The 111,942-nt window shown below is 61.9% G+C and carries 112 protein-coding genes, 5 tRNA genes, 2 pseudogenes and 1 riboswitch (2 of these 120 cut by a window edge); of the genes and pseudogenes, 33 read left to right on the top strand and 86 right to left on the bottom strand.

Annotation, left to right across the window (positions count from 1 at the left end):
* The 12 genes from DB032_RS01445 to DB032_RS01390 all read right to left on the bottom strand — a co-directional run.
* On the bottom strand, positions 1-363 hold the 5' portion of the coding sequence (locus tag DB032_RS01445; protein ID WP_146176549.1) for a hypothetical protein. Its footprint begins 18 nt before the window's first position; only the first 363 of its 381 coding nucleotides appear in the window; its start codon is at positions 361-363; its stop codon lies beyond the left edge, outside the window.
* 323 nt (positions 364-686) lie between these two features.
* Positions 687-1,415, bottom strand: coding sequence for an ABC transporter substrate-binding protein (locus DB032_RS01440; RefSeq protein WP_158274206.1), 729 nt, complete (start codon positions 1,413-1,415; stop codon positions 687-689).
* A 268-nt stretch (positions 1,416-1,683) separates the two neighbouring features.
* The gene (tpx, locus tag DB032_RS01435; protein ID WP_043594076.1) at positions 1,684-2,181 is read right to left on the bottom strand and encodes a thiol peroxidase; all 498 of its coding nucleotides are present in this window, start codon (positions 2,179-2,181) and stop codon (positions 1,684-1,686) included.
* A gap of 98 nt (positions 2,182-2,279) precedes the next feature.
* Positions 2,280-3,107, bottom strand: coding sequence for an ABC transporter permease (locus DB032_RS01430; RefSeq protein WP_107797954.1), 828 nt, complete (start codon positions 3,105-3,107; stop codon positions 2,280-2,282).
* Between the two features lie 40 nt (positions 3,108-3,147).
* Complete coding sequence (locus DB032_RS01425; RefSeq protein ID WP_107797953.1) at positions 3,148-4,407, bottom strand: ABC transporter permease; 1,260 nt, start codon at positions 4,405-4,407, stop codon at positions 3,148-3,150.
* Between the two features lie 58 nt (positions 4,408-4,465).
* On the bottom strand, positions 4,466-5,500 hold the full coding sequence (locus tag DB032_RS01420; RefSeq protein ID WP_107797952.1) for an ABC transporter substrate-binding protein: 1,035 nt from the start codon (positions 5,498-5,500) through the stop codon (positions 4,466-4,468).
* Between the two features lie 65 nt (positions 5,501-5,565).
* On the bottom strand, positions 5,566-6,594 hold the full coding sequence (locus tag DB032_RS01415) for an ABC transporter substrate-binding protein (protein ID WP_107797951.1): 1,029 nt from the start codon (positions 6,592-6,594) through the stop codon (positions 5,566-5,568).
* 68 nt (positions 6,595-6,662) lie between these two features.
* Positions 6,663-7,472: a class II aldolase/adducin family protein gene (locus DB032_RS01410; RefSeq protein ID WP_199225789.1), complete on the bottom strand. Its 810-nt coding sequence runs from the start codon at positions 7,470-7,472 to the stop codon at positions 6,663-6,665.
* Positions 7,473-7,550: 78 nt separating this feature from the next.
* Positions 7,551-8,591: an ABC transporter substrate-binding protein gene (locus DB032_RS01405; RefSeq protein ID WP_107797949.1), complete on the bottom strand. Its 1,041-nt coding sequence runs from the start codon at positions 8,589-8,591 to the stop codon at positions 7,551-7,553.
* Between the two features lie 40 nt (positions 8,592-8,631).
* Positions 8,632-9,735, bottom strand: a complete 1,104-nt coding sequence (locus tag DB032_RS01400) for an ABC transporter ATP-binding protein (protein ID WP_107797948.1) — start codon at positions 9,733-9,735, stop codon at positions 8,632-8,634.
* A gap of 147 nt (positions 9,736-9,882) precedes the next feature.
* Positions 9,883-10,512, bottom strand: a complete 630-nt coding sequence (locus DB032_RS01395) for a response regulator transcription factor (protein WP_107797947.1) — start codon at positions 10,510-10,512, stop codon at positions 9,883-9,885.
* The gene (locus DB032_RS01390) at positions 10,509-12,896 is read right to left on the bottom strand and encodes a transporter substrate-binding domain-containing protein (protein WP_199225788.1); all 2,388 of its coding nucleotides are present in this window, start codon (positions 12,894-12,896) and stop codon (positions 10,509-10,511) included. Before DB032_RS01390 ends, DB032_RS01395 begins: the two co-directional genes overlap by 4 nt.
* A 334-nt stretch (positions 12,897-13,230) precedes the next feature.
* Between DB032_RS01390 and DB032_RS01385 the strand changes: the two genes are divergently transcribed.
* Entirely contained in the window at positions 13,231-13,779 is a 549-nt protein-coding gene (locus DB032_RS01385) for a cupin domain-containing protein (protein WP_107797945.1), read from the top strand.
* A 154-nt stretch (positions 13,780-13,933) separates the two neighbouring features.
* On the opposite strand, the gene DB032_RS01380 is transcribed toward DB032_RS01385, so the two are convergent.
* From DB032_RS01380 to DB032_RS01370, 3 genes are all read right to left on the bottom strand, one after another.
* Complete coding sequence (locus DB032_RS01380) at positions 13,934-15,370, bottom strand: sodium:solute symporter family protein (RefSeq protein ID WP_107797944.1); 1,437 nt, start codon at positions 15,368-15,370, stop codon at positions 13,934-13,936.
* 331 nt (positions 15,371-15,701) lie between these two features.
* The gene (locus tag DB032_RS01375) at positions 15,702-16,922 is read right to left on the bottom strand and encodes a DUF2399 domain-containing protein (protein WP_107801597.1); all 1,221 of its coding nucleotides are present in this window, start codon (positions 16,920-16,922) and stop codon (positions 15,702-15,704) included.
* Positions 16,923-17,010: 88 nt separating this feature from the next.
* Positions 17,011-18,054 (bottom strand): GGDEF domain-containing protein, encoded by a 1,044-nt coding sequence (locus tag DB032_RS01370; RefSeq protein WP_158274205.1) that lies wholly within the window; start codon positions 18,052-18,054, stop codon positions 17,011-17,013.
* A gap of 194 nt (positions 18,055-18,248) precedes the next feature.
* Between DB032_RS01370 and DB032_RS01365 the strand changes: the two genes are divergently transcribed.
* The 9 genes from DB032_RS01365 to kynA all read left to right on the top strand — a co-directional run bounded on the left by DB032_RS01365 (position 18,249) and on the right by kynA (position 26,221).
* Positions 18,249-18,764: a GNAT family N-acetyltransferase gene (locus DB032_RS01365; protein WP_107797942.1), complete on the top strand. Its 516-nt coding sequence runs from the start codon at positions 18,249-18,251 to the stop codon at positions 18,762-18,764.
* Between the two features lie 115 nt (positions 18,765-18,879).
* Complete coding sequence (locus tag DB032_RS01360; RefSeq protein ID WP_107797941.1) at positions 18,880-19,272, top strand: hypothetical protein; 393 nt, start codon at positions 18,880-18,882, stop codon at positions 19,270-19,272.
* Positions 19,273-19,344: 72 nt separating this feature from the next.
* Positions 19,345-20,679: a tRNA (N6-isopentenyl adenosine(37)-C2)-methylthiotransferase MiaB gene (miaB, locus tag DB032_RS01355; protein WP_107797940.1), complete on the top strand. Its 1,335-nt coding sequence runs from the start codon at positions 19,345-19,347 to the stop codon at positions 20,677-20,679.
* 84 nt (positions 20,680-20,763) lie between these two features.
* Positions 20,764-21,051 (top strand): YciI family protein, encoded by a 288-nt coding sequence (locus DB032_RS01350; protein ID WP_107797939.1) that lies wholly within the window; start codon positions 20,764-20,766, stop codon positions 21,049-21,051.
* Between the two features lie 82 nt (positions 21,052-21,133).
* Complete coding sequence (locus tag DB032_RS01345) at positions 21,134-22,120, top strand: PhoH family protein (RefSeq protein ID WP_107797938.1); 987 nt, start codon at positions 21,134-21,136, stop codon at positions 22,118-22,120.
* Positions 22,101-22,607: an rRNA maturation RNase YbeY gene (gene ybeY, locus DB032_RS01340; RefSeq protein ID WP_107797937.1), complete on the top strand. Its 507-nt coding sequence runs from the start codon at positions 22,101-22,103 to the stop codon at positions 22,605-22,607. Before DB032_RS01345 ends, ybeY begins: the two co-directional genes overlap by 20 nt.
* 3 nt (positions 22,608-22,610) lie before the next feature.
* Complete coding sequence (locus DB032_RS01335; protein WP_019102982.1) at positions 22,611-23,462, top strand: HlyC/CorC family transporter; 852 nt, start codon at positions 22,611-22,613, stop codon at positions 23,460-23,462.
* Positions 23,463-23,731: 269 nt separating this feature from the next.
* On the top strand, positions 23,732-25,216 hold the full coding sequence (gene lnt / locus DB032_RS01330) for an apolipoprotein N-acyltransferase (RefSeq protein ID WP_107801595.1): 1,485 nt from the start codon (positions 23,732-23,734) through the stop codon (positions 25,214-25,216).
* A gap of 162 nt (positions 25,217-25,378) precedes the next feature.
* Positions 25,379-26,221: a tryptophan 2,3-dioxygenase gene (gene kynA, locus DB032_RS01325; protein ID WP_107797936.1), complete on the top strand. Its 843-nt coding sequence runs from the start codon at positions 25,379-25,381 to the stop codon at positions 26,219-26,221.
* A gap of 168 nt (positions 26,222-26,389) precedes the next feature.
* Here kynA and DB032_RS01320 read toward each other — a convergent pair whose 3' ends face one another.
* The 4 genes from DB032_RS01320 to DB032_RS01305 form a co-directional block, all read right to left on the bottom strand.
* A complete protein-coding gene (locus DB032_RS01320; protein WP_107797935.1) occupies positions 26,390-28,027 on the bottom strand; it encodes a methyl-accepting chemotaxis protein in 1,638 nt (545 codons plus the stop codon).
* Between the two features lie 173 nt (positions 28,028-28,200).
* The gene (locus tag DB032_RS01315; protein ID WP_107797934.1) at positions 28,201-29,688 is read right to left on the bottom strand and encodes a CoA-acylating methylmalonate-semialdehyde dehydrogenase; all 1,488 of its coding nucleotides are present in this window, start codon (positions 29,686-29,688) and stop codon (positions 28,201-28,203) included.
* 42 nt (positions 29,689-29,730) lie between these two features.
* The gene (locus DB032_RS01310; RefSeq protein ID WP_227106588.1) at positions 29,731-31,047 is read right to left on the bottom strand and encodes an aspartate aminotransferase family protein; all 1,317 of its coding nucleotides are present in this window, start codon (positions 31,045-31,047) and stop codon (positions 29,731-29,733) included.
* A 178-nt stretch (positions 31,048-31,225) separates the two neighbouring features.
* The gene (locus tag DB032_RS01305) at positions 31,226-33,082 is read right to left on the bottom strand and encodes a methyl-accepting chemotaxis protein (protein ID WP_227106585.1); all 1,857 of its coding nucleotides are present in this window, start codon (positions 33,080-33,082) and stop codon (positions 31,226-31,228) included.
* 267 nt (positions 33,083-33,349) lie between these two features.
* Between DB032_RS01305 and DB032_RS01300 the strand changes: the two genes are divergently transcribed.
* The 3 genes from DB032_RS01300 to DB032_RS01290 are packed head-to-tail and all read left to right on the top strand — an operon-like array spanning position 33,350 to position 36,544.
* Positions 33,350-34,747 (top strand): PLP-dependent aminotransferase family protein, encoded by a 1,398-nt coding sequence (locus DB032_RS01300; protein WP_107797932.1) that lies wholly within the window; start codon positions 33,350-33,352, stop codon positions 34,745-34,747.
* A 35-nt stretch (positions 34,748-34,782) separates the two neighbouring features.
* Positions 34,783-35,580 (top strand): MOSC domain-containing protein, encoded by a 798-nt coding sequence (locus DB032_RS01295; protein WP_107797931.1) that lies wholly within the window; start codon positions 34,783-34,785, stop codon positions 35,578-35,580.
* 52 nt (positions 35,581-35,632) lie between these two features.
* Positions 35,633-36,544, top strand: coding sequence for a glutaminase (locus DB032_RS01290; protein WP_107797930.1), 912 nt, complete (start codon positions 35,633-35,635; stop codon positions 36,542-36,544).
* 112 nt (positions 36,545-36,656) lie between these two features.
* Here the strand turns inward: DB032_RS01290 and rplQ are convergent, their stop codons facing one another.
* The 34 genes from rplQ to rsmD form a co-directional block, all read right to left on the bottom strand.
* Positions 36,657-37,052 (bottom strand): 50S ribosomal protein L17, encoded by a 396-nt coding sequence (gene rplQ / locus DB032_RS01285; protein WP_048411916.1) that lies wholly within the window; start codon positions 37,050-37,052, stop codon positions 36,657-36,659.
* A gap of 25 nt (positions 37,053-37,077) precedes the next feature.
* The gene (rpoA, locus tag DB032_RS01280; RefSeq protein ID WP_039755788.1) at positions 37,078-38,061 is read right to left on the bottom strand and encodes a DNA-directed RNA polymerase subunit alpha; all 984 of its coding nucleotides are present in this window, start codon (positions 38,059-38,061) and stop codon (positions 37,078-37,080) included.
* A gap of 23 nt (positions 38,062-38,084) precedes the next feature.
* Positions 38,085-38,705 (bottom strand): 30S ribosomal protein S4, encoded by a 621-nt coding sequence (gene rpsD / locus DB032_RS01275; protein WP_043594097.1) that lies wholly within the window; start codon positions 38,703-38,705, stop codon positions 38,085-38,087.
* A gap of 18 nt (positions 38,706-38,723) precedes the next feature.
* Positions 38,724-39,119, bottom strand: coding sequence for a 30S ribosomal protein S11 (gene rpsK, locus DB032_RS01270; RefSeq protein ID WP_008955659.1), 396 nt, complete (start codon positions 39,117-39,119; stop codon positions 38,724-38,726).
* Positions 39,120-39,138: 19 nt separating this feature from the next.
* Complete coding sequence (gene rpsM, locus DB032_RS01265; protein ID WP_048411917.1) at positions 39,139-39,501, bottom strand: 30S ribosomal protein S13; 363 nt, start codon at positions 39,499-39,501, stop codon at positions 39,139-39,141.
* A 70-nt stretch (positions 39,502-39,571) separates the two neighbouring features.
* A complete protein-coding gene (rpmJ, locus tag DB032_RS01260) occupies positions 39,572-39,685 on the bottom strand; it encodes a 50S ribosomal protein L36 (protein WP_011137711.1) in 114 nt (37 codons plus the stop codon).
* A gap of 263 nt (positions 39,686-39,948) precedes the next feature.
* A complete protein-coding gene (gene secY, locus DB032_RS01255) occupies positions 39,949-41,268 on the bottom strand; it encodes a preprotein translocase subunit SecY (RefSeq protein WP_039755684.1) in 1,320 nt (439 codons plus the stop codon).
* Between the two features lie 11 nt (positions 41,269-41,279).
* Positions 41,280-41,711 (bottom strand): 50S ribosomal protein L15, encoded by a 432-nt coding sequence (rplO, locus tag DB032_RS01250; protein WP_048413704.1) that lies wholly within the window; start codon positions 41,709-41,711, stop codon positions 41,280-41,282.
* A 3-nt stretch (positions 41,712-41,714) separates the two neighbouring features.
* Positions 41,715-41,900, bottom strand: a complete 186-nt coding sequence (gene rpmD / locus DB032_RS01245; RefSeq protein ID WP_011137715.1) for a 50S ribosomal protein L30 — start codon at positions 41,898-41,900, stop codon at positions 41,715-41,717.
* Positions 41,893-42,411, bottom strand: coding sequence for a 30S ribosomal protein S5 (gene rpsE / locus DB032_RS01240; RefSeq protein ID WP_043594101.1), 519 nt, complete (start codon positions 42,409-42,411; stop codon positions 41,893-41,895). The genes rpmD and rpsE overlap by 8 nt, the downstream gene beginning before the upstream one ends.
* Positions 42,412-42,424: 13 nt before the next feature.
* On the bottom strand, positions 42,425-42,778 hold the full coding sequence (rplR, locus tag DB032_RS01235) for a 50S ribosomal protein L18 (RefSeq protein ID WP_048411919.1): 354 nt from the start codon (positions 42,776-42,778) through the stop codon (positions 42,425-42,427).
* Positions 42,779-42,791: 13 nt separating this feature from the next.
* A complete protein-coding gene (gene rplF, locus DB032_RS01230; RefSeq protein ID WP_019104496.1) occupies positions 42,792-43,325 on the bottom strand; it encodes a 50S ribosomal protein L6 in 534 nt (177 codons plus the stop codon).
* Between the two features lie 9 nt (positions 43,326-43,334).
* Complete coding sequence (gene rpsH, locus DB032_RS01225; protein WP_019104495.1) at positions 43,335-43,730, bottom strand: 30S ribosomal protein S8; 396 nt, start codon at positions 43,728-43,730, stop codon at positions 43,335-43,337.
* A gap of 14 nt (positions 43,731-43,744) precedes the next feature.
* On the bottom strand, positions 43,745-44,050 hold the full coding sequence (rpsN, locus tag DB032_RS01220; protein WP_081546296.1) for a 30S ribosomal protein S14: 306 nt from the start codon (positions 44,048-44,050) through the stop codon (positions 43,745-43,747).
* A 4-nt stretch (positions 44,051-44,054) separates the two neighbouring features.
* Entirely contained in the window at positions 44,055-44,594 is a 540-nt protein-coding gene (rplE, locus tag DB032_RS01215) for a 50S ribosomal protein L5 (RefSeq protein WP_019104493.1), read from the bottom strand.
* Positions 44,595-44,604: 10 nt separating this feature from the next.
* Positions 44,605-44,919, bottom strand: coding sequence for a 50S ribosomal protein L24 (gene rplX / locus DB032_RS01210; RefSeq protein WP_048413703.1), 315 nt, complete (start codon positions 44,917-44,919; stop codon positions 44,605-44,607).
* A gap of 9 nt (positions 44,920-44,928) precedes the next feature.
* Positions 44,929-45,297: a 50S ribosomal protein L14 gene (rplN, locus tag DB032_RS01205; protein WP_019104491.1), complete on the bottom strand. Its 369-nt coding sequence runs from the start codon at positions 45,295-45,297 to the stop codon at positions 44,929-44,931.
* A gap of 203 nt (positions 45,298-45,500) precedes the next feature.
* Positions 45,501-45,764, bottom strand: a complete 264-nt coding sequence (gene rpsQ / locus DB032_RS01200; RefSeq protein ID WP_043594104.1) for a 30S ribosomal protein S17 — start codon at positions 45,762-45,764, stop codon at positions 45,501-45,503.
* 1 nt (position 45,765) lies between these two features.
* A complete protein-coding gene (rpmC, locus tag DB032_RS01195) occupies positions 45,766-45,954 on the bottom strand; it encodes a 50S ribosomal protein L29 (protein WP_011137725.1) in 189 nt (62 codons plus the stop codon).
* Positions 45,954-46,370 carry a 50S ribosomal protein L16 gene (rplP, locus tag DB032_RS01190; protein ID WP_019101458.1) on the bottom strand — a complete coding sequence of 139 codons (417 nt, stop codon included), beginning with the start codon at positions 46,368-46,370 and terminating at the stop codon, positions 45,954-45,956. Before rplP ends, rpmC begins: the two co-directional genes overlap by 1 nt.
* Entirely contained in the window at positions 46,354-47,055 is a 702-nt protein-coding gene (gene rpsC, locus DB032_RS01185) for a 30S ribosomal protein S3 (protein ID WP_043594108.1), read from the bottom strand. Before rpsC ends, rplP begins: the two co-directional genes overlap by 17 nt.
* Positions 47,056-47,065: 10 nt before the next feature.
* Positions 47,066-47,395: a 50S ribosomal protein L22 gene (gene rplV, locus DB032_RS01180; protein ID WP_019099946.1), complete on the bottom strand. Its 330-nt coding sequence runs from the start codon at positions 47,393-47,395 to the stop codon at positions 47,066-47,068.
* Between the two features lie 9 nt (positions 47,396-47,404).
* Positions 47,405-47,683, bottom strand: coding sequence for a 30S ribosomal protein S19 (gene rpsS, locus DB032_RS01175; RefSeq protein WP_019099947.1), 279 nt, complete (start codon positions 47,681-47,683; stop codon positions 47,405-47,407).
* Between the two features lie 6 nt (positions 47,684-47,689).
* Positions 47,690-48,523 (bottom strand): 50S ribosomal protein L2, encoded by an 834-nt coding sequence (rplB, locus tag DB032_RS01170; protein ID WP_082158849.1) that lies wholly within the window; start codon positions 48,521-48,523, stop codon positions 47,690-47,692.
* 11 nt (positions 48,524-48,534) lie between these two features.
* On the bottom strand, positions 48,535-48,843 hold the full coding sequence (gene rplW, locus DB032_RS01165; RefSeq protein WP_107797929.1) for a 50S ribosomal protein L23: 309 nt from the start codon (positions 48,841-48,843) through the stop codon (positions 48,535-48,537).
* Positions 48,840-49,460, bottom strand: coding sequence for a 50S ribosomal protein L4 (gene rplD / locus DB032_RS01160; RefSeq protein ID WP_048413700.1), 621 nt, complete (start codon positions 49,458-49,460; stop codon positions 48,840-48,842). The genes rplW and rplD overlap by 4 nt, the downstream gene beginning before the upstream one ends.
* On the bottom strand, positions 49,460-50,104 hold the full coding sequence (gene rplC, locus DB032_RS01155) for a 50S ribosomal protein L3 (protein WP_107797928.1): 645 nt from the start codon (positions 50,102-50,104) through the stop codon (positions 49,460-49,462). Before rplC ends, rplD begins: the two co-directional genes overlap by 1 nt.
* Before the next feature lie 158 nt (positions 50,105-50,262).
* On the bottom strand, positions 50,263-50,574 hold the full coding sequence (gene rpsJ / locus DB032_RS01150; RefSeq protein WP_011137734.1) for a 30S ribosomal protein S10: 312 nt from the start codon (positions 50,572-50,574) through the stop codon (positions 50,263-50,265).
* 15 nt (positions 50,575-50,589) lie between these two features.
* A complete protein-coding gene (tuf, locus tag DB032_RS01145; protein WP_081574305.1) occupies positions 50,590-51,780 on the bottom strand; it encodes an elongation factor Tu in 1,191 nt (396 codons plus the stop codon).
* A gap of 40 nt (positions 51,781-51,820) precedes the next feature.
* Positions 51,821-51,895: transfer RNA gene (locus tag DB032_RS01140), tRNA-Thr, on the bottom strand.
* A gap of 22 nt (positions 51,896-51,917) precedes the next feature.
* Positions 51,918-51,991 (bottom strand) — tRNA-Gly (locus tag DB032_RS01135).
* A 53-nt stretch (positions 51,992-52,044) separates the two neighbouring features.
* Positions 52,045-52,129, bottom strand: a tRNA-Tyr gene (locus DB032_RS01130).
* Positions 52,130-52,267: 138 nt separating this feature from the next.
* Complete coding sequence (locus DB032_RS01125; RefSeq protein WP_107797927.1) at positions 52,268-52,519, bottom strand: YfhL family 4Fe-4S dicluster ferredoxin; 252 nt, start codon at positions 52,517-52,519, stop codon at positions 52,268-52,270.
* 104 nt (positions 52,520-52,623) lie between these two features.
* Complete coding sequence (gene rsmD, locus DB032_RS01120; RefSeq protein WP_107797926.1) at positions 52,624-53,181, bottom strand: 16S rRNA (guanine(966)-N(2))-methyltransferase RsmD; 558 nt, start codon at positions 53,179-53,181, stop codon at positions 52,624-52,626.
* A gap of 237 nt (positions 53,182-53,418) precedes the next feature.
* Here rsmD and ftsY point away from each other — a divergent pair, with 237 nt between their 5' ends.
* The 4 genes from ftsY (at position 53,419) to rpoH (ending at position 57,244) form a co-directional block, all read left to right on the top strand.
* A complete protein-coding gene (ftsY, locus tag DB032_RS01115; RefSeq protein ID WP_107797925.1) occupies positions 53,419-54,576 on the top strand; it encodes a signal recognition particle-docking protein FtsY in 1,158 nt (385 codons plus the stop codon).
* A 60-nt stretch (positions 54,577-54,636) separates the two neighbouring features.
* A complete protein-coding gene (gene ftsE, locus DB032_RS01110; protein WP_043592279.1) occupies positions 54,637-55,290 on the top strand; it encodes a cell division ATP-binding protein FtsE in 654 nt (217 codons plus the stop codon).
* Positions 55,287-56,195 (top strand): permease-like cell division protein FtsX, encoded by a 909-nt coding sequence (gene ftsX, locus DB032_RS01105; RefSeq protein ID WP_107797924.1) that lies wholly within the window; start codon positions 55,287-55,289, stop codon positions 56,193-56,195. Before ftsE ends, ftsX begins: the two co-directional genes overlap by 4 nt.
* A 185-nt stretch (positions 56,196-56,380) precedes the next feature.
* The gene (gene rpoH, locus DB032_RS01100; RefSeq protein WP_107797923.1) at positions 56,381-57,244 is read left to right on the top strand and encodes an RNA polymerase sigma factor RpoH; all 864 of its coding nucleotides are present in this window, start codon (positions 56,381-56,383) and stop codon (positions 57,242-57,244) included.
* Positions 57,245-57,316: 72 nt separating this feature from the next.
* Here the strand turns inward: rpoH and DB032_RS01095 are convergent, their stop codons facing one another.
* The 4 genes from DB032_RS01095 to DB032_RS01080 all read right to left on the bottom strand — a co-directional run bounded on the left by DB032_RS01095 (position 57,317) and on the right by DB032_RS01080 (position 61,914).
* Positions 57,317-59,101, bottom strand: coding sequence for a PglL family O-oligosaccharyltransferase (locus DB032_RS01095; RefSeq protein ID WP_107797922.1), 1,785 nt, complete (start codon positions 59,099-59,101; stop codon positions 57,317-57,319).
* 75 nt (positions 59,102-59,176) lie between these two features.
* On the bottom strand, positions 59,177-60,979 hold the full coding sequence (locus DB032_RS01090; protein WP_107797921.1) for a PglL family O-oligosaccharyltransferase: 1,803 nt from the start codon (positions 60,977-60,979) through the stop codon (positions 59,177-59,179).
* Positions 60,980-61,037: 58 nt separating this feature from the next.
* The gene (locus DB032_RS24715) at positions 61,038-61,478 is read right to left on the bottom strand and encodes a pilin (RefSeq protein ID WP_107797920.1); all 441 of its coding nucleotides are present in this window, start codon (positions 61,476-61,478) and stop codon (positions 61,038-61,040) included.
* 13 nt (positions 61,479-61,491) lie between these two features.
* Positions 61,492-61,914 carry a pilin gene (locus tag DB032_RS01080; protein ID WP_107797919.1) on the bottom strand — a complete coding sequence of 141 codons (423 nt, stop codon included), beginning with the start codon at positions 61,912-61,914 and terminating at the stop codon, positions 61,492-61,494.
* A gap of 197 nt (positions 61,915-62,111) precedes the next feature.
* Between DB032_RS01080 and DB032_RS01075 the strand changes: the two genes are divergently transcribed.
* From DB032_RS01075 to DB032_RS01060, 4 genes are all read left to right on the top strand, one after another.
* A complete protein-coding gene (locus tag DB032_RS01075; RefSeq protein ID WP_107797918.1) occupies positions 62,112-63,464 on the top strand; it encodes an adenosylmethionine--8-amino-7-oxononanoate transaminase in 1,353 nt (450 codons plus the stop codon).
* 102 nt (positions 63,465-63,566) lie between these two features.
* Positions 63,567-65,069, top strand: a complete 1,503-nt coding sequence (locus DB032_RS01070) for a hypothetical protein (RefSeq protein WP_146176548.1) — start codon at positions 63,567-63,569, stop codon at positions 65,067-65,069.
* A 189-nt stretch (positions 65,070-65,258) separates the two neighbouring features.
* Positions 65,259-66,377: a glutamate 5-kinase gene (proB, locus tag DB032_RS01065; RefSeq protein WP_107797916.1), complete on the top strand. Its 1,119-nt coding sequence runs from the start codon at positions 65,259-65,261 to the stop codon at positions 66,375-66,377.
* A 79-nt stretch (positions 66,378-66,456) separates the two neighbouring features.
* On the top strand, positions 66,457-67,530 hold the full coding sequence (locus DB032_RS01060; RefSeq protein ID WP_107797915.1) for a PotD/PotF family extracellular solute-binding protein: 1,074 nt from the start codon (positions 66,457-66,459) through the stop codon (positions 67,528-67,530).
* A gap of 49 nt (positions 67,531-67,579) precedes the next feature.
* Here the strand turns inward: DB032_RS01060 and DB032_RS01055 are convergent, their stop codons facing one another.
* Both DB032_RS01055 and ruvB read right to left on the bottom strand, forming a co-directional pair.
* A complete protein-coding gene (locus tag DB032_RS01055) occupies positions 67,580-67,987 on the bottom strand; it encodes a hypothetical protein (protein WP_107797914.1) in 408 nt (135 codons plus the stop codon).
* Positions 67,988-68,104: 117 nt separating this feature from the next.
* Positions 68,105-69,139 carry a Holliday junction branch migration DNA helicase RuvB gene (ruvB, locus tag DB032_RS01050; RefSeq protein ID WP_107797913.1) on the bottom strand — a complete coding sequence of 345 codons (1,035 nt, stop codon included), beginning with the start codon at positions 69,137-69,139 and terminating at the stop codon, positions 68,105-68,107.
* A gap of 88 nt (positions 69,140-69,227) precedes the next feature.
* Positions 69,228-69,374, top strand: a riboswitch (FMN riboswitch).
* Here ruvB and ribB point away from each other — a divergent pair.
* The 4 genes from ribB (at position 69,359) to DB032_RS01030 (ending at position 73,494) form a co-directional block, all read left to right on the top strand.
* Positions 69,359-70,159, top strand: a complete 801-nt coding sequence (gene ribB, locus DB032_RS01045) for a 3,4-dihydroxy-2-butanone-4-phosphate synthase (RefSeq protein ID WP_370445181.1) — start codon at positions 69,359-69,361, stop codon at positions 70,157-70,159. It overlaps the preceding riboswitch by 16 nt.
* Positions 70,160-70,211: 52 nt before the next feature.
* On the top strand, positions 70,212-71,621 hold the full coding sequence (locus DB032_RS01040; RefSeq protein ID WP_107797912.1) for a HAMP domain-containing sensor histidine kinase: 1,410 nt from the start codon (positions 70,212-70,214) through the stop codon (positions 71,619-71,621).
* On the top strand, positions 71,618-72,148 hold the full coding sequence (locus DB032_RS01035) for a hypothetical protein (RefSeq protein ID WP_107797911.1): 531 nt from the start codon (positions 71,618-71,620) through the stop codon (positions 72,146-72,148). Before DB032_RS01040 ends, DB032_RS01035 begins: the two co-directional genes overlap by 4 nt.
* On the top strand, positions 72,145-73,494 hold the full coding sequence (locus tag DB032_RS01030; RefSeq protein ID WP_107797910.1) for a sigma 54-interacting transcriptional regulator: 1,350 nt from the start codon (positions 72,145-72,147) through the stop codon (positions 73,492-73,494). Before DB032_RS01035 ends, DB032_RS01030 begins: the two co-directional genes overlap by 4 nt.
* Before the next feature lie 501 nt (positions 73,495-73,995).
* Here the strand turns inward: DB032_RS01030 and DB032_RS01025 are convergent.
* From DB032_RS01025 to DB032_RS00955, 15 genes and pseudogenes are all read right to left on the bottom strand, one after another.
* A pseudogene (locus DB032_RS01025) lies at positions 73,996-74,154 on the bottom strand (GTP-binding protein); the annotation flags it as partial.
* A gap of 76 nt (positions 74,155-74,230) precedes the next feature.
* The gene (gene fusA / locus DB032_RS01020; protein WP_107797909.1) at positions 74,231-76,327 is read right to left on the bottom strand and encodes an elongation factor G; all 2,097 of its coding nucleotides are present in this window, start codon (positions 76,325-76,327) and stop codon (positions 74,231-74,233) included.
* Positions 76,328-76,354: 27 nt separating this feature from the next.
* Positions 76,355-76,825 (bottom strand): 30S ribosomal protein S7, encoded by a 471-nt coding sequence (gene rpsG / locus DB032_RS01015; protein ID WP_019103492.1) that lies wholly within the window; start codon positions 76,823-76,825, stop codon positions 76,355-76,357.
* A 109-nt stretch (positions 76,826-76,934) separates the two neighbouring features.
* Complete coding sequence (gene rpsL, locus DB032_RS01010) at positions 76,935-77,306, bottom strand: 30S ribosomal protein S12 (RefSeq protein ID WP_019103491.1); 372 nt, start codon at positions 77,304-77,306, stop codon at positions 76,935-76,937.
* Positions 77,307-77,513: 207 nt separating this feature from the next.
* Positions 77,514-81,710: a DNA-directed RNA polymerase subunit beta' gene (gene rpoC / locus DB032_RS01005; protein WP_107797908.1), complete on the bottom strand. Its 4,197-nt coding sequence runs from the start codon at positions 81,708-81,710 to the stop codon at positions 77,514-77,516.
* Between the two features lie 54 nt (positions 81,711-81,764).
* Complete coding sequence (rpoB, locus tag DB032_RS01000; RefSeq protein WP_107797907.1) at positions 81,765-85,940, bottom strand: DNA-directed RNA polymerase subunit beta; 4,176 nt, start codon at positions 85,938-85,940, stop codon at positions 81,765-81,767.
* A gap of 158 nt (positions 85,941-86,098) precedes the next feature.
* Entirely contained in the window at positions 86,099-86,470 is a 372-nt protein-coding gene (gene rplL, locus DB032_RS00995; RefSeq protein ID WP_019102910.1) for a 50S ribosomal protein L7/L12, read from the bottom strand.
* A gap of 36 nt (positions 86,471-86,506) precedes the next feature.
* Positions 86,507-87,004: a 50S ribosomal protein L10 gene (gene rplJ / locus DB032_RS00990; protein WP_107797906.1), complete on the bottom strand. Its 498-nt coding sequence runs from the start codon at positions 87,002-87,004 to the stop codon at positions 86,507-86,509.
* 86 nt (positions 87,005-87,090) lie between these two features.
* Positions 87,091-87,165: transfer RNA gene (locus DB032_RS00985), tRNA-Thr, on the bottom strand.
* A gap of 179 nt (positions 87,166-87,344) precedes the next feature.
* The gene (gene rplA / locus DB032_RS00980; RefSeq protein ID WP_048416069.1) at positions 87,345-88,040 is read right to left on the bottom strand and encodes a 50S ribosomal protein L1; all 696 of its coding nucleotides are present in this window, start codon (positions 88,038-88,040) and stop codon (positions 87,345-87,347) included.
* Positions 88,040-88,471 (bottom strand): 50S ribosomal protein L11, encoded by a 432-nt coding sequence (gene rplK, locus DB032_RS00975; protein WP_048416070.1) that lies wholly within the window; start codon positions 88,469-88,471, stop codon positions 88,040-88,042. Before rplK ends, rplA begins: the two co-directional genes overlap by 1 nt.
* 99 nt (positions 88,472-88,570) lie before the next feature.
* The gene (gene nusG, locus DB032_RS00970; RefSeq protein ID WP_048411720.1) at positions 88,571-89,104 is read right to left on the bottom strand and encodes a transcription termination/antitermination protein NusG; all 534 of its coding nucleotides are present in this window, start codon (positions 89,102-89,104) and stop codon (positions 88,571-88,573) included.
* The gene (gene secE, locus DB032_RS00965) at positions 89,104-89,460 is read right to left on the bottom strand and encodes a preprotein translocase subunit SecE (protein ID WP_107797905.1); all 357 of its coding nucleotides are present in this window, start codon (positions 89,458-89,460) and stop codon (positions 89,104-89,106) included. The genes nusG and secE overlap by 1 nt, the downstream gene beginning before the upstream one ends.
* A gap of 68 nt (positions 89,461-89,528) precedes the next feature.
* A tRNA-Trp gene (locus DB032_RS00960) sits at positions 89,529-89,604 on the bottom strand.
* Positions 89,605-89,614: 10 nt separating this feature from the next.
* Positions 89,615-90,289: pseudogene (locus DB032_RS00955) on the bottom strand (EF-Tu/IF-2/RF-3 family GTPase); the annotation flags it as partial.
* Between DB032_RS00955 and DB032_RS00950 the strand changes: the two are divergent.
* A complete protein-coding gene (locus DB032_RS00950; RefSeq protein ID WP_107797904.1) occupies positions 90,262-90,501 on the top strand; it encodes a BON domain-containing protein in 240 nt (79 codons plus the stop codon). The pseudogene DB032_RS00955 and the gene DB032_RS00950 sit on opposite strands and share 28 nt — an antisense overlap.
* 157 nt (positions 90,502-90,658) lie before the next feature.
* Here DB032_RS00950 and DB032_RS00945 read toward each other — a convergent pair whose 3' ends face one another.
* The 5 genes from DB032_RS00945 to amgK form a co-directional block, all read right to left on the bottom strand.
* A complete protein-coding gene (locus DB032_RS00945) occupies positions 90,659-91,468 on the bottom strand; it encodes an ABC transporter substrate-binding protein (RefSeq protein ID WP_158274202.1) in 810 nt (269 codons plus the stop codon).
* Between the two features lie 104 nt (positions 91,469-91,572).
* Entirely contained in the window at positions 91,573-92,166 is a 594-nt protein-coding gene (gene ruvA, locus DB032_RS00940) for a Holliday junction branch migration protein RuvA (protein ID WP_107797902.1), read from the bottom strand.
* Positions 92,167-92,204: 38 nt separating this feature from the next.
* Positions 92,205-92,756 carry a crossover junction endodeoxyribonuclease RuvC gene (ruvC, locus tag DB032_RS00935; RefSeq protein ID WP_107797901.1) on the bottom strand — a complete coding sequence of 184 codons (552 nt, stop codon included), beginning with the start codon at positions 92,754-92,756 and terminating at the stop codon, positions 92,205-92,207.
* 4 nt (positions 92,757-92,760) lie between these two features.
* Positions 92,761-93,468, bottom strand: a complete 708-nt coding sequence (gene murU, locus DB032_RS00930; RefSeq protein ID WP_199225786.1) for an N-acetylmuramate alpha-1-phosphate uridylyltransferase MurU — start codon at positions 93,466-93,468, stop codon at positions 92,761-92,763.
* 2 nt (positions 93,469-93,470) lie between these two features.
* Positions 93,471-94,502 (bottom strand): N-acetylmuramate/N-acetylglucosamine kinase AmgK, encoded by a 1,032-nt coding sequence (amgK, locus tag DB032_RS00925; RefSeq protein ID WP_107797900.1) that lies wholly within the window; start codon positions 94,500-94,502, stop codon positions 93,471-93,473.
* A 74-nt stretch (positions 94,503-94,576) separates the two neighbouring features.
* Between amgK and DB032_RS00920 the strand changes: the two genes are divergently transcribed.
* The 3 genes from DB032_RS00920 to pdxA are packed head-to-tail and all read left to right on the top strand — an operon-like array spanning position 94,577 to position 99,131.
* On the top strand, positions 94,577-96,850 hold the full coding sequence (locus tag DB032_RS00920; protein ID WP_107797899.1) for an LPS-assembly protein LptD: 2,274 nt from the start codon (positions 94,577-94,579) through the stop codon (positions 96,848-96,850).
* Positions 96,851-96,859: 9 nt separating this feature from the next.
* Positions 96,860-98,149 (top strand): peptidylprolyl isomerase, encoded by a 1,290-nt coding sequence (locus DB032_RS00915; RefSeq protein ID WP_199225785.1) that lies wholly within the window; start codon positions 96,860-96,862, stop codon positions 98,147-98,149.
* A gap of 1 nt (position 98,150) precedes the next feature.
* Entirely contained in the window at positions 98,151-99,131 is a 981-nt protein-coding gene (pdxA, locus tag DB032_RS00910) for a 4-hydroxythreonine-4-phosphate dehydrogenase PdxA (protein ID WP_107797897.1), read from the top strand.
* Position 99,132: 1 nt separating this feature from the next.
* Here pdxA and DB032_RS00905 read toward each other — a convergent pair whose 3' ends face one another.
* The 3 genes from DB032_RS00905 to DB032_RS00895 are packed head-to-tail and all read right to left on the bottom strand — an operon-like array spanning position 99,133 to position 101,082.
* Positions 99,133-99,639 carry a TPM domain-containing protein gene (locus tag DB032_RS00905; RefSeq protein WP_107797896.1) on the bottom strand — a complete coding sequence of 169 codons (507 nt, stop codon included), beginning with the start codon at positions 99,637-99,639 and terminating at the stop codon, positions 99,133-99,135.
* Positions 99,639-100,478 (bottom strand): YgcG family protein, encoded by an 840-nt coding sequence (locus DB032_RS24785; protein ID WP_107797895.1) that lies wholly within the window; start codon positions 100,476-100,478, stop codon positions 99,639-99,641. The genes DB032_RS00905 and DB032_RS24785 overlap by 1 nt, the downstream gene beginning before the upstream one ends.
* A 1-nt stretch (position 100,479) precedes the next feature.
* Positions 100,480-101,082 (bottom strand): LemA family protein, encoded by a 603-nt coding sequence (locus tag DB032_RS00895; RefSeq protein ID WP_199225985.1) that lies wholly within the window; start codon positions 101,080-101,082, stop codon positions 100,480-100,482.
* Positions 101,083-101,399: 317 nt separating this feature from the next.
* Between DB032_RS00895 and DB032_RS00890 the strand changes: the two genes are divergently transcribed.
* Entirely contained in the window at positions 101,400-105,251 is a 3,852-nt protein-coding gene (locus tag DB032_RS00890) for a DUF3683 domain-containing protein (RefSeq protein WP_107797893.1), read from the top strand.
* A 158-nt stretch (positions 105,252-105,409) separates the two neighbouring features.
* Positions 105,410-105,958: a cysteine hydrolase family protein gene (locus DB032_RS00885; protein ID WP_107797892.1), complete on the top strand. Its 549-nt coding sequence runs from the start codon at positions 105,410-105,412 to the stop codon at positions 105,956-105,958.
* 48 nt (positions 105,959-106,006) lie between these two features.
* Here the strand turns inward: DB032_RS00885 and DB032_RS00880 are convergent, their stop codons facing one another.
* The 3 genes from DB032_RS00880 to DB032_RS00870 form a co-directional block, all read right to left on the bottom strand.
* The gene (locus DB032_RS00880) at positions 106,007-107,617 is read right to left on the bottom strand and encodes a glycosyl hydrolase family 18 protein (protein ID WP_107797891.1); all 1,611 of its coding nucleotides are present in this window, start codon (positions 107,615-107,617) and stop codon (positions 106,007-106,009) included.
* A 527-nt stretch (positions 107,618-108,144) separates the two neighbouring features.
* Positions 108,145-108,402, bottom strand: coding sequence for an acid-shock protein (locus tag DB032_RS00875; RefSeq protein WP_107797890.1), 258 nt, complete (start codon positions 108,400-108,402; stop codon positions 108,145-108,147).
* Positions 108,403-108,576: 174 nt separating this feature from the next.
* Entirely contained in the window at positions 108,577-109,875 is a 1,299-nt protein-coding gene (locus tag DB032_RS00870; RefSeq protein WP_233246633.1) for a hemolysin family protein, read from the bottom strand.
* Positions 109,876-110,053: 178 nt separating this feature from the next.
* Here DB032_RS00870 and DB032_RS24850 point away from each other — a divergent pair, with 178 nt between their 5' ends.
* Together DB032_RS24850 and DB032_RS00860 are read left to right on the top strand one after the other, a co-directional pair.
* The gene (locus DB032_RS24850; protein WP_107801587.1) at positions 110,054-110,719 is read left to right on the top strand and encodes an HIT family protein; all 666 of its coding nucleotides are present in this window, start codon (positions 110,054-110,056) and stop codon (positions 110,717-110,719) included.
* Positions 110,720-110,758: 39 nt separating this feature from the next.
* Positions 110,759-111,595, top strand: coding sequence for a sulfurtransferase (locus DB032_RS00860; RefSeq protein WP_107797888.1), 837 nt, complete (start codon positions 110,759-110,761; stop codon positions 111,593-111,595).
* Between the two features lie 2 nt (positions 111,596-111,597).
* On the opposite strand, the gene DB032_RS00855 is transcribed toward DB032_RS00860, so the two are convergent.
* On the bottom strand, positions 111,598-111,942 hold the 3' portion of the coding sequence (locus DB032_RS00855) for an alpha/beta hydrolase (protein WP_107797887.1). 249 nt of this gene lie beyond the right edge of the window; the window shows 345 of its 594 coding nt (coding positions 250-594); its start codon lies off the right edge, out of view; the stop codon is at positions 111,598-111,600.

Genomic DNA, 111,942 nt, shown 5'->3' with positions numbered 1-111,942 from the left:
GTGCTCCAGACCGCGCTGCAAACGCTGCTGTATCGGCTCCAGCAAGGCCAGCGCCTCCTCGCTGCTGAACAGCAAGGGCTCGTCGCGGCGTTCCAGCAAGGTCAGCAGCGCCAACAGCCCGGTGTGGGCGGCGCGCATGTCCATCACCCCGCTCAGCAGGGCGGAGTCCAGCTGGATATAGCAATCGTTCAATTGGCGGCCCAGTTCGCCCAGCAGCAGCACATTGCCGGCGGCGGCGGGCAAGCGTTGAGCGCAGGAACGCAGTTGCTCCATCACCGGCGCGGCGGCGGGCTCGGGGCGTTCTCCTGCGCCATGGGGACAGGCGGGAGGGGGCATTGCGGGGGGGAAGGTGGAAAAGGTCATCACGGTCTCCATGTCAGCTTTGGAAACCTGCCCAGGCGAGGCTAGGACAGGCACGTGACAAGGTGGCAAGACCGGTTCATTCCACAAAGACCGGCAGTCCAGAGGACTCCCTGCCACGGCCCATCCCGAATGGGTACGGCGTGGCAGCAGACGTAACGACGCCAAAGCGGAGCGTTGTGTCTGCGGTGGAATGATTAATAGGCTTGCCAGCCCTGCGCCGTGTGATTGGACACGACGCGGGACCAAGCCTAAACAGGCTGGCGAAGACCGTCAAGGGAGGACGCCGGCAGGAAACAGCGCGCGCGGGATAGCCGCAGGCCGGATCAGGGAGGGAGGTGTATGGATTGATCAATCCGCTGCATCAGCTCGGGACTGGCCTGCTTGCTGCACATGATGTAGCGCTTAAGCCCCTCGGGAATGTCCTTGAATGTCAAAATCGTCAATTTTGTTGAATCGATTTCTTTTTTCTGCAGCAGAAATTTGTAATCCTCGACATCGATCAGCATATAGTCGGCACGTTGAGAGACGATCATTTGAGCCAGTTCGCCCGGTGTCACCGTCGAATCCATCACGGCGGCGGCGGCATGATCAACCATCGCATCCAATTCTGTGCCGTAAGACACGCCGGAAACTTTGCCAAGCTTGAATTCATGGCTGGCGAACAGCGCTTTTAACGTGCCCAATTTCTGGATGTTTTTCGCGGATTTGACGTTCGCCAATATCAGATGCGGCTTGTCTTGATGAATGGCCGATGAAAACAAGGCAAAGGCCTCGCGCTCAGGGGTTTTATACCAGCCTGGGGAGCAAATCAATTTCTTATTGGCTTGAATATTACTGAGAATGCGTTTGGCAGGCACTTCCTCAAACTCCGCCGGCACGGCCGCGCGGTGTAAAATTTCAATGGTCCGCTCCAATAAAAAACCGGCCGGTTTTCCATTTTGGCTATAGCTGTAGGGCGGTTTGTCCCGATACTGCAGGGATAGAAGCTGCTCCGCCAAGCAGCTTGGCGCGCCCCCCAGCAATAAGAGGGTAAAGAGCAGCCGCTTAGCCACGAGTCCTCCAGAGGCATTCCGTAATGCAAGCGAGCATGACGCCTTGTGTCGTTTGAGCATGGGGGGCATAAGAACGTGGGCCGTTAAGCGGGATGGGCAGCGCCTTTGTCACAGGGCTTAAGGTCGAATCTTGTGAAGATAAAGATTTAAAACCGCTGCGATGGATCCACTATAGGATTATTTTGACCTGATGGCGGATTGGCACCGGAGCCGGGACGCAAAAAACCCGCCGATTCGCACCGGCGGGTTTGGTCTGCGGCAACGTCGCTTACAGCGCGGCCAGCGCGGCGTCGTAGTTCGGCTCTTCGCCGATCTCGGCCACCAGCTCGCTGTGCAGCACCTTGTTGTCCTTGTCCAGCACCACCACCGCGCGGGCGGTCAGGCCGGCCAGCGGGCCGGAGGCCAGCTTGACGCCGTAGTCGGCGGCGAACTGCGGGTTGCGGAAGGTGGACAGGGTCACCACATTGTCAATGCCCTCGGCGCCGCAGAAGCGCTTCTGCGCAAACGGCAGATCGGCGGAAACGCAGAGCACCACGGTGTCGGCCAGCTTGGCCGCGCGTTCGTTGAACTTGCGCACCGACATCGCGCAGGTCGGCGTGTCCACGCTCGGGAAAATGTTCAGCACCTTGTTCTTGCCGGCGTAGTTGTCCAGTTTGACTTCGGCCAGATCGGCGGAGGTCAGGGTCAGGGCCGGGGCTTGCTGGCCCTTGGCCGGCAGCGCGCCAGCCACTTCAACCGGATTGCCGCGCAGAGTAACGGTAGCCATGTGGGAATTCCTCATTTGGTTTCAGGGGGTGAATGCCTCCTAGTGTGCGGCAGCTTGGCTGAAATTCAACCCCTCCCAAAGTAGGGCCAAGCCGGTATTCAGATCCCGGGCCGGCTGCGCAGCCGCTCGGCACGGCCGCGCAGCCACTCCAGCGTCAGCAGCATCAGCACCGAAAACCCGATCAACAGCGTGGCCGCCGCGGCGATGGCGGGGCTGAGGTTTTCGCGTATGCCGCCGAACATCGCCCGCGGCAGCGTCGCCTGGCCCGGCCCGGCGACGAACAGCGTCACCACCACCTCGTCGAAGGAGGTGCCGAAGGCGAACAGCGCGCCGGAAATCACCCCCGGCGCGATCAGCGGCAGCGTCACCTTGAAGAACACCCGCAGCGGCGACGCGCCCAGGCTGGCGGCGGCCCTTACCAGATTGCGGTTGAAGCCCTGCAACGTGGCGCTGACGGTGATCACCACAAAGGGCACGCCCAGCGCCGCGTGCAGCAGCACCAGCGTCAGATAGCTGTTGTCCATGCCCAGGGGCGCGAAGAACAGATAGCCGGCCACGCCGACGATCACCACCGGCACCACCATGGGCGAGATCAACACCGCCATCAGCAGGCCCTTGCCGGGAAATTCGGCGCGGGTCAGACCGACGGCGGCCAGCGTGCCCAGCGTCATCGCCAGCACGGTGGCCAGCGGCGCGACGATCAGGCTGTTCTGCAAGGCGCGCATCCACTCCGCCGAGGAGAAGAACTCCTGATACCAGCGCAGGGAAAAGCCGCTGAGCGGATAAACCAGGAAGGCGCTGGCGTTGAAAGACAGCGGAATGATCACCAGCACCGGCAGCACCAGGAACAGCAGCGTCAGGCCGCCCAGCAGGCGGTGCAGGTAAAACCACAGCCGTTCTTCCGGCAAGGTGTGATGGCTTGGCATCGGTTTGGCTCTCCAGTATCGGTTGGGTCCAGGCGGCGGTTCAGCCCAGCCGCAGCCGTTCGCTGCCCACCAGCCGGTGGTAGACCGCGTACAGCAGCAAGGTGGCCGCCAACAGCAGGCCGCCCAGCGCGGTGGCCATGCCCCAGTTGATGGTGGTGTTGGTGTAGAAGGCGACGAAATAGCTGACCATCTGGTCGTTGGGGCTGCCCAGCAAGGCCGGGGTGATGTAATAGCCTATGGACAGGATGAACACCAGCAGGCAACCGGCGCCCACCCCGGCCACGGTCTGCGGCGCGTACACCCGCCAGAAGCCGGCGAAGGGGTGGCAGCCCAGCGAGATCGCCGCGCGCAGATAGCTGGGAGAGATGCCCTTCATCACGCTGTAGATGGGCAGAATCATGAAGGGCAGCAGGATGTGCACCATGGCGATGTAGACGCCGACGCGGTTGAACACCAGCTGCAACGGCTGCTCGATCAGGCCCAGGCTCAGCAAGGCGGCGTTGATCAGGCCGCCGGACTGCAGCAGCACGATCCAGGCGGCCACCCGCACCAGCACCGAGGTCCAGAACGGCAGCAGCACCATGATCATCAGCAGATTACTGCGGCGCGTGGGCAGGCTGGCCAAGAGATAGGCCAGCGGATAGGCCAGCAGCAGGCACAGCGCGGTCACCACCAGGCTCATCCAGAACGTGCGGGCGAACACGCTCAGGTAAATGCCCTGATCCGGCATCGCGCGGCTGAGTTCGCCCAGGTCGTCGATGCGGTGATCCAGCGCCGCCAGCAGATAATACGGCGTGTAGGCGGACTGGTTGCGGCGTATCGCCAGCCAGTAGGCCGGGTCGCCCCAGCGTTCGTCCAGCTCGGTCAGCGCCTGCTTGAACGAGGCCGGCGCCGGCTCCAGCGGCAAGGCGCGCGAGGTCTTGCCCAGCAGGCTGCGGTAGCCGGGCACCTCCATGTTCAGCCGCTTGCCCAGATCGCCCAGCGTCTGGCGCTCGCCGGCCAGCCGCACATCGTCGGCCAGCGCGCGGTAAGCCGCCTCCGGCGGCAGCGATTTGCCGTCCCAGGCCGCCAGCGCCCGCACCGTGCGCGGCAGCGAACCCGCCACTTCCGGGTTGTCCACGCTGCGCAACAGCAGCGCGCCGATGGGCACGATGAAAGTCAGCAGCAAGAACAGCAGCAGCGGCGACACCAGCGCCAGCGACTTGAGCTTGCCCAGCCGCTCCGCCCGGGCCAGCCGCGCCTTCAGAGGCCGCTCGTCCGGCGCGGACGCGCGGGAATGGGATACCGTGGAAGCCGTCATGGCCTTACTCCGTTATGGCCGCCGAAAGGCGGCCTCCGCTAAATGAAGGATGAGCGCCCTACTTCGCCGCCCAGGCGTTGAAACGCTGCTCCAGGTTCTCCGCGTGGTCGGCCCAGAACTCCAGATTGATCTTCAGCGCGTCCTTGATGTTCTGCGGCGCGGTCGGCAAATCCGGCAGCTCGTTCTTGTCCAGCAGCGGAATCGCCCGCTTGTTGCTGGGACCGTAGGCGATGTTCTGCGAATAAACCTTCTGGTTTTCCGGCTTGCTGGCGAAGGCGATGAACTGGTAAGCCTGGTCGCGCTTGGGCGTGCCCTTGGGAATCGACCAGTAATCGAAGTCGTAGAGATTGCCGTTCCACACCACTTTCAGGTTCTTGCCCTCCTTGCGCGCCACCGCGATGCGGCCGTTGAAGGCGGAGCTCATCACCACATCGCCGGAGGCCAGGTATTGCGGCGGCTGCGCGCCGGCCTCCCACCACTGCAGATAGGGCTTGATCTGGTCCAGCTTCTTGAAGGCGCGGTCCACGCCGGCCGGCGTGCCCAGTGCCGGATAGACGTCCTTGGCGGCCACGCCGTCGGCCAGCAGCGCAATCTCCAGCGTGCCCTTGGCGCCCTTGCGCAGGCCGCGCTTGCCGGGGAATTTCTTCAGGTCCCAGAAATCCTTCCAGCCGGCCGGCGCGGTCTTCAGCTTGTCGGCGTTGTAGGCCAGCGCGGTGGACCAGACGAAGATGCCGATGCCGCAAGGCTGGGCCGCGCCGGGCACGAAGTCGGCCTTATTGCCGATGCGTGCGTAATCCAGCCGCTCCAGCAGGCCTTCGTCGCAGCCGCGCACCAATTCCGGCGACTCCACTTCCAACACGTCCCAGGACACGCTCTTGGTGTCCACCATGGCCTTGAGCTTGGCCATTTCGCCGTTGTATTCGCCGCTGACCAGCTTGAGCCCGCTGCTCTTCTGGAAGGGCGCGTAATAAGCCTTGGCCTGGGCGTCCTTATTGGCGCCGCCGTAGGAAATCACCGTCAAATCCTTGGCCGAAGCCGCGCCGGCCAAAGCCAGCGCGGCGCCCAGCAGCATGCATTTTTGTTTAAACGCCATCCTCATTCTCCTTGTTGACTGCATCGTGACGCCGGCCAGGCCGGCGTGGCTTTCAAAACCAACCATCAGCGCAGGGCCCAGGCATTGAAGCGCTGCTCCAGGCTTTCGCCGTGGTCGGCCCAAAAGTTGGAATCCACCCGTACCGCGCTTTGCAGATTTGCCGGCGCGGTGGGCAGTTCGAGTTGTCGCGCCGGCGCCAACAACGCCATCGCCTGGCGATTGATCGGGCCATAGGCCATCTGTCGCGAATACGCCGCCTGGGCTTCCGGCCGGCTGGCGAAAGCGATGAAACGCCTTGCCGCCGCGCCCTGTTGCGCGCCCTTGGGGATGGCCCAGTAGACAAAGTCATACAGGCTGCCGTCCCAAACTATCTTCAGATTCCGGCCCTCTTGCTGGGCCGAGGCGATGCGGCCGTTGTAGGCCGAGCTCATCGCCACGTCGCCGGAGGCCAGGTATTGCGGCGGCTGCGCGCCGGCTTCCCACCACTGGATATGCGGCTTGAGCTGGGCCAGCTTCTTGAAGGCGCGCTCCACGCCGGCCGGCGTGGCCAGCAGGCGATACACGTCCTTGGCGGCAACGCCGTCGGCCAGCAGAGCGATTTCCAAGGTGTATTTGGCGCTCTTGCGCATGCCGCGCTTACCGGGATAACGCTTCACGTCCCAAAAATCGGCCCAGCCGCGCGGCGCGGTCTTCAGCTTGTCCGCGCTGTAAGCCAGCACATTGGACCAGACGAAGAGGCCGATGCCGCAGGGTTGCAGCGCGCCATCAACCACCTCTGCGCGCGCGCCGGCCAGCGCCGGGTCCAGCTTTTCGAACAAGCCTTCGTCGCAGCCCCGCGCCAGCTCCGGCGCTTCCACCTCCAGCACGTCCCAGGACACGCTCCGCGCCGCCACCATCGCCTTGACCTTGGCCATTTCACCGTTGTATTCGCCGGCCAGCACCTTGATGCCGGTGGCGCGCTGGAAGGGCTGGTAATAGGCCTGAACCTGGGCCGCCTGATTGGCGCCGCCGAATGACACGATGGTCAGCGCCGGCGCCTGACTGGCCGCCAGCGCGGCGCAAGCCAGAAGCAAGGATTTACCGTGTATCGCCATGACCCCTACCTCCTTTACGTCAACGCCGCTTGCCCGCTGGCCCGGGCCGCGGCAGCCGCCCGTCCCGGTCAAAGTTTGTAGCCGGGATCGAGCCGGTCCAGCAGGCGCAGCAGCGCCGCCCAGGCCAGGTCGACGAACCTATCGTCCTTCAGCTCCCGCTCGCCCACCTCGCGCTCCGGCTCGTTGAACTGGCGCTCAGTCCGCCGGCAAACCGCCACGGACGGCAGGCGCAAGGCTCCGGCCGCCTGCGCGCTCAGCTGGATGTCGCAGGCCTTCTCCAGGTAGTACATGCGCAGGAAAGCCTGCTTGACCGTCTCCCCCACGGTCAGCAAGCCGTGGTTGCGCAGGATCAGCACCGGCTTGTCGCCCAGATCCCGCACCAGGCGCGCCTGCTCGTTGAGGTCCAGGGCGATCCCTTCGTAATCGTGGTACGCCGCCTTCCCGTAGAACTCCATCGACATCTGGTTCACCGGCAACAAGCCCTCCGCCAGCGCCGCCACCGCGCAGCCGGCCCGGGTATGGGTATGCAGCACGCACTGGGCATCCGGTCTTGCCGCGTGGATGGCGCTGTGGATGACGAAACCGGCCGGATTGACCAGGGCGTCGTTCTCGTCCAGCGCCCGGCCGTCGAGACCGATCTTGACCAGGCTGGACGCGGTGATTTCGTCGAACATCAGCCCGTAGGGATTGATCAGGAAATGGTGTTCCGGCCCTGGCAAGCGCACCGAGATGTGCGTCGAGATCAGATCGCTCATGCGAAAGTGCGCGATCAGCCGATAACAGGCCGCCAGTTCTCGACGTAGTTGCCGCTCCCCTTCCAACTCCACGGGCTGGGCGGCTTGCTGCGGGGCAGGGCTGAGCTTTGCTGAGCGTTCCATCATGACCTCGGTGTGTTGTGCATCCGCCCCCATCCGGGGGCCAACTGGCGACGCCGGCGGGCGCCGCGGCAACCGCGCTTACTTGGACTTGGCCACCCAGGCGTTGAAGCGCTGCTCGAGCTCCTCACTCCTGTCCACCCAAAACGCCGTATCCTCGCTCAGCGCCACAGCGAGATTCCGCGGCGAGGTCGGCAGATCCCGGCTCCTTGTCGCGTCCAGCATCTGGATCGCCTTGCGGTGGGTGACGCCGTAATCGATGGTGTCGGCATAGACTTTCTGATTGGCCGGCTGCGTGGCGAAGCGGATGAACTTCAGCGCGTCGTCCTTGCGCGGGCTGCCCTTGGGAATCGCCCAGTAGTCGTAGTTGTAAACCGAGCCGTTCCAGACCGCCTTCAGGTTCTTGCCTTCCTTCCTCGCTTCGGAAATGCGGCCGTTATAGGCCGAGCTCATCACCACATCGCCCGAAACCAGAAACTGCGGCGGCTGGGAGCCGGCTTCCCACCACTGGATGCTCGGCCTGAGCTGGTCCAGCTTGCGGAAGGCCCGATCGACGCCCGTCGGCGTGGCCAGCACCTTGTAAACGTCCTTCGGGGCGACGCCGTCCGCCATCAGCGCGAACTCCAGATTGTCCTGCGCGCCCTTGCGCAGACCGCGCTTGCCCGGGAAGGTCTTCACGTCCCAGAAATCCTTCCAGCCGGCCGGCGCCGTTTTCAGCTTGTCGGCGTTGTAGGCCAGGACGATGGACCAGACGTTCATGCCTATCCCGCAGCTTTGCACCGCGCCGGCGAGAAAATCCGCGGGCTTGCCGATCTTGCTGTAATCCAGCTTTTCGAACAGGCCTTCGTCGCAGCCGCGCGCCAGCGCCGCCGGTTCGACTTCGACCACGTCCCACGACACGCTGCGGCTATCCACCATGGCCTTGATCTTGGCCATCTCGCCGTTGTATTCCGCCCCGATCACCTTGATGCCGGTCTCCCGCTGGAAGGGGCGGTAATACGCCTTGTCCTGGGCGGACTTTCCCGCGCCGCCGAACGAGATCACGGTCACAGCGGCCGCCATGGCTTGGCCCGCGAAAGCCAAACCCAGGGCCGTGACGGCCAGCTTGATGCTTGCAGACATTCCAGGTCCTCCTGTGCAAAGGGAGCGGCGTCGCGCCTTGCTATTCGTGAACCAGCGGATCGAGCGCGCGCACATGCTCCACCTGCCAGCCCAGCGGCACCACGTCGCCGACGGCGAGCGTGGCGTCCAGTTCGGCGATGGCTTGTTTGACGAAGAAGTTGGGCTTGCCGCACACCTCCATGCGCACGCGCACGTGGTCGCCCAGGTAGATGAATTCGGCCACCCGGCCGGAGAAGCGGTTGTCGCAGCGCTCGCTATGGCCGTTGAGCAGGATGCGTTCGGGGCGGATGGACAGCGACACCGGGCTGCCGGCCTCGCCCACCTTCACCGCCAGCGCCGTCACCCTTTCGCCGCGCTCCAGTTCCACCAGGCAGCGCTCGCCGTCCTGGCTCAGCAGGGTGCCTGGCAAGCGATTGTTCTCGCCGATGAAGTTGGCGACGAAGGCGTTGTCCGGCCGCTCGTAGAGCTGGGCCGGCGCGTCGATCTGCTGGATTTCGCCCTGATGGAACACCGCCACCCGGTCCGACATGGTCAGCGCCTCGCCCTGATCGTGGGTGACGTAGACCACGGTGACGCCCAGCCGCTGATGCAGATGCTTGATCTCCATCTGCATGTGTTCGCGCAATTGCTTGTCCAGCGCGCCCAGCGGTTCGTCCATCAGCACCAGCTGCGGCTCGAACACCAGCGCGCGCGCCAGCGCCACCCGCTGCTGCTGGCCGCCCGACATCTGGCCCGGATAGCGGCCGGCGAAGGCGTCCAGCTGCACCATGGCCAGCGCCCGCTTCACCTTGTCCTGGATGTCCGCCTTGGAGACCCCGCGCACCGACAGCGGGAAGGCCAGGTTTTCCGCCACCGTCATGTGCGGGAACAAGGCGTAGTTCTGGAACACCATGCCGATGTTGCGCTTGTGCGGCGGCACCCGGTTGAGGGAGCGGCCGGCCAGTTGGATCTCGCCGCCGGTGGGGGTTTCGAAACCGGCCAGCATCATCAGGCTGGTGGTCTTGCCGGAGCCGGACGGCCCCAGCAGGGTGAGGAATTCGCCGCGGCGGATGTCCAGGTTCAGGTTTTTGACGATGAGGTTTTCGCCGTCATAGCTTTTCTGGACGTTGAGGAAGCGGACAAGCACATCGCTGGCTGCGGACATGGCGGCGACACCTGAAAGTGAATGCGTACGCCAACCATGCTAGGGAGCGCGGCGCGCGCCCGCCATCGGCGGACGGCGGATTTTGCCGTCGGGATAAACGGCGCGCGCTGTAGGGAAATTCTTAGTGCGCCGCAGCAGCCAAGCGCGTTAAAACAGCTGATGCTCGATCGCGTAGCGCACCAAATCCGCCAGCGACTGCGCGCGCAGCTTCTGCATCAGCCTGACCTTGTGGGTGCTGACGGTTTTGGCGCTGATCGCCAGCAGCTGCGCCACCTCGTTGACGTTGGCCCCCTGCGCCAGGCGCTGGAACACCTGGAACTCGCGCTCGGACAACTGGGCGTGCGGCGGCCGCTCGTCGCTGAGATTGACTTCGAACACCAGCCGGTCCGCCAGTTGCGGGTCGATGTAGCGGCCGCCGCCGGCCACCTTGCGGATCGCGGTCAGCAGCAGCGCCGGATCGCTGTCCTTGGTGGCGTAGCCGGCGGCGCCGGCCTTGAGCGCGCGCGCCGCCATCTGCACCTCGTCGTGCATGGACAGCACCAGGATGGCCGGCGGCTGCGCCAGCGCCCGCAAGCGCGGGATCACGTCCAGGCCGCTCAGGCCCGGCATGGAAATATCCAGCAGCAGCACATCGCAGGCGGCGGCGCGCAAGGCGTCGAACACCGCGGCGCCGTGGGCGGCTTCGCCGACCACTTGCAAATCGTCGGCCAGGCCGATCAACTGCTTGATGCCTTCGCGCACGATGGTGTGGTCTTCCGCCACAATCACTCTAATCATGTCTTCTCCTCCCCTTCATCCGGCCGCAAGGGCAGCCGGGCCGTCAAACTGCAGCCCTGTCCCGGCGCGCTGGCCACTTCCAGGCCGCCGCCGAACATCAGCAGGCGCTCGCGCATGCCCACCAGGCCGTAGGAGCTGCCCGCTTCCCCCGGCCGCCGCTCGAAGCCCTTGCCGTCGTCGATAATGCTCAGCACCAGTTCTCCCGGCAAGGCCTGCAAGTGCAGCGTCACCGTGTGAGCCTCGGCGTGGCGCATCACATTGGTCAGCGCCTCCTGCAACACCCGGAACAGGCCCACCGCCTTGGCGTCGTCCAGGCGCAGCGGCGTGTCCGGCACCAGTACCAGACAGGGTATGCCGCTGCGGGCTTCGAAGCGGCGCGCCTGCCACTCCACCGCCGAGGCCAGGCCCGCGTCCAGGATGGGCGGCCGCAGCGCGGTGGCCACGTCGCGGACCAGGGCGAAGGTCTGGGCGATCAGCTTCTTGATGCTGGCCAGCCGCTCCGCCGCCGCGCCCTCCGGCCGCCCCAGGCTCAGTTCCAGCATCGAGGTTTCCAGCTTGAGCACGGTCAGCACCTGGCCCAGCTCGTCGTGCACCTCGCGCGCGATATGGGCTTTTTCCTCCTCGCGCACCGTTTCGAGGTGGGCGGCCAGATCGCGCAGCATGGCGCGCGACGCGCTCAGCTCCAGTTCATTGCGCTTGCCGGCGCTGATATCCCACAGGATGCCATCCCACACCATGCCCGTCGCGCCGTGGCGGCGGGCGCTGGCGCGCAGATCGGCCCAGCGCTCCGCGCCGTCCCGGGTCAGAATCCGGCCCTGCCAGCTCCAGTCGCGCTGCTCGCGCCAGGCGGCTTGCCAGCTGTCGCGCAGCGCCGCGGCGTCCTCAGGGTGCGCCAGCGCTTGCAAGCCCTCCGGCCGCGCCAGCAAGTCCGCGGCCGGGTAGCCGGTCAGCGCCAGGCTGGCCTCGCTGACGAAGGCCAGCCGCGGGTCTTCCGCCGCGTCGGCGCGCTCCAGCCGGAACACCAGGCCCGGCACATTGCCGGCAATGCCCTTGAAACGCGCCTCGCTCTCCCGCAGGGCGGCGCGCGCCTGCCGCTTTTCGGTGACGTCGTGCATAAAGGCCACCAGGTAGTCGGCGCCGCCGAAGCGCAGAAAACTGAGCGAGACGTCCAGCGGCAGGCTGCCGCCGTCGGCGCGCAGGCTATCGGTTTCAAACTGCAGCAGGCCCCGGCTCCGCGCCCGGCCCCACAAATCCAGCCAGCCGTCCATGTCCAAGCCCGGCTGGAAGCGAGACAGCGGCTGCCCCACCGCCTCCGCCTCCGCGCACCCCAGCATCGCCAGCGCGGCCTGATTGGCGTAACGCAGCCGGCCTTCCCAGTTCAGCCACAGAATGCCCACCGTGCTGTGATCCACCGAGAACTGGGTCAGCCGCAAGGCCTCGGCGCCGGCTTCCCGCTGGGCCAGCGCCTGCCGCGCCGCCGCCAGCGCTTGCCGCGACTGCCGCTGCTGCCGGCCCTGCCACAGCAGCGCGCCGGCCAAGAGCAGGATGAGCAGCAGCGAGACCTGGCTCAGCCTGCGCCAAAACGGCAGGCTGTCGGCCAGCGGCGTCGGCTCCGCCTGCACCCAGCGCGTGTAGAGATGGCCGCGCTGCGAGGCCGGCAGCGCGCTCAAGGCCCGGTCCAGCAGCATCGCCAGCTGCGGCCAGTCCTGCCGCGACGCCACCCGCAGCAGCCGAGTGGCGCCGCTGTCGCCCACCGCGCGCAAGCGCGAGAATTCCGGCTCGCGCAGCAGCTGGTTCAGCTGCGCCTCGTCCACCACCGCGTAATCCGCCCGCTGCTGCTGCACCTGCTGCAGCGCGTTGCGGTCCGAGCCGGCCGGCAAGCGCCGCAAGGCCGGATAATTGGCGGTCAGAAAGGCCGCCGCCGCGCCCGGTTCGAGCACCGCCACCCGCGCGCTGTCCGGCAGTTGTTCCAGTTCCAGCGCCGCCGCCGGCTCGCCGCGCCCGACCAGTTTGTAGGGGATGCGCAGGAAAGGGCCGGAAAACAGCCAGTAACGCAAGCCGGCCGGGGTTTGTTCCAGACCGGGCGCGACATCCACCCGCCCCGCCCGCGCCGCCGCGCTCAACTGCGTCTTGTTCGGATAGAAGGTCCAGGCCAGTTTGAGGCCCAATTCGGCGGCCAGCCGGTTCATCAGTTCCACATGCGCGCCGCTCAGCGCCTGCCGGCGCGCGTCCAGCACCGCGTACGGCGCTTGCGGCACCACGCCCACGCGCAGCACCGGGTGCCGGCTCAGCCAGTCCCGCTCCGCCGTCGACAGGCTCAGCGCCCAGCTCGCCGGCGCCAGCCATAGCGCCGCCCATCCCGCCATCCACAATAAGGCTCTCAATGCGTCTCTCCGGCGCGCCGGACGGCGCGCATGCCACCATACTGTGGCAGCGCGGCGACGCTGTCTAAAAAATCAAACACAAAGCGGGAAAGTCTGTGGCAAGCGACGCAGGCGACGGGCCTGGCGGGACGGCGACGGGAGGATTGAGAACGCGGGCAGACGCGGCGACGGCCCGGAGAATGGTTCCAGGCTTCGAAAATGCGCCGCCGCCGGCCGGAAAACGCGAATTGCTCTGCATCGCCGGCGGCGACATCAGTATACTGTGACGCTATTCGAAAAATTGTCGAAAATACTAAGCAGAGGCCGACAAGGGCACGCCACCGAGGTTACAGGCATGGATATTGGATTACGCGTCAAACAAGTGCGCGAGCACTTCGCGCTGTCTCAACGCGAGCTGGCGAAACGGGCCGGCATGGCCAACGCCACCATCTCGCTGATAGAACAGAACCGGGTCAGCCCGTCCATCAGTTCGCTATTGAAGCTGATTCAGGGTTTCCCCATGACGCTGACCGAATTCCTGACCTTTGGCGAACCGCCGCCCAGCGACCCTTACACCTTCCGCCGCGAACAACAGCCGGATCTGGGCCGCGACGGCCTGAAGCTGCTGATCATCGGCGCATCCAATCCCAATCGCCAGATGCGCATGCTGCGCGAGCTGTATTCGCCGGGCGCGGACACCGGCAAGGAAATGATCACCCATCCGGAAGGCGAGGAGTGCGGCGTGGTGGTGCGCGGCAGCGTGGAGCTGACCGTGGACGGCCACATCAGCATCCTCTCCGCCGGGGACGGCTATTACTTCCCCAGCACCCTGCCGCACAAATTCCGCAATATCGGGCCGGACGAGGCGGAGATCATCAGCGCCAACACCCCGGCCAACTTCTGATAATCCGTTTACGATCCGCTGCGCGTCGAGGACGCCTTACATGGTGAGTACGGCTTCGAAATGCTCATCTACCGTATGGCCGTTCCGCGTTCTCGGCCGCTTTCGCCTTGTATCGCCTTGGCTCGCGAGATCGTAAACAGGCTCTAAGGCCGGGTCAGGCCCGGCCCATCCCCGCCAAAGCCTGCCGTCCCAGCCGCTGCGGCAGCAGGCTGCCGGCCACCATGCCGACAATGCTGAAGCCCAGGCCCACCAGCTGCGGCGGCCAGAACGGATCCGCCGGGCCGAACCAGTCCAGCGCCAGCCAGCTGCCCAGGCCCAGCGCGATGGCCAGCAAGGCGCCCTGCGGCGTGGAACGCTTCCAGAACAGGCCGGCGAACAGCGGCGCCACCGCCGACACCAGCGTCACCTTGTAGGCGTTGCCCACCATCTCGTAGATGGTGGCGTCGGACAAGAGCGCGAACACCGTGGTGACGATGGCCAGGCCCACCACGGTCAGCCGCATCGCCAGCAGGAACTGGCGGTCCGACATCACCGGGATGAAACGGCTGAGCACGTTCTCGGTAAAAGTCACCGACGGCGCCAGCAAGGTGCCGGACGCGGTGGACATGATGGCGGACAGCAGCGCGCCGAAGAACATCACCTGCGCGAACAGCGGCGTGCGCTCCAGGATCAGGCTGGGCAGAATCATCTGCGCGTCCTGCTGCATCCAGCGGCTCACCATGGTCGGGTCGATCAGCGTGGCGGCGAAGCCGATGAAGATGGGCAGCATGCAGAAGGTCAGGTACAGGCCGCCGCCGACGATGGACGCGCGCGCGGCGACGTTCTCGTTCTTGGCCGACATCACCCGCTGGAAAATATCCTGCTGCGGAATGGAGCCCAACATCATGGTCAGCAAGGCGCCGACGAAGCCGACCACGTCCTTGGGCGCCATGCTGGGAATCATGGTGAACTTGTCCTGCGCCGCCGCGTGCTGCAGCACCTTGACCGGGCCGCCGGCCATGTCGCCGATCAGCCAGGTCAGATAAAGCAGGCCGGCGACGATCACCGTCATCTGGAAAAAGTCGGTCAGCGCCACCGACCACATGCCGCCGAACAGCGTGTACACCAGCACGATGCCCGCGCCCAGCAACATGCCGGTGTTGGCGCTGATCGCGCCCTGGGACAGCACGTTGAACACCACGCCCAGCGCGGTCAGCTGCGCCGCCACCCAGCCCAGGTAGGAGGCGATGATGCACAGCGACACGAACAGCTCCACATTGCGGCCGAAGCGCTGCTTGTAGAAATCGCCTATGGTCAGCAGATTGAGCCGGTACAGCGGCCGCGCGAACAACAGGCCCACCAGCACCAAACACATCGAGGAGCCGAACGGGTCTTCGACGATGCCGGCGAAGCCCTTGTCGATGAAGGTGGCCGGAATGCCCAGCACCGCCTCCGAGCCGAACCAGGTGGCGAACATCATGGCGGTGACGATGGGAAACGGCAGGCTGCGGCCGGCCACGGCGAAATCGCGGGCGTTGCGCACCCGGGTGGCGGCGTAGAGGCCGATGCCCACGGACAGCAGCAGATAGACGACGACGAAGCCAATCAACATGGGAAGGATATTCCTCTTCTTCTGGCGGCGCGCGCACGCGCCAAAACGGCGGCCCAAAAGCAAGAGGCCGGCGGGGGTGCCTGACACCCCGCCAGCCTCTCTCAATTCCTGAAAACCCTGATATCTTGCCTTTGCCATCAAGGGTTTGGGGGGCGATGATAACGCAGCTTTTTCCCGCTGTGTACCCATCGCCGGGCAGTTTTTTCACACCCGCCCCAATTTGCCCGAATGTCATTGCCGGCGCGCCGCCGCCCGCCGGTATTTTCCGCCGCCCGCCCGTCGGCCAAGCCGGATTTCCACGCCCGTTTTCAGCGGGCCGGACGGCCGGCGCTCAGTCCCCCCAGTCCTCGATGAACAGCGCCTCTTGCTCCACCTTGCACTGCTTCTCCTGCATCTCCATCGCCAGGCCGTGCAGCAAGGGCGGCAGGCCGCCGCCCATCAGGCGCGCCAGCTGCGCCTGCTCCGCCTCGCTCAAGGGCTGGGCGCCGTTGGCCAGGGTCAGTTGCTCCGGCTGCATCCGCCACGGCGACCACGGCCGTCCGGCCTGCTCCGCCACCTGGCCGGCGGCCATGGCGACGGCGATGCCGGACGGGGCCAGGTCGCAGGCGATCTGCACCGGCACCCGCAGCAGGGTCAATAAATGGCGCACCGCCTCGCGCCAGCGCTGATGCGGCTGGCCCGGCACCCAGATGGTCAGCACCGGCAGCGCCTGCTGGCTCAGCGTCTGAAACACGCTGAGATTCTCCACGATGCGCACGCTGCGGATCGCGCCTTCCACCGCGCTCACGCTCATCAAAGCCTCCGGCCCCAGGGCCACGCCTTGTTGCAGCAAGGCGGCGGACAGCAGGCACTGCTGCCCGGCCCACAGGCCCAGCGGCCCGGACAGGAAGACGTGCGGGGTGTGACGGGCGATGCCGCAGGCTTCCAGATCGATGCCGAATTCCGCCAGCCATTGCCGGTCCGCCGCGCCGAAAGCTTTGCTGCGTCCCAGCGCGCGCTGCGAAAACTGGCGCTCGGTGCCCCAGCAGCCGTCCAGCAGCCATTGGTCCAGCGCCTGGGCCAGCTTCAGCCGGCGCTCCAGCGTGGAGGATTGCAGATGCGGGCTCAGGCTTTCCGCCAAGCCCAACAGCAGCGGATGGCGCGGCTGCCAGCCGCGCCACAGCTCCACCACCTCGGTCTGGGGCCGCGCGTCGGCCATGCCCAGCAAATGGCGCAGGCCGTACATGTCCAGCCATTGCACCCAGAACGGTTCCAGCTGGCTGAGGCGCAGGCCGGTTTCGGCGTGCAGCTCAACCTCGCACCAGCCGGCCTCCAAGAGCCGGCGCAGCAGGTTCGCCGCCAGGGCGTGACTGTCCGCCAGCGCGAGCAGGCTGCTCCAGCGCATGCGATTGCGGCGCGATTTGAGCCAGCCGTCCACCAGTTCCTGCTCCTCCTGGCTCAGCAACAGCGGCTGCGGCGCGGCCTGCGGCGTCAGCAGCAGATTATGGCCGCGCGCGCCCAGCGGGGTGCGGCGAACGGAATCGGGATCGATCTGGGACAGCCAATGCGACATAGCGGGCGACTCGGTGAAAAGGCGGATGAGGAATAGACCATTTTTCCGCCAGAAATTCAATGCCGCGCCGCGTATCGGGAGCCGGCCCTCAAGCCGCTTGCCAGGCGATCACCCGGTCCCGGCCACCGGCCTTGGCCTGGTACAAGGCCTGATCCGCCCGGTGAAAAGCCTGCTGCAGCCCGCCGTTCCCCACTTGGCAAACGCCGGCGCTGACCGTCACCTGGCCATGGGAAAAGGGCGCGGCGCGCACCTGCTGGCGAAAACACTCCAGCCGCGCCTGCCCCGCCGCGTCGCTGCGCGCCGCCAGCAGCACGCCGAACTCCTCGCCGCCGATGCGGCCGTAAATCTGATCGTGGAAGGTCTCGGCCAGCAAGGCGCTGACATCGCGTATCGTCTGATCCCCCACCGCGTGGCCGTGGGTGTCGTTGATGCACTTGAACAGATCAATATCGATGATGGCCAGATAGAAGGCGATGTCCTCGTGCCCCAGCGCGTATTCCGCCTGTTGCAAAAAGGAGCGCCGGTTGGGCAGGCTGCTCAGCGAATCGTAAAAGGCCTGCCGCCGCAGCTTGTTCAGCAGCAGGTGGTTGCTGCGCAGGGTCTGCACCACCTGCACATGCACCAAGACCATGCCGCCGATGATGAGGGCCAGAAAGCCGAAGCCGTAAATCGTTTGTTCGCCGCCCAAACGCAGAAACACCCGCGCCGGGTCGAACACCAGCAGCAACAGCCCCCAGAAGCTCAAGGTGTGCCATACGCTGGACATGCTGATCGACATCACCAGCGCGGACACGCCCAGCGTCGGCAACAACAGGAATTCGCCGTAGCCGCCGGCATCCAGCGCGCGCTTCATCGCCAGGCAATAGCCAATGGCGAACAAGACCTGCCACAACAGCAGGGAACGGCCGCGCCGCGCCCAGATCTGCAGCAGGATCAGTCCGCCCAGGCCCAGGCCCACCGCCAGAAACATCCATCCCGGCACCATGCCGCCGTACAGGCGGCGCACCAGCAGAAAGCCCAGCGCGGCCAACACCCCCACCCCCTGAAAGCCCAGGCTGCGCCATTGGAAGGCGTCGATCAGATAAGCGTCGAAATCTTGTTCCAGCGGCCGCACCGGCGCAGGTATCGTCATCGCATCATGCTCCCGCCCACACGCGTCTGACATCGCGTCTTGCTGTGGTATAGGCGCCTGGACCGCCCCCATGCAATCCTCTCCGGGGCCGGCTGGCCCCCCGCTCTCCCGGAGGCTATAATCGCCGCCTTCGACACCGCGCGGCTCCGGCCGCGCGCTTTGCTTTTTGTCTTCCATGGATTGGCCCGCACCCGATGTCCGCAGTCTGTCGCCGGCAGGACGCCATTGTCCTGCGCCCGATGCAAGTTCAAGATTTTCCCGCCGTGCTGCAAGTTCAGCAACACTGCTATCCGCCGTCGCTGATCGAGAGCCGGGACGCGCTGGCCTCGCGCCACCGCCTGTCGCCGGACACCTGTTGGGTGGCGGAGCGTCCCGGCCAGCTGCTGGGCTATGTGTTCGCCCATCCCTGGACCGCCGGCCGGCCGCCCAGCCTCAACCGCCCGCTGGAGAGGCTGCCGGACGCGGTGGACACCCTGTTCATCCACGATCTGGCGCTGCATCCGGACGCGCGCGGCCACGGCCTGGGGCCGCGGCTGGTGCAAACCGTGCTGGGCCAGGGCCGGCGGCGCGGGCTGCGCCAGGCGCGGCTGGTGGCGGTTCAGGGCGCCGCGCGCTATTGGAAACGCTTTGGCTATCAGCCCTGCGCGCGCGACGATTACACCCGCCGGGCTTACGGCGAAGACGCGGTCGGCATGCGGCGCGCCTTGTGAACGCAGGGTGAACGCGGGCCGCGTCGGCGCGCCAAAACGCCTATGCTGCAAGGAAGATTTGGCCAGCCCCATGGCCAAGCTATGATAGAATCGCGCGCAACGTATTCAATTCCTTATGAAAATACTCATAGTCGCCCTTTGCGCGGCATGGCTCGCCGCCCCGGCCCTGGCCGGCCGTTTGCTGCCGATGGAACTGAAGGCCGGCACGGTCCGCGCCGCTAACGACGCCACCATCGAGTTCGTCAAGAAAGACCGCTCCTTGCTGGAAAGTCTGCTCGGCATCTTCATCCGCTCCGAGCGCCAATTCCCGTTGGCGCCCGGTCTGCGCATCTTCGACGAGAACAACCGCTTCCTGCTGCGCGGCCAACTGGACAATCTGGAAGGCCGGCCGGTGGGGGTCACCTTCAATATGCAAGGCCAGATCAACCGGATCTGGGTGCTGCGCCCCGAGGAAGTGGACTTGCTGAAGCAAAGGGAAGCCGAAGCGGCCGCCCAGCCGTCCCAATAAACTCAGCCGCTCGCGGCGCGCTTGTCGGGTCCGGCCCGGCGGCGAACTGAAACACGCTGGAATCTAGCTGCAATGAAAAAGGTATACATCAAGACGTTCGGCTGCCAAATGAACGAGTACGACTCGGACAAAATGGCCGACGTGCTGTCCGACTCCGAAGGCATGATCAAGACGGACAAGCCGGAAGAAGCCGACATCATCCTGTTCAACACCTGTAGCGTGCGCGAAAAGGCGCAGGAAAAAGTGTTTTCGGACCTGGGCCGCATCCGTCCGCTGAAAGAGGCCAAGCCCGATCTGATCATCGGCGTCGGCGGCTGCGTGGCGTCGCAGGAAGGCGAAACCATCGTCAAGCGCGCGCCTTACGTCGACGTGGTGTTCGGCCCGCAAACCCTGCACCGCCTGCCGGACCTGATCAAGTCGCGCCAATCCAGCGGCAACTCCCAGGTGGACATCTCCTTCCCGGAAATCGAGAAGTTCGACCACATCCCGCCGGCCAAGGTGGAAGGCGGCGCGGCTTACGTGTCCATCATGGAAGGCTGTTCCAAGTATTGCTCCTTCTGCGTGGTGCCCTACACCCGCGGCGAGGAAGTCAGCCGCCCCTTCGACGACGTGCTGACCGAAATCGCCGGTCTGGCCGTCCAGGGCGTCAAGGAAATCACCCTGCTGGGCCAGAACGTCAACGCCTATCGCGGCATGATGGCCGACGGCGAAATCGCCGACTTCGCGCTGCTGCTGGAATACGTGCACGAAGTGCCGGGCGTGGAGCGCATCCGCTTCACCACCAGCCACCCGCGCGAGTTCAGCCAGCGCATCATCGATTGCTACGGCAAGCTGCCCAAGCTGGTGTCCCATCTGCACCTGCCGGTGCAAAGCGGCGCCGACCGCGTGCTGGCCGCGATGAAGCGCGGCTACACCGGCCTGGAGTACAAATCCATCATCCGCAAGCTGCGCGCGCTGCGGCCGGATCTGTGTCTGTCGTCCGATTTCATCGTCGGCTTCCCCGGCGAGACCGAGGCCGACTTCGAACAGACGCTGAAGCTGGTCAAGGACATGGAAGTCGACTTCAGCTACGTGTTCATCTACAGCCCGCGTCCGGGCACGCCGGCGTCCAATCTGCCGGACGACACCCCGCACGCGGAAAAAGTGCGCCGGCTGGAAGCCCTGAACGAGGTGATCGAGGCCAAGGGCTTCGCCATCAACCAGGCGATGGTGGGCACGGTGCAGCGCGTGCTGGTGGAAAGCGTGTCCAAGAAGGACGCCGCCATGCTGGCGGCGCGCACCGCCAACAACCGCGTGGTCAACTTCGCCGGCCACCCGCGCCTGCTCAATCAGATGATTGATCTGCGCATCACCGAAGCCCGCCCCCACTCGCTGGTGGGCGAGGCGCTGATCGCGGAAACCGCCTGAGCATGACGCCCGTCCGCCATTTTTTCGCGCCGGCCGCCGCGGGCCGGCGTATGCTTGGCGCTTTCCCTTCACGCTAACGCCGCCATGTTCATTGTTTCGCTAAGCTACATCGCCCCGCTGTCCGACATCGACGCGCAGCTGGAAGCGCACGTCGCCTGGCTGCGGCAGGGCTACGCCGCCGGCCTGCTGCTGGCCTCCGGCCGCAAGACGCCGCGCACCGGCGGCGTGATCCTGGCGCGCGGCGAACGCGCCGAGCTGGAAGCGCTGCTGGCGCGCGACCCCTTCGCCGTCGCCGGCCTCGCCCGCTACGAAATCACCGAGTTCCACGCCAGCATGAGCGCGCCGGAACTGGATTGTCTGCGGAACATTTAATGAACGCCGCAGCCCTAACCCTTGTCCATCGGCCGTCCCGCCCCGCGGCGGGCCGCCGACAACGACCCAGACTACGAGCCGCATGACTACATCGCACGCCGAACCCCTGAGCTTCAACCCTGTCGACAATGAACGGCTGGCCCGCCTGTGCGGCCCGCTGGACGAAAACCTGAAACAGATAGAAACCGGCCTGGACGTGACGGTGCAGCGCCGCGGCGAAAGTTTCCGCGTCCAGGGCGAACAGGCCAAGACCGCGGTGGAGGCGCTGACCCGGCTCTATCTGCTGGCGGAAAAACAGGAGCTGTCGATAGACGACGTGCAACTGTGCCTGGTGGAACTGCGCCGCCACGCGCCCCACGGCGCCGCGGCCGCGACCGACGACGAAGACGCGCCGGTGCTGGTGACCCGCCGCGGCGATCTGCGCGGCCGCACGCCGCGCCAGAGCCGCTACATCAAGGCCATCCAGCAACACGACATCACCTTCGGCATCGGCCCGGCCGGCACCGGCAAGACCTATCTGGCGGTGGGCTGCGCGGTGGACGCGATGGAGCGCGACGCGGTCAAGCGCATCGTGCTGGTGCGCCCGGCGGTGGAGGCCGGCGAGAAGCTGGGCTTCCTGCCCGGCGACCTGGCGCAGAAAGTGGACCCGTATCTGCGGCCGCTGTACGACGCGCTGTACGATCTGATGGGTTTCGACCGCGTGACCCGGCTGTTCGAAAAGAACCTGATCGAGATCGCGCCGCTGGCCTATATGCGCGGCCGCACGCTGAACAACGCCTTCATCATTCTGGACGAGGCGCAGAACACCACGCCGGAGCAGATGAAAATGTTCCTGACCCGCATCGGCTTCGGCTCCAAGGCGGTGATCACCGGCGACGTGACCCAGATCGATCTGGCCCGCCATCAGAAAAGCGGCCTGGTCGAAGTGGAACGCATCCTGGACAAGGTCCGCGGCATCCATTTCCACCATTTCCAGAGCGACGACGTGGTGCGCCACCCGCTGGTGCAGAAAATCGTCGACGCCTACGACCAATACCAAAGCAAGCAAGATGAAAAGAGCCAAGCGTAACCCGCTGCTGGCGCGGCTGGCCGCGCGCCTGGAACTGAGCCTGGACGTGCGCAGTCAAACCGCCGCGCTGCCGAGGCCCGCCGATCTGCGCCGCTGGAGCCAGGCGGCGCTGCAAGCCGGCGTCAAACAGGCCCAGGTCAGCATCCTGATCGTGGATGCCGACGAAGGCCGCCAAATGAACCATGACTACCGCGGCAAGGATTACGCCACCAATGTGCTGAGCTTCGCGCTCAACGAGGGCGAGCCGGTGCCCGGCCTGCCCTTGATCGGCGATCTGGTGCTGTGCGCGCCGGTGGTGGAAAAAGAGGCGGCCGAGCAAAACAAGCCGCTGCAAGCGCATTACGCCCACCTGCTGGTGCACGGCATGCTGCACCTGCAAGGCTTTGACCACGAACAAGACGACGAAGCCGAAACCATGGAGGCGCTTGAAACCGTCATCATGCAGAGGCTAGGATATCCCGACCCTTATCGAGAGGAGCAGTTCTAAGAAATGGAAGACCCCAGTAAACCGCGGCCGACTTGGCTGGAACGCCTGTCCACCATGTTGCTGCGCGAGCCGGAAGATCGCGAAGAGTTGATCGAGCTCTTGCACAACGCCTTCGAGCGCAATCTGCTGGACGCGGAAGCGCTCGGCATGATCGAGGGCGTGCTGGAAGTCAGCGAGCTGACCGTGCGCGACGTGATGATTCCGCGCAGCCAGATGAACGTGATCAGCTGCGACGACCCGATCACCCGCTTCCTGCCGATGGTGATCGACTCCGGACACTCGCGTTTTCCGGTGATAGGCGACAGCAAGGACGACGTGCTGGGCATTCTGTTGGCCAAGGAACTGTTGCGCTATTTCCACGCGCCGGCCAGCTTCGACTTGAAGGCGGTGCTGCGCCCGGCGGTGTTCGTGCCGGAGTCCAAGCCGCTGAACGTGCTGCTGCGCGATTTCCGCGCCACCCACAATCACATGGCGGTGGTGGTGGACGAATACGGCGGTGTGTCCGGCCTGGTGACCATCGAGGACGTGATCGAGCAGATCGTCGGCGACATCGAGGACGAATACGACACCGAGGACGACGAGGAAGACATCCTGCCGGTGCGCGGCCATCAACGCTACCGGGTCAAGGCGCTGACCGAGATCGAGGACTTCAATCATTACTTTGAAACCGATTTCGAAGACGACGACGTCGACACCGTCGGCGGCCTGGTGATCTCGCTGACCGGCCACCTGCCCAAGCGCGGCGAGGCGGTGGAAGCCGCCGGCCTGCGCTTCACCGTGCTGCGCGCCGACAACCGCCGCGTCGACACCCTGCTGGTGGAGCGGATTCAGGCCGGGGAAACCAGCGAGGTCTGAGAAGCGGCGCACCTTCCGCTTCGCGGCGGAGGCCTGGCTTGAGCACGGCTGAGAAACGCCCATGCGCCGCCTGCGCATTGCGCTTTCCCAGCCGTTTCGGCCTTGTCTCGCCCACGCTCGCAAGAGCGTGAACAGACGCTGAACGCCGCTGCCGGAAGCCGGCGGCCGGATTGGGCTTGGAGCCCGCGCCGCCCGCTCCTAAGATGAAGATCAGCTATTTGACAATCCGTCGGCCGGCTTTTGCCGGCCGGCTTCGCCTGATGCCTACCATGCGCACTTTACTGGTCCTGCTGGCAGCCGCCTTGGCTGGCAGCCTCACACTGTTCGCCTTCGCCCCCTATCGGCTATTCTGGATCATGCCGCTGTCTTTGGCGGCGCTGGCCGACCTGACTCAACGCCACCCGCAGCGCGCGTTCTGGATCGGCTATGTCTGGGGTCTGGCCGCCTACACCAGCAACTTCAACTGGATCTACAACAGCCTGCACGACGTGGCCGGCCTGCCGGCCTGGATCGCCCTGCCGCTGGTGCTCTTGCTGCCGGCCTATCTGGCGCTCTACCCGGGCCTCGCGATGTGGCTGAGCGCCCGCGTCACCGCCAAGCCGTGGCAGCGCTGGCTGCTGGCCTTCCCGGCGCTGTGGGAACTGGGGGAATGGCTGCGCGGCTGGGTGCTGACCGGCTTCCCCTGGGCCGCCGCCGGCTACTCGCAGATCACGGAAAGCCCGCTGGCCGGCTATACGCCGCTGGGCGGCTCCCACCTGGTCACCTACCTGGTGGCGCTGTCCGCCGGCGCGCTGGCCTTGATGGTCCACAGCGGCTGGAAGATGCGCGCCGGCCTGCTGGTCGCCGCGCTGGCGGTGTGGGGCAACGGTTTCTGGCTCAAGAGCGTGGAATGGACCCAGCCGCAGGGCAAGCCGATCAGCGTGGCGCTGGCCCAGGGCAATATCGCTCAGGAACTGAAATGGTCGCCGGAAAACCTGGAAGAATCGCTGCGCGTGTATTACCAGCAAGTGGCCACCACCCGCGCCGACCTGATGCTGCTGCCGGAAACCGCGCTGCCGCTCTTCCTCGACGACCTGCCGTCCGGCTATCTGAGCATGATGGAAGGCCAGGCCCAGCGCGCCGGCATGGCGCTGGCCACCGGCGTGCCGCGCCGTACCAACGACGGCCGCGGTTATTTGAACGCGGTGGTGGCGCTGACCACGCCGGGCCGGCCTTTCTTCGCCAAAGACCATCTGGTGCCCTTTGGCGAGTTCATCCCGGTGCCCGGCCTGATCGGCTGGATCTACCAGTTCATGAATATGCCGATGTCCGGCTTCAGCAGCGGCGGGGTCAATCAGCCGCCGCTGGCGCTGGCCGGCGAGAAGATCGCCTTCAACGTCTGCTACGAGGACAGCTTCGGCGAAGAGCTGACAGGCCCGGCCTCCCAGGCCAGCATCATGGCCAACGTCAGCAATCTGGCCTGGTTCGGCAAGAGCGTGGCGATGAGCCAGCACCTGCAGCTGTCCCAGGCCCGCGCGATGGAAAACGGCCGCTACATGCTGCGCGCCACCAATAACGGCATGACCGCCATCATCCGCCCGGACGGCGAAATCGCCGCGGTGGCCGCGCCCTACACCCGCCAGGTGCTGCAGGGCTTCGCCCAGGGCCGCCAGGGGCTGACGCCCTATATGCGCCACGGCAATATGCCGGTCTTGATAGGCTGCGCGGCGCTGCTGCTGCTGGCCATGCTGCTGGGCCGCAAACACCGGCCTTGAACGGTCCCTCCCCTTGCTAACGCGCGATGTTTCCACACCGGAACATCGCGCGTTTTGACATTCGGCCCCGGATTCCCGATCATCATTCGCCGGCGACGCGAAACCGGTCCCGTACCGGACACACACCAAGAAACGACGCGCCGCCTCTACAAGGGAAACACCATGAACGAGAGAAAACTGGAAGCCGGGATCGTCACCAACTTTTCCGAGCGCATGAGCTACGGCGGCTATCTATGCCTGGACGAGCTGCTGGCCTGTCAGAAACCGCTGTCCAACCCGCCGCATCACGACGAGCTGCTGTTCGTGATCCAGCATCAGACATCGGAATTGTGGATGAAGTTGATGCTGCACGAGCTGCAGGCCTCGGTGCGCTTCGTCCAGCAGGACACGCTGGGCCCCAGCTTCAAATGCCTGGCGCGGGTCAAACAGATCCAGCGTCTGCTGTTCGAGCAATGGGCGGTGCTGGAAACACTGACGCCGTCGGAATACATGGAATTCCGCGACGTGCTGGGCAATTCCTCCGGCTTCCAGTCGCATCAATACCGCTCCATCGAATTCCTGCTGGGCAACAAGAACCAGGCGATGCTGAACGTGTTCGCCCACGAAGCGGACAAACACGCTTCGCTGAAGGCCATCCTGGACGCGCCCAGCCTGTACGACGAATTCCTGCGCCATCTGGCGCGGCGCGGCCTGCCGGTGCCGGCCTCCAGCCTGGAACGCGACTGGTCGCAGCCCTATCAGCGCAACCCGGAACTGATCCCGCTGTTCAAGTTGATCTACGATCAGCCCCAGCAGCACTGGGAAGCCTATGAGATGGCGGAAAAACTGGTGGACGTGGAGGAATACTTCCACCTGTGGCGCTTCCGGCACATGAAGACGGTGGAACGGGTCATCGGCTTCAAGCAGGGCACCGGCGGCTCCAGCGGCGTGCGCTTCCTCAAGCAGGCGCTGGAGCTGACCTTCTTCCCGGAACTGCTGGACGTGCGCACCGAGATCGGCCGCTAAGAGCCTGCTTACGATCGGCTGCGCGTCGCGACGCGTTGCACGGTGAGTACCGCTTCGAAACGCTCATGCAGTAAACCCGCATTCGGCGTTCTCAGCGGTTTTCACCTTGTCTCGCTCTCGCCCGCGAGATTTCGAATCGGCTCTAAGGCCGCCTAGCGCGCCGCCGGCTCAACAGCGGAAGCGCGACACCAGCCCGCGCAGATTGCCGGCCAGCTGGTTCATGTCCGCCAGCGCCGCCGAAGCGGTGGACGCCGCCTGCGCGTTCTTGCTGGAGCTCATTGCGATCTGTTCGACGTACTGGGCGATGTCCTGGCTGGCGGTGCCCTGCTCCTTCAGCGCGTGGGAAATATCGTTGACCACGCCCAGCACCCCGCCGGCGCTCTGACGGATCTCGCCCACCGCCTCGCCGCCCTGCTCGGCCAGTTCCAGGCCGTTCTTGGCGCGCCGCACCGCCTCTTCCATCGAACCGTGAGACTGGGTGGAGCTTTGTTGGATCTCGGCGATCATGCCGGCGATCTCCTCGGTGGCCTGGGCGGTGCGTTCGGACAGCTTGCGCACCTCGTCCGCCACCACCGCGAAGCCGCGGCCCTGCTCGCCGGCGCGCGCCGCCTCGATCGCCGCGTTCAACGCCAGAAGATTGGTCTGATCGGCGATGTCCTTGATCACCTGCATGATGCCGGAGATCACTTGCGCCTTGTCCACCAGCTCGTTGATGGTGCCGGCGGCCAATTCCACCGATTCATTGATGCGGCGCATTTCCGCCACCGCGCGCGAAATCACCTCGCTGCCCTGCTGCGACGATTCGCCGGATTGCTCGGACAGATTGCGGGCATCCTGAGCGCGGTCGGAAATATGGTTGATGCTGACGGTCAGTTCTTCGATCGACGCCGCCATCGAGGTGGCCGCCTCGCTTTGCTTCTCCGAACCGTTGGCCACTTCGCTGGCGTGGCTGCTGACGTCGGCGCTCATCTCCGACACCCGGCTGGCCGCGGCGGCGATGTCGCCCACCAGCTGCCGCAACTGCCCCTGCATGCCGGCCACATTGGCCAGCAGGCTGTCGCGGTCGCCGGCTTTCACCGGCACGTCCATATCCAGCTGTCCGGCGGCGATGCGTTTGACGATGTCCACGGTGACCGCCGGCTCGCCGCCCAGCTGGCCCAGCACGCTGCGCATGATGTAACCGCCGAGACCGGCCAGCAGCAGCAGGATCACGCCGACTTCCAGCGCCAGGTTGAACAGCGATTTGTGATAGGCGGCCGCCACATCGTCCAGATAGATGCCGGTGCCCAGCACCCAGCCCCAGCCGGGCGAGGTCATCAAATAGGAGATCTTGGGCTGCGGCGCGTCGAAGCCCGGCTTGTCCCAGACATAAGCGGCATAACCCTTGCCGCCGCCGGCGCTCAGCGCCTGGTCGAACAACTGGCCCATGTCCTGGCCGCTGCCCTCCTTGACCCCGTGCAGATTCTTGCCGATCAAGGCCGGCTTCACGCCGTGGGCGACATAGGTCAGGCCCTTGTCGAAGGCGAAGAAATATTCGCGCTCGTCGTAACGCATGCTGCTCAGCGCCGCCGCCGCCAGTTGCTTGGCCTGCGGCTCGCTCATCTTGCCGTCCGCCGCCATCTTCTCGTAGGACGTCACCAAGGCCGCCGCCGATTCCACCAGATTGCGCGTCTTGTCCTTGCGGTCCAGCAACATGGTGTCCCGCTCGCGCATCACCGACAACACGCCTATCGCCGTCACCAGCAGGGCCATCGCCACCAAAAGCAGCAGCAAACGGCCGCGCAGGCTCATTGTTGTTTTGTTCATTTCCATCTCCCCACACCTTGTTAGCTTATTCTAGACAGCGCTGATCGCTCTTTTTATGCGATTAATCCCAGTTTGATACATTTCGATGAAAAATATCAACAGCATAAAAAAAGCCCGGATCGCTCCGGGTTTCAACTGAACGCGAGCACGCGTCCAGAGTCGTCATTCCATCCTTACTTCATCGTCGGCATCACGAATTCGGCGGTCATCTTGGCCGGCCAGCGGCTGGTCACCGTCTTCATCCGGGTATAAAAGCGCACGCCTTCCGGGCCGTGCATATGATGGTCGCCGAACAGCGAGGCTTTCCAGCCGCCAAAGCTGTGGAATGCCATCGGTACCGGGATCGGCACATTGATGCCCACCATGCCCACCTGGATGCGGTGGCTGAATTCGCGCGCGGCGCCGCCGGAGCGGGTGAAGATGCTGGTGCCGTTGGCGAAGGGATGGGCGTTGATCAGGCTGACCGCGCTGTCGAAGTCCGGCACCCGCACCACCGCCAGCACCGGCCCGAAGATTTCCTCCTTGTAGATGCTCATCTCCGGCGTCACATGGTCGAACAGGCAGCCGCCCAGGAAAAATCCGTCCTCGTGACCGGGATGGCGGTAGCCGCGGCCGTCCACCACCAGCTGCGCGCCTTCGGCCACGCCCTGATCGACATAGCCCGTCACCTTGTCCAAGTGCTGGCGCGTCACCAGCGGCCCCATTTCCGCCGCCGCGTCGTCGCCCACGCCTATCTTCAGACTGCGCGCGCGCTCGGCCAGCCGCTCCACCAGCGCGTCGCCGATGTCGCCCACCGCCAGCACCACCGAGATCGCCATGCAGCGCTCGCCGGCCGAGCCGTAAGCGGCCCCGATCAAGGCCTCCACCGCGCCGTCCAGATCCGCGTCCGGCATCACCACCAGGTGGTTCTTGGCGCCGCCCAGCGCCTGCACCCGCTTACCGTGGCGCGCGCCGGTTTCGTAGATGTACTGGGCAATCGGCGTGGAGCCAACGAAGCTGAGCGCGGCGATGTCAGGATGGGCGAGCAAGGCGTCCACCGCCTGCTTGTCGCCGTGCACCACGCTGAACACGCCGGCAGGCAGGCCGGCCTGCTGCAACAGATCGGCCAGCAGCAGCGCGGCGGACGGGTCGCGCTCGGACGGCTTGAGAATGAAGCAGTTGCCGCAGGCCAAGGCCACCGGGAACATCCACAGCGGCACCATGGCCGGGAAGTTGAACGGGGTGATGCCGGCCACCACGCCCAGCGGCTGACGCATGGAATGGCTGTCGATGCCGCCGCCCACCTGTTCGGTGAACTCGCCCTTCAGCAATTGCGGAATGCCGCAGGCGAACTCCACCACTTCCAGGCCGCGGGCGACTTCGCCGATGGCGTCGGACACCACCTTGCCGTGCTCGCTGGAAATCAGCGCCGCCAAGCGCTGCTGGTTCTGCTCCAGCAGCTCCTTGAACTTGAACATCACCCGCGCCCGCTTCAGCGGCGAGGTTTCCGCCCAGGCCGGAAAGGCCTTGCGCGCCGCCGCCACCGCGGCCTGCACCTCGTCCGGGCTCGCCAGCGGCACGCGGGCGGCGACGCTGCCCAGCGCCGGGTTGTAGACATCTCCAAAGCGGCCGCTCCGGCCTTCGCAGCGTTCGCCGCCGATGTAATGAGGAATGGTTTGCATCTTATGTTCCGATTCGAATGAGTTGAGTATTCGGCGCCGCGCTTACTCGCAGGCGCGCAAGGCGGAGGCGATGGTGTCGAACAGCCGGTCGATCTCGTGCTTTTCGATGATCAAGGGCGGCGACACCGCCAGGATGTCGCCGGTAAAGCGCACCAGCACGCCTTGTTCCCAGCACTTGAGGAAGACGTCGAAACCGCGCTGCCCGGCCGCGCCGGGGCGGCTGTCCATTTCGATGCCGGCCACCAGGCCCAGGTTGCGGATGTCCTTGACGTAGGGCTGGCCGCGCAAGGCGTGCGCGCGCTCCTCGAAATAAGCGGACAGGCCGGCGGCGCGCTCGAACAACTGCTCCTCGCGGTACAGGTCCAGCGAGGCGATCGCCGCGGCGCAGGCCAGCGGATGGGCGGAATAGGTGTAGCCGTGGGGGAACTCGATCATGCGCTCGCCGGCGGCGGCCATGAAGGCGTCGTGGATCTCCGGCTTCACCAACAGCGCGCCCATAGGCACCACGCCGTTGGTCAGGCCCTTGGCGCAGGTGATGATGTCCGGCAGCACGCCGAACTTGTTGGCCGCCCAATCCGCGCCCAGGCGTCCGAAGCCGGTGATCACCTCGTCGAAGATCAGCAGGATGCCGTAGCGGTCGCAGATTTCGCGCAGGCGCCGCAAATAGCCCTTGGGCGGGATCAGCACGCCGGTGGAGCCGGCCATCGGCTCGACGATGACGGCGGCGATGGTGGACGGGTCGTGCAGGGTCAGAATACGCGCTTCCAGTTCGTCGGCGAACTCGGCGCCGTGCTCCGGCTCGCCGCGGCTGAAGGCGTTGCGCGCCAGATCATGGGTGCTGCGCAAATGGTCCACCGCCGGCAGGGACACCGGAAAGTGTTTGCGGTTGCCGGCCATGCCGCCCACCGAGACGCCGCCGAAGTTGACGCCGTGATAGCCGCGCTCGCGGCCGATCAGCTTGACGCGGGCGGCGTCGCCGCGCACGCGGTGATAGGCCACCGCCATCTTCAGCGCGGTGTCCACCGCCTCCGAGCCGGAGCCGACGAAGAAGGCCTTGCTCAAACCCTTGGGCGCCATCGCCACCAGCTTGTCGGCGGCCTCGAAGGCCTTGGGGTGCGCCATCTGGAACGGCGGCGCGTAATCCAGCGTCGCCACCTGGCGCTGCACCGCCTCGACGATGGGCTTGCGGTTGTGGCCGGCGGTCACGCACCACAGGCCGGCGCTGCCGTCCAGGATCTGGCGGCCTTGGTCGTCGGTGTAATACATGCCGTCGGCGCTCACCAGCATGCGCGGGGCGCTCTTGAACTGGCGGTTGGCGGTGAAGGGCATCCAGAACGCGTCCATCTGCGGCTGATTCATCGTTGTCTCCCCTGGCTCTCGGCCGAATGATGACAACTAATCTAGCGGCTGCACCAATACAATTACAGGTACAGTTTGCGCGGATTTGCCCAATCCCGTACCGGCCAAATCGCCAATACAGTCCAAGACCATGAAAAAACCCGGCCGCAGCCGGGTTTTCTGTGTCGCGTCAGCTCGCTTAAACGCGGAAGCTGGAGAACAACTGGCGCATATCCTTGGCCGCCTGCGACAAATCGTTCAAGGTGTCGTGCACGGTCTGCAGGGCGCCGTCGCTGTCGACGATGCGGCCGTTGATCTGCTCGGTGCTCTGCGCGATCAAGGTGGTGGCCTTGTGCTGCTCGCTGGTGGACAAGGTGATCTCGTTCATCTTGGCCATCACTTCCTGCATCGCCTGCTGGATCTGCTCGATGCGCTGCACCGCGCTGTCGGTCAGTTCCACGCCGTCGTCCACCGAGCTGACGGTGCGCTGCATATTGGTCACCGCCTGGCTGGTTTCCTCACGGATGGTGCTGACCATGCTGGAAATCTCCACCGTGGCCTGGCCGGTGCGCTCGGCCAGTTTGCGCACTTCGTCCGCCACCACCGCGAAGCCGCGGCCCATTTCGCCGGCGCGCGCCGCTTCGATCGCCGCGTTCAAGGCCAAGAGGTTGGTCTGATCGGCGATGTCCTTGATCACATTGGTGATGCCGCTGATTTGCTGCGAGCGTTGATCCAGCGACACCAACATGCCGGACAAGCCCTTCACCGCCTCCACCGTGCTGTTCATCTCGCGGGAGATGCGCTGCATTTCGTCGGCGCTTTCGCTGGACACGGTGCCGGTGTGGTTGACCAGCGAATCCGCCTCGCGCGCGGCGTCGGCGATATGGGAGATGCTGACGGTGATTTCCTCCAGCGTCGCGGCGTTGGAGCTGGACACGTCGGAAATCTGCCGGGAATCGCGCGCCACCTGATCCACCGTGGTGGCCACGCTCTGCACGCCGTTGGTGACGTTTTCCGCCTCGGTGCGCACCGCCACGAACATGCTTTGCAAACGATGGATGAAGCTGTTGAACGCGGTCGCGGTTTCGGCGATCTCATCCTGGCCCTGCACCTCGATGCGTCGGGTCAAATCGCCCTCGCCCTTGGAGATCTCCAGCATCGCGTTGCGCAAACGGCCCAAGCCGGCCAACATTTTGCTCAGCATCACGCTGGCCACCGGGATCAGCACCACCACGCACAGCGCGCCCAGGCCCACCACGGTCAGCAGCAGTTTTTCCAGCGGCTCGCTGACCACGGACTTGTCTATCATCACGCCCAGCAGCCAGTTGGTGCCCTCCACCGGGTCCACCTGCACCAGCTTGGTTTCGCCGTTGACCTCGATCTCCTCCATCGCGCTGCTGGTGGACAGCTGCACCAGCTTCTCGCCGGTCAGCGCCGGTACTTTCTCCGCCAGAGGCTTCAGCGTCAGCGTGGTGTCCGGATGGGCGATCACCTTGCCGGCCTTGTCCACCAGGAAGGCGTAGCCGTTGCCGCGCAGCTTGGCGGACAGCACGGTTTTGACCAAGTCGTCGATGAAGATGTCGCCGCCCACCACCGCTTTCAGCGTGGAGCCGTCGAACACCGGCGACACGAAGGTCACCACCAGTTTCTTGGTGTCGAAGTCTACATAGGGATCGGACACGCCCGGCTTGCCGCTGGCCTGCGCCTGCTGATACCAGGGCCGCGCCACCGGGTCGTAGCCCGCCGGCTGCGGCTTGAAGTCGGAACGGATCATCTTGTGATCGGCGGTGCCGATATAGGTCATATCGTAGCCGCCGGCCTGGCTCAGGCGCGCCAGCATCGGCATGGGCTCGGGCGTGCCCACCACCGGGTTGCCGGCGATCACCACCTTGACCTTGCTGCCGTACCAATCCTTGACCAGGTTGGCGTAGCCGCGCGAGGTGCTGGACAACTCGTTATCCACGCCCTGGACAATCTCGTTGCGCATCTGGGTGTAGACCAGGGTCGTAATGATGGCGCCCAGCAGAACCAGCAGCACCGCAATGAATACAATCAACTTTACACGCAAAGAGCGCATTTCCGTCCTCCATCCCCAATTCGACTTGGCTTGCCGCGATTGCTTGTCAATTCACGACAAAGCGCTGTTATGATCATTCTCGATGCCGGTAGGCTCTGTTCTTGTCTTAGCCGTTTCGCCTGCAAAGCTCAACAAAAAACATACAGATTGGCGGCTGCAACATGCCATCCGGCTTATGACGAGATATTTATCACAAGCTGTTCTCAACGGACAGGCCCAATATCAATGATGCTCAATTAACGCGCAATGGCCAGCCTGAATCTTATGCCCGCGGAAGGCATTACCCTGGTGGAAAATATAGTCAATTCAGCTATTTCCGCCATTCAATGCGGTCAGTGGCGCAAAGGCGCAAAAATCCCATCTATTCGCAGAATGGCCGGGGAGCTGGGCGTCAGTCCCTTCACCGTGGTCGAGGCCTACGATAGGCTGGTGACCTTGGGCTATCTGGCGGCGCGGCCGGGCTCCGGCTTTTACGTGGAGGGAAGGCGGGAAAGCCGGCCGCCCGATCTGCCCGCCGCGCCGCGCGTCTGGCCGGTGGACGAATACTGGCTGCTGCGCAAGATTTACCAGCAGGACGCCAACACCCTGTTCGCGGGCTGCGGCTGGCTGCCCTCGCACTGGTACGACGCCGAGGCCCAGCAAAAAGCGCTGCGGCAGCTGGCCCGCGACGCCGTCGCCGCGCCCGGCTACGGCGACCCCAAGGGCTTTCTGCCCTTGCGCGAGCATTTGGCGGACCGGCTGGCCGAGCGCGGCATCCCCGCCCGAGCCGACGACATCGCGCTGACCCAGGGCGCCAGCCGCGCGCTGGACATGGCCGCCTGCGCGCTGCTGCAGGCCGGGGACACCGTGCTGGTGGACGATCCCGGCTATTGCAATCTGCTGTCCTGCCTGGCGTTTCGCGAGTTCAAGCTGGTGCCGGTGCCCTGGACCGAGCACGGCCCCGACTTGGAACATCTGCGCGCGCTGCTGCTCCAGCATCGGCCGCGCGCCTTCTTCACCAATCCCTGGCTGCAAAACCCCACCGGTGCCAGCTACTCGCCGTCGGTCGCCCACCAGGTGCTGCGCCTGGCCGAGGAGCACGATTTCCTGATCGTGGAGGACAATGTGTCCGCGGACTTCGCCGGCGGCCGCCAACCCGCGCTGGCGGCGCTGGACGGCCTCAAACGCGTGCTCTACATCGACAGCTTCTCCAAATCGCTGTCGCCGGGACTGCGCGTCGGCTATCTATGCGGCCCGTCCGATCTGCTCGAACGCATCGTCCATTACAAGATGATGTCCGGACTGACCTCGCCGGAATTGAACGAGAGGCTGGCGCTGGAACTGGTGTCCGAGGGCCGCTACCGCCGCCAACTGGAACGGCTGCGCGCGCGCTTGTCCGAGGCTCAGGCCCAATGCCAGCAGCTGTTTCTGGAACACGGCTGGCAGTTGTTCGCGCGGCCGTCCAACGGCCTGTTTCTGCTGGCGCGCCCGCCCGGGGAGCTGGACGCCAGACGCTTGGCCGAGCAGGCCCAGCAACACAAAATCCTGCTCGCGCCCGGCCATCTGTTCCGCGCCTACGGCATGCCCTCGGATTGGCTGCGCTTCAACGTCGCTTTCAGCCAGGATCGTAGGCTGTGGGATTTTCTGAGTTGCCCGCCGCAGTGATACCATGCCCTGACCACAGCTTAGCGGAGCCCTCCATGCAACTTGTCGAAATGTTCGTCCATCCGTTGAAATCCTGTCGCGGCCTGTCCTACAGCCGCGCCTTCGCCGGCAAGCAGGGCTTGCTGCACGACCGCGAATGGCTGCTGGCCGGCGACAACGGCCGCTTCTTCACCGCCCGCTCCCACCCGCAGCTGGTGCGCGTGGAGGTGGACCTGATTCCCGGCGGCGCCCTGTTCAAATTTCCGGGCAAGGCGCCGGTGCTGGCGATGAGCACCCAATACCAGCAAGAAGCGCCGGCTACGGTATGGAAGGACAACTTCGCCGCCTATCACGGCGACGCCGCCGTCGATCTCTGGTTCAGCGAGGTGCTGGGCGAGCCCTGCCAGTTGCTGTGGCTGGGCATGCGCTCCAATCGCCGACTGAAGGACAGCGAGCACGCGATGTCCTTCGCCGACGGCTACCCCTATCTGCTGGTGAACCAGGCCTCGCTGGACGCGCTCAACGACGAGCTTGACCAGCCGGTATCGCTGCGTCACTTCCGCCCCAATCTGGTGGTCAGCGGCGATTACGCCTGGGAAGAGGACGATTGGAAGGTGGTCCAGATCGGCGAGGTGGTGTTCGACGTCGCCAAGCCCTGCTCGCGCTGCGTGCTGACCACGGTGGATCCGGATACCGGGATCAAATCGCCGGAACAGCAGCCGCTGCGCACCCTGGTCAGCATTCGCACCTTGCCGGAAGGCGTCTGCTTCGGCGTCAACCTGGTGCCGCGCAATGAAGGCTTGCTGGAATTGGGCGCCGAGTTCAGCGTGCTGGAAACCCGCTACGAGTTCTGATTTTCCGACGCCGGTCCGCCGGCGTTTTTACCGCTTTATGCTGAATAGATTAATGAATCTGCAAGACCTACTCGATCAAATCCACGCCGAAGTCCTCGCCTATTACGGCCAGGGCCGCGTCGCCGATTACATCCCGGCGCTGGCCGAAGTGCCGCCCCGCCAGTTCGGCATGGCCGTCACCACTCTGGACGGCCGGCACTACCGCTGCGGAGACGCCGCCGTCCCCTTCTCCATCCAGAGCATTTCCAAGGCCTTCATGCTGGCGCTGACGCTGGAGGCGGACGGCGACGCCCTGTGGAGCCATGTCGGCAAGGAGCCGTCCGGCAACCCGTTCAACTCGCTGGTGCAGCTGGAGTACGAGGACGGCGTGCCGCGCAATCCCTTCATCAACGCAGGTGCCCTCGTGGTGACCGACCGCGCCGTCAGCCATTTTGAAGACGCCCACGGCGCGCTGCTGGCCCGCCTGCGGCAGGAGTCCGGCAACGCCACCTTGTGCGGCAACGCCCGCGTCGCCGAATCCGAACGCGCCCACGGCCACCGCAACGCGGCGCTGGCCCACTTCATGAAAAGCTACGACAACCTCGACAACGAGGTGGAGACCGTGCTGCAGCAATACTTCAACAGCTGCAGCATCGCGATGAACTGCGTGGAACTGGCCAATGCCGGGCTCTTTCTCGCCAACCACGGCATTACCCGCGACGGCCGGCAATCGCTGAGCCGCAGCCAGGCCAAGCAGATCAATGCAGTGATGCTGACCTGCGGCACTTACGACGCCGCCGGCGAATTCGCCTACCGCGTGGGCCTGCCGGTGAAAAGCGGGGTCGGCGGCGGCATGCTCGCCATCATTCCCGGCAAGATGAGCATCGCCGTATGGAGCCCGGAACTGGACGGCAAGGGCAACTCGGTGCTGGGCCTGGAAGCGCTGGATCGCTTCACCACGCGTACCGGCTTATCGATTTTTTAAGCGCGGGCCTTTATAAAAGCCCACAAAGAAAAACCCGCTCTAGGCGGGTCTTTTCTTTTACGGCAATGAAAAAAGCCAGGCTTGCGCCTGGCTTTTTCCTCAACTTCGTCGATTACTCGGCGGAGTTGTCTTCAACCGCTACGGCATCTTCCGGACGGTCCACCAGCTCTACCAGAGCCATCGGGGCGTTGTCGCCCTTGCGGAAACCGTACTTCAGGATACGCACATAGCCGCCGTTGCGGGCGGAGAAGCGCGGGCCGAGCACGTCGAAGAGTTTAACCACGATATCGCGGTCACGAGTGCGGTCAAACGCCAGACGACGGTTGGCGAGAGACGGCTTTTTGCCGAGCGTGATCAACGGCTCGGCCACACGACGCAGTTCCTTGGCTTTCGGCAGCGTGGTCACGATCACTTCGTGCTTCAGCAGCGAGTTGGCCATGTTACGCAGCATCGCCAGACGATGGCTGGTCGTGCGGTTCAGTTTACGATTACTGTAACGATGACGCATTGTTAATGTCCTTTTATCTCAAACCTTACGGCTTTTCGAGGCCAGCAGGCGGCCAGTTCTCGAGTTTCATCCCGAGAGTCAGGCCTTTGGAAGCGAGAACTTCCTTGATCTCGTTCAGCGACTTGCGGCCGAGGTTCGGAGTCTTCAGAAGCTCGGTTTCAGTACGCTGGATCAGATCGCCGATGTAATAAATGTTCTCAGCTTTCAGGCAGTTGGCCGAACGAACCGTCAGTTCAAGATCGTCTACCGGACGCAGCAGGATCGGATCGATCGGCGGCGCCTTTTCAACGACTTCTTCAACCGCTGTGCCTTGGAGATCGGCAAAGATCGACAGTTGATCCATCAGAATACGGGCAGCGTTGCGCACTGCCTGTTCCGGCTCGATTACGCCGTTGGTCTCGATATCGAGCACCAGGCGGTCGAGGTCGGTACGCTGCTCAACACGGGCGCTTTCCACAGCAAAGCTCACGCGGCGAACCGGCGAGAAGGAAGCGTCCAGTTGAATGGTACCGATGGAACGGTTGTCTTCATGATTGGATCGAACCGACACCGGCTGATAGCCGCGGCCTTTTTCGATCTTGATCTCCATGTCGATCTTACCGCCAGAGGAGATGTGACAAATCACGTGGTCCGGATTGATCACTTCCACATCGTGCGGCAGTTCGATATCGCCAGCCAAGACAGCGCCTTCGCCGTCCTTTTTCAAGGACAGAACGACACTGTCACGACCATGCAGCTTAAGCACTACGCCCTTGAGGTTGAGGAGGATGTCAACGACATCCTCGCGCACGCCATCAAGTGCGGAATACTCATGCAAAACGCCAGCGATAGTCACTTCGGTCGGAGCATAGCCCGGCATCGACGACAGCAGAATCCGGCGCAGCGAGTTACCCAGAGTATGAGCGTAGCCGCGCTCGAACGGCTCCATCGACACACGAGCGTGAGTGGCGGAAACCGGCTGAACGTCGATAAGACGAGGTTTCAGAAATTCCGAAGCGCTGTTTTGCATAGTCATTCCCTAAGAGCTAGCGATTACTTGGAGTAGAATTCCACAACGAGTTGTTCGTTGATATCGCTAGACAGTTCGGAACGTTCCGGAGCGGATTTGAAAGTGCCTTCCATTTTCTTGGAGTCAACCAGGACCCAAGACGGGAAACCACCCTGCTCGGCCAGAGCCAGACCTTCTACGATACGGGCCTGTTTCTTGGCTTTTTCACGGACGGACACTACGTCACCGGCTTTAACCTGGTAGGACGGAATGTTCACAACCTGGCCGTTCACAACGATAGCCTTGTGGCTAACCAGCTGGCGCGCTTCGGCGCGAGTGGAGCCAAAGCCCATGCGATATACAACGTTGTCCAGGCGGGCCTCGAGCAGCTTCAGCAGGTTTTCACCCGTGGAGCCTTTGCGACGCACAGCTTCCGCAAAGTAATTGCGGAACTGACGCTCGAGTACACCGTAAATACGACGGATTTTCTGCTTTTCACGCAGTTGCACACCGTAGTCAGACAGGCGGCTCTTACGAGCGCCATGCTGGCCCGGAGGGCTATCCAGTTTGCACTTGGAATCCAGTGCACGACGTGCGCTCTTCAGGAAAAGGTCGGTGCCTTCACGACGAGCGAGTTTGCACTTAGGGCCGATATAACGTGCCATGTTCTCACACTCTCCGAATTAGATACGACGTTTTTTGGGCGGACGGCAACCGTTGTGCGGTACCGGCGTCACGTCGGAGATGCTGGTGATCTTGAAACCCAGCGCGTTGAGTGCGCGAACAGCGGATTCACGACCCGGACCCGGGCCCTTGATACGAACTTCGAGGTTCTTCACACCGTATTCTTGGGCAACTTTACCAGCGTGCTCTGCTGCTACTTGAGCAGCAAAGGGTGTACTCTTGCGCGAGCCCTTGAAACCAGCGCCGCCAGAGGTAGCCCAAGACAATGCATTGCCTTGACGGTCGGTGATCGTGATGATGGTGTTGTTGAACGAAGCGTGCACGTGCACGATACCTTCGCTAACAGACTTGCGCACTTTCTTGCGTACACGAACTGCTGTGTTTGCTTTAGCCATTATCTGTTGTTCCTATTGATTACTTCTTGCCGGCGATCGCCTTACGCGGTCCCTTGCGGGTACGAGCGTTAGTGCGAGTGCGCTGACCGCGGCACGGCAGGCCACGACGATGGCGGAAGCCGCGATAGCAGCCCATGTCCATCAGACGCTTGATGCTCATGGTGACTTCGCGGCGCAGATCACCTTCAACGGTGAACTTGGCGACTTCGTCACGCAGAGTTTCCATCTCGGCGTCCGTCAGATCCTTCACTTTCGTGGAAGGATTCACGCTGGCAGCAGCACAAATCTGCTGGGCGCGAGTCTGACCGATGCCAAAAATTGCCTGCAGGCCGATAACGGCATGCGCATGATTGGGGATGTTTACCCCTGCAATACGGGCCATACTCTTTCCTTAAGCCTTAAGACCTTGAAAAGTTTGCGATTGTAACACGCAAATCCAGGTCTAACAAATGTTAGCCTTGTTTTTGCTTGTGACGCGGATCCGTGCAAATCACGCGAACTACGCGATTGCGACGAATGATTTTGCAGTTGCGGCAAATCTTCTTTACCGAAGGCTGTACTCGCATGTCAGTTCCTTTCAATCCTCTAAAAGAGCAAGTGCGTTATTTCGCACGGAACACTATCCGGGACAGGCAGGACCGCGGGGGGATTCCCCTCGCCCCAAACCGCCGTCAGATTGGATGCGAATGCCTTCGCAATCGCATCCCGTCTGAAGTGCCCGGTTACCACGTGTCCATTCACAAGCAAAACTCCGAAGCGAACTTCGGAATTTCGCACTGCATCTGGATGGTGTCTTCCTTAGCCAATAACCCAGCGTGAGCTCAAGTTGTCAGCGCGTGAGCGCGTTGCCTTTGAAGTTGGCCTTCTTCAGCAAGCTCTCGTACTGATGCGACAGCACGTAAGACTGTACCTGCGCCATGAAATCCATGGTAACCACCACGATGATCAGCAGCGAGGTGCCGCCGAAGTAGAACGGTACGTTCCACTTCAAGATCAGGAATTCCGGCAGCAAGCAGACCAGTGTGATGTAGATCGCACCAATCAGCGTCAGCCGCAGAATGATCTTCTCGATGTATCGGGAAGTCTGCTCACCTGGACGAATACCCGGGATGAAAGCACCGCTCTTCTTCAAGTTGTCAGCCGTTTCCTTCGGGTTGAATACCAACGCCGTGTAGAAATAGCAGAAGAAGACGATGGCCGCCGCATACAGCAGCACGTAGATCGGCTGACCGGGATGCAGTTTGTCTGCAATGCCCTTCAACCAGCCCATGTGCTCGCCCTGGCCGAACCAACCGAGAACGGTGGCCGGGAACAGGATGATGCTGGACGCGAAAATCGGCGGAATCACCCCCGCCATGTTGAGCTTGAGCGGCAGATGCGTGCTCTGGCCCTGCATGACGCGATTGCCCACCTGCCGCTTGGCGTAGTTCACCAGGACTTTGCGTTGGCCGCGCTCGGCGTACACCACCACATAAGTCACTACGATCACTCCGACAAACAACACGACGGCAAACAGGATGGGCAAAGAACCCTGACTGGTCAGAGTCAAGGTCTTGCCGATCGCAGCCGGAACGCCTGCGGCGATACCCGCGCAGATGATCAACGAAATACCGTTGCCAATTCCGCGCTCGGTGATCTGCTCGCCCAGCCACATGAGGAACATGGTGCCGGTTACCAGCGATACGACTGTCGTCAGGTAGAACTCCCACTGCGGAGTCACCACCAGGTTAGGCTGCTTGTACAGCATCACCGCAATGCCGAAACTTTGGAAAGTCGCGAGCAAAACGGTGGCGTAACGTGTGTACTGGGTTATCTTACGACGTCCCGCATCGCCCTCCTTCTTCAGCTGCTTGAGGCTCGGAAGAACCTCGGAGGCAAGCTGAAGAATGATGGAGGCGGAGATGTACGGCATGATGCCGATGGCAAACACCGTAAACCTCGAGAGGGCGCCGCCCGAGAACATGTTGAACATGTCGAGCAGGCCCGTCTGCGATGAGTGGAACAACTTCGCTAGCTCGGCAGGGTTGATACCCGGAACCGGAATGTGGGCACCGATGCGATAAACGATCAGGGCACCAATCAGGAACCAGATTCGACGCTTGAGATCACCAAACTTATTGGCATTTGCCACTAGAGAAGTATTCGCCACAGATTATTGCCTTATTCTACGCTGCCGCCGGCAGCTTCGATGGCGGCGCGAGCGCCGGCAGTTACGCCAACGCCGCGCAGTTTTACTGCGCGCTCAATCTTGCCGGACAGCACCACCTTGGCGGAAGTCACCTGGATGGAAGCCAGACCAGCTTGCTTGAGAGAGAGCAGGTCGATTTCATCAACCGGCAGCAGGTTCAGTTCGGACAGGCGAATCTCGGCAACCTTGCCTGCGTTCAGCGACTTGAAGCCGCGCTTCGGCAGACGACGTTGCAGCGGCATTTGACCGCCTTCGAAACCAACCTTGTGGAAACCACCTGCACGGCTCTTCTGACCTTTGTGACCGCGGCCACAAGTCTTGCCCAGGCCGCTGCCGATGCCACGGCCTACACGGCGCTTGGCATGCTTGGCGCCGGCACCCGGCTGTACAGTGTTCAGCAGCATCGCTTAGCCCTCGAATTTCAACAAGTAGCTGATCTTGTTGATCATGCCACGGTTTTCAGGGGTATCGAGCACTTCAACAGTCTGGCGAATCTTCTTCAGACCCAGACCACGGGCGCAAGCCTTGTGAGACTCCAGGCGACCGATCAGGCTCTTTACCAGAGTGACCTTTACAGTCTTGGCGTTACTCATGGCTCACCCCCAGGATGTCCTCGACGCTCAGGCCACGCTTGGAGGCGATTTGCGCCGGGGTGTTGATGTTGCTCAGACCATCCAGAGTTGCACGCACCACGTTGTACGGGTTGGTGGAACCATGAATTTTCGCCGAGACGTTATGAACACCCATAGCATCAAAGATAGCGCGCATCGGGCCGCCGGCTTTTACACCGGTACCTTCTTTAGCGGGCTGGATGAATACAGTAGTAGCGCCGTGCTTGCCAACCACAGTGTGGTGGAAAGTGCCGTTTTTCAACGGAACCTTAACCATGTTGTGGCGAGCTTGTTCCATTGCCTTTTGTACGGCAACCGGAACTTCCTTGGAACGGCCCTTACCCATGCCGATTCCGCCATCGCCATCACCAACCACGGTCAAGGCGGAGAAAGCCATGATACGGCCGCCTTTAACCACTTTGGTGACGCGGTTGACGCTGATCATTTTCTCGACCAGACCGTCGCCACGATCTTCCGTTTCGTGTTTAGCCATTCTTCACTCCGAATTAGAATACGAGACCGTGTTCGCGAGCGGCGTCAGCCAGCGCTTTCATACGACCGTGGTATTTGAAACCAGAGCGGTCGAAAGCAACTTTCTCGATGCCAGCAGCTTTTGCTTTTTCAGCAATGCGCTTGCCGATCACGGCTGCAGTTGCCACGTTGCCGCCATTTTTGAGATCAGCGCGCACGTCGGCTTCCAGCGAAGAAGCGCTGGCCAGTACTTTGCTGCCGGTCTCATCAACGATCTGGGCATAAATGTGGCTATTGGTGCGATACACAGTGAGACGCACCATCTTGAGCTCCGCGATCCGGGCACGGGTTTTACGTGCGCGGCGGAGTCGAGCTTGTTTCTTGTCCATATCAGTGCCTCAGTTACTTCTTCTTGGTTTCTTTCAGAACCACAACCTCATCAGCGTAACGAACGCCCTTGCCTTTGTACGGCTCAGGAGCGCGGTAAGCGCGGATTTCGGCAGCCACCTGGCCAACGCGCTGTTTGTCAGCGCCTTTGATCAGGATCTCGGTCTGACTCGGGGTCTCAGCTTTAACGCCTTCAGGCATTTGATGAGCCACCGGGTGGGAGAAACCCAGAGACAGGTTCAGGGTGTCGCCTTGAGCCTGGGCACGATAGCCCACGCCTACCAGCTGCAGCTTCTTCTCGAAGCCTTTGGACACGCCGGTCACCATATTGTTCAGCAGCGCGCGCAGGGTGCCGGACATGGCACGAGCGAATTTGCTGTCGTTCTTGGCGGCGAATGTCAGTTGGCCGTTGTCCAGCTTGACATCTACCTCTTCGCACAGAGCGGTGCTCAGGGAGCCCAGGGCGCCCTTAACAGTCACTTCTGCAGCGCCGAACTTCACTTCGACGCCAGCCGGGATGACTACGGGATTCTTAGCTACGCGAGACATTTGACCCCCTTAAGCCACGACGCACAGCAACTCGCCGCCGATGCCGGCCGCGCGCGCTTTGCGATCAGTCATAACGCCTTTGGAGGTGGACAGGATAGCCACGCCCAAGCCATTCATGACTTTCGGGATTTCGGTGGAGCCCTTGTACACACGCAGGCCAGGGCGGGAGACGCGGTCAATGCGCTCAATCACCGGACGGCCAGCATAGTACTTGAGCTGGATATCGAGAACAGGCTTCTTCTCTTCGCCGGCAACGGCGAAGTCTTCGATGTAGCCTTCTTCTTTCAACACCTGCGCCAGCGCAATTTTCAGCTTGGAAGACGGCATGGAAACTGCCACCTTGGAAGCCATTTGGCCGTTGCGGATGCGGGTCAACATATCGGAAATAGGATCGTGCATGCTCATTTATGTGTCTCCTATTACCAGCTGGCCTTCACAACCCCCGGAATCTCGCCCTTCAGAGCGATTTCACGGAGTTTGTTACGACCCAGACCGAATTTGCGGAATACGCCACGCGGACGACCGGTGATGGCGCAGCGACGACGCTGGCGAACCGGGGAAGCATTGCGCGGCAGCTGCTGCAGTTGCAGGCGAGCTGCAAAGCGCTCTTCTTCCGAGAGGCTTTGATTGTTGATAGTCGCGATAAGGGCTTCGCGCTTGGCAGCAAATTTTGCAGCCAGCTTGACACGCTTCTCTTCGCGCTGAATCAGTGCAAGTTTTGCCATGTGCTTAACCCTTGAACGGGAACTTGAACGCGGCCAGCAAAGCGCGGGCCTCTTCGTCAGTCTTCGCGGTGGTGGTAACAGTAATGTTCATACCACGCAGAGCATCGATCTTGTCGTACTCGATTTCCGGGAAGATGATCTGTTCTTTAACGCCCATGTTGTAGTTGCCGCGGCCGTCGAAAGACTTGGCGGAAACACCACGGAAGTCGCGAACGCGCGGCAGCGCGATCGTCACCAGGCGGTCCAGGAACTCGTACATGCGTTCGCGACGCAGAGTTACCTTGCAACCTACCGGGTAGTGATCGCGAATCTTGAAGCCTGCGATGGATTTGCGAGCGGTGGTGACAACCGGCTTCTGGCCGGCGATCTTTTCCAGGTCGCCCACGGCGAAATCCATTACCTTTTTATCGGCAACAGCTTCGCCCACACCCATGTTCACAGTGATCTTCTCAATGCGCGGGACTTGCATGATCGACTTGTAGCCGAACTGTTTCATCAGTTCAGGCACTACGGTGTCTTTATAGAAATCGTAGAGACGTGCCATGTTTTGTTCCTTACGCGCCAATGACTTCGCCGTTGGACTTGAACACGCGTACCTTGCGGCCGTCTTCAAGAACCTTGAAGCCTACGCGGTCAGCCTTTTGGCTTGCCGGATTGAAAATGGCGACGTTCGATGCGTCAACAGGCATGGTCTTTTCAACGATGCCGCCGGCCACGCCACGCACCGGATTCGGCTTCTGGTGTTTCTTGGCGACATTCACGCCTTCAACAACCAGTTTCTCGTCCAGAACGCGCAGAACGGTGCCGCGCTTACCTTTGTCTTTGCCGGTGATTACTACGACTTCATCACCCTTGCGAATTTTGCGCATGCGATCTCCTTACAGTACTTCAGGAGCCAGCGAAACGATCTTCATGAAGCGCTCGGTACGCAGTTCACGCGTAACAGGCCCGAAGATACGAGTGCCGATAGGCTCAAGCTTGTTGTTGAGCAGGACGGCGGCATTGCCGTCGAACTTGATCAACGAGCCATCCGGACGACGCACGCCTTTGGCAGTGCGAACCACAACCGCGTTGTAAACGTCGCCTTTTTTGACGCGTCCGCGCGGAGCAGCATCCTTGATGGTCACCTTGATGATGTCGCCTACGCTTGCATAGCGACGCTTGGAACCGCCCAATACCTTGATGCACATAACGTGACGCGCACCTGTATTGTCAGCGACCTCAAGCATGGTCTGCATTTGGATCATGTGATGATTACCTTTCTAATCCAACTTTATCCGTCACTCTCACCTGCCGGTTTCTCGCATAAGAGCAAGACCAAACAGACGAAACGCCACAGAAACTGTGGCGTATCCAACGGCCAGTTTTGGACCCCGTAAGGGCGGAACTCCTACTCGATAGGAGTAGGAAGATGGCCATTATACAGGGAGCTTTCGCCCCCTGCAAGTCTTTACACCTGGCGGGATTTCTCTACCAGGGCAGTTACCACCCACGTCTTGGTCTTCGAGAGCGGACGGGACTCGCTGATAACAACGATATCGCCGGCCTTGAACTCGTTGTTCTCGTCGTGCGCGTGGAACTTCTTAGAACGACGGATAATTTTGCCGTAGATCGGGTGCTTTACTTTGCGCTCGACCAGTACGGTCACGGTCTTATCCATCTTGTCGCTGACTACGGTACCGGTCAGCGTACGTACCACTTTGGTTTCGCTCATCTTAAACTGCCTTTTCTTTCAGAACGGTGCGCACGCGAGCGATGTCGCGACGTACTTTCTTCAGTTCAGAGGTCTTGGCGAGTTGCTGAGTGGCGTGCTGCATACGCAGAGCAAACTGGGCCTTCAAGAGGCTAAGCAGTTCCGCCTTCAGCTCGTCAACAGTTTTGGCTTTCAGTTCGGACGCTTTCATTACTGACCTACCTGTCTAGTTACAAACACAGTGGCGATCGGCAACTTGGCTGCGGCCAGACGGAAAGCTTCACGAGCGAGTTCCTCGGAAACACCATCCATTTCATACAGCATCTTGCCAGGCTGGATTTCGGCCACGTAGTACTCCGGAGAGCCTTTACCCCCGCCCATACGAACTTCAGCAGGCTTGGAGGTGATCGGCTTGTCCGGGAAGATGCGGATCCAGATGCGGCCGCCACGTTTGATGTGACGGGTCATCGCGCGACGCGCAGCTTCGATCTGGCGCGCGGTCAGACGACCACGACCAACCGCCTTCAGACCGAAATCACCAAAGCTCACTTTGTTGCCACGAGTAGCGATACCCGTGTTGCGGCCTTTATGCTGTTTACGGTACTTGAGTCTAGTTGGCTGCAGCATTTCGAGCACCCTTTCTCGATTTCTTCTCGGTCGCTACCGGAGCCGGCTGAACTTGACCCGGCTTGAGCTCGCCCTTGTATACCCATACCTTGATGCCGATGATCCCGTAGGTGGTCTTGGCTTCGGAGGTTGCGTAGTCTACGTCTGCGCGCAGGGTATGCAGCGGCACGCGGCCTTCGCGGTACCATTCGCTACGAGCGATGTCGATACCGTTCAGACGGCCGGAGCTCATGATCTTGATGCCTTGAGCGCCCATGCGCATTGCGTTTTGCATAGCGCGTTTCATGGCGCGACGGAACATCACGCGCTTCTCCAGCTGGGAAGCGATGCCGTCGGCGATGATTTGAGCGTCCAGTTCCGGCTTGCGAACTTCTTCGATGTTCACATGCACAGGAACGCCCAGGCGCTTTTGCAGTTCTTGCTTGAGCAGCTCGATGTCTTCGCCTTTTTTACCGATCACAACACCCGGACGGGCGCTGTGGATGGTGATGCGGGCGGACTTAGCCGGGCGCTCGATGGTCACACGGCCAACCGAAGCGTGACCCAGACGCTTTTTCAGGAATTCGCGAACTTCGATATCCTGCTTCAGCATTTCCGGGAAGTTCTGCGAATTCGCGAACCACTTGGAAGACCAGTTTTTGTTAACGGCAAGACGGAATCCCGTCGGATGAATCTTCTGACCCATTTCTTACCCCTTAATTGCCAACGGTCAACGAGATGTGGCAGGTCTGCTTTTCGATGCGATTACCACGACCCTTAGCACGGGCAGTGAAACGCTTCAGACTAGCGCCTTTGTCAACAAAGATGCCGGTGACACGCAGGGTGTCAATGTCGGCGCCTTCGTTGTGCTCGGCGTTAGCGATGGCAGATTCCAGCACTTTCTTGATGATTACCGCGCCCTTCTTCGGGGAGAAGGCCAAGATATTCAGAGCCTGATCAACGGACTTGCCGCGGATCAGATCGGCCACCAGGCGGCATTTTTGTGCCGACAGGCGAACGCTTTTCAGATTTGCAGATACTCTCATCGCTTCACCTTATCTCTTCTTCGCCTTCTTATCGGCCGCGTGGCCTTTGAAGGTACGAGTCAGGGAGAATTCGCCCAGTTTATGGCCGACCATGTTTTCGGAAACATAAACAGGCACATGGGTGCGACCGTTGTGCACAGCGATGGTCAGACCAATGAAATCCGGCAGGATGGTCGAACGACGGGACCAAGTCTTGATCGGACGCTTGTCGCTGGTTGCCCGCACCGCATCTACTTTTTTCAGCAGATGCAGATCAACGAACGGGCCTTTTTTCTGCGAACGTGCCATTGTCAATTACCCTTTTTTGGAATAGCGACGGCGTACGATCATATTGTCGGTACGCTTGTTGCGACGGGTACGGAAGCCCTTAGTCGGAGTGCCCCACGGGCTAACCGGCACGCGGCCTTCGCCAGTACGGCCTTCACCACCACCATGCGGGTGGTCAACCGGGTTCATGGCAACGCCACGAACGGTCGGACGGATACCGCGCCAGCGAGTAGCGCCAGCCTTGCCCAGCTTGCGCAGGGAGTGCTCTTCGTTACCCACTTCACCAACAGTCGCTCGGCAATCAACGTGCACCAGGCGAATTTCGCCCGAACGCAGACGCAACTGAGCGTAAGCGCCTTCGCGAGCCAGCAGCATCGCGGATGCGCCAGCGGAACGAACCATCTGGGCGCCCTTGCCAGGCTGCATTTCCACGCAGTGGATAGTGGTACCCACCGGGATATTGCGGATCGGCAGAGCGTTACCGGCCTTGATCGGAGCTTCCGCGCCGGACAACAGCTCGGCGCCGGCCTTCACACCGCGCGGGGCGATGATGTAGCGACGCTCGCCATCGGCGTAGCACAGGAGGGCGATGTGGGCGGTGCGGTTCGGATCGTATTCGATGCGTTCCACTTTCGCCGGGATGCCATCCTTGTTGCGACGGAAGTCGATGATGCGGTAGTGCTTCTTATGGCCACCGCCACGATGACGCGTGGTGATGTGACCATTGTGGTTACGGCCACCGGTGGAAGATTTCTTTTCCAACAGGGCGGCGTGCGGAGCACCTTTGTGCAGGTCAGGGTTTACTACCTTGACAACGGCACGGCGGCCCGCGGAAGTCGGTTTTACCTTAACGATAGGCATGCTCTATCTCCTTACTCCGCTGCGGCCGGGGTAGCGGTCAGATCAATTTCTTGACCTTCCACCAGGCTAACGTAGGCCTTTTTCCAGTCACTGCGACGACCGATGGAACGGCCAAAGCGCTTAACCTTGCCCTTGACATTGACAGTGGAAACACCTTCAACTTTTACATTGAACAGCATTTCAACAGCAGCCTTGATTTCCGGCTTGGTCGCATCTTTAGCAACGCGGAACGCCATTTGCTGGCTCTTCTCAGCAATCATGGTGCTCTTTTCGGAAACGATGGGAGCAAGAATTACTTGCAACAGACGTTCTTGATTCATGCCCACTGCTCCTCAAGTTGCTTCACAGCGTCGCGAGTGATCACGGTCTTCTTGAAGCGCAACAGGCTGTACGGGTCAGCTTGAACCGCTTCGATAACCAGCACGTTCGTCAGGTTACGCGAAGAGAGATAGAGGTTTTCGCTCAGCTCGCTAGTGATGAACAAAGCTTGCTCCAGGCCCATGGGCTGAACGGCGCCAACGAATTCTTTGGTCTTCGGGCTTTCAACGTTCAGTTCGTCAACCACGATCAGACGCTCGTCGCGGACCAGCTGCGACAGAATCGCGGCCATGCCTGCACGGAACATCTTGCGGTTAACTTTCTGGGTGAAGTTCTCGTCCGGCTTGTTCGGGAAGGCACGGCCACCACCACGACGGTTCGGGGTGGAAGTCATACCGGCACGAGCGTTACCAGTACCTTTCTGACGGAAAGGCTTCTTGGTCGAGTGCTTCACTTCAGCACGGGTCAGCTGGGCGCGGTTGGCGCTACGAGCATTCGCCAGGAATGCGGTAACGACCTGGTGCACCAGAGCTTCGTTGTACTCGCGGCCGAACAAAGAGTCGGACACTTGCAGGCTGCCAACAGCCTTGCCTTGGGTATTGATTACATTCAATTCCATCACGCACCTGCCTTCACGCTAGGACGAACGACAACGTCACCGTTCTTGGCGCCAGGAACAGCACCTTTAACCAGAATCAGTTGACGCTCGGCATCGACACGAACGATTTCCAGGCACTGCACGGTGCTCTTGACGTTACCGTATTGGCCCGCCATGCGCTTACCCGGGAAAACGCGGCCCGGATCTTGCGCCTGACCGATGGAACCCGGCGTGTTATGCGAACGCGAGTTACCATGGGAAGCACGGTTGGAAGAGAAGTTGTGACGCTTGATCACGCCGGAGAAACCTTTACCTTTGGAGGTGCCGGTTACATCAACCAGTTGACCAACGGTGAAGATCTCAACAGCGATGGCATCGCCCGGCTTGAAGTTGGACAGATCGGAGGCGGTCAGCGGAAACTCGACCAGACCCAGACCTGCTTCAACGCCAGCCTTGGCGAAGTGGCCCGCGGCAGCCTTAACAACACGGCTGGCCTTTTTGGAGCCATAGGTAACCTGCACGGCATTGTAGCCGTCGGTTTCAGCAGTTTTGATTTGCGTGACGCGGTTAGCGGACATGTCCAGCACAGTTACCGGGATGGTTGCGCCATCTTCGGCAAAAATGCGGGTCATGCCGACTTTGCGACCGACAAGACCTAAACTCATGTTTATTTCCTTTTTCAGGCGCCGATTACGATTGACCGGCATAAAAAACACGACAGAAAAAACAAAAACGGACTCGCCAAAATGGCGAGTCCGCTAATGTATCACAGAAAATTCAAGAATCGCAAGAACTTAGCTCGCAAACCCTTGAACTTAAGCGATTACTGCAGCTTGATTTCCACATCCACACCGGCCGGCAGGTCGAGCTTCATCAAAGCATCGACGGTCTTGTCGGTCGGATCCACGATGTCCATCAGACGCAGGTGAGTGCGGATTTCCAGCTGATCGCGGGAAGTCTTGTTCACGTGCGGGGAACGCAGCACGTTGAAACGCTCGATCTTGGTCGGCAGCGGAACCGGGCCTTTAACAACGGCGCCGGTGCGCTTGGCGGTTTCAACGATTTCCTGAGCGGAGCGATCGATCAGGTTGTAATCGAAAGCCTTCAGGCGGATGCGGATTTTCTGGCTAGACATTAGATTCTCCGATCCTTAAGCGATGATCTTGGCAACAACGCCGGCGCCGACGGTACGACCGCCTTCACGGATGGCGAAACGCAGACCTTCTTCCATGGCGATCGGGGCGATCAGCTCAACAGTGATTTCCACGTTGTCGCCCGGCATTACCATTTCCACGCCTTCCGACAGGGTAACGGCGCCCGTTACGTCGGTGGTGCGGAAGTAGAACTGCGGACGGTAGTTCGCGAAGAACGGGGTGTGACGACCACCTTCGTCTTTGCTCAGTACGTATACCGAAGCGCCGAACTTGGTGTGCGGGGTGATGCTGCCCGGCTTAGCCAGTACCTGGCCACGCTCAACATCTTCACGCTTGGTGCCGCGCAGCAGCACGCCAACGTTGTCGCCTGCCTGACCTTGGTCCAGCAGCTTGCGGAACATTTCCACGCCGGTGCAAGTGGTCTTCGCGGTAGCCTTCAGGCCCACGATTTCCAGCTCTTCGCCGACTTTAACAATGCCGCGCTCCACGCGACCGGTCACCACGGTGCCGCGGCCGGAGATCGAGAACACGTCTTCGATCGGCAGCAGGAACGGCTTGTCGATGGCGCGTTCCGGAGTCGGGATGTAGGAGTCCAGAGCAGCAGCCAGCTTGAAGATGGCCGGTTCACCGTATTCGGACTGGTCGCCTTCCAGCGCCAGACGAGCGGAGCCGATCACCACCGGGGTGTCATCGCCCGGGAAGTCGTAGGAAGACAGCAGATCGCGCACTTCCATTTCAACCAGTTCCAGCAGCTCAGCGTCGTCCACCAGGTCGGCCTTGTTCAGGAACACGATGATGTACGGAACGCCAACCTGACGGGACAGCAGGATGTGTTCGCGGGTTTGCGGCATCGGACCGTCAGCGGCCGAGCACACCAGGATAGCGCCGTCCATCTGGGCAGCACCGGTAATCATGTTCTTAACGTAGTCAGCGTGGCCCGGGCAGTCCACGTGAGCGTAGTGGCGGGACTCGGTTTCGTATTCTACGTGAGCGGTATTAATGGTAATACCACGAGCCTTCTCTTCCGGCGCGCTGTCGATCTGGGAGTAGTCCTTGGCTTCGCCACCGAACTTCTTCGACAGAATAGTGGTGATCGCAGCGGTCAGAGTGGTTTTACCATGGTCCACGTGACCGATGGTGCCGACGTTTACGTGCGGTTTAGTCCGCTCGAACTTTTCCTTAGCCATGGCAAAATTTCCTGGATACGAAACAACACAAAGTAAATGGTGGTGCCCATGGGCAGAATTGAACTGCCGACCTCTCCCTTACCAAGGGAGTGCTCTACCCCTGAGCTACATGGGCCCTTTAAAACAGGCTACACGCTTGGAGCGGGTGAAGGGAATCGAACCCTCGTCGTAAGCTTGGAAGGCTTCTGCTCTACCATTGAGCTACACCCGCCTGCAACAACAACCTCGAGCGACTTTCATCGCACACGCCAAGACGCTAAATTCTGGTGGAGGGAGAAGGATTCGAACCTTCGAAGGCAGAGCCGTCAGATTTACAGTCTGATCCCTTTGACCGCTCGGGAATCCCTCCTGAAAGAGACCCGAATATTATAGATAGCCCCGATGGCCGTCAACCGGTTTTTGCATTTTTTTCTAATTATTTTGCCCGCAAAAGCAAAGCGCCCCGGCAAGCCCGGGGCGCTTCCAATAAATTCAAAAACTTAGCGCGTCACGCCTGGCCGGATATCCGCAGATACTTCTGATGCAAGACCTCTTGAGTCTCCTCGTGGGACGGATCCAGAGGGATGCAATCGACCGGACAGACCTGCTGGCATTGCGGCTCGTCGTAGTGGCCGACGCACTGGGTGCACAGATTGGGGTCGATTTGATAGATTTCCTCGCCTTGGGAAATCGCGTTATTGGGGCACTCCGGCTCACAGACGTCGCAGTTGATGCATTCGTCGGTAATCATCAAAGACATAGTAAATTCCTCAAGTATTCCACAACATGAATTTTGTCACCCGACAGTCGGGCTCGCAAGTTCGCCCCGTTATATATTTATGAGACTGGCTGCAGGCAAACCGCTCAGGCCGGCTCCGCCGCCCGGCGCAGCAAACCGTAATGCACCTGGCCGGCCTTAGCCCGCTTCAGCACCTCCCAGCCCGGCAGCTCTTCGGGCCAACGGCGGCTTTCGATATACGCCAGGCCGTCCTCGCTCATCACCTGAGCCAGCAAAGGCAAAACCTGCGTCAGCAAATCGGTGTCGAACGGCGGGTCGACGAAGACGACGTCGAAACGATCTCGGCAGCCCTTCAGATAGGCCAGGGCATCGAACTGCGCCACATCGATGCTCGCGGCGGACAATAACTGCCGGTTGGCTTTCAAGGACTCGGCCACCACGCGGGATTTCTCCACCATCACCACGCGCCGCGCCTCGCGCGAAGCCGCCTCAAAGCCCAGAGCCCCGCTTCCGGCGAAAAGATCCAGGCAGGATTTGCCGTACAGCTGCTGGCCCAACCAGTTAAACAAAGTCTCCCGCACACGGTCCGGCGTTGGCCGTAAACCCTGAGCGTCGGGAAACGGCAATAGCCGGCGCCGATACTCGCCACCGATGATTCTGACCGTGTTACGCGACTGACTCATAATTCCAAGCTCAAAAAACAAGGGGCTGAGTGTAACCCGATCCGCGCCGTCGCGCCTCATTGTCGCGCAAACCGGCCGCCATCTGTCGCCGCTCACGCCACAAAAAGCCGTCTATTCCTTATATATAGATTTCAACGATGCGGCGCCTCCGTCTCCCGCCGCGCAGCAACAATTGGGTAAGCACCTCCATTTGAGGATACAATTTAGCCATTTACCGAATTCCGCCGGCCTTTACGCATGTTTAGCTTCTTCAAAAGAAAAACCCAATCCGAGCCCACGCCTCCGGCAACCGCCCCAGCGGAGCCGACGGCCGATATCCAGCCCGCCGCGCTGCCCGATGCGGACGCGCCAGCCACCCAGTCCGAAACGCGGACACCCGAGCCGCAGCAAGCGCAGCCCGAGCTGACGCCCCCGACGCCCGCCCCCATCGCACCGGCTTCGCCGCCGGCGGCCGAGCCGCTTGAAGCCGAGCCGCTCTCGCTGAAGAAAATGAGCTGGGCCGAACGCCTGAAGGCCGGCTTGTCCAAAACCCGCGACAAGCTAGGCAAATCCCTGGCCAGCCTGTTTGGCGGCGGCAAGATAGACGAGGAGCTGTACGAAGAGCTGGAAACCGTGCTGCTCACCGCCGACATGGGGGTGGACGCCACGCTGCACCTGCTTGGCGATGTGCGCGAGCGCGTTTCGCTGAAAGGACTGAAAGACGCCTCGGAACTGAAAGACGCGTTGAAGGATTCGCTCGGCGACCTGATCTCGCCGCTGGAAAAGCCGCTGGACGTCAGCGGCAAGAAACCTTTCGTCATCATGATGGCCGGCGTCAACGGCGCCGGCAAGACCACGTCGATAGGCAAGCTGGCCAAGTACTATCAGAGCCAGGGCAAGAGCGTGCTGCTCGCCGCCGGCGACACCTTCCGCGCCGCCGCGCGCGAACAGCTGATGGCCTGGGGCGAACGCAACAACGTCACCGTGATCGCCCAGCAAGGCGGCGACTCCGCCGCCGTCTGCTATGACGCGATCCAGGCCGCGGTCGCCCGCGGCATCGACATCGTGCTGGCCGACACCGCCGGCCGCCTGCCCACCCAGTTGCACCTGATGGAGGAAATCAAGAAGGTGAAGCGGGTGATCCAGAAAGCCTTGCCCGACGCGCCGCATGAAATCATCCTGGTGCTGGACGCCAATATCGGCCAGAACGCCATCACCCAGGTCAAGACCTTCGACGACGCCCTCGGCCTGACCGGGCTGATTCTGAGCAAGCTGGACGGCACGGCCAAGGGCGGCGTGATCGCGGCCATCGCCAAGCAACGTCCGGTTCCGCTGCGTTTTGTTGGCGTGGGCGAAAGCATAGACGACCTGCGGCCGTTCAAGGCCAAGGACTACATCGACGCGCTGTTCGACTGAACGCATCAGCCATTGCAAGCTCTCACTCTTGCCGTCACCAGCTAACGCGGGAACAGAATAATGATCCAGTTCGACCAGGTCACCAAGCGCTACCCAGGTGGCAATGAAGCCCTGAAAAACCTGTCTTTCAACATCGACACCGGCGAGATGGTCTTCCTCGCCGGCCATTCCGGCGCCGGCAAGTCCACCTTGCTCAAGCTGATCGCCGGCATAGAGCGCGCCACCGCGGGCGGCGTCGTCGTCAACGGCCAGAACCTGTCCAAGCTGCGCTCCAGCCAGATCCCCTATGTGCGCCAGCACATCGGCCTGGTGTTTCAGGACCACAAGATCCTGTTCGACCGCAGCGTGTTCGACAACGTGATGCTGCCGCTGGACATCATCGGCTTCGATCGCCGCGACGCCGCCAAGCGCGTGCGCGCCGCGCTGGACAAAGTAGGCCTGCTCGGCAAGGAAAAGAGCATGCCGATCCGCCTGTCAGGCGGCGAGCAGCAGCGCCTGTGCATCGCCCGCGCCGTGGTGCACCGCCCCAGCATCCTGCTGGCCGACGAACCTTCCGCCAACCTGGACCGCGCCTATGCACTGGACATCATGGAATTGTTCAAATCCTTCCACCAAGTGGGCGTCACCGTATTGATCTCCGCTCACGACGAGACCCTGATGGAAGACTACGGCCGCCGAATCATTCGCCTGCGGGAAGGACAATTTGCCGCATGAAACATTATCTCTATCTGAACTGGCAAAGCGCCAAACTCGCGCTGATCAAGATTCTGCGGCAACCTTTCGGCAGCCTGCTGACCTTGCTGATGCTGTCGCTGGCGCTGGCCTTGCCGCTCTCGCTTTATCTGGCCGTCAGCAGCGTGCAAGACTGGGTGGGCCGGCTGAGCGCCACGCCGCAAGTCACCCTGTTCATGGAACAGTCATCGGAAGAGGCGGACCTGGCCGCGGTGACCTCCACGCTGACGCATCATCCCAAAATCAAGAGCTACAGCTTCGTCAGCAAGAGCAAGGCGCTGGCCGATATGGAAAAGCGCAACGGCCTGCCGGGCCTGGCCGACGGTCTGGACAGCAATCCGCTGCCGGACGCCTTCGTGGTCACGCCGAAGGCGCTGGAGCCGCGTGAGCTGGAGATGCTGCAAAAAGAGCTCTCCGGCCTGCCCATGGTGGAACAGGCGCAATTCGACGCGGACTGGGCCAAGCGTTTGTACGGCATGGTGGAAATGGGCAAGCATCTGACCTGGTTCATGGCCATCGCCCTGGGCCTGGCGCTGGTGCTGGTGACCAATAACGCGATCCGGATGCAAATCCTGGCGCGCCAGGACGAAATCGAGGTGTCCAAATTGATAGGCGCGCCGGACAGTTTCATCCGCCGCCCCTTCATGTACCACGCGATGTGGCAAGGCATCCTGGCCGGCTTGGCCGCCTGGGCGCTGACCGGTTGGCTGACCTCGGTGGCCAATCCGGCGATTCGCGAATTCGCCCAGTTGTACGGCGAACGGGTAGAACTACGCAATCTGAACCCGATCGAACTGGCCGTCGCCGTCGCCGTCTCCGCCCTGCTGGCGATGCTGGGCGCCCGCCTCGCCTCCGACCATCATTTGCGCAAGATAGAACCCAAATGAAACGCGGCCGCTTGCACGCGCATGTAAGCGGCGCAACAACTGTTAATCAGAGCAAACGGCGTCGGCGCACCGGCTGCGCTACTATCGAGACGATAGAAAAAATCATTGACGCTGGAACCTTTCATTGCTAGCACTCTCCATATACGAGTGCTAACATATCACTACCCAAGGAGGTAGTTATACAGATGACCACAACATTTGCTTTGCCCGTCCCGTCCACCAGCGGCAGCCTGGAGCAATACATCCAAGCTGTGAACAGCGTACCCATGCTGACGCCTGAGCAGGAAAACGAGCTTGCAACGCGCTTCCAGGAGCAAAACGACCTGGAGGCCGCGCGCCAGCTGGTGCTCTCGCACCTGCGCGTGGTGGTATCAATTTCCCGCGGCTACTCCGGTTACGGCCTGCCGCAAGCCGACTTGATTCAGGAAGGCAATATCGGCCTGATGAAAGCCGTCAAACGCTTCGAGCCCGATCGCGGCGTGCGCCTGTTTTCCTTTGCCGTGCACTGGATCAAGGCCGAGATTCACGAATTCATCCTGCGCAACTGGCGCCTGGTGCGCATCGCCACCACCAAGCCTCAGCGCAAGCTGTTCTTCAACCTGCGCAGCATGAAGAGCAGTTTCTCCGCTCTGTCGGAAAACGAGGCCCGCCAAATCGCTGCCGATCTGGGCGTCAAGCCGGAAGAAGTCCGCGAGATGGAAACCCGCATGAGCGGTCAGGACATCGCCTTGCTGGCGGACGACAACGACGACGACGGCTACGCGCCGATCGACTGGCTGGCCGATCATCACAATGAGCCCACCCGCGAGATGGAGCGCCGCGCGTTCGACCATCTGCAGACCGAAGGCCTGCAACAGGCTTTGGCCACGCTGGACCCGCGCAGCCGCCGCATCGTTGAAGCGCGCTGGCTGGCCGACGACAGCGGCTCCACGCTGCACGAGCTGGCCGCCGAATTCGGCGTGTCCGCCGAGCGCATCCGCCAGATCGAAGCCAAGGCTTTGGGCAAAATGAAGACCGCCCTCAGCCAAGGCGTGGTGATAGAAGGCTAAGCGTCTTCCGCTCAATAAAAAACCACAGGCTGAGGCCTGTGGTTTTTTTGTGTCCCGAGCACGAGAAAGCGCTTACTCCAACATGGTCTGGTACTTCGCCGGCAGCTTGGCATAGGCCTCGCGGGCCACCGCGCGCAGGGGTTCCCATTCCGCCCTGTCATCGTCCAGCGTACCCAGAAACACGCCGGCGTAAGTGGGGAACGATGCCAGCGTCGTCCGCAAGGTCTGCTCCGCCTGAAGCTGCTTTCCCGCCAAGATCTCCAACTGCGCGCGCTTCAGCATCACTTCCGGATAAGGACGGAACGCGGTCAGCCGGTTCTCCAGCGCCAGCTTGCGCTCAAGTTGCTCCGGCCCTACTTTCAAGTAGTCGTCCACGGTGTAAAGCGCATGATAGGCGAACAGCGGCTTGGTGTCCGCGATCTCGATCAGACGCTCCATCCGCGTTGCATCGCGCTTGGCGTCATTGGTCGGCGTATACAGGCCCACCAGCTCCCAGAACATCGACAGACTGCTGATCGACAGCCAACCCATCCAGACCAGCGCCGCGAATAACGGCAGGCGCAGCGGCCAAGCTAGCTGACGATCCCCTCGCGGTGCCATTGCGGCGAAGATCACCAGCATTGCCAGGAAGTAGTAATACCACAGCGGATACTCCAACATGCTGTGCGTCAGCGTCACCGCCAGGCAACCCAAAGCCAACACCCCTTCCAGGGTGGCGCGACGGCCAAAGAACGGCCACAACGCCCAGGCAAAACCACCAACGATCAATAAGGTGGCCACGCCGCCCATCTCGGCCAGCAATTGCAGCACCAGGTTATGGGAATTGGTGAACAAGCCGCTGTTGAAGCCGGATGCGGTGAATTGCGGCAGCGGCTGCAAACGCACGCTCTCCGCGGCAAACTGCGACCAACCCACCCCCGTCAGCGGATGCGACTGGAAGCTCAACCATGCTTTGTGCATTTCGGCGAAACGCCGCGAACCCATATCGTCGCCATTGGCCGCCAGACGGGCCAGGCCGGAAGTGTTCTGCAAGTTTTCATGCGTCAGCCAGGAAATCAGCTGATTGAACCAAGGCAGGGCGAACTGCATCGCCAATACTACCAGGCAAGACAACCACATCGCCCACAGCATCCGGCGCGACTCCGCGCTGCCGATGCGCCAATGCCACAGCGCGGCCAGACCGGACAAAGCCACCAAGTACAATAGAATGGTTCGCGAACCTGCCCAGCCCAACATCAAGGCCAGGCCGAGCACCAGTATCGCCAAACCCCAACGCGGCAGCCGGCCGGCCGCGTACAAATACACGCCGGCCACTACCGACCACATCAAATAATGCGCGTATTGATTGCGCTGGCCGATATGGCCAAAAATATTACTGGTGGGATGCGAGCCATCGTAAAACAAGCCCAGCTCCGCGGCGTAACCGGTCAACTGAGCCACGCCTATCGCCGCCTGCACCAAGCCGCCCACAATCAAGGCCCAGGCCAACCAGACCGCGAACGGCCGCTCCCCCATTTCCTCACGCAAGGACACGGTGACAGCCGCGAGCAAGCCCGCAGCCAGCCAGGCCAAGGCGGTGGCGTAATTCATCCCGGGGAACAAGGCCTCCACCCAGAACGGCTGCCCGGCCCAAAGCAGGCCCATGGCCAGACACCACCAGGCGCTGCGCGGCATATAGCGGAATAACGATCCGCTCGGCAACAAGAAGACCGCCGCCGCCAGCAGTAGCCAGACCACATTGATTTCGCCAAACCACTGCGGCAGCGGCACATAGTGGATGCGCGAGGCGAAAGGCAGGATGGCGATGAGGCATAGGGCCAGCATCGCCAGAAATGTGGAAAATCTTTGAACACTCATATTACGGCAGTCGTTTGCTAGATGGAGGACGCAGGATACCTCAAGCAGGCGCTCAAACAAACCGCAGCCTAGCGGTCAAAACAAGGGCTTGCGCGTCACGGGCGCGGCCACGGTCATCACGGCGGCCAACTGCGCGGCCTGACTGTGAGGAGGATGTTGGGCGTAGGCTTGTGCTGCACGTATTGCGATCTCACGCAGCGGCTTAATTTCTGGCTCAGTACGTAAAGATAAAATTTCGGCTAATTTCGGCACAGATTCCGGATAGTTCGCCACAACTTTATACAAGGTTTTTTTCGCACTATCTGGTTGATCATCGAGGGCACGCAAGATTGACAGTTGTGTCAAAACACTAGGGTATGGTTGGTAGCTCGCCAACCTTTCAAAATGTGCTAATTTGAAATTCAACTGCTCCTTTGTTGGGAGCAGATAATTGCTAAGCACCATATCAGCACTCGAAGCCCACAAAGGGTTTTCAGCCAACTCTGAAAGCCGGTCAATTCTGACAATATTTTCTTTAACATCCGATGTGGGAAAATTATATCGAACCAACATCCAGAAATTGGGAATACCTACCACACAATACAAAACACCCATCACCCCCCCAAAAAAACCCATACAACGTACAACACTGGACCTAACATTCAACATAAACACCCTTTTTTCTGGGGCAAGAGCTCCAACCATACCCAGCATAAACAGAAAGGGAAGATACCACAGCGGATATTCAAAAACACTATGAATAAGTACTATCACAGCAATGGACAACAGGAAGAAATTCTCTATCGTTCTATTACATCTCTTACAATATGCTCCAATTGTAACACCCCCCCCAAAAAAAATTATTCCTGCACCTAAAATTCCTACCTCAGCCAACATTTGAAACAACAGATTATGACAGTGAGCAAACAACCAACTCTCAGGTGCCTTTGGCAAACCAGAAGCTACCTCCATTGCAACAGACTGAGCGGCAAAACCTCCTACACCAACGCCAATCCACGGATGCTCAATAAAAACATCCCATGCTTTAGTCCATTCTATTTTTCGCCGCGCCCCCACATCTCCATCCAATATACGATCCGATCCACTGACAGCCTGAAAATCCAAGCCAATTTCTTTCAGAGCCGACAATATTTCATTATTAAAAATTTGAATTATTGCTAACAAAAAAACAGCTAGCGACAGAGCTAAAGCCATTCTCCGCATCACTTCACTATCCATGCTCGTTTTAAGCCATAACCATGCCAAACAAACAACTACCAAACCATATAAAAGCGCCAAGCGCGATCCAGACCAACACATCATCAGAGCAAAAAAAACTGCCAACGCAATAGAAATACCAATGTTTAAACTTCTATGTGCATACAAATAGGATACAGAAATAAGCCCCCATCCTAAAAAATTTGCATACTGATTACGCTGCGCAACATTTCCCATCACGCTTCGTGCAGAATCAAAAACAACATATCCATCAAAATATTTTGCAACATCAGCTGCTTGAAGTCCGCCCAAAAAGGATTGAATCATTGCACAAATCAAAACCACTACAGCAACACCATTCACAATCTCCTTCAAATCATAACTACGAATACAAAAAAATATTATCATCAATAAAAATAAAATTAGTGCCATATAGGCAGCATCAAAGTACTGCGCCCGTAAAACCCAGAAAACCCCACCTACCAACAAGAGAAGCCCACCAGGCGAAACTGACCATCGCATTAGGCCACGTTTCAAAGCAGCCGCAACTATAAAAACACTCACAAAGAAAATAACACCCGCATTAGTAAACCAATCTGGAGCAGGTGAGAATCTGTAAAAACTAAAGAACGGAACAGAAATTGCAAAAATTAAAATATATATCTCAAATTTTCTAACCATAAATCACCTTACAGAAAAAAGCGCTGCATATGCAGCGCTTTTTAGCGAAACAGCAACATTATCGACAGTTAGCTGGCAAATATTTAGAGGGAATAGCATTCGAGCCAACCCCAGAGCCATCACCGGATCGGCATGCCCAACTTACCGTACCAGAGGCAAGTGTCGGCACTAAGGAAAAGTACTTTGCATTCACATCGGAGTTAATATTCTGCATCTGAATAGAGATGATACCATTCGCAGAGATAGTTGTTTGGGTGACATAAGTCGAACTAGCAGAAGAGACTCCTGCAGATGCCAAAGTTCCAGGTAGCGTTCCTTGACTGATCGCATATTCCGAAACTGCTGTTTTGGCAGCACCTGCCGCATTCATGCCTTCTGTCACTTTGGCTCTTGCCGTATAGTCCTGATAAGCAGGAATAGCGATCGCTGCCAAAATACCAATAATAGCAACGACAATCATTAATTCGATGAGAGTAAAGCCTTGTTGAGTTTTTTGCATTGCAAGCTCCATTCTAATGACAAGAGGAAGGCACATACTGCGCATACGCCGCGTCCGAGGAACACAGCCACACAATAGTACCGCTACTCGTTACAGGGGTAAATGTTATCGACAAACCTGAGGCAACACTGCTATTAAAAGATACTGTTATAGTACTAACACCACCGGCACCACTACTAACCTGAACATTATTGACATATGAACCAGATAATGTATCTGGCAAACCTGCACTGGCATTTGAGCTTGGCCAATTATTATTTGTTAGGTAGTACTCAGAAACAGTAGTTTTAGCATGATCCGCATAAGTTAAACCTTCCGCCACCTTAGCTCGAACCACATAGTTCTGATAAGCCGGAATCGCAATCGCCGCCAAAATACCGATAATAGCGACAACAATCATTAGTTCAATCAAGGTAAAACCAGCCGCCTTCCTCATTGCTCGGCTCCAAGGCTTGATTTTATAGGGAGCGACTTATGCAGAAACCATGCCAGCGCCCTCTTCCACGGCCATCCCAGTCAATCCGACAGGCATAAACAGCGCAACAGGTAAAAATGTGACGTTTTAGGTCAGTCCGCTGCCTTCGCCCTCCCTGTGATAGCATCGAATGCTTAGTCTGAATACATAGAACAGATATGAGTGATAACCAAGACTGGCTGCAGCGCAGCTTCAACACCGTCTGGCACCCCTGCACCCAGATGAAACGCCACGAGGCTTTGCCCATCGTGCCCATCGCCAGCGCTGACGGCGTCTGGCTGAGCGACTTCGACGGCAAGCGCTATCTGGACGGGGTCAGCTCCTGGTGGGTCAATCTGTTTGGCCATGGCCAGCCTCGGATCAAGCAGGCGATCAAGGATCAGCTGGACAAGCTGGAGCACGTGATGTTGGCAGGCTTTACGCATCAGCCCGTGGTGGAGCTGTCGGAACGTCTGACCAAGCTCAGCGGCCTGGCCCACGTGTTCTATGGATCCGACGGCGCCAGCGCCACGGAAATTGCGCTCAAGATGAGCTTCCACTATTGGCGCAACCAGAGGCAAGCGGACAAAACACGTTTCATCAGTCTGGAAAACAGTTACCACGGCGAAACCGTCGGCGCCCTGGCCGTGACCGACGTTCCCTTGTTTTCCAACACTTACGCCGGCTTGCTGAAGCCGGGCCTGCGCGCGCCGTCTCCGGACGCCCGCCGCGCGCAGCCCGGTGAAAGCGCGGCCGATGCCGCGCTCAGAGCGATCCAGGCGCTGGAAAGCCTGCTGGCCAAACACGCGGGGGAAGTGGCCGCCGTCATCGTGGAACCCTTGGTCCAAGGCGCGGCCGGGATGGCGATGTACGATCCGCTGTATCTGGGCGAGCTGCGCCAGCTGTGCGACCAATATCAGGTGCACTTGATCGCCGATGAAATCGCCGTCGGCTTTGGCCGGACCGGCAGTCTGTTCGCCTACCAGCAAGCCGACATCACGCCGGACTTTCTCTGCCTGTCCAAAGGCATTACCGGCGGCTTCCTGCCGCTCTCCTGCGTGTTGACCAGCGATCCGATTTACCAGGCCTTCTATCACGACGACGTCACCCGGGGTTTCTTGCATTCGCACAGCTATACCGGCAATGCGCTGGCCTGCGCCGCGGCCCTGGCGGTGCTGGATATCTTTGCGGAGGAAGATGTTCTGGCCGTCAACGCCGCCAAGGCCCAGCGCTTCAACACGCTGATGGCTGGCTTGCGGGCACGGCCGGATGTCAGGGATTTCCGTCACCGCGGCATGATCTGGGCCTTCGAGGTCGACACCGCTCGAGCCGATTTCGCCCAGGCCTGCTTTGCCGCGATGCTGCGCCGCGGATGCCTGCTGCGTCCGATCGGCAACACCGTTTACTTCATGCCGCCCTACTCGATCACCGACGAGGAAATGGCCTTCCTGATCGCCGCCGCCGAAGCCACGCTGGAAGAACTGGCGCGCGCATCCAACACCGCCGACGGCCAAAGCATCGCTTTGCCGTGATCCTCCTTGCCATGGCGGGGTGAGTGCCCATAGCATGCGATTTGGCAAGATTTACATTGTGAATCGCCTTGCATGCCGCCGCTCATCCTGCCAGAACAAACTATGGATCCTCTGCTGATAGATACTCAACCGGATAGTGTGGCGGCATGGCTGGAGCGGCTGCCCTTCACCGACCTGCCCGAATGCGGACGCTTATTGAGCCAGTCCCTGCAAAACCTGTCCCGGGTTCCGCTGGACAGTCATTTGCGCCACAAGCTGCTGAAGCTGTATCTAAAAGCGGTGGACCGCTATTATCCGCTGCTGGAAAACGAGATTCGTCAGCACGACAGCCTGGGCACGCCAAAAGTGCGACAGCTGGCCTTGCTCAGCGTCGAGCTGTTTGCAATGATTTTCATCACTTTCAAACAGACGCTGCACGATCGCCTGGCCAAACGCAGCCTGCTGGATCGCGAACATCCGAAAATCGAGCTGATGGCCTACACCATGATGGCGGCGCGCCAGTTGCTGAGCATCAGCCAGCAATGTTATAGCCCGATCACGCCAGACTTCTGGTACGACTGCCACCAGCTGCATATCTTCGCCTGCAGCCGCGGCTGGCAAGATAAGGGCCTGGCCAACGATGACTCCATCCAGACCATTTATCTGCAAATTCTGCTGATGGGGCTGACGCCCAGCAATCGTCTCGCCCCCACCGAGCAGGCCTTGTCGCGGCAATTGATCTTCGACCTGGCCGCCAAGGCCCGGCTGATCCCGGTGGAAGCCTTGACCCAGCCGGTGCACGGCTATCTGGTTGACCAACAGATCGATTCCCCGCCGCGCTTTCTGCCGATTTCCGCAAGCAAATTGGGCCCCGGCTGCTTTCTGCTGGATCTGGAGCCGCTGCGCGACATTCTGGAGAAAAGCCGCGAAGCGCTACAAAAGGCGCAGAACAATCGCCAGCAAGGCCTGATGATAGACGAGTTGCAGCTCTTGTCCCTCTTGGTGGAGGAGTGGCATCAACCCAAACGCCGCCGCCACCCGCGGCTCAAGACCCAAACCATTATTGAAATCGTCGCCACGCTGCCGGGCATCTGGTTCCATCGCAACGATCTGAGCTGGCAGTTGCCCGGCATCGCCGCGGAAGAGGACACGCCGCGCCAACGCCCGCCGCCGCCGCCCTGCTTGCTGGCTATTTCCAACCAGAGCGACAACGGCTTGCAGTTGCACGGCCAACCGCGCGATCAATCTTTGCGCGCCGGCGAGTTGCTGCTGGTCACGCCGCCCAATCAGCCGGAAAACGCCAAGCTGGGCATCGCCCGCTGGGTCGCGCTGCGCGCGGACGGGCGGGAGATTGAATGCGGCGTGGAGTTCATCGGCGGGCCGCCCCGGCCCGCGCTGGCCGTGCCCAGCATTACCCATTCCGGCGACAGCTTTCAGTTCGTCTTGCTGCTGGCCACGCCTGCGGGCATGCCCAGATTGCTGTTGATGGCGGGACGCCCGTATAGCCAGTTGCGCGAATTCCGCCTGCACGACGGCGAATGGGAAAGCCTGATCCGGGTGTCGCGTCTGCACGCGCAGACTCCGCTGTTCCAGATCATGGAATACCGCGACAGCGAGCATTTCTGATCCAGATCAAGCTTTTATCGTGCCGCCTGGCCGGCCGGATGCCGCGGTCCGGATCAAAGCCCTTGTAATCAACGGGCTGGCGCCGTCGCTTGGCCGCCGGCGGACGCCCTCGCCGCTGGAGACGGTCCGCCCCCCGCTTTTTCGGGTACACTCCCCCGCATCTATCGTTTTCGACTTATGGAGTTTTGGATGCGCTCGGTTATTCACGCCGCAGACCGGATTGTGGTCAAGGTGGGTTCCAGTCTCGTCACCAATGACGGCAAGGGCTTGGACAGGGCGGCGCTTGATCGCTGGGCCGCGGAGATCGCCGAGCTGAAACGGCGCGGCAAGCAGGTGGTACTGGTTTCCAGCGGCGCGATCGCCGAGGGCTGCCAGCGCTTGGGCTGGACCGTGCGCCCCAAGGGCGTGCACGAATTGCAGGCCGCGGCGGCGGTCGGCCAGATGGGCCTGTGCCAGGCCTACGAAACCGCCTTCCGCGGCTTTGGCCTGCAAACCGCGCAAATCCTGCTGACCCACGAGGACCTGGCCGACCGCACCCGTTACCTGAACGCCCGCTCCACGCTGACCAGCCTGTTGAACCTGAACGCGGTGCCCATCATCAACGAGAACGACACCGTGGTTACCGACGAAATCCGCTTCGGCGACAACGACACCCTGGGCGCGCTGGTGACCAATCTGATCGAGGCCGACGCGCTGATCATTCTCACCGATCAGCAAGGCCTGTACAGTGCGGACCCGCGCAAACACCCGGACGCGGAATTCATCCACGAAGCCGTCGCCGGCGAAGCCCGGCTGGAAGAGATGGCCGGCGGTGCCGGCTCCAGCGTAGGCACCGGCGGCATGATCACCAAGATTCTCGCCGCCAAGCGCGCGGCGCGCAGCGGCGCGGCCACCGTGATCGCCTGCGGCCGCGAGCATCAAGTGCTGTCGCGCCTGGCGGACGGCGAAGGCATCGGCACCCAGTTGCTGCCGCCCACCAGCCGCATGGCGGCGCGCAAGCAATGGCTGGCGGATCATCTGAAGCTGTCCGGCCGTCTGGTGCTGGACGCCGGCGCGGCGCTGGCGGTGCGGGAACGCGGCACCAGCCTGCTGCCTATCGGCGTTTGTGCGGTGGAAGGCGATTTCCTGCGCGGCGAGGCGGTGGCCTGCGTCGATCAGGAAGGCAAGGAAGTGGCGCGCGGCCTGGTCAACTACAGCTCCAGCGAAGCGCGCACCATCATGCAAAAACCCACCCGCGAGATCGAAGCCGCGCTGGGCTATATGATCGAACCGGAACTGATCCATCGCGACAATATGGTCGCGCTGTGACGGAGGCGGAGGCGCCGCGGCGCCTTCGCTCCGCTTCCCTTTTTACCTTCCCATTCTTTGAACTTAAGGATTCACGCGTATGAAAAAGCTGGCCCTTTCGGCGCTTCTGGCTCTGACTTGGGGCTCGGCAATGGCCGAGGACGTACTCCATATCTACAACTGGAACAACGCCTTGTCCGCAGACACCGCCAAGCGTTTCGAACAATCGTGCAAATGCAGGCTGGTGCAGGACTATTACGGGGACAACGAGGAAATGCTGGCCAAGCTGGCCGCCGGCGCCAAAGGCTACGACATGGTGTTTCCCACCGCCTTCGCCGTCAGCACGCTGATCAAGCAGGGCAAGACCCAGCCGCTGAACAAGGCGCTGCTGCCCAACTGGAAAAACCTCAATGCCGGCTATCTGAACTTGAACGCGCCGTTCGACGCCGGCAACAAGGTGGCCGCGCCCACCGTGGTGTCGCTGACCTTGCTAGGCTACAACGAAACCCAGTTGCAAAAAGCCGGCGTGCTGCCGCAGGCCAACAGCTGGGCGCTGATCTTCGATCCCGCGGTGCTGGCCAAGATCAAGGGCAGGGTCACCGTGCTGGATTCTCAGCGCGAACTGATGTCCGCCGCCCTGCTCTATCTGGGCAAGGACGCCAACTCCGTCCAGCCAGCAGACTGGAAGGCCGCGGCCGGCGTGATCCGCAAAGCCAAGCCCTATTGGGCCGCCTTCAACAACCAGAGCTATATCAAAGAGCTGACCGTCGGCAATATCTGGGTGGCACACGGCTATTCCAACGATCTGTTCCAGGCGCAGCAGGACGCGCAGCACGCCAAACGCCCGTTCAAGCTGGCTTACCAGCCGCAGAAAGAAGGCAATATCCTGGCGGTGGACAATATGGTGGTGTTGAAGGACGCCCCGCGTCCGGACTTGGCGCACCGCTTCATCAATTTCATGCTGGACAGCAAGAACGCCGCCGAGATTTCCAACCAGATCGGCGCAACCAATCCGGTCAAGGCGGCCGAGGTCTTCTTCAAACCGCAGATCAAGGCCAATCCGGTGATCATGCTGGAACCGGCCAAGGGCAAATACGTGGCGCTGAAAGATCTGGACGTGAAATCCCGCCGCGATCTGAACCGCTTGTGGTCGCAAATCAAGATCGGCCGCTGAGCCGCGCCGCGCTTCAAAGAAAAATCCCGGTCATGGACCGGGATTTTTTTCATTCGTCGGAGGCCTGCTCGCCTTTGCGCATCTCCACCGCCTTCATGATCACATAGGCCAGCATCGCGCACAGGAAGAACAACAACATCACCCAGGCAATCGAGCGCAGGGTGTCGATGAAAGTATTGAACAGCTCCAGCAACCAGCGTTCGCCGGTCAGCTCCATCACCGTGCTGCCCTTGCCCGCCGCCGGCGGCAGGTACTTCTCCAGCGCCCACTGCCGCACGCCGCCGGACACGCCGGTGACCACGATGGCGAAGAAAATGTACTTGCGCCAGGCATCGGTCAAATCCCGTCCCAGGACTCGCGCCAGAATCTTGTTGACCGCCGGATCGAAAAAGCGCGCGGTGAAAATCGAAGTGGCGATCGCCACCGCCAAGGTCAGGCCGAACAAAGCGTAGAACATAATCATCCCCCGCCGCAGCGGAATGCGTGAAAGCAGGCATTGTACGCCCGCGCGGCGGCGGCGGCGATCAAGGGATGGCCATGCTGCTGCGCGCAAGCGACAGCGCCGGCCGGCGCGTCAATCCCGCAACGGCAGCCCAAAGTGCTGATAGGCCAACGCCGTCGCCATCCGGCCGCGCGGAGTGCGCTGCAGATAGCCTTGCTGAATCAGGAAGGGCTCGATCACGTCTTCTATGGTGTCGGTGGATTCGCCGATGGCGGCCGCGACGTTGTCCAGCCCCACCGGCCCGCCGGAGAACTTCTCCAGAATGGCCTGCAGCAGTTTGCGGTCCATGACGTCCAGGCCGGCCGGGTCCACGTCCAGCATCGCCAGCGCGGCGTCCGCCACCTGGGCGCTGACCACCCCGTCGGCCCGGACCTCGGCGTAATCCCTCACCCGGCGCAGCAGCCGGTTGGCGATGCGCGGCGTGCCGCGGCTGCGGCGCGCCACTTCGAACGCGCCGTCGTCGGCCAGCTTGACGTTCAACAAGCCGGCGGAACGGCTGACGATGCGGGTCAGTTCCTCCGCGTTGTAGAACTCCAGCCGCGCGACGATGCCGAAACGGTCGCGCAGCGGATTGGTCAGCATGCCGGCGCGGGTGGTGGCCCCCACCAGGGTGAACGGCGGCAGATCGATCTTGACCGAACGCGCCGCCGGCCCCTCGCCTATCATGATGTCGATCTGATAATCCTCCAGCGCCGGATAGAGGATTTCCTCCACCACCGGGCTCAGCCGGTGGATCTCGTCGATGAACAGCACATCGTGCGGCTCCAGATTGGTCAGCAAGGCGGCCAGATCGCCCGCCCGCTCCAGCACCGGCCCCGAGGTCTGGCGCAAATTCACCCCCATTTCGCGGGCGACGATGTGCGCCAGCGTGGTCTTGCCCAAGCCGGGCGGGCCGAACAGCAGCACGTGGTCCAGCGCTTCGCTGCGGCGCTTGGCCGCTTCGATGAAGATCTCCAGCTGTTCGCGCGCCTTCTTCTGGCCGACGTACTCGTCCAGCTGCTTGGGCCGCAAGGCGCGCTCCAGCGCCTCCTCCTGGCTGGACAGGCTTTGCTGGGTGACGATGCGCGGCTCGGGCGCGCCGCCGTACAGGTTGTCGGTTTCAATCATGGTGTCAGCCGCCGGCCAAAAAAACGAATGCCCAATCTTACCACCGCGCTATAATCGCCGCTGGCCCGCCCATCATCGCGGGCCAACGCAACGTCTTCAGGGCGGGGTGCAATTCCCCACCGGCGGTATGATCGCAAGATCGAGCCCGCGAGCGCTTCCGCTTCCCGGCGGAAGGTCAGCAGATCTGGTGACAGGCCAGAGCCGACGGTAATAGTCCGGATGAGAGAAGACGACATGGCCGCCTGCCGTGCTACGCGCGGCCGCGGCGTGTTCGCTGCGCGCTGGTGCGCGCGGGTTGGCTTGCGCCGGCCCTTTTCACGCCCTGGAACCTGTTTCTCAAACGACCCGAGGACCGTTTCCATGAGTATCGCCACACACCCCGACACCTTGTCCCAACGCGTAGAAGCGGCGCTGAACGCCTTGCGCCGCGGCCTGCCGGTCATTGTCCCCGATGATCACGACCGCGAGAACGAGGCCGACCTGATCCTGGCCGCCGACGCGCTGAGCGAGGCCGAAATGGCGCGTCTGATCCGCGATTGCAGCGGCATCGTCTGCCTGTGCCTGACCGCCGAGCACGCCGCCCGGCTGCAATTGCCGCCGATGACGCAACGCAACGGCAGCCGCTACGGCACCGCCTTCACCGTCAGCATAGAAGCCGCCCAGGGCGTGTCCACCGGCGTATCCGCCGCCGACCGGGTGCGCACCATCCAGGCCGCCGTCCACCCGCAGGCGCAGGCGGGCGACGTGGTCAGCCCCGGCCATGTCTTCCCGCTGGTGGCCGCCGCCGGCGGCGTGCTGAGCCGCCGAGGCCATACCGAGGCCGCGGTGGAACTGGCGCGTCTGGCCGGCTTCCAGCCCGCCGGCGTGCTCTGCGAGCTGATGAACCCCGACGGCAGCATGATGCGCGGCGCGCAAATCGCGGACTACGCTCAAACGCACGCGCTGCCCGTTCTGAGCGTGGCCGAACTGGCTGAATGGATTTCCCGCCAGAACTTAGCCGCCGCTCCGCTGTCTGCTTGATCTTTGCCCTTAGCCGCGGGCCTGCGCCCGCGGCGTCGACGCCGACCCCATCATGCTTCGTTTCGTTTCATTCCGCAGCCTGTTGCTGGCCAGCTTTCTGATCGTCGCCGTCGTGCCCTCGGCCGTGCTGATCCAGCTGCGCAACGAGCTGGGACACGCCGCCTCCACGCTGCGCTCGCATCAGGAGCAAGCCAAGGAATGGCTGGACGCCAATCGCGTGTCGCGCGAGCAATCCATTCAATTCGAACGCGCCACCCGCCAGGCTCAAATCCTGAAAGACCGCGCGCTGGCCAAAACCGCCGCCGGCGCCTGGCAGGAGATCGAGCTGGCGCAACGCAAATTGCAACGCGGCGACGACGACGAGTTGACGCTCAGCGCCCGGGCCATTCTGGCGATCCAGCCGCAACTCCAGGCCCTGCCGGCGCGCGCCGGCGCGCAACGCGACCGCTTGTTCCGCCAGTTGGACCTGCACCTGACCGCGCAAGGCCAATTGATCAACCGCCAACTGGAACAAAGCCAGCGCCAATGGCAGGACTCGATCACGGAAATGCGCCGCACCGCCGACCGCCTGGCCTGGCTGTCGCTGGCCTCCGCGCTGGCGCTGGCGCTGGCGATGACCTTGTTGATCAGCTGGCCGCTGCGCAAGCTGCAAGCCAAGATCGCGCGGATGAGCGACGGGGCGCGGCTGCAGGACTGGCGCCAGTCCGGCCCCGCCGACCTGCAGCGTCTGGCGCGCGAGCTGGCCCAGCTAGACCGCCGGCTGGCGGCGCTGGAAGAACAGAAAGGCCGTTTCTTCCGCCAAGCGTCCCATGAGCTGAAAACGCCGCTGGCCGCCATCCACGAAGCCGCCGCGCTGCTGCGCGAAGAAGTGATAGGACAGCTGTCCGCTCAGCAGCAGGAGATCGTCGCCATCCTGCAAAACAATGCGCAAACCCTGCGTCAGCGCGTGGAAGCCTTATTGCGCTATGATGCCGGCCAATGGCTGTCCGAGACGCTGACCGTGGAAACCTTCGACCTGCCGGCGCTGATTGCGGAGCGGCTGCAGGCCAGCCGTCCGCTATTGCAGGCCAAACGCCTTGCCGCCGACGTCCTGGGCGATGCGGATCGGGTCAACGGCGACCGCTCCAAAGTGGAAACCATTCTGGACAATCTATTGATCAACGCCATCCGCCACAGCCCCGCCGGCAGCGCCTTGAGCCTGCGCCACGGCCGCGACGCCGGCGGCGTCTGGCTGGAAATCCGCGATCAAGGCCCCGGAGTGCCGGACGCCTATCGGGAAAAAATTTTCGAACCGTTCTGGAGCGGCTCGCCGCCGCCAGGCGAACTGCCCGGCACCGGGCTAGGCCTGGCGATGGCGCGCGGCTTCGCCCAATTGATGCGCGGCGAACTGACGCTGGAATCCAAACCTCAGGCCGGCGCCTGCTTCCGCCTGCAGTGGCCGGAACCGGAGAACAAGACATGAAGACATCTCGCTTTTGGGCTCTCAACGCGCGCCGGCTGCTTTGGCTGTGCGGCCTGCTGGCCCTGAGCGCCTGCGCTCATCAAGGCCAGCCGGTCGCCGTGCCCGCCGCGCCCATCATCCGTTGCCCGGACGCCAACCAGATCCTGCTGCTGCTGAGCCAGACGCGGGAAATCCAGGCGCTGAGCCTGGCCGGAAGGGAAAGCTGCGGCAGCGCCCGCTTGCTGACTCTGCTGCAACAGGCGCAGACGGCGGAGAGCCGCGCCGATGTGCAAAAACTGCAGGCCCAATTGGAAAGTCTGCTCGCCAAAACCGATAATCTGGACCCGGCCAGCCAGGGTCTTGCGCGGCTGCCGCTTCAACAGCTGCAGGAAAGACGCAAGCTGGCGGAAGCGCTGGAACGACAGCAGGCGCAGAACCGCGATCTGCAAAAACGCTACGACGACTTGAACGGCAAGCTCAACGCCTTGCGCGAAGTCGAGCGCGAACTCCAGCTAAAACCCAGCAAAACCAAAGGAGGTCAGCCATGAGCGCCATCGCCCGCATCGTCTTGGTGGACGACGATCCCGATCTGTTGCGCTTGCTCGGCCTTCGCCTCGGCGCCGCCGGCTACGAGGTCGAAGCGCTGGACAGCGCTGAAGCGGCCTTGAACGCGCTGGCGGCCCGCCGCGCCGACTTGCTGCTGACGGACTGGCGCCTGCCCGGCATGGATGGTCTGGAACTGTTTGAGCAAGTCCGCCAGCGCTACCCCGCGATGCCGGTGATTCTCCTGACCGCCCACGGCACGGTGCCGGACGCCGTGGAAGCGGTCAGCCGCGGCGTGTTTGGCTATCTGGTCAAACCCTTCGACGGCAAGGCGCTGCTGGACAAGGTGGCCCAAGGGCTATCGCTGGCGGGCCCCGGACGCGCGGTCGATCAGGCCGCGGCCGGCTGGCGCTCCGGCCTGGTCAGCCGCAGCCCGGCGATGGAGGAACTGCTGGCCGAGGCCCGCATGGTCGCCGCCACCGGCGCCAGCGTGCTCTTGCGCGGCGAAAGCGGCACCGGCAAGGAAGTGCTGGCCAAGGCCATCCACCTGGCCAGCCCGCGCGCCGGCCAGCCCTTCATCGCGGTCAACTGCGGGGCGATTCCGGACAATCTGCTGGAAAGCGAGTTGTTCGGCCATGAAAAAGGCTCGTTCACCGGCGCCAACGCGCGCCAGACCGGCCTGATCCAACAGGCGGACGGTGGCACCCTGTTCCTGGACGAGATCGGCGATATGCCGCCGCCGCTGCAGGTCAAACTGCTGCGCGTGCTGCAAGAGCGCGAGGTGCGTCCGGTCGGCGCGACGCGGGCGACCCCGGTGGATATCCGTCTGGTGTCGGCCACGCATCGCGAGCTGGAAGCGCTGATTCAGGAAGGCAGCTTCCGAGAGGACCTGTTCTACCGCCTGAACGTGGTGTCTCTGCGCCTGCCGCCGCTGGCGGAACGCCGCGAAGACATTCCTCTGCTGGCCGCGCATTTCCTGGAAAAAATCGCCACCCGCTATCAAAAGGCCGTCAGCGGTTTCGCCGCCGACGCGCTGGAATACCTGAGCGCGGCGCCCTGGCCGGGCAATATCCGACAATTGGCCAATGTGGTTGAACAATGTTGCGTGCTGACCACCGGCTCTCTGGTAACGCTGGCGCAAGTACAGAAAGCCGTCGCCAGTGAAGAAAGCGCGATTCCGACGCTGGCGGAAGCCAAGCGGCAATTCGAACGCGACTATCTGGAACGCCTGTTGCGGCTGACCGGCGGCAATGTCAGCGACGCCGCGCGCCTGGCGGACCGCAACCGCACCGAGTTTTACCGCTTGCTGCAAAAACACGAACTGACGCCGGCCGCCTTCAAGCTGGAATAAGCGCGGCGACGCGATCGGCGTGACGGAAACGGAGCGCCTCTACGCCTGTCGCCGATCGGCGACAGGCAAAACCCCAAGCAAATCAAAGCCCTGCCCATCTCCACCGACATTCTGTCGCCTAACGGCGACAGAATGGCCGCTTCCTGCAATCAAACTCAAGCCACAAAAAACGCAAAGCTTTGATAAATAAGAAAAAATCAAAGCTGGCACGCCTTTTGCCATAGGGAAAGCGCAAATGATCGAAGCGCGGCAGACTCAAGCGCAAGCGATGTGACTCACTCTCTCGAAAAGGTTAATCCCATGAAGAAATCCACTCTTGCCATTGCTCTGATGACTTCCCTGTTCGCCGGCGCCAGCTGGGCGGCTCAAGACGCCAGCGCTCCGGCTGAACAAGCTCAACGCGCCACCGCCGCCAAGGGCGACGCCAGCGCTCCGGCCGAACAAGCTCAACGCGCCACCGCCGCCAAGGGCGACGCCAGCGCACCGGCTGAACAAGCTCAACGCGCTGTCGATCTGGGAGTAGTCTTTGGCTTCGCCGCCGAACTTCTTGGACAGAATGGTGGTGATAGCAGCGGTCAGAGTGGTTTTACCATGGTCCACGTGACCGATGGTGCCTACGTTTACGTGCGGTTTAGTCCGCTCAAACTTTTCTTTTGCCATTTTGCAAAAATCCTTGATTAAAGAACATTAGATCGGGACTGGCCGAATCGTTAAATCCGGCCAGCCTCAGCGCGCATTACTTGCGGGCGGCCATTACGGCGTCAGCAACATGCTTCGGAGCTTCGGAGTAGTGCTTGAACTCCATGGAGTAGGTCGCACGACCCTGGGTAGCGGAGCGCAGGTCGGTGGAGTAACCGAACATCTCGGCCAGCGGTACTTCGGCCTTGATCTTCTTGCCACCCAAACCATCGTCGTCCATACCCTGAACGATGCCGCGACGACGGTTCAAGTCGCCCATTACATCGCCCATGTACTCTTCCGGAGTTTCCACTTCCACCGCCATCATCGGCTCGAGGATGCACGGACCGGCGCGGCGCATGGCTTCTTTGAATGCCAGGGAGCCCGCCAGTTCGAACGCGATCTGCGAGGAGTCGACGTCGTGGTAGGAACCGAAGGTCAGACGCACGGTAACGTCCACCACCGGGAAGCCGGCGAGAATACCGCTGGACAGGGTGTTCTGAATACCCTTGTCCACGGACGGAATGAATTCACGCGGAATCACGCCACCCTTGATCTCGTCGACAAACTTGTAGCCATTGCCTTCGCCGGACGGCTCCAGGGTAATGACTGCATGGCCGTACTGACCCTTACCACCGGACTGCTTGACGTGCTTGCCGTCAACGTCGGTAACGACTTTGGTAATGGTTTCGCGGTAAGCCACTTGCGGAGCGCCAACGTTGGCTTCAACGCCAAATTCACGCCGCATGCGGTCAACCAGAATTTCCAGGTGCAGTTCGCCCATACCGGAAATAATGGTCTGGCCGGATTCTTCGTCGGTACGCACGCGGAACGACGGGTCTTCCTTGGCCAGGCGGTTCAGGGCAACGCCCATCTTCTCCTGGTCGGCCTTGGTCTTCGGCTCAACGGCAACGTGAATCACCGGCTCCGGGAACTCCATGCGCTCCAGGATGATTTCGGCGTTCAGATCGCACAGGGTTTCGCCGGTGGTCACTTCTTTCAGGCCGATGGCGGCGGCGATGTCGCCGGCACGCACTTCTTCCAGCTCGATACGGTCGTTCGCCATCATCTGCACGATACGGCCGATACGCTCTTTCTTGCCCTTGATGGAGTTCAGCACGGTATCACCGGACTTCACCACACCGGAGTAGACGCGGAAGAAGGTCAGCTGACCAACGTACGGGTCGTTCATCAGCTTGAACGCCAGAGCCGAGAACGGCTCGTCGTCGGAAGCGTGACGCTCGGCCGGCTTGCCGTCGGTTTCACCCGCGATGGCCGGAATGTCGATCGGCGCCGGCAGCAGTTCAATCACGGCATCCAGCATGCGCTGAACACCCTTGTTCTTGAACGCGGAGCCGCACAGCATCGGCTGAATTTCGCAACGCAGGGTACGCTCGCGCAGGCCGGCGATGATTTCTTCCTCGGTCAGCGTTTCGCCGCCCAAGTACTTGTCCATCATCTCGTCGCTGACTTCGGCAGCGGCTTCGACCATTTTTTCGCGCCATTCTTCGGCCACGGAAACCAGATCGGCCGGGATGTCGCCGTATTCGAATTTCATGCCCTGGGACGCTTCATCCCAGATGATGGCCTTCATCTTCAACAGATCGACCACGCCGGTGAAACCATCTTCAGCGCCGATAGGCACAACGATGGGCACCGGGTTGCCGCGCAGGCGAGTCTTCACCTGTTCAACCGCACGGAAGAAGTTGGCGCCTTGACGGTCCATCTTGTTCACGAAGGCGATACGCGGAACTTTGTACTTGTTAGCCTGACGCCATACGGTTTCAGACTGGGGCTGAACGCCACCCACCGCGCAGTACACCATCACCGCGCCGTCCAGTACACGCATGGAACGCTCTACCTCAATGGTAAAGTCCACGTGTCCCGGGGTGTCGATGATGTTGAAGCGGTGCTCGGGGAACTGCATCCCCATACCTTTCCAGAAGGTGGTCACAGCAGCGGAGGTGATGGTAATGCCACGCTCCTGCTCCTGCTCCATCCAGTCGGTGGTGGCAGCGCCGTCATGAACCTCGCCCAGCTTGTGGTTCACACCGGTGTAAAACAGAATACGCTCGGTAGTGGTCGTCTTACCGGCGTCAATGTGAGCGGAGATACCGATGTTACGGTAACGCTCAATGGGGGTTTTCCTTGCCACGATCTACACCTTAAATAGTGGGTCTGCTTAGAAGCGGAAGTGCGAGAAGGCCTTGTTGGCTTCTGCCATACGGTGCACTTCGTCACGCTTCTTCATCGCGCCGCCACGGCCTTCGGCCGCGTCGAGCAACTCACCAGCCAGGCGCAGGTCCATGGACTTTTCGCCGCGCTTGCGCGCAGCGTCGCGCAGCCAACGCATGGCCAGAGCCATACGACGCGACGGACGTACTTCAACAGGAACTTGATAGTTGGCACCGCCTACACGGCGGCTTTTTACTTCAACAACCGGCTTGGCGTTGGCCAGAGCGGTGTTGAATACTTCCAGGGCATTCTTGCCGGATTTCTTTTCGATCTGTTCCAGAGCACCGTAGATGATGCGTTCTGCAACGGATTTCTTGCCATCGATCATGACTACGTTCATGAACTTGGACAGGTCCTGGGAACCGAACTTCGGATCCGGCAGGATTTCGCGCTTGGGGACTTCTCTGCGACGTGGCATGTTACTTCCTTAGATTATTCAGTTGAGCTTTGGCTCATGACTACCCAATGGAGCAGTCACTTACTAGACGACCCTGAGTGTTGATCAGGCCGCCTTGAGTGCAACCCAATTACTTGGGACGCTTGGCGCCGTACTTGGAACGAGCCTGTTTACGGTCTTTAACACCTGCGGTGTCGAGGGAGCCGCGAACGGTGTGGTAGCGAACACCCGGCAAGTCTTTTACACGACCGCCGCGGAGCAGCACTACGGAGTGTTCCTGCAGGTTGTGGCCTTCACCACCAATGTAGGAAATCACTTCGAAACCGTTGGTCAGACGAACCTTGCACACTTTACGCAGAGCCGAGTTCGGCTTCTTCGGAGTGGTGGTGTAGACACGGGTGCACACGCCACGCTTCTGCGGGCAGGCTTCCAGCGCAGGCACCTTGCTCTTCGCCTTGATGGCGACGCGGCCTTTGCGAACGAGTTGGTTAATGGTTGGCATTACTATCAGTTCCTAGTTGAAGCTCTCCAGCGGCAACACGCCGCCAGAAAGGACGGAGGATTATATTTTAGTCAACGTCCTACCGTCAATGAAAACAACGCCGCCCCATCACCTTAACCGTTGATAGGGCAGCGTTTTTTCAACACTTTGCGTCAGGGCCTTCCGAGGCGGGCAATTCCGCCCCTTTCCGGCCAGGACGACTAAGCGTTATTCGTTGCTGTCGAGCGCGTCGGCCGGGGCGATGTCGAAGAACTGAGCTTCGGCCGCTTCCAGCGTATGCTGCGTCGAACCGCGACGGGTGCGGTGGTAAGCCAGGCCGGTACCCGCCGGGATCAGACGACCGACGATCACGTTTTCCTTCAGGCCGCGCAAGTCGTCCTTCTTGCCCATGATCGCCGCTTCGGTCAGCACGCGGGTGGTTTCCTGGAAGGAAGCCGCGGAGATGAAGGAGTCGGTGGACAAGGACGCCTTGGTGATACCCAGCAGCACGTTTTCGTACTGCGCAGGCTCACGGCCTTCCGCCAGCATCTTGTCGTTCATTTCCAGCGCGTCGGCGCGTTCCACCTGCTCGCCCTGGATGAACTCGGTGTCGCCGCTGTCGGAGATGATCACGCGACGCAGCATCTGGCGAATGATCACCTCGATGTGCTTGTCGTTGATCTTCACGCCCTGCAGACGATACACCTCCTGCACCTCTTGAACGATGTAGCGGGCCAAGGCCTCGATACCCTGCAGACGCAGAATGTCGTGCGGATCCACCGGACCGTCGACGATGGATTCGCCGCGGTTCACCACCTGACCGTCGTGCACCAGCACGTGCTTGTCTTTCGGGATCAGGTTTTCGTAACCATTGCCTTCCAGATCGGTGATGATCAGGCGCTGCTTGCCCTTGGTGTCCTTGCCGAAGGAGATCGTACCGGTCACTTCCGCCAGCATGCCGGCGTCTTTCGGCGAACGCGCTTCAAACAGCTCGGCCACACGCGGCAGACCACCGGTAATATCGCGGGTCTTGGACGATTCTTGCGGGATGCGGGCCAGCACTTCGCCCTTGCCCACTTCCTGACCGTCGCGCACCGTGATAATGGCGCCCACCTGGAAGGTGATCGATACCGAGGCTTCGGAACCGGCCAGCTTCACTTCGTTGCCGTTGTCGTCCAGCAGCTTCACCAGAGGACGCAGCATCTTGGACTGAGAACCGGCGCGGCGCTTCGGATCGATCACCACCAGCGTCGACAGACCCGTCACTTCGTCGGTCTGCTTGGCTACGGTGTTGCCCTCTTCCACGTTTTCGAACTTCACGCGGCCCGCGTACTCGGTGATGATCGGACGGGTGTGCGGGTCCCAAGTGGCCAACACCGCGCCCGCCTTGATCACCAGACCGTCGGTGACCATCAGGGTCGCGCCGTACGGCACTTTGTGACGCTCGCGCTCACGGCCCATATCGTCGTGGATCACCACTTCGCCGGAGCGGGTGATGACGATCAGCTCGCCCTTGGTGTTCGCCACATAGCGCATCTGACTGGAGAAGCGCACGGTGCCGTTGGACTTGCCCTCCACCTGGCTGGCGGCCGCGTTTCGCGACGCCGCGCCACCGATGTGGAAGGTACGCATGGTCAGCTGGGTGCCCGGTTCGCCAATGGACTGGGCGGCGATCACGCCGATGGCTTCGCCGGCGTTGACGCGCTTGCCGCGCGCCAGGTCGCGACCATAGCACTTGGCGCACAGGCCGTAGCGGGTGTCGCAAGTGATGGCGGTACGCACCTTCACTTCGTCGATGCCCAGGCTGTCCACCACGTCCACCAGATGCTCGTCCAGCAGGGTGCCGGCTTCGATCACGGTCTCGCCGGTGGACGGATCCACCAGGTCGATCGCGGCCACGCGGCCCAGGATGCGGTCGCGCAGCGGTTCGATCACGTCGCCGCCTTGCAGCACGGCCTTCATGGTGAAGCCGTTGCTGGTGCCGCAATCGTCCTCGATCACCACCAAGTCCTGGGTCACGTCGACCAGACGACGCGTCAGGTAACCGGAGTTCGCGGTCTTCAAGGCGGTATCCGCCAGACCCTTACGCGCACCGTGAGTGGAAATAAAGTACTGCAGTACGGTCAGGCCTTCGCGGAAGTTCGCGGTAATCGGCGTCTCGATAATCGAGCCGTCCGGCTTGGCCATCAGACCCCGCATGCCGGCCAGCTGCTTGATCTGAGCGGCGGAACCCCGCGCGCCCGAGTCGGCCATCATGTAAATGGAGTTGAAGGATTCCTGATCGACTTCCTTGCCTTCGCGGTCCAGCACCTTCTGCTTGGACAGCTCGTCCATCATCGCCTTGGCGATCTTGTCGCCGGTGCGGCCCCAGATGTCCACTACCTTGTTGTAGCGTTCGCCCTGGGTCACCAGACCTTGACGGTACTGCTCTTCGATCTCTTTGACTTCCTTCTGCGCGTCGGCGAGCAGGTCGACCTTCTTGGCCGGGATCTGCATATCGTCCACGCAAATGGAGATGCCGCCGCGAGTGGAGTAGGCGAAACCGGTGTACATCAACTGGTCGGCGAAGATCACGGTATCGCGGATGCCGCAACGGCGGAACGATACGTTGATCAGCTTGGAGATTTCCTTCTTCTTCAGCGCCTTGTTGATGTGCTCGAACGGCAGGCCTTTCGGCAGGATGTCGGACAGAATGGCGCGGCCCACGGTGGTGTCGTAACGCTTGATCACCGGCTGGAACTCGCCCTGCTCGTCTTTTTCCCACTCGCGCAGACGCACGGTGATGCGCGTCGCCAGTTCAACCTGACGGGTTTCGTAGGCGCGATGCACTTCCTTGGTGTCCGCAAACACCATGCCTTCGCCCTTGCCGTTCACCTTATCGCGGGTCATGTAGTACAGACCCAACACGATATCCTGCGACGGCACGATGATCGGGTCGCCGTTGGCCGGGGACAGCACGTTGTTGGTGGCCAGCATCAGGGTGCGGGCTTCCATCTGCGCTTCCAGCGACAGCGGCACGTGAACAGCCATCTGGTCACCGTCGAAGTCGGCGTTGAACGCCGCGCAAACCAGCGGGTGCAGCTGGATGGCCTTGCCTTCGATCAGCACCGGCTCGAACGCCTGAATACCCAGGCGGTGCAGCGTCGGCGCGCGGTTCAGCAGCACCGGATGCTCGCGGATCACGTCTTCCAGGATGTCCCAGACTTCCGGCACTTCCTGCTCTACCAGCTTCTTGGCCGCCTTGATGGTGGAGGCCAGACCCATCACTTCCAGCTTGTGGAAGATGAAGGGCTTGAACAGTTCCAGCGCCATTTTCTTAGGCAGGCCGCACTGATGCAGACGCAGGGTCGGGCCCACGGTAATCACGGAACGACCGGAGTAGTCCACGCGCTTACCCAGCAAGTTCTGACGGAAACGACCGCCCTTGCCCTTGATCATGTCGGCCAGCGACTTCAGCGGACGCTTGTTGGCGCCGGTCATCGCCTTGCCGCGACGGCCGTTGTCCAGCAGCGAGTCAACCGATTCCTGCAGCATGCGCTTCTCGTTGCGCACGATGATGTCCGGCGCGCGCAGTTCCAGCAGGCGCTTCAGACGGTTGTTACGGTTGATCACGCGGCGGTACAGATCGTTCAGATCGGAAGTAGCGAAGCGACCGCCGTCCAGCGGCACCAGCGGACGCAGTTCCGGCGGCAGCACCGGCAGCACTTCCAGGATCATCCATTCCGGCTTCATGCCGGAACGTTGGAAGGCCTCCAGCACTTTCAGGCGCTTGGAGATCTTCTTGATCTTGGTGTCGGAGCTGGTGGCCTTGAGTTCGGCGCGCAGGGTCTCGATCTCGCTGTCCAGGTTCAGCTTCTTCAGCAATTCCTTGACCGCTTCGGCGCCCATCATGGCGACGAACTCTTCACCGTACTGGTCTTCCTTGTCCAGGAAGTCCTCTTCGGTCAGCAGCTGACGGTATTGCAGCGGGGTCATGCCCGGATCGGTCACCACGAACGCTTCGAAGTACAGCACGCGTTCGATGTCGCGCAGCGTCATGTCCAGCACCATGCCCAGACGCGACGGCAGCGACTTCAGGAACCAGATGTGCGCGGTCGGGCTGGCCAGCTCGATGTGGCCCATGCGTTCGCGACGCACCTTGGACAAGGTGACTTCCACGCCGCACTTCTCGCAGATCACGCCGCGATGCTTCAGGCGCTTGTACTTGCCGCACAAGCACTCATAGTCCTTCACCGGTCCGAAGATGCGCGCGCAGAACAGGCCGTCGCGTTCCGGTTTGAAGGTACGATAGTTGATGGTTTCAGGCTTTTTTACTTCACCATAAGACCAGGAACGGATCTTGTCAGGCGAGGCGATGCCGATCTTAATCGCATCAAACTCTTCTTCTTGCGTAACTTGCTTAAAGAGGTCGAGCAGAGCTTTCATTGCGTCTCCAGTCAGGGGACAGGCGCGGCGGCTTGCCGCGCCCATTCAACCCAATCAATAACGTTCCAGGTCCATGTCGAGGCCGAGCGAACGGATTTCCTTCACCAGCACGTTGAAGGATTCCGGCATGCCGGCATCGATCTTGTGCTCGCCCTTGACGATGTTCTCGTACACCTTGGTACGACCGGTCACATCGTCCGACTTCACGGTCAGCATTTCCTGCAGGGTGTAGGCGGCGCCGTAAGCTTCCAGCGCCCAAACCTCCATCTCACCGAAACGCTGGCCGCCGAACTGGGCCTTACCGCCCAGCGGCTGCTGAGTCACCAGCGAGTACGGGCCGGTGGAGCGCGCGTGCATCTTGTCGTCGACCAGGTGATGCAGCTTCAGATAGTGCATCACGCCCACGGTGACCTTGCGGTCGAAGGCTTCGCCGGAGCGGCCGTCGTACAGGGTCATCTGGGTCTTGGACTCATTAAAGCCCATTTTCTCGGTCAGCGGGTCCGCATCCGGGTAGGCCAGATCCAGCATGTGCTTGATCTCGGTCTCCTTGGCGCCGTCGAACACCGGCGTCGCGAACGGCATGCCCTTGCGCAGATTGTCCGCCAGGGCCAGCACTTCGTCGTCGCTCAGCGAGGCGATGTCCTCGACCTTGCCCGCTTCGTTGTAGATGCGCTCCAGATAGCCGCGCACCAAGGAAGCGTTCTGCTGATCCTTGATCATGCGGTCGATGCGCTCGCCGATGCCCTTGGCGGCCCACCCCAGATGCACTTCCAGGATCTGACCGATGTTCATACGCGACGGTACGCCCAGCGGGTTCAGCACGATGTCGACCGGACGGCCGTCGCCCATGTAAGGCATGTCTTCGATCGGCAGGATGCGCGATACCACGCCCTTGTTGCCGTGACGGCCGGCCATCTTGTCGCCGGCCTGCAGGCGGCGCTTAACGGCCAGGTAAACCTTGACCATCTTCTGCACGCCCGGCGGCAGCTCGTCGCCCTGGGTCAGCTTGCGCTTCTTGTCTTCGAACTTGAGGTCGAATTCTTCGCGCTTCTGCGCCAGGCTTTCCTTGATCAGTTCCAGCTGCTTGGCGATGTCTTCATCGGCCATGCGGATGTCGAACCAGTCGTGCTTGGACGGCAGATCGGCCAGGTATTCCTGATCGATCACAGTGCCTTTCACCAGACGCTTCGGACCGCCGTTGGCCACTTTGCCCACGATCAGACGCTCGATACGGCTGAAGGCGTCGTTGTCGAAAATACGCAGTTGGTCGTTCAGGTCCAGGCGATAGCGCTTCAGTTCCGAATCGATGATGGACTGGGCGCGCTTGTCGCGCTCAATGCCTTCGCGGGTGAACACCTGAACGTCGATCACGGTGCCCACGGTGCCGGTCGGCACGCGCAGCGAGGTGTCCTTCACGTCGGAAGCCTTCTCGCCGAAGATCGCGCGCAGCAGCTTCTCTTCCGGGGTCAGCTGGGTTTCGCCCTTAGGCGTCACCTTGCCCACCAGCACATCGCCGGCTTCGACTTCGGCGCCGATGTACACGATGCCGGATTCATCCAGACGGCCGGCCATGCGCTCGGACAGGTTCGGGATGTCGCGGGTGATTTCCTCGGGGCCCAGCTTGGTGTCGCGGGCAACCACGGACAGTTCTTCGATATGGATCGAGGTGTAGCGGTCTTCGGCGACCAGCTTCTCCGAGATCAGGATCGAGTCCTCGTAGTTGTAACCGTTCCACGGCATGAAGGCGATGGTCATGTTCTGACCCAGCGCCAGCTCGCCCAAGTCGGTGGAGGCGCCGTCGGCCACCACGTCGCCGCGGGCGATGTGGTCGCCCACTTTCACCACCGGACGCTGGTTGATGTTGGTGTTCTGGTTGGAGCGGGTGAACTTGGTCAGGTTGTAGATGTCCACGCCCACTTCGCCGGCAACGGCTTCTTCGTCGTTGACGCGAACCACCACGCGGGTCGCGTCGACATAGTCGACCACGCCGCCGCGACGCGCCACCACGGTGGTGCCGGAGTCAACCGCCACCGAGCGCTCGATGCCGGTGCCCACCAGGGCTTTTTCCGGACGCAGGCAAGGCACGGCCTGGCGCTGCATGTTGGCGCCCATCAATGCGCGGTTGGCGTCATCGTGTTCCAGGAACGGAATCAGCGAAGCGGCGACGGACACCACCTGACCGGTGGCCACGTCCATGTACTGTACGCGGTCCGGAGTCGCCAGAATGGTTTCGCCCTTCTCGCGGCAGGTCACCAGCTCGTCGATCAGCGCGCCTTCTTCGCTCAACTCGGCGTTGGCCTGAGCAATCACGTAGCGGCCTTCTTCGATCGCGGACAGGTAGTCGATCTCGTTGGTGACCTTGCTGTCCACTACCTTGCGGTACGGGGTTTCCAGGAAGCCGAACTCATTGGTGCGCGCATAGACGGACAAGGAGTTGATCAGACCGATGTTCGGGCCTTCCGGCGTTTCGATCGGGCACACGCGGCCGTAGTGGGTCGGGTGTACGTCGCGCACTTCGAAACCGGCGCGTTCGCGGGTCAGACCGCCCGGGCCAAGAGCCGATACGCGGCGCTTGTGGGTGATTTCCGACAGCGGGTTGGTCTGGTCCATGAACTGGGACAGCTGCGAGGAGCCGAAGAACTCCTTGATCGCGGCGGACACCGGCTTGGCGTTGATCAGGTCGTGCGGCATCAGGTTGTCGGATTCCGCCTGATTCAGGCGTTCCTTGACCGCGCGCTCCACGCGTACCAGGCCGGCGCGGAACTGGTTTTCGGCCAGTTCGCCCACCGAACGCACGCGACGGTTACCCAGGTGATCGATATCGTCCACTTCGCCGCGGCCATTGCGCAGCTCGGTCAGGATGGCGATCACGGAAACGATGTCTTCAGTCGACAGCGTGCCTTCCATCACATCGCGACGCTCGGCGAACTTCTCGCCGATCAGCACCTTGAACCACTCAGGGGTCTTGTCGTCGAATTTGTACTGGTAGGTGCGCGAGCTGAACTTCATGCGGCCCACGCGCGACAGATCGTAGGTTTCTTCGCTGAAGAACAGACGCTGGAACAGCGCTTCCACCGCGTCTTCCGTCGGCGGTTCGCCCGGACGCATCATGCGGTAGATGGCCACGCGGGCCTGCAGCTGGTCCTGGATGTCGTCGGCGCGCAGCGTCTGGGAGATGTAGGAGCCCTGATCCAGATCGTTGGTGAACAACACTTCCACCTGCTGGATATCGGCCAGCGCCAGCTTGGCCAGCACTTCCTCGGTCACTTCGTCGTTGGCGCGCGAAATCAGCTCGCCGGTGTCGGCGTTGGCGACGTTGTGCGCCAGCACCTTGCCCAGCAGCGCGTCGGCCGGCACTTCGATGCGGTCCAGCTCAGCGGTCTGGATGTCGCGGATGTGCTTGGCGGTAATACGCTTGTCCTTGGCCACGATCAGCTTGCCGTCGGCGGCAACGATGTCGAACTTGGCCACTTCGCCCTTCAGACGATCCGGAACCACGCGCATGAACACGCCGCTCTTGGTCAGGTAGAAGGTGTCGAAGCTGTAGAACTCGGACAGGATTTCTTCGTTGGTGTAACCCAGCGCCTTCAGCAGGATGGTCACCGGCATCTTGCGGCGACGGTCGATACGGAAGTACAGCAGGTCTTTCGGGTCAAACTCGAAGTCCAGCCAGGAACCGCGGTAAGGAATCACGCGGGCGGAGAACAACAGTTTGCCGGAGGAATGAGTCTTGCCGCGGTCGTGCTCGAAGAACACGCCCGGGGAACGATGCAACTGAGAAACGATGACGCGCTCGGTGCCGTTGATGATGAACGAACCATTGGTCGTCATCAGCGGGATTTCGCCCATGTACACTTCGTTCTCGCGCACTTCCTTCACCACCGGCTTGGAAGACTCTTTGTCGAAGATGGTCAGACGGATGCGCGCGCGCAACGGAGCGGCGTAGGTAATGCCGCGCAGCTGGCACTCCTGCACGTCGAACGGCGGCTCGCCCAAGACGTAATGAGCGAAGTCCAGACGCGCATAGCCATTATGGCTGATGATCGGATAGATCGATTTGAACGCAGCCTGAAGGCCCACATCCCTACGCTGGTCAAGCGGCACACCCAACTGGAGAAATTCGGTGTAGGAATCAATCTGGGTCGCCAACAGGAATGGGACATCGAGAACACTGGCACGCTTCGCAAAACTTTTACGAATACGCTTCTTCTCAGTAAACGAATAACTCATAGAGTCTCCATCGAGGTGGGGTGGCGCAAGCAAGAAACCAAAAGTCAGCAGCCACGCTCAATAATTGCTGGCTTTTACCTTCTTCGTTTCGGCCAACTACAAGCGCAATAAGGCTGGCGGATTTCTCCGCCAGCCTCACCCTCTTTTTTCAAAGAAGATTATTTGATTTCAGCCTTAGCACCGGCTTCGGTCAGCTGTTTCAGGATGTCGTCGGCTTCAGCCTTCGCCACGCCTTCTTTCAGGGCTTTCGGAGCGCCGTCAACCAGGTCTTTGGCTTCTTTCAGGCCCAGACCGGTGATTGCGCGCACAACCTTGATCACGCCAACCTTGTTGTCGCCAGCGCCAGTCAGGATAACGTCAAACTCGGTTTTTTCTTCAGCGGCAGCAGCGCCGGCGCCAGCCGGGCCAGCAACAGCAACAGCAGCGGCGGAAACGCCGAACTTCTCTTCGAACGCCTTAACCAGGTCGTTCAGTTCCATCACGGTCAGACCAGCAACGGCCTCGAGGATGTCTTCTTTGGTGATTGCCATGTGAAAATCTCCTGAATTCTATAAGAATCAAATAAGTTAAGCGGCTTCGGCTTGCTTCTTGTCGGACAGGGCGGCCAGCGCGCGGGCGAAGCCAGCGACCGGAGCCTGCATAACGTAGAGAAGCTTGGACAGCAGTTCTTCGCGGCTCGGGATGGACGCGAGCTCAGCAACCTGAGCGGCGTTCAGCACCTGGCCATCGTAGGAACCTGCTTTGACGATGATTTTGTCGTCAGCCTTGGCATATTGATGCAGCACCTTGGCAGCAGCTACCGGGTCGGTGGAAACAGCGTAAACCAGCGGGCCGACCATTTGGTCAGCCAGACCGGCAAACGGAGTGCCTTCCACAGCACGGCGAACCAGCGTGTTCTTCAGAACGCGCAGGTATACGCCATTCTCGCGCGCCTGAGCGCGGAGTTTGGTCATGCTGCTTACCTCGATGCCCCGATATTCAGCGATAACGAGGGTCTGAGCGTCTGCCAGCGTGGCAGATACTTCAGCTACGACCGCCTTTTTATCTTCGATATTGAGACTCAAGGTCTACCTCCTAGACTGAAATGAAGCGAAAGGATTTTCGCTTCGCTTTGCAGCGGCGACCTACATCAGGAGACATCATAAAGAACTGGTGCTCATGGGCGGAATTGAACCGCCGACCTCTCCCTTACCAAGGGAGTGCTCTACCCCTGAGCTACATGAGCTTGAACTTTGTTCAGAAGCCTGTTTCGGGTACACCATCTGCGTAGGGTGCGGACTTCCATACCGGCAAATCTGCGATTAAGCCTTGCGGCGCCTACGGTCTTTGACAACCTGGCAAGCGAACTTGCCAGCCCAAAGCCTTGGCGAGGCGGCGAACCGCCCCGCCAAACTCAAACAGCGATTAAGCGCTGATCGAGTTGGTATCTACACGAGCGCCGACACCCATGGTGCTGGATACGGCGATCTTTTTCAGATACACGCCCTTGGAAGCTGCCGGCTTGGCTTTCACCAGGGCATCAACCAGAGCGGAGAAGTTTTCACGCAGGGCTTCGGCTTCGAAAGAAGCGCGGCCGATGGTGGCGTGAACGATACCGGCCTTGTCGGTACGGTACTGAACCTGACCGGCCTTGGCGTTTTTCACGGCCTCGGCTACGTTCGGGGTCACGGTACCCACCTTCGGGTTCGGCATCAGGCCGCGCGGGCCCAGGATCTGACCCAGCTGACCCACAACGCGCATGGCGTCCGGGGAGGCGATCACGATGTCGAAGTCCAGATTGCCGGCTTTAACCTGCTCGGCCAGATCGTCGAAACCAACGACTTCCGCGCCAGCGGCTTTAGCGGCTTCAGCGTTCGCGCCTTGAGCGAACACGGCAACGCGTACGGACTTGCCGGTACCGCGCGGCAGAACCACGGAACCACGGACCACTTGGTCGGATTTACGCGGATCCACGCCCAGATTCACGGCCACGTCGATGGACTCGTCGAATTTGGCGGTGGCGGCGGCTTTCACCAGGGAGATCGCTTCGTCGATAGCGTACAGCTTGTTGCGATCAACGCCAGCCTTCAGAGCTTGCAAGCGCTTGGAAACCTTAGCCATTACACGCCCTCCACTTCCAGACCCATCGAACGGGCGGAGCCGGCGATGGTGCGAACAGCGGCGTCCAGATCGGCAGCGGTCAGATCCGGCTGCTTGGTCTTGGCGATTTCTTCCAGCTGAGCGCGAGTCACTTTACCCACCTTGTCGGTATTGGCCTTGGCCGAACCGGACTTGATGCCAGCAGCCTTCTTCAGAAGGATGGTGGCCGGCGGGGTCTTCATCACGAAGGTGAAGGACTTGTCCGCGAATGCGGTAATCACTACGGGAATCGGCAGACCCGGCTCAACGCCTTGGGTCGCGGCGTTGAACGCCTTGCAGAATTCCATGATGTTCAGACCACGCTGACCCAGGGCCGGACCGATCGGCGGCGACGGGTTGGCTTTGCCAGCGGGCACTTGCAGCTTGATATAGCCGACAATTTTCTTTGCCACGATTAAACTCCTAGTTTGGGTATAGCGCGAGCGTCAACTCGCTTCCCGACGAAAGCGCAACAGTATACACGCTTAAAAAAAGCTTGCCAAGAGGCAGGCTTACAACTTCTCAACCTGACTGAATTCGAGCTCAACCGGGGTGTCGCGACCAAAAATCTGCACCGACACGCGCAGCTTGTTGCGCTCGTAGTTCACCTCGTCGACCGAACCGTTGAAGTCGTTGAACGGGCCGTCGATGACGCGCACCTTCTCGCCCACTTCGAACAGCACCTTCGGCTTCGGCTTTTCCACGCCCTCTTGCATCTGCTGCATGATGGCCTCGACTTCCTTCTTGGAAATCGGCGCCGGGCGGTTGGCGGTGCCGCCAACAAAACCGGTCACTTTCGGCGTGCTCTTGACCAGATGCCAGGTATCGTCGGTCATTTCCATCTCGACCAACACATAGCCCGGGAAAAACTTGCGCTCGGTAATGGAGCGACGGCCATTCTTGACGTCGACAACCTCTTCCACCGGCACCAGGATTTGACCAAATTGATCGGCGACATGAGAACGCTCGATGCGCTCGCGCAACGCCTTTTGCACGCTTTTTTCAAAGCCAGAATAAGCGTGAACCACATACCAGCGCATTGCCATTATTTACCTCGACCGAGAATCACATCATAAAACAACCAGGACAGACTGGAGTCCACCAACCACATGAACAAGGCCAGCACCAGCACGAAAACAAACACCATGCCGGTCATCTGCATCGCCTCTTTGCGAGTGGGCCACACCACCTTGCGAGCCTCAACCAGAGACTCGTTGGCGTAAGTGACGAAACTCTTGCCCGGCTGCGACAGCCAAACCGCCCCAACCGCCAGAATCACGCCAGCCACAAACGAAAGCGCGCGCAAAATACCCTGGTCCGCCGGAATCATGTAAAAGCCGACGATACCGGCCGCCACCAGCAAACCGGCCAGCGCCAGCTTGATTTTATCTTGCATTTCCATGTCGATATCTTCTCTTGCGCGTATGCGACAAAAGACCAACCGGCGCACAAGCGCCGGCTGGTCTTAATTGGCAGGCCAGGAGGGTCTCGAACCCCCAACCCTCGGTTTTGGAGACCGATACTCTACCAATTGAGCTACTGGCCTTTAAACCTGATTAAGCGATGATCTTAGCTACCACACCGGCGCCGACGGTACGACCGCCTTCGCGGATGGCGAAACGCAGACCATCTTCCATGGCGATCGGAGCGATCAGCTCAACCGTGATCTCCACGTTGTCGCCCGGCATTACCATTTCCACGCCTTCCGACAGGGTAACGGCGCCCGTTACGTCGGTGGTGCGGAAGTAGAACTGCGGACGGTAGTTCGCGAAGAACGGGGTGTGACGGCCACCTTCGTCTTTGCTCAGTACGTATACCGAAGCCTGGAACTTGGTGTGCGGGGTGATGGAACCCGGCTTGGCCAGTACCTGACCACGCTCAACGTCTTCACGCTTGGTGCCGCGCAGCAGCACGCCCACGTTGTCGCCGGCTTGACCTTGGTCCAGCAGCTTGCGGAACATTTCCACGCCAGTGCAAGTGGTCTTCGCGGTAGCCTTCAGGCCCACGATTTCCAGCTCTTCGCCGACTTTAACAATGCCGCGCTCTACGCGACCGGTTACCACGGTGCCGCGACCGGAGATCGAGAACACGTCTTCGATCGGCAGCAGGAACGGCTTGTCGATGGCGCGCTCCGGAGTCGGGATGTAGGAATCCAGAGCAGCAGCCAGCTTGCGCCAAAGGCGACGCCAGCGCGGCTGAAGCCCTGATCGCCGAAGCCGCGCCGAGCGCCGCCGCCGGCCTGAATCAGGCGGTTCAGGAAGCCGTGACCAAAGCCGCAGCCCAGGTTGGCGCCAATATCCAGACCAGCGTGAAGGCCGGCGAAGTCACCCTGAGCGGCACCGCGCCCAGTGAAGAAGCGCTGCGCCGCGTGGCCGAAGAAGCCTCCCGCGTGCCGGGCGTGACCGCGGTTCGCACCAACGTCACCCTCAAAGCCGCAGGCTAAACCCCTCTAGTTCGTCGGCACGCTGCCCGTCTGGCTCGCTTGCCCTGAGTACAGCAGCGCCGACCCTCGCTTTACCCGGAGTCGTCCCAAGGAACGCACGCAAGTGTGCCCGCCTCCATTCGCCGCCCTTCTGGGTGGCCTTTTTTATTCGCGGGCGCTATCGTTTTCCGCCAGCCCACACCGCTGCAGCGGCTTCGTCCCTGCTCATATAGCGGTTGATCAGACGCAGCATGGTGTCGTCGCGGTTCATGCCGTCAACCAACTGGCGCCAGGCTCTGGCTTCGCTGTCGGGGAAAGCGCGCTTGGTCAACACCAGGCTGCGCGGGCTGGGCGCGTCGTCCTTCTCCCAGTCCGCCACTTTCACTCTGTCTTCCAAACCGTGTTGTCTGATTTTCTGCCGATACACCATGGGCGTGGAGAAAATGCCCGCAACGCGGCGCTGGTCCAGCATGCGGAACAGGACATCCTCCTCCGCCACTTCCACCAAACGGCGCTGCACGCCCAATTGCAAGACCAAGGGATCGAAATAACGGCTGGTGCTGTAACTCCGCACGATGGCCCAGCGGCTGGATGGAGCATCCTGGATGAAGGACTCCATCGAGCGGATGGAGTCGGGCACGTCTATCGATAAAATCGCATACTGACGCAGCTGGATATAGTTGAAAAACCAATAGATTTTGCTGCGTTCCGGAGTCTCGATCACGGAACCGGTCATATCCAGCGAGCCGGCTTCCAGTTCCTGCCAGATGCGAGCCCGCGGCATCACCACGAACTCGAACTCGCAACCGCTGCGCCGCCGCAATTCCTCCGCCACGTCTCGATCCAAGCCGCGGCCGGCGCTGTAGAACTGGCCGATCTCGTAAAAAGCGAAACGGATCGGCCGCTGCGGACACGACACGCCGCCATGAGCGCCGCCGGCCCAGCAGGCCGCCAGCAACAGACATGCTCGCGCCAGTCCTGTTTTCACGGTGGGTACGCCTCCCGGCCATGCCGGATTCATCGCCATGCCCAGCGCACGGCACTCCCCACTATAGGCAAAGCGCCGCCGGCTTTAAGAGCCGGCTCGCGTTTTCAGAACTTCATCAGGCTCTTCAGGGCGAGACGCACGCCCTCGCTCACCGTCACCTCGGCCGGCAGGCCCTTGGTGGCGGCCGCGGCCTCCTTCTCGTTGTAACCCAAGGCCAGCAAGGCGTTGACGATGTCGCCCTTCTCATCCGGCGTGGCGGCGAAAGCCAGGCCCCCCGGCGCGGTCAGCGTGCTGCCGGTGGCCAATTTGCCGCGCAGCTCCAGCACCAGGCGCTCGGCGGTCTTCTTGCCTATGCCCGGCACCGCGGACAAGCGCTTGATGTCTTCGCTGGCCACCGCCACCGCCAGTTCATCGGTGGTCATGCCGGACAGGATGGCCAGGGCGATCTTGGCGCCGATGCCGGTCACCTTGACCAGTTGCCGGAAGGTCTGTCTATCCTCCTTGCTGGCGAAGCCGAACAGCAGATGGGCGTCTTCTCGCACCACCAGATGGGTGAACAGCGTGGTTTTCTGACCCAAGGCCGGTAATTGATAAAAAGTGGTCATCGGCACATCGACTTCATAGCCGACCCCGTTGACGTCCAACACCACTTGCGGGGGCAGTTTTTCGATGAGATTGCCGCTCAGGCGTCCAATCATGTTCCGGTTCTTTCTTCAAGCGATTACAGGCGCGTCGGCTAGACCAGCCGGCCGCCGCGAATTTTCAGGCCGCTCTGCGCCAGCTGGCCCAAGGCGCCGGCGCTGAGATTGGCGTGCGCCAAGGCCACCGCCAGCGCGTCGGCGGCGTCGGCCTGGGGCGTGCCGGACAAATTAAGCATCCGCACCACCATGTGCTGCACCTGCTCCTTGGCGGCCTTGCCGTGACCGGCGACGGACTGCTTGACCTGCAGCGCGGTGTATTCCGCCACCGGCAGGTCCCGCAACACCAGCGCGCTGATGCAGGCGCCGCGCGCCTGACCCAGCATCAGCGTGGCCGCCGGATTGACGTTGACGAACACTTGCTCGATCGCCGCCGCCTGTGGTTGGTAGGTATCGATCACGCCGAACAGGCCGTCGACGATCACGCGGATGCGATCGCTCAAAGGCGCGCCCGGCGGCGTGCGGATGCAGCCGGAGGCCACGTAATGGCGTTGCTGGCCGACCAGGTCGATCACCCCGAAGCCGGTGATGCGGCTGCCGGGGTCGATGCCGAGGATGCGGCGCGCGCCGGGAAAAAGCTGAGCCGACATCGCCTCAGCCCGGGACGGCGCGCAATTGCGCATCCAACTGCCACAATTGCTGCGGCGTGCCCACATTGTGCCAGACGCCGTTGAAATACTCGCCGCTGGCCCGTCCGGCCGCGATCGCGGCGTCGTAAAACGGACGCATCGGCGCGAAGCGGCCTGCGGAAAGGCCGGCGAACATGCGGGTATCGTAAAGGCCGATGCTGGAGAAGGTCAGCTTGCGCTCGCCGTCGGCGCGCAGGCCGCCGTCCGGCTCCAAGGCGAAATCCCCGCCCGCGTGAAAAGCCGGATTGTCTGTCATCACCAGGTGCATGCCCGGTTCCTCAAGGCCCTCCAGCGCGTCCAGCCGCGGCAGCAGGCTTGCGTAGTCGTAATCGGTATAAATGTCCGCCGCCACGCACAGAAAAGCGCGCTCCCGCCCCGCCCGCAAACTGGGCAAGGCCTTGGCGATGCCGCCTGCGGTTTCCAAGGGCTCGCCCTCGGCGGAATAGGCGATGCGCGCGCCAAAGCGGCCGCCGTCTCCCAGCACCTGTTCTATCTGCGCGCCCAGCCAGGCGTGATTGATCACGATGTCGGCGAAACCGGCCGCCACCAAGCGCTCGATCTGCCAGACGATCAGGGGCTTGCCGCCCACCTCCAGCAAGGGCTTGGGCGCATGGTCGGTCAGCGGCCGCATCCGCTCGCCGCGGCCGGCCGCCAAAATCATGGCTATCGGCATGCTCATCCCTTGTAGCTCAAGGCCGGGTAGGTCGATTGCAGCTCGTCATCGGTCTGGTCCTTGCCCACCAACTGCAGCAACAGCTGATAGAGCGGCGCCAGTTCCTGGTAACGGCGGGTGGTCCGTTTCAGATACTTGATGAAACGCGGAATCTCGGCGCGGTACTTGTCCTTGCCGTCGCGATGGAACAGACGCGCGAAGATGCCGGTCACTTTCAGGTGGCGCTGCACGCCCATCCATTCGAAATCACGGTAGAAGACGTCGAATTCGGCCGGCACCGGCAGGCCGGCGGCGCGCGCCTTTTCCCAGTAGCGGATCGCGATATCGAGCACGAAGGGCTCGTCCCACTCGATGAAAGCGTCGCGCAGCAGGCTGACGATGTCGTAGCTGACCGGACCGTACACCGCATCCTGAAAATCCAACACCCCGGGCTTGCCCGGCGTCAGCATCAGATTACGCACGATGAAATCCCTGTGCACGAACACCTTGGACTGGGCCAGCAACACCGGCAGCAAGGCCTTGACCCCGGCGTCCCACAGCTGGCGTTGCGCGAAATCCAGCGGCCGGCCCAATTCCTTGGCGCAGAACCACTCCGGAAACAGGTTCAACTCGCGCGTCAGCAGCGCTTCGTCGTATTCCGGCAACACTCCCGGCTGACTGGCGGACTGGATCTCCACCAGGGTGTCCAGCGCCTCCAGCAATAGATGGCGCCGCACCTGTTCGCGCCCATCATGCTCCAAGGCGGCCAGATAGGTGACCCGGCCCAGGTCCTCCAGCAGCAGCAGACCCTGCTCTCTATCCCGCGCCAGCAGCTTGGGAACATTGACCATGGCGAAAACGTCGCGCACTTGCACATAGGCGTCGGTGCTCATTTTTTCCGGCGGCGCATCCATCACGATGCAACTCGCGCCGTCCGGCCAGGTCGCACGGAAGTAGCGCCGGAAGTCGGCATCCGCGGCAGCGAATTCAAGCCCGATGTCCTGTCCCGGGTACAAATCTGCCAGCCATTTTTTGATGAGTTCCTGTCTATGCATGTCGCTTCGTCTTGGTGCTGATAGAATTGGCTGATTTTATACTGCCCCGCCGCCCCTTAGATATGGCTTTGTGCATGCCCAGAATCAAACCCAATCCGCTGGCCCTGGCGCTGGCGGCCGCGTTCTCACTACAGCCGGCGCTGGCGCTGGCCGATGAAGACGCCCCTATCGCCCTGCCCACCCCGCCCAAGGCCGAAGGCCAGACCCACGTCACCGCCGACGATATGGACGGCGAGATGAATGTGGAGCTGAAAGCCCGCGGCAATGTGGTGGTCACCCGCGACGACCAGAAACTGGAGTCCGACTGGCTGGACTATTACCAGAACAAGGACCGGGTCAAGGCCGGCGACCGCTTCAAGATGACGCGCGGCGTCGACGTGGTCACCGGCACCACGCTGGATTACAACGTCGCCAACTACAGCGGCACCGGCATGAACCCGGTGTTCGCCATGGGCAAGCCGGCGCCCGCCGCCAAGGGCGCGCCGGCCGCCACCCGTCCGATGAGCACGGTGCCGATGCGCGGCGACGGCCAGCAAGTGGATTTCCGCGGCCAGAACGAGTACCGGGTCTACAACAGCCGCATCAATAGCTGCGAACCCGGCGACGACTCCTGGTATCTGAACTCCTCGCTGCTGGACCTCGACTACAACAACGGCGTCGGCACCGCCCGCAACGCGCGGCTGAATTTCTACGGCGTGCCCATCCTGTACACACCGTGGATGGACTTCCCGCTCAACGGCAACCGCAAGAGCGGTTTCCTGCCGCCCACCTTCAAGACCGGCAGCAACGGCACTGAAGTCGCGCTGCCCTATTACTGGAATATCGCGCCCAACTACGACGCGACCATCACCCCGCATTTCAACGACAAGCACGGCACCATGCTAGGTGCGGAATTCCGCTATCTGCAGCCCAATTACGCCGGCTCGATCTACACCGAACAATTGCCCAAGGACAAGGTCACCGACAAGAATCGCTACGCCTGGTATGCGACCCATGGCCAGACGCTGGCACCGGGCCTGACTTTCGGCTACAACGCCAACTACGTCTCTGACCCCAACTATTTCAAGGATTTCGGCGACCGTCTCAGCATCGCCACCAACGTCAACCTGGTGCGCGAGGCCTGGCTCAGCTACGGCTTCGGCTGGCAGGGCGGCTCGGCCAACGCCACCTTGCGCGCTCAGCGCTACCAGACCCTGCTGGCAAACCCCTCACCAGGGGACATACCCTATGCGCGGCTACCGCAGCTGACGTTCAGCGCCAGCCAGCAATTGCCGCAGGGCTTCAGCGCCAATCTGCAAAGCGAGCTGACCCGCTTCTCCCATCCGACTCTGCAAACCGGCGACCGCCTGGTCGCCTATCCCAGCCTGACGTGGAGCCTGGACAAAAGCTGGGGCTTTCTGCGTCCCAAGCTTGGCCTGCACCTGACCGAATATAATCTGGACGCGCTGCCCGGCCAGCAAAGCCGCTCGGTGTCGCGCAGCCTGCCCATTTTCAGCACCGACGCCGGCCTCTATTTCGACCGCGATACCGAGTTTCTGGGCCAGGACCATCTGCTGACGCTGGAGCCGCGTCTGTTCTACGTCAATATCCCGACTCGCAGCCAGAACAATCTGCCCAACTTCGACACCTCGGAAAACGATTTCAATTTTGCGCAATTGTTCACCGAAAACCGCTTCTCCGGCTCGGACCGCATCAACGGCGCCAATCAGCTGACCACGGCGCTGACCAGCCGCCTGATCAGCCAGCAAAACGGCCTGGAACGAATCCGGCTGACCGTGGGCAAGCGCTATTATTTCAATCAGGACGACATCTCCCTGACCGGCGTGCCGCAACAACGCACCGTCAGCGGCTCCAATCTGCTGCTGGGCGCCAGCGGCGATCTGGCCCAGGGATGGCGCTTGGACAGCTCCTATGAGTGGAACGAGGCGCTGAAAACCACCGAACGCTACAATGCCCAGCTGCGCTACAACCCGGCGCCCGGCAAGGTGCTCAGCGCCCGTTACCGCTACGGTCGCTACGAACAGCAGGACAACTCATCAAAGTACGGCCCCTTGCGCCAGGTCGACATCGGCGCCCAATGGCCTATCGCCAAGAAATGGTACGCGCTGGGCCGCTACAACTATTCGCTGGCCGACCGCAAGCCGCTGGAACAACTGGCCGGATTCGAGTACAACGACGGTTGCTGGTCGGCGCGCCTGGTCGGTCAGCGCTATGTCAGCGACCTGACCACCACCAAGAACGCCATTTATTTCCAGCTGGAATTCAAGGGCCTTGGCGGCTTCGGCAACAATCCGCTCAACACGCTGAAGCTGGCGATTCCCGGCTATAGCAAGACTAACGATTTATAAGCGATGATCATGAAACAGACTCTGCTCGCCCTGCTGCTGGCCGGCGCCCTGCAAGGCGCCGTCGCCGCTCCCGCCGCCCCGGTCAAAGAAGTGGACCGCATCGTCGCGGTGGTCAACAAGAACGTGATCACCTGGCTGGATCTGCAATCACGCGTCGACGAAGCCATCAAACAGCTGCAAGCGCAGAAAGTGACGCCGCCGGCGCGCGCCGTGCTGGAAAAACAGATGCTGGAACAGATGATCACCGAGGAGGTTCAGCTGCAGTACGCCGCCAGCGGCGGCCTGCGCATCGACGACGCCGCGGTGGATCAGGCGGTGGCCAATCTGGCCAAGCAGAACAAGATGGACGTGGCCGGCCTGAAAGCCCAGCTGGCCAAGGAAGGCCTGGCCTTCGACAAGCTGCGCGCCGAAGTGCGCAAGGAACTGACCATCGCGCGCCTGCGCGACAGCGAAGTCGCCGCCAAGGTCAACGTCAACGAGACCGAAGTCGATCAGGTGCTGAAAAGCGCGCAGAGCGGCAACCGCGCCGAATACCACCTGGCCAGCATCCTGATCAACGTGCCGGAACGCGCCGACGCCAAGCAGATCGACACGCTGTCGAAGAAGGCCGAGAAAGCGCTGACGGAGCTGGAGGCCGGCCAAGCCTTCGCCAAGGTATCGGCCAGCTACTCCGACGCCCCCAATGCGCTGAAAGGCGGCGACATGGGCTGGCGCAGCGCGGTATCGCTGCCGGTTGAGTTCGTGCAGATGCTGGAACAGCTGAAAACCGGCCAGCACACCAATGTGATCCGCACCCAGCAAGGCTTCTTCATCTTCCAATTGCAGGACAAACGCGACAGCGGCGCGCCGATGATGGTGGAGCAATACCATGTGCGCCACATTCTGATCCGCACCAACGAGGCGGTGTCGGCCAACGACGCCAAAACCCGCATCGAACAGGTGCGCGACCGCATCCAGCGCGGCGCCAAGTTCGCCGACATGGCCAAGCTCTACTCCGAAGACGGCAGCAACGCCAAGGGCGGCGATCTGGGCTGGGTCAATCTGGGCGATCTGGTGCCGGATTTTGAGAGCGCGATGACGCAACTGCCTATCGGCCAATTGTCGCCGGCGGTGCGCACGCCCTTCGGCTGGCATTTGATCCTGGTGGAAGGCAAGCGCAATCAAGACGTGTCCGGCGACCGCGAGCGGCTGGCGGTCAAACAACAGATCCGCTCCCGCAAGATCGAACAGGCGTACGCCGACTGGGTGCGCCAGCTGCGCGACTCCGCCTTCGTCGAAGAACGGCTGGACGAGAAGTAAGATGAGCCTCCCCGTATTGGCCGTCACCACCGGAGAGCCGGCCGGCGTGGGGCCGGATCTGGCGCTGCGGCTGACGGAGGCCGGCGTCGGCGCGCGCTGCGTGCTGATCGGCGACAAGACCTTGCTGGCCGCGCGCGCGCGGCAGCTGGGCCTCTCGCTCGCGCTGCGCGATTACGCGCCGGATACGCCCGCGCCGGCGCAGGGACTGGAAGTTTGCCATGTGCCGCTGGCGGTTCCGGCCGCTCCCGGCCGGCTGGACCCGGCCAACGCCGGCTATGTGCTGGCGACGCTGGACCGCGCCATCGACGGCTGCCTTAGCGGCGAGTTCGCCGCCATGGTGACCGCGCCGGTGCACAAGGGCGTCATCAACGACGGCGGCGTCGCCTTCTCCGGCCACACCGAATACCTGGCCGAACGCACGCACACGCCCAAGGTGGTGATGATGTTGGCCGGCGGCGGCATGCGCGTGGCGCTGGCCACCACCCATCTGCCGCTGCGGGACGTCGCCGACGCCATCACCGCGGACAGCCTGGAGCAGGTCATCCGCATCCTGCACGGGGATCTGCGCGCCAAGTTCGGCATCGCCGCGCCGCGCGTGCTGGTGGCGGGCCTGAATCCGCACGCGGGCGAAGGCGGCCATCTGGGGCGCGAGGAAATCGAGGTCATCGAACCGCTGCTGGCGCGGCTGCGCGGCGAGGGCATGGACCTAATCGGCCCCTTGCCGGCCGACACCCTGTTCAACCCCGACAAGCTGCGGCGCTGCGACGCGGTGCTGGCGATGTATCACGATCAAGGCTTGCCGGTGCTCAAGCACGCCAGCTTCGGCGCCGGCATCAACATCACCCTGGGCCTGCCCATCGTCCGTACCTCGGTCGACCACGGCACCGCGCTGGATCTGGCCGGCAGCGGTCAGGCCCACCCGGGCAGTCTGTTCGAGGCCGTGCAGCTGGCGGCGCAACTGGCCGCCTCCGCCGCGAACTGACTCAGCGGACGATCACCTCGTCCGGCAACTCGTTGACGCTGGGCCCGCCTCGGAGCGGCGCATGCTCGATCAACAAAGCGTGTATCCGCCACAAGCCGGCCTCCAGGCCGGCCACTTGCTTGCCTTCCGCCATCGCGCGTCCGACTTCGGCGCAAATCTCCTCCCAGGCCCGCGACGGCACCCGCCGGTCTATGCCGCGATCGGCGACGATTTCAATGCGGCGCTCCGCCAGCAACACATACACCAGCACACCGGTGTTCTCCTCGGTGTCCCATACCCTCAGCAGACCGAACCACTCCAGCGCCCGTTCTCGAGCGCTCATGCCGCGCCAGGCGTCGCGCCAATCCAGCGCCGACTCCACCACAAAGCGCAGCTGACCGGCGTGTTCGCGTTCCGAAGCCGCGATGCCTTGCTGCAAACGCGCCAGTTCCGCGGCGGGAAAACGCCGTCGCGCCAAATAGCCGGTGCTGGCCAGATGACGCAGCGCTCTATGCCATGATTTCCACATCACCAATCTCCCGAAGCGCCGCCGCCGCCAAATCCCCCGCCGCCGCCGGACCAGCCGCCTCCGCGGCCGCCGCTGCTTCCGCCGCGCCAACTCCCGCCGCCTCCGCCGCCGAACGACAAGCCGTGGGCGCCGATCACCAGGCACAGAAGCGCCGCCACCGCCCCGGCCAGCAAGGCGAACAAGACGCCTCCGCCCAGCAGCAAGGCCGCGGCGACGCCCAGGCCGCCCATGATGAGGCTGCCGATCAAGCGTCCGAACAGGCGGCTGACGACGCCGGCGCCGAACAAGACCGCGAACGCCAGCGCCGGCCAACTGTCTTCCCAGCCCTGCTGCTGAATCCGCGTCGGCGGGGGCAGCTTTTCGCCGTCGATCAGGCCTTCCAGCTGCGACGCCGCCGCTTGAATGCCCTGAAAGCGCAAACCCTGCTTGAACAGAGGCCTCAGCGTGTCCTGCAGAATGCGCTTGGCGTAGATGTCGGGAATCGCGCCCTCCAGGCCGCGGCCCACCAACAACTGGGTCTTGTGCTGATCCGCCACGATCAGCAACAGCACGCCGTCGTCCACCCCCTTGCGCCCCAGCTTCCAGGCGTCCATCACCCGGGTGCCGTAGTCAAAAGGCGTTTCCGGCCCCACCGACGGCACGATCAAGACCGCCAGCTGACTGCCTTTGCGCTGATGAAAGCTCAGCAATTGCCGTTCCAATTGTCCGCGCTCGTCCGCCGATAAAAAACCGGCCAGATCCACCACCGGCGAACTGGGCGGCGGCACCGCCAGTTCCGCCCGCGCCATCTGCGCGCACAGCAGCAACGCGATGCCCAAGCAACGCCATAGCGCCCTCATCTTATTTGCTCGCCTCCGGCTCGCCGAAGCTGACCTGCGGCGCGGTGGAAATGGCCTTCTCGTTCTCCACGGTGAAATTCGGCCGGGTCTTCAGGCTGAACATCATCGCGGTCAGATTATTGGGAAAGGTCCGCACCGTGCTGTTGTACGCCTGCACCGAATCGATATAACGCTTGCGCGCCAAGGCGATGCGGTTCTCGGTGCCTTCCAGCTGCGCCTGCAGATCGCGGAAGGATTGATCCGCCTTCAACTGCGGATAGTTTTCCGACACCACCAGCAAGCGGGACAAGGCCGAGCCCAGCTGATTCTGCGCCGCGGCGAAATCATTGAGCTTTTTCTCGTCCGTCGCCATCGACGCATCCATCTGGATGCTGCCCACCCGCGCCCGCGCGGCGGTGACTTGGGTCAGCACCTCTTTTTCATGCTTGGCGTAGCCTTGCACCGTTTTGACCAGATTGGGAATCAGATCCGCGCGCCGCTGGTATTGATTGATCACCTCGGACCAGGCCGCGTTGGCCGCCTCGTCCTGAGTCTGCATCGCGTTGTAACCGCAGCCGCTCAGCGACGCCGCCAATAACAAAGCCATCACCCACTTCTTCCACATCATCCTGTTCTCCATTCCCGTCGTGGCCGCGCCATCCCGATCAGCGCAACGCGTTCGAGCTTCAGTTTACCCATAAAAAGCATAAAACCAGCAGTTTTCGCCCCGCCTATGGAATAGCGCGCACCATTCCCTCCCCTGCGCGGCCAGACCGGCAAGACCGGCGCGCTCCGCCCCCGGCCCGCCTTGCCCAACAATATACAATTCGCGCCAATATCTTGAAGTAAAGAGGGAAATCCCTAGTGAATACGGGTTTTTCGCAACGCAACAATTGGGCTACACTGGTGGACGTTTTTCCAATAATGACAGCTGCACGGACAATGACCACCACCACCCAAGCCCGTGTGCGGGAGATCCCGTACAACTACACCTCGTATTCCGACCGCGAAATCTTCATCCGCCTGCTGGGCGCGCCGATGTGGAAGCTGCTGGAAGAACTGCGCGCCGAACGCAAGACCGGCCGCTCCGCCCGCATGCTGTTCGAGGTCTTGGGCGATATCTGGGTGGTGGACCGCAACCCCTATCTGGTCGACGACCTGCTGGACAATCCCAAGCGGCTGGCCGCCTTGGTGGACGCGATGCGCCACCGGCTGGCCGAAGTGGAAAAACGCCGCGAAGGCAACGACAAGGTGGGCAAGATGCTGACGGCGGCCCGCGCCGCCGTCGAGCGCTTCGCCGAACAGTTCGAGGATACCCGCGAACTGCGCGCCAAGATCCTGAAGAAGCTGTCCCGGCTCACCCGCCGCGACAATATCCAGTTCGACGGCCTGTCCCGCGTCGCCCACGTCACCGACGCCACCGACTGGCGCGTCGAATACCCCTTCGTGGTGCTCAGCCCGGACGGCGAAGCCGAAATCGCGCCGCTGGTGCGCGCCTGTATCGAGCTGGGCCTGACCATCATTCCGCGCGGCGGCGGCACCGGCTACACCGGCGGCGCGGTGCCACTGGACCGCATGAGCGCGGTGATCAACACTGAGAAGCTGGACCGCCACCTCGGCGTCGAACAGGTGGAATTGCCCGGCCTGGACGGCCCCCGCGCCACCATACAATGCGGCGCCGGCGTGGTCACCGCCCGCGTCGCCGAGGCCGCGGCGGCGGCCGGCCTGGTGTTCGCCGTGGACCCCACCTCGGCCGAGGCCTCCTGTATCGGCGGCAATATCGCGATGAACGCCGGCGGCAAAAAGGCGGTGCTGTGGGGCACCACGCTGGACAACCTCGCCAGCTGGAAAATGGTGGACGCCGACGGCCAATGGCAGTTCATCGAACGCCTGGGCCACAACTACGGCAAGATCCACGACGTCGACGTCGCCCGCTTCCGCGTCAGCCAACTCAAGGACGATGGCCAGACCGTGGTGTCCAGCCGTCAGCTGGACATCCCCGGCAGCGCCTTCCGCAAAGTGGGCCTGGGCAAGGACGTCACCGACAAATTCCTGGCCGGCCTGCCCGGCGTGCAGAAGGAAGGCTGCGACGGCATCATCACCAGCGCCCGCTTCGTGCTGCACCGCATGCCCAAGCACATCCGCACCGTCTGTCTGGAATTCTTCGGCACCGTGGCCGAGGCCACGCCGGCCATCGTCGAAATCACCGACCTGTTCAAACCCGGCGGCGCCGGCCTCGCCGCCGGCGTGCAGCTGGCCGGCCTAGAGCACCTGGACTGGCGCTATGTGCGCGCGGTGTCCTATGTGACCAAGGCCAAAAGCAAGGGCCGGCCCAAGATGGTGCTGATCGCCGATTTGGTGTCGGACCACGAGGACGCGGCGGCGGAATCCGCCAGCCAGGTGGTGCGACTGGCCAACGCGCGTCACGGCGAAGGCTTCATCGCCATCACCCCGGAAACGCGCAAGCGCTTCTGGCTGGACCGCAGCCGCACCGCCGCCATCGCCAAGCACACCAACGCCTTCAAGATCAACGAAGACGTGGTGATCCCGCTGCCGCGGCTGGGCGATTACAGCGACGGCATCGAACGCATCAATATCGAACTGTCGATCCAGAACAAGCTGCGCCTGCTCGACACCCTGACCGAATATTTCCACGGCCGGCTGCCGGTGGACAAGCTGGACACCAATCTGCCGTCGGAAGAACTGATCGGCGACCGCCGCGCCTCGGCGCTGTCCCAGCTCGCCATCACCCGCGACCGCTGGCAATGGCTGTTGGAACACCTTGACCGTCCCTTTCACGAATACCGCGAACGCTGGCCGCACGCGCCGCTGGAAGACGCCGCGGCGACGCCGGCCTCGGTGTTCCACGCGCTGCGCGATATGGTCGTGCGCGTCAGTTGGAAGCGCGAAATGCAGGCCGAGCTGGAGCAGCTGTTCTCCGGCAACACCGATGGCCCCATCCTAGCCGCCATCCGCGCCATCCAGCAAAAAGTGCTGCGCAGCCGCGTCTTCGTCGCGCTGCACATGCACGCCGGCGACGGCAACGTCCACACCAACCTGCCGGTCAACTCCGACGATTACGAGATGCTGCAGACCGCGCACAAGGCGGTGGAGCGCATCATGGCGCTGGCGCGCGCGCTGGGCGGCGTGATCTCCGGCGAGCACGGCATCGGCATCACCAAGCTGGAATTCCTCAGCGAGGAGGAAATCGCCCCCTTCCGCGCCTACAAACAGCAAGTGGACCCCAACGGCCACTTCAACCGCGGCAAGCTGCTGCCCGGCGCCGACTTGGCCATGGCCTATACGCCGTCCTTCTCCTTGCTGGGCGCGGAGTCGCTGATCCTGGAACAATCCGACATCGGCGCGATCAGCGATTCGATCAAGGACTGCCTGCGCTGCGGCAAGTGCAAACCGGTGTGCTCCACCCATGTGCCGCGCGCCAATCTGCTGTACTCGCCGCGCAACAAAATCCTCGGCGTCGGCCTGCTGACCGAGGCCTTCCTCTACGAAGAGCAGACCCGCCGCGGCGTCAGCCTCAAGCATTTCGAGGAATTGTCCGACGTCGCCGACCATTGCACGGTCTGCCACCGCTGCGTCAAACCCTGCCCGGTCAAGATCGACTTCGGCGACGTTTCGGTGGCGATGCGCAACTTCCTGCGCAAGACCGGCAACAAGAGCTTCAATCCCGGCACCGCCGTCGGCATGGCCTTTCTCACCGCCAAGGACCCGGCCACCATCAAAGCGCTGCGCACCGGCCTGGTCGGCGTCGCCTACAAGGCGCAGCGGCTGGGCAACGCGGTGGGCAAGCGCCTGGGACTGATAGGCTCCCAGACCCGGCAGCCTCCGGCCACCGTCGGCAAGGCCCCGGTCAAGGAGCAGGTGATCCACTTCATCAACAAGCCCATGCCCGGCGGCCTGCCCAAGAAAACCGCGCGCGCGCTGCTGGACGTGGAAGACGCCAGCATCGTGCCCATCATCCGCAACCCCAAGCTGTCGGAAGACGCGGAAGCGGTGTTCTACTTCCCCGGCTGCGGCTCGGAGCGCCTGTTCAGCCAGGTCGGCCTCGCCACCCAGGCCATGCTGTGGCATGTCGGCGCGCAGACCGTGCTGCCGCCCGGCTATCTGTGCTGCGGCTATCCGCAGACCAGCGCCGGCTATCAGGACAAGGGCGACGCCATCACCACCGAGAACCGGGTGCTGTTCCACCGCGTGGCCACCACGCTGAACTACCTGGACATCAAGACCGTGGTGGTCAGCTGCGGCACCTGCTACGACCAATTGTCGCAATACCGCTTCGAAGACATCTTCCCCGGCTGCCGCATCATCGACATCCATGAATACCTGATGGAGAAGGGCGTCAAGCTGGACGGCGTCGGCGGCCAGCAATACCTGTATCACGACCCCTGCCACACGCCGATGAAGACCTATCAGCCGATGAAGGTGGTCAACGAGCTCTTGGGCGGCGGCGTGGCGCTGTCGGACCGCTGCTGCGGCGAATCCGGCACCTTCGCCGCCAGCCGGCCGGACATCGCCACCCAGGTGCGCTCGCGCAAGGAAGAGGAAATCAACAAGAACCTGCAGGCGCTGACCGGCGGCGCCAAGCCTGCCCAGCCGGTGAAGATCCTGACCTCCTGCCCGTCCTGCCTGCAAGGCTTGTCGCGCTACGGCCCGGACACCGGCACCGAGGCCGACTACATCGTGGTGGAAATCGCCAAGCATGTGCTGGGGCCGAACTGGTTGAAACAGTATGTGGACCAGGCGCGCGATGGCGGCATTGAGCGCGTGCTGCTGTAAGAACCTGTTTACGATCTGCTGCGCGTCGGCGGGATGGATAGAAATGGGCGTTGAAACCAAGCTCAGTGCTCATGTACCACCTGTACATTCCGCTTTTTCGCTCGTTTCCGCCTTAGCTCGCAAGATCGTAAACACGTTCTAAGGTTGGAGGACAATCCATGGGCAACACAGCGCTCATCGTCATCGACGTGCAATACGGTCAGATCGAAGGCCAGCCCCGCGCCGGCCGCGCCGACGCCGTGCTGGCCAATCTCAACCGCGCCATCGCGCTGGCGCGCCGCCAAGGCATGCCGGTGATTTTCATCCAGCACGACAACGGTCCCGGCAGCGATCTGGCGCGCGACAGCGAGGCCTGGCAGCTGCATCCGGCGCTGGCGCGGCTGGACGGCGACGCCGTGGTGCACAAACGCTTCAGCGACAGCTTCCAGCGCACCACGCTGACCGAGCTGCTGCGCGGCGGCGATGTCGACGAGCTGTGGCTGGCCGGTTCCGCCACCGAGTTCTGCGTGGACAGCACGCTGCGCTCGGCGATGTCGCAGGAATACGCTGTCACCCTGATCGCCGACGCCCACACCTGCAAACCGCGGCCGCGGCTGAACGCGGAACAGGTGATCGATCACTTCAACTGGGTCTGGTCCAATCTGGACGAAACACCCAAGCCCCTACGCGTGCGCAACATCGCCGAACTGGAAAGCGGCGCGGCCTAAACAAAAACCGCCGGGCACGCCCGGCGGTTTTTGTTTGCGGCTTCCGTTTTACTTCAACGGCGATGCGGCCGAGGCCTTGGCGGCCGCCTTCTTCTTGGCCGCGGCGGCGTCCTGACGGACTTCGCTGGTGGTCTTCAGCAAAGTACCCTGAGCGTCGTCGCCGTCCAAGGACCAGCTGAACACCCCGCCCAGCTGCTGTTGACGCACGTAATCCAACTTGGTGCGGATGGTGGCGGGGTCGTCGTAGCTCCAGAACTCGTTGCCGTCGTAAGTCCACAGCTGCTTGCTGACCGGATGCACGAACTGCTTGGCCGAACGCGTCTTCAGCACCTTGTAATCCTCGATGCCGGCTTCGTAAGTGCCTTTGCCCGCGCCGGTGGCCACCTGGTACAGACCATCGGCCTTGGGCCCGGCCGCCACGCCGGCCCAGCCGCGGCCATAGAACGGGATGCCCACGTTCAGCTTGGCCTTGGGCACTCCGCCCTTGACCAGGGTCTGGATCGAGTCGTCGACGTTGTAGTAGACGCGGTCGCCGGTCACCGGAGCCGCCGGATCGCGGAACAGATTGGACTGGAAGTTGGTCGGCCCCTTGGCGTCCCAGCCGCCATTGAAGTCGTAAGTCATCACATTGATCCAGTCCATATAGGCCGCGTACTTGGCCGGCTCGGTCTGGCGGATCTTGTCGACGCCGGAGCCAATCGCCGCGGTCAGGTAGTAGCGGCGCTTGTTCTGCGCGGTCAGCGCGTCCAGTTGGCTGCGGAATTCCGCCATCAGCAAGGTGAAGTTCTGCTTATCGTTGGGATCCACGCTATTGGTCGGCAGACCGCCGCCGCCCGGGTATTCCCAATCGATGTCGATGCCGTCGAACACGCCCTTGGCCGCGCCGGCGCCGCCGGCGTTCTCGCCCACCGGCAGATTGCCTTTCAGGTACAGATCGATGCAGGATGCGACCATGGTCTTGCGGCCGGCGTCGGTGGCGGCGAATTTGCCGAAATTCTTCGACCAGGTCCAGCCGCCCAGCGAAATCAGCACTTTCAGCGAAGGATTCGCCAGCTTCAGCTTGCGCAGCTGATTGAAGTTGCCGCGCAGCGGATCGCTCCAGGCATCTGCCTTGCCGTCCACCGACTCATTGGCGCCGAAGGATTTCTGGTAATCGGCCCAAGCGTCGCCGCCGTCGCCGTTGCCGTTCTCTGCACGGGTCACCATGCCGCACTTGCCGTCGGCGTAGACGTTGCCGAAGGCGTAGTTCAGGAAGGTCAGCTTCTTGTCGCCGCCGGCGTCCACCAGATTGCGCAGCTTGTAATTGCGGCCGTAAATGCTCCATTGCGCAAAATAAGAGCCGACATGACGGCCCACGGTCGGCGTCGGTTCCGGCGGCACGCCGGTGCCCGGTCCGGGGCCGGGATCGCCGCCGCCCGGCGTGCATTCGCCGGCAGGCCGCTCTTCCCACGGCCCCCATTGATCCGCGCCCGGCTGATTGTTCTGCGTCCACCACTTGGCGCGCCAGGTCTTGTTGGCGTACAAGGCGTAATCGCCGCCGTTATAGGTCTGCGCATTGCTCCACGCACTGCAGGCCGGCGCGGCGAACGCCGCCGCGCTGCTCAACAACAAGCCAGCCCCCCCAAACAGCGCCGACAACGTCAACGAAAGTTTCGACATTCGGACCTCCTCAATTCTGTCAGTGATCACGGCAGCGTCATGCTGTCCCCGCTGCAGCACCGCAAGCCGGCGTTTTAGTTCGGACATGTGGTATTACAGTGGTATCAGATTCGAGCAATCACTCCACCGCTGCCAACCCAAATTTCACCAACCTGTCCTTAATAACAGTTAAAACAGGTCAAAAGGATTGTCTTACGCCGACAAGGGCGCAGCTGTGGCTCAAAAATGCGGGAAAGTTCAGGTTTACGCGAATTTAGGCGAATTTATCGCGCAAATAGCCAAGAAAAGGAGATAAACAGCGCACTTGGCGATGTCTATTTCTTCAGTGAGAAAGCCGCTTAAGCACAGGAGAAATGCCTGTTGGCAATTTGAGACAAAACTTCACAGCAAAAGCATGGGCTTCACAAAACCATGCCACTACAAAACCATTACGTTTTCAATCGCAAGCCAAACGCATGCCGCAACCGGCCAGAAACGCAAAGAGGAGGCCTTGGCCTCCTCCCGATACCCTGCCTGTAGCCGCAGAATCAAGCCGCTTTTTTCACCTGTGCTTTTTTGTGGTGATGCTTCTTAACGTGCTTCTTGGCGGCCTGGGCTTTCTGCGCGGCCGGAGCGGAAGCCGCTTTCTTGGCGTGCTTCTTGTGATGGTGTTTCTTGGCGTGATGCTTCTTGGCGTGCGCCGGAGCGGCGGCCTTGGCGGCCGGGCCGGAGGCGTCGGCGGCGAAGGCGGCGGCGGAAGTCAGGCCGATTACGGAAGCCAGGATCAGTGCGGTGATCTTTTTCATGATGTTTCTCCAAGTCTGCGACTTATCGGTTGTCAGGGCACCGTCCTGGTGCGTCCTTGAATTCATCATATGCAAGCCGCCTCGCCGCAGTCTGTGAGGCCTGTGTTAAATCATGTAACCGATCGTACAAGGCCTCAGCGCCGCGCCTCTTCACGCGAGCGGAGTCAAACCTTCTCAGACCGACGCCGGCTCCTTGGCCGCCACCCGCGTCACCAGGATCTGATCGATCTTGTGATTATCGATGTCCACCACTTCGAACTTGTAGCCCGCGTATTGCACGCAATCGGTGCGGCGTGGAATCTTGCGCAGCATATACATCATGAAGCCGGCCACGGTTTCGTAGTTCTGATCGTCCGGCAATTCGTCGATCTCCAACACCCGCAGCACATCTTCCACCGGGGTGATGCCGTCCACCAGCCAGGAATTCTCGTCGCGTTTGACGATTTGCTCCTCCTGTCCCTGGCCCACCAGATCGCCCATCACCGTGGACATCACGTCATTGAGCGTGATCAGGCCGACGACAAAAGCGTATTCGTTCAAGATCACCGCGAAGTCCTCGCGCGTGCCCTTGAATTGATCCAGCGACTCCGACAAGGTCAAGGAGTCCGGAATCAGCAGCACCGTCTTCAACAAGCCGGGCTCCTTCAAGGAGATCGCGCGGCCGGCCAGCACCCGGCGCAGCAAATCCTTGGAATCGACGTAGCCGACCACATTGTCGATGCCGTTGTCGCAGACCAGGAACTTGGAATGCGGCTGCTCGGCCACCTTGGACTTGATGCTGTCCTCCGCTTCGTCCAGCGTGAAATAGATGATGCTCTCCCGCGGCGTCATCGACGACGGCACCAGCCGGCTTTCCAGCTCGAACACGTTCTCAATCACCTGATGTTCCTGCCGGTGCAGCACGCCGGCTTCCGCGCCGGCGTCCATCATCGCCGAGATGTCGTCGCTGGTGATCTCGTCGCGCGGGCTGGTCGGCATGCCCACCAGCCGCAGCAGCAGGCCGGACAATTCATTGAACAGCCACACCAGCGGCTTGAACAGCAACACCATGAACAGCATGGGCCGCACAATGCGCACCGCCACCGTCTCCGCGGCCACCATGCCCAGACGTTTGGGCGTTAAGTCGGCGAACAGGATGAACAGGCTGGTCACCAGCAGGAAGGACGAGAGAAAACCCAGGCTCTGAGCCAGATCCGGGGACAGGAAAAACCCCAATACGCGGGCGAAGAAGGGCGTGAACGCCGCCTCGCCGACAATGCCGCCCAGGATGGCCACCGCATTGACGCCTATCTGCACCACAGTGAAAAAATGTCCCGGATGCTCCTGCAAAGCCAGCACCTTGCCGGCATTGACGTTGCCCTCGTCCATCATCTGACGCAAGCGGATCTTGCGGGAAGCCGCCAGCGATATTTCCGACACCGAGAAAAAGGCGCTGGCCAGAATCAGCGCCAGAATAATCATCATATCCGTCATCAAGCTCTCCATTGTGCCCGCCGCAGCGCCTGAACACCGCACAGGCGACGGCATACGGCAGAAGGCATGATAAATAGTTCAAATCATAATTTCTGTAATGATAGCAGCGAACCGGGCTTTAGCCGAAGCCCGCGGCAACCGTTACAATAAGGTTTCCGCATTTCAAAAGGCCGCCATCATGGATTGTGAATTGTGCCAGGCCCCGGCCGGGCAAGTATTGCACGAAGACGATCATCTCAAAGTCCTGCTGGTGGACGAGGAAGGCTACCCCGGTTTCTGCCGCGTGATCTGGAAGGCCCACGTCAAGGAAATGACGGACCTGTCCGCCTGCGACCGCCTACACCTGCTGGACTGGGTCCATTACGTGGAAGCCGCGCTGCTGCACTGCATGCAAGCCGACAAGATCAACCTGGCCAGCCTCGGCAATATGGTGCCCCACCTGCACTGGCACGTGATTCCCCGCTTCGCCGACGACGCTCATTTTCCCGCCCCGATCTGGGCCGCGGCCCGCCGCCAAAGCGCTCCGCGCGCCTGGCCGCAACTGGCGGAGCAGTTGCGCCGACAGCTCGCCGCCGCCCAGACTCATTGCTGGCTGGACTATCAAATCCAGGTGGACCAGGTTCCGGACGGGTTGGAAGGCGCCGATCTGGCCTGCTACCGCTTCTTCGCCGAATCCGGCCTGAGCTGGCCTGTCGACAGCGTGGACGCCGACGGCCGGCACTGGCTGGCCTTGCGCCGCTGCGGCCCTGACGGCACTGAACAAGTGGACAGCCTGCGCCTGGAGCCCGGCAGCTACCGACTGCTGCCCTGCCCGCATCCTTATCAGGCCGGACGGCTGCGCTAAGCGCCCGCCCTCGGCCATCCATCAAGAAAGAGGAATGCCATGCACCAAACCTTGATCTCCGCGGAACAGCTGGCGGCTCTGCCGACAGAACGCCTTGTGATTCTGGATTGCCGCTTCCGGCTGGAACAAGCAGATTATGGCTTGACCGCCTATGAGGCCGGCCACCTGCCGAACGCGCATTACCTGAACCTGGATTACCATCTTTCCGGCAGCAAGACCGGCGCCAACGGCCGCCATCCGCTGCCCGACGGCAGCCGCTTGGCGGTGGACCTCGGCGCGATCGGCATCACTCCGGACACCCAGGTGGTCGCCTACGACGACGCCGCCGGACAATACGCGGCCCGCGCCTGGTGGCTGTTGCGCTGGCTGGGACACTCCGCGGTCGCGGTGCTGGACGGCGGCGTCCAGGCCTGGACCCGGACCGGCCGCGCCCTCGACCAGCAAACGGCGGAACGCCATCCCTGCCGTTTCTCGATCAAGCCCGCGCTGGAAGACACCGTCGACGCCGCCGCCGTGCTGAGCAATATCGAGCAGCCGGCCTTCACCGTAGTGGACGCCCGTTCCGCCGAGCGCTTCCGCGGTGAAGGCGAAACGCTGGATCCGGTGGGCGGCCATATTCCCGGCGCGGCCAACCGCTTCTTCATGCTCAACGTCGACGCCGACAACCGCTTCAAGCCGGCGGAACAGCTGCGCGCCGAATGGCAAGCGGCGCTCGGCGACCTCGATCCGGCGTCCATCGTTCATCAATGCGGCTCCGGCGTCACCGCCTGCCACAATCTGCTGGCGCTGCGCCACGCCGGCTTCGAAGGCAGCCGGCTCTACCCAGGCTCCTGGAGCGAATGGTGCAGCGACCCGGCGCGGCCGGTGGCGCGCTAGGCTCAGGCCAGCATCAGTTCCTGCAGCAAATCCTGGCCGAAGCGCCAATGCCCAAGGCGCGCGGCGCTGCCCAGGTGTCCATGCGCGCCGGCATCCACCAAGGGACAGCTCCAGGCTTGCGCCATCGCCTCGGCCTCGGCCATGTCGCAGAACAAGTCGTCGCGGCTGGCCACCAGCAAGGCCGGCGCCGGCAAGAGCAGCGTCGGCGCGTTGAAGCCGGCGAAAGCGGGCAAGGGTGCGTCCTCCGGCAGTTCGCCGCTGGCCCGCGCCCGCGCCTCGCTGATGGGCAAGGCCGGCGGCGCCACCAGCAGCAACCCTTGCAGCCGCTTCTGTTCGCGCAAGGACAA

The sequence above is a fragment of the Chromobacterium sp. Panama genome, assembly GCF_003052555.1.
Lineage (GTDB): Bacteria > Pseudomonadota > Gammaproteobacteria > Burkholderiales > Chromobacteriaceae > Chromobacterium.
The sequence above is the reverse complement of the archived record's forward strand: the minus strand, read 5'-3'. Positions and strand labels throughout refer to the sequence as shown.

Coding starts and splice junctions, on each gene's coding strand:
- DB032_RS01035 (WP_107797911.1), top strand. CDS start 71,618: ATGAAGACATCTCGCTTTTGGGCTCTCAACGCGCGCCGGCTGCTTTGG.
- rpmC (WP_011137725.1), bottom strand. CDS start 45,954: ATGAAAGCGTCCGAACTGAAAGCCAAAACTGTTGACGAGCTGAAGGCG.
- DB032_RS01425 (WP_107797953.1), bottom strand. CDS start 4,407: ATGACGGCTTCCACGGTATCCCATTCCCGCGCGTCCGCGCCGGACGAG.
- DB032_RS01350 (WP_107797939.1), top strand. CDS start 20,764: ATGTTCATTGTTTCGCTAAGCTACATCGCCCCGCTGTCCGACATCGAC.
- nusG (WP_048411720.1), bottom strand. CDS start 89,104: ATGGCAATGCGCTGGTATGTGGTTCACGCTTATTCTGGCTTTGAAAAA.
- rplA (WP_048416069.1), bottom strand. CDS start 88,040: ATGGCTAAGGTTTCCAAGCGCTTGCAAGCTCTGAAGGCTGGCGTTGAT.
- rpoA (WP_039755788.1), bottom strand. CDS start 38,061: ATGCAAAACAGCGCTTCGGAATTTCTGAAACCTCGTCTTATCGACGTT.
- rplX (WP_048413703.1), bottom strand. CDS start 44,919: ATGCGCAAAATTCGCAAGGGTGATGAAGTCGTAGTAATCACCGGCAAA.
- DB032_RS01070 (WP_146176548.1), top strand. CDS start 63,567: ATGGATCCTCTGCTGATAGATACTCAACCGGATAGTGTGGCGGCATGG.
- rpsE (WP_043594101.1), bottom strand. CDS start 42,411: ATGGCTAAACACGAAACGGAAGATCGTGGCGACGGTCTGGTCGAGAAA.
- DB032_RS01420 (WP_107797952.1), bottom strand. CDS start 5,500: ATGGCGTTTAAACAAAAATGCATGCTGCTGGGCGCCGCGCTGGCTTTG.
- rplL (WP_019102910.1), bottom strand. CDS start 86,470: ATGGCAATCACCAAAGAAGACATCCTCGAGGCCGTTGCTGGTCTGACC.
- DB032_RS00880 (WP_107797891.1), bottom strand. CDS start 107,617: ATGTCGAAACTTTCGTTGACGTTGTCGGCGCTGTTTGGGGGGGCTGGC.
- DB032_RS01300 (WP_107797932.1), top strand. CDS start 33,350: ATGGCCAGCCTGAATCTTATGCCCGCGGAAGGCATTACCCTGGTGGAA.
- DB032_RS00885 (WP_107797892.1), top strand. CDS start 105,410: ATGGGCAACACAGCGCTCATCGTCATCGACGTGCAATACGGTCAGATC.
- DB032_RS01385 (WP_107797945.1), top strand. CDS start 13,231: ATGGATATTGGATTACGCGTCAAACAAGTGCGCGAGCACTTCGCGCTG.
- amgK (WP_107797900.1), bottom strand. CDS start 94,502: ATGCATAGACAGGAACTCATCAAAAAATGGCTGGCAGATTTGTACCCG.
- DB032_RS01125 (WP_107797927.1), bottom strand. CDS start 52,519: ATGTCTTTGATGATTACCGACGAATGCATCAACTGCGACGTCTGTGAG.
- DB032_RS00905 (WP_107797896.1), bottom strand. CDS start 99,639: ATGTGGAAATCATGGCATAGAGCGCTGCGTCATCTGGCCAGCACCGGC.
- DB032_RS00890 (WP_107797893.1), top strand. CDS start 101,400: ATGACCACCACCACCCAAGCCCGTGTGCGGGAGATCCCGTACAACTAC.
- DB032_RS00860 (WP_107797888.1), top strand. CDS start 110,759: ATGCACCAAACCTTGATCTCCGCGGAACAGCTGGCGGCTCTGCCGACA.
- DB032_RS01055 (WP_107797914.1), bottom strand. CDS start 67,987: ATGTTCTACGCTTTGTTCGGCCTGACCTTGGCGGTGGCGATCGCCACT.
- DB032_RS01080 (WP_107797919.1), bottom strand. CDS start 61,914: ATGAGGAAGGCGGCTGGTTTTACCTTGATTGAACTAATGATTGTTGTC.
- tuf (WP_081574305.1), bottom strand. CDS start 51,780: ATGGCTAAGGAAAAGTTCGAGCGGACTAAACCGCACGTAAACGTCGGC.
- murU (WP_199225786.1), bottom strand. CDS start 93,468: ATGCCGATAGCCATGATTTTGGCGGCCGGCCGCGGCGAGCGGATGCGG.
- secE (WP_107797905.1), bottom strand. CDS start 89,460: ATGGAAATGCAAGATAAAATCAAGCTGGCGCTGGCCGGTTTGCTGGTG.
- rplN (WP_019104491.1), bottom strand. CDS start 45,297: ATGATCCAAATGCAGACCATGCTTGAGGTCGCTGACAATACAGGTGCG.
- rpsH (WP_019104495.1), bottom strand. CDS start 43,730: ATGAGCATGCACGATCCTATTTCCGATATGTTGACCCGCATCCGCAAC.
- DB032_RS00920 (WP_107797899.1), top strand. CDS start 94,577: ATGCCCAGAATCAAACCCAATCCGCTGGCCCTGGCGCTGGCGGCCGCG.
- rpoC (WP_107797908.1), bottom strand. CDS start 81,710: ATGAAAGCTCTGCTCGACCTCTTTAAGCAAGTTACGCAAGAAGAAGAG.
- DB032_RS01295 (WP_107797931.1), top strand. CDS start 34,783: ATGCAACTTGTCGAAATGTTCGTCCATCCGTTGAAATCCTGTCGCGGC.
- ftsY (WP_107797925.1), top strand. CDS start 53,419: ATGTTTAGCTTCTTCAAAAGAAAAACCCAATCCGAGCCCACGCCTCCG.
- rplE (WP_019104493.1), bottom strand. CDS start 44,594: ATGGCACGTCTCTACGATTTCTATAAAGACACCGTAGTGCCTGAACTG.
- ftsX (WP_107797924.1), top strand. CDS start 55,287: ATGAAACATTATCTCTATCTGAACTGGCAAAGCGCCAAACTCGCGCTG.
- DB032_RS01400 (WP_107797948.1), bottom strand. CDS start 9,735: ATGTCCGCAGCCAGCGATGTGCTTGTCCGCTTCCTCAACGTCCAGAAA.
- rplV (WP_019099946.1), bottom strand. CDS start 47,395: ATGAGAGTATCTGCAAATCTGAAAAGCGTTCGCCTGTCGGCACAAAAA.
- DB032_RS00895 (WP_199225985.1), bottom strand. CDS start 101,082: ATGTGGAAGAAGTGGGTGATGGCTTTGTTATTGGCGGCGTCGCTGAGC.
- DB032_RS01380 (WP_107797944.1), bottom strand. CDS start 15,370: ATGTTGATTGGCTTCGTCGTCGTCTATCTGCTGCTGTCCGTGGGCATC.
- rpmD (WP_011137715.1), bottom strand. CDS start 41,900: ATGAGTAACGCCAAGACTGTAAAGGTCACTCTGGTAAAGAGCCTGATC.
- DB032_RS01335 (WP_019102982.1), top strand. CDS start 22,611: ATGGAAGACCCCAGTAAACCGCGGCCGACTTGGCTGGAACGCCTGTCC.
- DB032_RS01310 (WP_227106588.1), bottom strand. CDS start 31,047: ATGAATCAGCCGCAGATGGACGCGTTCTGGATGCCCTTCACCGCCAAC.
- rplB (WP_082158849.1), bottom strand. CDS start 48,523: ATGCCTATCGTTAAGGTAAAACCGACTTCCGCGGGCCGCCGTGCCGTT.
- DB032_RS24715 (WP_107797920.1), bottom strand. CDS start 61,478: ATGCAAAAAACTCAACAAGGCTTTACTCTCATCGAATTAATGATTGTC.
- rplO (WP_048413704.1), bottom strand. CDS start 41,711: ATGCTGCTGAACACTGTACAGCCGGGTGCCGGCGCCAAGCATGCCAAG.
- DB032_RS01290 (WP_107797930.1), top strand. CDS start 35,633: ATGAATCTGCAAGACCTACTCGATCAAATCCACGCCGAAGTCCTCGCC.
- rpsC (WP_043594108.1), bottom strand. CDS start 47,055: ATGGGTCAGAAGATTCATCCGACGGGATTCCGTCTTGCCGTTAACAAA.
- ruvC (WP_107797901.1), bottom strand. CDS start 92,756: ATGTCGGCTCAGCTTTTTCCCGGCGCGCGCCGCATCCTCGGCATCGAC.
- DB032_RS01405 (WP_107797949.1), bottom strand. CDS start 8,591: ATGTCTGCAAGCATCAAGCTGGCCGTCACGGCCCTGGGTTTGGCTTTC.
- rpsM (WP_048411917.1), bottom strand. CDS start 39,501: ATGGCCCGTATTGCAGGGGTAAACATCCCCAATCATGCGCATGCCGTT.
- DB032_RS01345 (WP_107797938.1), top strand. CDS start 21,134: ATGACTACATCGCACGCCGAACCCCTGAGCTTCAACCCTGTCGACAAT.
- DB032_RS01410 (WP_199225789.1), bottom strand. CDS start 7,472: ATGGAACGCTCAGCAAAGCTCAGCCCTGCCCCGCAGCAAGCCGCCCAG.
- rplQ (WP_048411916.1), bottom strand. CDS start 37,052: ATGCGTCATCGTTACAGTAATCGTAAACTGAACCGCACGACCAGCCAT.
- DB032_RS00875 (WP_107797890.1), bottom strand. CDS start 108,402: ATGAAAAAGATCACCGCACTGATCCTGGCTTCCGTAATCGGCCTGACT.
- DB032_RS01060 (WP_107797915.1), top strand. CDS start 66,457: ATGAAAAAGCTGGCCCTTTCGGCGCTTCTGGCTCTGACTTGGGGCTCG.
- rpmJ (WP_011137711.1), bottom strand. CDS start 39,685: ATGCGAGTACAGCCTTCGGTAAAGAAGATTTGCCGCAACTGCAAAATC.
- DB032_RS00915 (WP_199225785.1), top strand. CDS start 96,860: ATGAAACAGACTCTGCTCGCCCTGCTGCTGGCCGGCGCCCTGCAAGGC.
- DB032_RS24850 (WP_107801587.1), top strand. CDS start 110,054: ATGGATTGTGAATTGTGCCAGGCCCCGGCCGGGCAAGTATTGCACGAA.
- rplR (WP_048411919.1), bottom strand. CDS start 42,778: ATGGACAAGAAACAAGCTCGACTCCGCCGCGCACGTAAAACCCGTGCC.
- tpx (WP_043594076.1), bottom strand. CDS start 2,181: ATGGCTACCGTTACTCTGCGCGGCAATCCGGTTGAAGTGGCTGGCGCG.
- DB032_RS01415 (WP_107797951.1), bottom strand. CDS start 6,594: ATGGCGATACACGGTAAATCCTTGCTTCTGGCTTGCGCCGCGCTGGCG.
- DB032_RS01370 (WP_158274205.1), bottom strand. CDS start 18,054: ATGACGATACCTGCGCCGGTGCGGCCGCTGGAACAAGATTTCGACGCT.
- rplP (WP_019101458.1), bottom strand. CDS start 46,370: ATGCTGCAGCCAACTAGACTCAAGTACCGTAAACAGCATAAAGGCCGC.
- rpsS (WP_019099947.1), bottom strand. CDS start 47,683: ATGGCACGTTCGCAGAAAAAAGGCCCGTTCGTTGATCTGCATCTGCTG.
- rpsL (WP_019103491.1), bottom strand. CDS start 77,306: ATGCCAACCATTAACCAACTCGTTCGCAAAGGCCGCGTCGCCATCAAG.
- ribB (WP_370445181.1), top strand. CDS start 69,359: ATGAGAGAAGACGACATGGCCGCCTGCCGTGCTACGCGCGGCCGCGGC.
- ftsE (WP_043592279.1), top strand. CDS start 54,637: ATGATCCAGTTCGACCAGGTCACCAAGCGCTACCCAGGTGGCAATGAA.
- DB032_RS01430 (WP_107797954.1), bottom strand. CDS start 3,107: ATGCCAAGCCATCACACCTTGCCGGAAGAACGGCTGTGGTTTTACCTG.
- pdxA (WP_107797897.1), top strand. CDS start 98,151: ATGAGCCTCCCCGTATTGGCCGTCACCACCGGAGAGCCGGCCGGCGTG.
- DB032_RS01040 (WP_107797912.1), top strand. CDS start 70,212: ATGCTTCGTTTCGTTTCATTCCGCAGCCTGTTGCTGGCCAGCTTTCTG.
- proB (WP_107797916.1), top strand. CDS start 65,259: ATGCGCTCGGTTATTCACGCCGCAGACCGGATTGTGGTCAAGGTGGGT.
- rpoB (WP_107797907.1), bottom strand. CDS start 85,940: ATGAGTTATTCGTTTACTGAGAAGAAGCGTATTCGTAAAAGTTTTGCG.
- rpsG (WP_019103492.1), bottom strand. CDS start 76,825: ATGCCACGTCGCAGAGAAGTCCCCAAGCGCGAAATCCTGCCGGATCCG.
- DB032_RS01395 (WP_107797947.1), bottom strand. CDS start 10,512: ATGATTAGAGTGATTGTGGCGGAAGACCACACCATCGTGCGCGAAGGC.
- rpoH (WP_107797923.1), top strand. CDS start 56,381: ATGACCACAACATTTGCTTTGCCCGTCCCGTCCACCAGCGGCAGCCTG.
- rplD (WP_048413700.1), bottom strand. CDS start 49,460: ATGGAATTGAATGTAATCAATACCCAAGGCAAGGCTGTTGGCAGCCTG.
- miaB (WP_107797940.1), top strand. CDS start 19,345: ATGAAAAAGGTATACATCAAGACGTTCGGCTGCCAAATGAACGAGTAC.
- DB032_RS01075 (WP_107797918.1), top strand. CDS start 62,112: ATGAGTGATAACCAAGACTGGCTGCAGCGCAGCTTCAACACCGTCTGG.
- rplC (WP_107797928.1), bottom strand. CDS start 50,104: ATGAGTTTAGGTCTTGTCGGTCGCAAAGTCGGCATGACCCGCATTTTT.
- rpsQ (WP_043594104.1), bottom strand. CDS start 45,764: ATGAGCGAAACCAAAGTGGTACGTACGCTGACCGGTACCGTAGTCAGC.
- DB032_RS01315 (WP_107797934.1), bottom strand. CDS start 29,688: ATGCAAACCATTCCTCATTACATCGGCGGCGAACGCTGCGAAGGCCGG.
- DB032_RS24785 (WP_107797895.1), bottom strand. CDS start 100,478: ATGAGGGCGCTATGGCGTTGCTTGGGCATCGCGTTGCTGCTGTGCGCG.
- rplW (WP_107797929.1), bottom strand. CDS start 48,843: ATGAATCAAGAACGTCTGTTGCAAGTAATTCTTGCTCCCATCGTTTCC.
- lnt (WP_107801595.1), top strand. CDS start 23,732: ATGCGCACTTTACTGGTCCTGCTGGCAGCCGCCTTGGCTGGCAGCCTC.
- rsmD (WP_107797926.1), bottom strand. CDS start 53,181: ATGAGTCAGTCGCGTAACACGGTCAGAATCATCGGTGGCGAGTATCGG.
- DB032_RS01095 (WP_107797922.1), bottom strand. CDS start 59,101: ATGAGTGTTCAAAGATTTTCCACATTTCTGGCGATGCTGGCCCTATGC.
- DB032_RS01030 (WP_107797910.1), top strand. CDS start 72,145: ATGAGCGCCATCGCCCGCATCGTCTTGGTGGACGACGATCCCGATCTG.
- ruvB (WP_107797913.1), bottom strand. CDS start 69,139: ATGATTGAAACCGACAACCTGTACGGCGGCGCGCCCGAGCCGCGCATC.
- DB032_RS00870 (WP_233246633.1), bottom strand. CDS start 109,875: ATGACGGATATGATGATTATTCTGGCGCTGATTCTGGCCAGCGCCTTT.
- DB032_RS01090 (WP_107797921.1), bottom strand. CDS start 60,979: ATGGTTAGAAAATTTGAGATATATATTTTAATTTTTGCAATTTCTGTT.
- DB032_RS01365 (WP_107797942.1), top strand. CDS start 18,249: ATGTCCGCAGTCTGTCGCCGGCAGGACGCCATTGTCCTGCGCCCGATG.
- ybeY (WP_107797937.1), top strand. CDS start 22,101: ATGAAAAGAGCCAAGCGTAACCCGCTGCTGGCGCGGCTGGCCGCGCGC.
- rpsD (WP_043594097.1), bottom strand. CDS start 38,705: ATGGCACGTTATATCGGCCCTAAGTGCAAACTCGCTCGTCGTGAAGGC.
- DB032_RS01360 (WP_107797941.1), top strand. CDS start 18,880: ATGAAAATACTCATAGTCGCCCTTTGCGCGGCATGGCTCGCCGCCCCG.
- ruvA (WP_107797902.1), bottom strand. CDS start 92,166: ATGATTGGACGCCTGAGCGGCAATCTCATCGAAAAACTGCCCCCGCAA.
- rpsN (WP_081546296.1), bottom strand. CDS start 44,050: ATGGCAAAACTTGCACTGATTCAGCGCGAAGAGAAGCGTGTCAAGCTG.
- rplF (WP_019104496.1), bottom strand. CDS start 43,325: ATGTCTCGCGTAGCTAAGAATCCCGTAGTCATCCCGGCTGGCGTCGAA.
- rpsJ (WP_011137734.1), bottom strand. CDS start 50,574: ATGTCTAGCCAGAAAATCCGCATCCGCCTGAAGGCTTTCGATTACAAC.
- DB032_RS01375 (WP_107801597.1), bottom strand. CDS start 16,922: ATGTCGCATTGGCTGTCCCAGATCGATCCCGATTCCGTTCGCCGCACC.
- kynA (WP_107797936.1), top strand. CDS start 25,379: ATGAACGAGAGAAAACTGGAAGCCGGGATCGTCACCAACTTTTCCGAG.
- rpsK (WP_008955659.1), bottom strand. CDS start 39,119: ATGGCTAAAGCAAACACAGCAGTTCGTGTACGCAAGAAAGTGCGCAAG.
- DB032_RS01320 (WP_107797935.1), bottom strand. CDS start 28,027: ATGAACAAAACAACAATGAGCCTGCGCGGCCGTTTGCTGCTGCTTTTG.